The organism is Prosthecobacter fluviatilis, from assembly GCF_055388355.1.
In genome coordinates this window covers 4,247,258-4,362,600 of sequence record NZ_AP043782.1, presented here as the reverse complement: position 1 = coordinate 4,362,600, position 115,343 = coordinate 4,247,258, and the positions used below count along the sequence as shown (strand labels likewise).

Annotated in this window: 76 protein-coding genes and 1 tRNA gene (2 of these 77 running past the window's edge); 32 read left to right on the top strand and 45 right to left on the bottom strand. The window is 61.6% G+C overall.

All coding sequences use genetic code 11. The features are described 5' to 3' along the window. Together ACZ5WW_RS17015 and ACZ5WW_RS17010 are read right to left on the bottom strand one after the other, a co-directional pair. Positions 1-2,931, bottom strand: partial view of a beta strand repeat-containing protein gene (locus tag ACZ5WW_RS17015; RefSeq protein WP_377166076.1) — the beginning only. The gene continues 11,358 nt to the left of window position 1, outside the view; the window shows 2,931 of its 14,289 coding nt (coding positions 1-2,931); it begins with the start codon at positions 2,929-2,931; the stop codon falls past the left edge of the window. 941 nt (positions 2,932-3,872) lie between these two features. After that, positions 3,873-19,922, bottom strand: coding sequence for an autotransporter-associated beta strand repeat-containing protein (locus ACZ5WW_RS17010; RefSeq protein ID WP_377166078.1), 16,050 nt, complete (start codon positions 19,920-19,922; stop codon positions 3,873-3,875). 276 nt (positions 19,923-20,198) lie between these two features. Here ACZ5WW_RS17010 and ACZ5WW_RS17005 point away from each other — a divergent pair, with 276 nt between their 5' ends. From ACZ5WW_RS17005 to ACZ5WW_RS16995, 3 genes are all read left to right on the top strand, one after another. Further along, a complete protein-coding gene (locus ACZ5WW_RS17005) occupies positions 20,199-21,746 on the top strand; it encodes a sulfatase (protein ID WP_377166080.1) in 1,548 nt (515 codons plus the stop codon). Between the two features lie 78 nt (positions 21,747-21,824). After that, positions 21,825-23,306, top strand: coding sequence for a sulfatase family protein (locus ACZ5WW_RS17000; protein ID WP_377166081.1), 1,482 nt, complete (start codon positions 21,825-21,827; stop codon positions 23,304-23,306). Next, on the top strand, positions 23,303-23,893 hold the full coding sequence (locus ACZ5WW_RS16995; protein WP_377166083.1) for a hypothetical protein: 591 nt from the start codon (positions 23,303-23,305) through the stop codon (positions 23,891-23,893). Before ACZ5WW_RS17000 ends, ACZ5WW_RS16995 begins: the two co-directional genes overlap by 4 nt. 193 nt (positions 23,894-24,086) lie before the next feature. On the opposite strand, the gene ACZ5WW_RS16990 is transcribed toward ACZ5WW_RS16995, so the two are convergent. From ACZ5WW_RS16990 to ACZ5WW_RS16980, 3 genes are all read right to left on the bottom strand, one after another. Beyond that, positions 24,087-24,551 (bottom strand): EVE domain-containing protein, encoded by a 465-nt coding sequence (locus tag ACZ5WW_RS16990; protein ID WP_377166085.1) that lies wholly within the window; start codon positions 24,549-24,551, stop codon positions 24,087-24,089. 187 nt (positions 24,552-24,738) lie between these two features. Beyond that, complete coding sequence (locus ACZ5WW_RS16985; protein ID WP_377166087.1) at positions 24,739-25,851, bottom strand: D-TA family PLP-dependent enzyme; 1,113 nt, start codon at positions 25,849-25,851, stop codon at positions 24,739-24,741. A gap of 78 nt (positions 25,852-25,929) precedes the next feature. Further along, complete coding sequence (locus ACZ5WW_RS16980; protein ID WP_377166089.1) at positions 25,930-26,076, bottom strand: hypothetical protein; 147 nt, start codon at positions 26,074-26,076, stop codon at positions 25,930-25,932. Positions 26,077-26,201: 125 nt separating this feature from the next. Between ACZ5WW_RS16980 and ACZ5WW_RS16975 the strand changes: the two genes are divergently transcribed. The 5 genes from ACZ5WW_RS16975 to ACZ5WW_RS16955 all read left to right on the top strand — a co-directional run bounded on the left by ACZ5WW_RS16975 (position 26,202) and on the right by ACZ5WW_RS16955 (position 31,159). Next, entirely contained in the window at positions 26,202-27,350 is a 1,149-nt protein-coding gene (locus ACZ5WW_RS16975) for a lactonase family protein (RefSeq protein WP_377166091.1), read from the top strand. A 42-nt stretch (positions 27,351-27,392) separates the two neighbouring features. Next, positions 27,393-28,331, top strand: coding sequence for a transaldolase (tal, locus tag ACZ5WW_RS16970; RefSeq protein ID WP_377166093.1), 939 nt, complete (start codon positions 27,393-27,395; stop codon positions 28,329-28,331). Positions 28,332-28,428: 97 nt separating this feature from the next. Further along, positions 28,429-29,187, top strand: coding sequence for an imidazole glycerol phosphate synthase subunit HisF (hisF, locus tag ACZ5WW_RS16965; RefSeq protein WP_377166095.1), 759 nt, complete (start codon positions 28,429-28,431; stop codon positions 29,185-29,187). A 335-nt stretch (positions 29,188-29,522) separates the two neighbouring features. Continuing rightward, positions 29,523-30,425, top strand: a complete 903-nt coding sequence (locus ACZ5WW_RS16960) for a hydroxypyruvate isomerase family protein (protein WP_377166097.1) — start codon at positions 29,523-29,525, stop codon at positions 30,423-30,425. 62 nt (positions 30,426-30,487) lie between these two features. After that, positions 30,488-31,159 (top strand): DUF6348 family protein, encoded by a 672-nt coding sequence (locus ACZ5WW_RS16955; protein WP_377166099.1) that lies wholly within the window; start codon positions 30,488-30,490, stop codon positions 31,157-31,159. Positions 31,160-31,244: 85 nt separating this feature from the next. Here ACZ5WW_RS16955 and ACZ5WW_RS16950 read toward each other — a convergent pair whose 3' ends face one another. Beyond that, complete coding sequence (locus ACZ5WW_RS16950; RefSeq protein ID WP_377166101.1) at positions 31,245-31,628, bottom strand: hypothetical protein; 384 nt, start codon at positions 31,626-31,628, stop codon at positions 31,245-31,247. Positions 31,629-31,811: 183 nt separating this feature from the next. Here ACZ5WW_RS16950 and ACZ5WW_RS16945 point away from each other — a divergent pair, with 183 nt between their 5' ends. Next, a complete protein-coding gene (locus ACZ5WW_RS16945; RefSeq protein WP_377166103.1) occupies positions 31,812-32,816 on the top strand; it encodes a phosphotransferase enzyme family protein in 1,005 nt (334 codons plus the stop codon). A gap of 15 nt (positions 32,817-32,831) precedes the next feature. Here ACZ5WW_RS16945 and ACZ5WW_RS16940 read toward each other — a convergent pair whose 3' ends face one another. After that, positions 32,832-33,509: a L,D-transpeptidase family protein gene (locus ACZ5WW_RS16940; RefSeq protein WP_377166105.1), complete on the bottom strand. Its 678-nt coding sequence runs from the start codon at positions 33,507-33,509 to the stop codon at positions 32,832-32,834. Between the two features lie 78 nt (positions 33,510-33,587). Then, positions 33,588-35,441, bottom strand: coding sequence for an ABC-F family ATP-binding cassette domain-containing protein (locus ACZ5WW_RS16935; protein WP_377166107.1), 1,854 nt, complete (start codon positions 35,439-35,441; stop codon positions 33,588-33,590). Between the two features lie 125 nt (positions 35,442-35,566). Here ACZ5WW_RS16935 and ACZ5WW_RS16930 point away from each other — a divergent pair, with 125 nt between their 5' ends. From ACZ5WW_RS16930 to ACZ5WW_RS16910, 5 genes are all read left to right on the top strand, one after another. Beyond that, on the top strand, positions 35,567-36,913 hold the full coding sequence (locus ACZ5WW_RS16930; RefSeq protein WP_377166109.1) for an NADase-type glycan-binding domain-containing protein: 1,347 nt from the start codon (positions 35,567-35,569) through the stop codon (positions 36,911-36,913). A gap of 8 nt (positions 36,914-36,921) precedes the next feature. Next, a complete protein-coding gene (locus ACZ5WW_RS16925; RefSeq protein WP_377166111.1) occupies positions 36,922-39,339 on the top strand; it encodes a CapA family protein in 2,418 nt (805 codons plus the stop codon). A 63-nt stretch (positions 39,340-39,402) separates the two neighbouring features. Next, positions 39,403-40,512, top strand: a complete 1,110-nt coding sequence (locus tag ACZ5WW_RS16920; protein ID WP_377166113.1) for a hypothetical protein — start codon at positions 39,403-39,405, stop codon at positions 40,510-40,512. Between the two features lie 38 nt (positions 40,513-40,550). Beyond that, complete coding sequence (locus tag ACZ5WW_RS16915; protein WP_377166115.1) at positions 40,551-41,720, top strand: outer membrane protein assembly factor BamB family protein; 1,170 nt, start codon at positions 40,551-40,553, stop codon at positions 41,718-41,720. Continuing rightward, complete coding sequence (locus ACZ5WW_RS16910; RefSeq protein ID WP_377166117.1) at positions 41,717-42,463, top strand: TVP38/TMEM64 family protein; 747 nt, start codon at positions 41,717-41,719, stop codon at positions 42,461-42,463. Before ACZ5WW_RS16915 ends, ACZ5WW_RS16910 begins: the two co-directional genes overlap by 4 nt. Before the next feature lie 15 nt (positions 42,464-42,478). Here ACZ5WW_RS16910 and ACZ5WW_RS16905 read toward each other — a convergent pair whose 3' ends face one another. Beyond that, the gene (locus ACZ5WW_RS16905; protein ID WP_377166119.1) at positions 42,479-42,919 is read right to left on the bottom strand and encodes a hypothetical protein; all 441 of its coding nucleotides are present in this window, start codon (positions 42,917-42,919) and stop codon (positions 42,479-42,481) included. Between the two features lie 479 nt (positions 42,920-43,398). Between ACZ5WW_RS16905 and ACZ5WW_RS16900 the strand changes: the two genes are divergently transcribed. Further along, positions 43,399-44,223, top strand: coding sequence for an FHA domain-containing protein (locus tag ACZ5WW_RS16900; protein ID WP_377166121.1), 825 nt, complete (start codon positions 43,399-43,401; stop codon positions 44,221-44,223). 51 nt (positions 44,224-44,274) lie between these two features. Here ACZ5WW_RS16900 and ACZ5WW_RS16895 read toward each other — a convergent pair whose 3' ends face one another. The 3 genes from ACZ5WW_RS16895 to ACZ5WW_RS16885 are packed head-to-tail and all read right to left on the bottom strand — an operon-like array spanning position 44,275 to position 47,188. Beyond that, positions 44,275-45,249, bottom strand: coding sequence for a 3-keto-disaccharide hydrolase (locus ACZ5WW_RS16895; RefSeq protein ID WP_377166123.1), 975 nt, complete (start codon positions 45,247-45,249; stop codon positions 44,275-44,277). A 40-nt stretch (positions 45,250-45,289) separates the two neighbouring features. Further along, positions 45,290-46,309, bottom strand: a complete 1,020-nt coding sequence (locus tag ACZ5WW_RS16890; protein ID WP_377166125.1) for a BPSS1187 family protein — start codon at positions 46,307-46,309, stop codon at positions 45,290-45,292. 45 nt (positions 46,310-46,354) lie between these two features. After that, positions 46,355-47,188: a prephenate dehydratase gene (locus ACZ5WW_RS16885; protein WP_377166127.1), complete on the bottom strand. Its 834-nt coding sequence runs from the start codon at positions 47,186-47,188 to the stop codon at positions 46,355-46,357. Between the two features lie 406 nt (positions 47,189-47,594). Here ACZ5WW_RS16885 and pbpC point away from each other — a divergent pair, with 406 nt between their 5' ends. Next, complete coding sequence (pbpC, locus tag ACZ5WW_RS16880; RefSeq protein WP_377166129.1) at positions 47,595-49,850, top strand: penicillin-binding protein 1C; 2,256 nt, start codon at positions 47,595-47,597, stop codon at positions 49,848-49,850. 34 nt (positions 49,851-49,884) lie between these two features. Here the strand turns inward: pbpC and ACZ5WW_RS16875 are convergent, their stop codons facing one another. Beyond that, positions 49,885-50,772, bottom strand: a complete 888-nt coding sequence (locus ACZ5WW_RS16875) for an EamA family transporter (protein ID WP_464694165.1) — start codon at positions 50,770-50,772, stop codon at positions 49,885-49,887. A 126-nt stretch (positions 50,773-50,898) separates the two neighbouring features. Here ACZ5WW_RS16875 and ACZ5WW_RS16870 point away from each other — a divergent pair, with 126 nt between their 5' ends. Further along, positions 50,899-52,047 (top strand): 6-phosphofructokinase, encoded by a 1,149-nt coding sequence (locus tag ACZ5WW_RS16870; RefSeq protein ID WP_377166133.1) that lies wholly within the window; start codon positions 50,899-50,901, stop codon positions 52,045-52,047. A gap of 80 nt (positions 52,048-52,127) precedes the next feature. On the opposite strand, the gene ACZ5WW_RS16865 is transcribed toward ACZ5WW_RS16870, so the two are convergent. Together ACZ5WW_RS16865 and ACZ5WW_RS16860 are read right to left on the bottom strand one after the other, a co-directional pair. Then, positions 52,128-52,514, bottom strand: coding sequence for a hypothetical protein (locus tag ACZ5WW_RS16865; RefSeq protein WP_377166135.1), 387 nt, complete (start codon positions 52,512-52,514; stop codon positions 52,128-52,130). A gap of 16 nt (positions 52,515-52,530) precedes the next feature. Beyond that, positions 52,531-53,625: a dienelactone hydrolase family protein gene (locus ACZ5WW_RS16860; RefSeq protein WP_377166137.1), complete on the bottom strand. Its 1,095-nt coding sequence runs from the start codon at positions 53,623-53,625 to the stop codon at positions 52,531-52,533. A gap of 67 nt (positions 53,626-53,692) precedes the next feature. On the opposite strand from ACZ5WW_RS16860, the gene ACZ5WW_RS16855 reads away from it, so the two are divergent. Together ACZ5WW_RS16855 and ACZ5WW_RS16850 are read left to right on the top strand one after the other, a co-directional pair. Beyond that, positions 53,693-54,415 (top strand): LamG domain-containing protein, encoded by a 723-nt coding sequence (locus ACZ5WW_RS16855; RefSeq protein WP_377166139.1) that lies wholly within the window; start codon positions 53,693-53,695, stop codon positions 54,413-54,415. Positions 54,416-54,464: 49 nt separating this feature from the next. Next, entirely contained in the window at positions 54,465-54,896 is a 432-nt protein-coding gene (locus ACZ5WW_RS16850) for a DUF5069 domain-containing protein (protein ID WP_377166141.1), read from the top strand. Between the two features lie 4 nt (positions 54,897-54,900). Here ACZ5WW_RS16850 and ACZ5WW_RS16845 read toward each other — a convergent pair whose 3' ends face one another. From ACZ5WW_RS16845 to ACZ5WW_RS16810, 8 genes are all read right to left on the bottom strand, one after another. Continuing rightward, positions 54,901-56,157 (bottom strand): hypothetical protein, encoded by a 1,257-nt coding sequence (locus ACZ5WW_RS16845; protein WP_464694164.1) that lies wholly within the window; start codon positions 56,155-56,157, stop codon positions 54,901-54,903. Between the two features lie 605 nt (positions 56,158-56,762). After that, entirely contained in the window at positions 56,763-58,235 is a 1,473-nt protein-coding gene (locus ACZ5WW_RS16840) for an NADH-quinone oxidoreductase subunit N (RefSeq protein ID WP_377166145.1), read from the bottom strand. 7 nt (positions 58,236-58,242) lie between these two features. Further along, positions 58,243-59,703, bottom strand: coding sequence for a complex I subunit 4 family protein (locus tag ACZ5WW_RS16835; protein WP_377166147.1), 1,461 nt, complete (start codon positions 59,701-59,703; stop codon positions 58,243-58,245). Positions 59,704-59,715: 12 nt separating this feature from the next. Further along, positions 59,716-61,602, bottom strand: a complete 1,887-nt coding sequence (nuoL, locus tag ACZ5WW_RS16830) for an NADH-quinone oxidoreductase subunit L (RefSeq protein ID WP_377166149.1) — start codon at positions 61,600-61,602, stop codon at positions 59,716-59,718. 9 nt (positions 61,603-61,611) lie between these two features. Beyond that, on the bottom strand, positions 61,612-61,929 hold the full coding sequence (gene nuoK, locus ACZ5WW_RS16825) for an NADH-quinone oxidoreductase subunit NuoK (RefSeq protein ID WP_322279491.1): 318 nt from the start codon (positions 61,927-61,929) through the stop codon (positions 61,612-61,614). Next, positions 61,926-62,504 carry an NADH-quinone oxidoreductase subunit J family protein gene (locus tag ACZ5WW_RS16820; RefSeq protein ID WP_377166151.1) on the bottom strand — a complete coding sequence of 193 codons (579 nt, stop codon included), beginning with the start codon at positions 62,502-62,504 and terminating at the stop codon, positions 61,926-61,928. The genes nuoK and ACZ5WW_RS16820 overlap by 4 nt, the downstream gene beginning before the upstream one ends. Beyond that, positions 62,504-63,049: a NuoI/complex I 23 kDa subunit family protein gene (locus ACZ5WW_RS16815; RefSeq protein ID WP_377166153.1), complete on the bottom strand. Its 546-nt coding sequence runs from the start codon at positions 63,047-63,049 to the stop codon at positions 62,504-62,506. Before ACZ5WW_RS16815 ends, ACZ5WW_RS16820 begins: the two co-directional genes overlap by 1 nt. A 175-nt stretch (positions 63,050-63,224) precedes the next feature. Beyond that, positions 63,225-63,623, bottom strand: a complete 399-nt coding sequence (locus tag ACZ5WW_RS16810; protein WP_377166155.1) for a hypothetical protein — start codon at positions 63,621-63,623, stop codon at positions 63,225-63,227. Positions 63,624-63,840: 217 nt separating this feature from the next. Here ACZ5WW_RS16810 and ACZ5WW_RS16805 point away from each other — a divergent pair, with 217 nt between their 5' ends. Further along, on the top strand, positions 63,841-66,153 hold the full coding sequence (locus ACZ5WW_RS16805) for a hybrid sensor histidine kinase/response regulator (protein ID WP_377166157.1): 2,313 nt from the start codon (positions 63,841-63,843) through the stop codon (positions 66,151-66,153). A 49-nt stretch (positions 66,154-66,202) separates the two neighbouring features. Then, positions 66,203-66,643 carry a hypothetical protein gene (locus ACZ5WW_RS16800; RefSeq protein ID WP_377166159.1) on the top strand — a complete coding sequence of 147 codons (441 nt, stop codon included), beginning with the start codon at positions 66,203-66,205 and terminating at the stop codon, positions 66,641-66,643. Here the strand turns inward: ACZ5WW_RS16800 and ACZ5WW_RS16795 are convergent, their stop codons facing one another. Genes ACZ5WW_RS16795 through ACZ5WW_RS16785 form a run of 3 tightly spaced genes read right to left on the bottom strand, consistent with a single transcriptional unit; the run spans position 66,644 to position 69,843 of the window. Then, positions 66,644-67,828, bottom strand: coding sequence for a sialidase family protein (locus tag ACZ5WW_RS16795; protein WP_377166161.1), 1,185 nt, complete (start codon positions 67,826-67,828; stop codon positions 66,644-66,646). Positions 67,829-67,834: 6 nt separating this feature from the next. Further along, complete coding sequence (locus ACZ5WW_RS16790; protein ID WP_377166163.1) at positions 67,835-69,079, bottom strand: MFS transporter; 1,245 nt, start codon at positions 69,077-69,079, stop codon at positions 67,835-67,837. 5 nt (positions 69,080-69,084) lie between these two features. Further along, positions 69,085-69,843, bottom strand: coding sequence for a creatininase family protein (locus ACZ5WW_RS16785; RefSeq protein ID WP_377166165.1), 759 nt, complete (start codon positions 69,841-69,843; stop codon positions 69,085-69,087). A 72-nt stretch (positions 69,844-69,915) separates the two neighbouring features. On the opposite strand from ACZ5WW_RS16785, the gene ACZ5WW_RS16780 reads away from it, so the two are divergent. Then, positions 69,916-71,475 (top strand): phospholipase D-like domain-containing protein, encoded by a 1,560-nt coding sequence (locus tag ACZ5WW_RS16780; RefSeq protein WP_377166167.1) that lies wholly within the window; start codon positions 69,916-69,918, stop codon positions 71,473-71,475. 9 nt (positions 71,476-71,484) lie between these two features. Here ACZ5WW_RS16780 and ACZ5WW_RS16775 read toward each other — a convergent pair whose 3' ends face one another. Next, positions 71,485-72,735 (bottom strand): SGNH/GDSL hydrolase family protein, encoded by a 1,251-nt coding sequence (locus ACZ5WW_RS16775; RefSeq protein ID WP_377166169.1) that lies wholly within the window; start codon positions 72,733-72,735, stop codon positions 71,485-71,487. A gap of 58 nt (positions 72,736-72,793) precedes the next feature. Further along, a complete protein-coding gene (locus tag ACZ5WW_RS16770) occupies positions 72,794-74,740 on the bottom strand; it encodes a RecQ family ATP-dependent DNA helicase (protein WP_377166171.1) in 1,947 nt (648 codons plus the stop codon). Between the two features lie 9 nt (positions 74,741-74,749). Here ACZ5WW_RS16770 and ACZ5WW_RS16765 point away from each other — a divergent pair, with 9 nt between their 5' ends. Continuing rightward, positions 74,750-75,118 carry an energy transducer TonB family protein gene (locus ACZ5WW_RS16765; RefSeq protein ID WP_464694163.1) on the top strand — a complete coding sequence of 123 codons (369 nt, stop codon included), beginning with the start codon at positions 74,750-74,752 and terminating at the stop codon, positions 75,116-75,118. A 123-nt stretch (positions 75,119-75,241) separates the two neighbouring features. Beyond that, positions 75,242-76,483 carry a pectate lyase gene (gene pelA / locus ACZ5WW_RS16760; protein ID WP_377166173.1) on the top strand — a complete coding sequence of 414 codons (1,242 nt, stop codon included), beginning with the start codon at positions 75,242-75,244 and terminating at the stop codon, positions 76,481-76,483. Between the two features lie 63 nt (positions 76,484-76,546). Here pelA and tig read toward each other — a convergent pair whose 3' ends face one another. Further along, a complete protein-coding gene (gene tig / locus ACZ5WW_RS16755) occupies positions 76,547-77,896 on the bottom strand; it encodes a trigger factor (RefSeq protein WP_377166175.1) in 1,350 nt (449 codons plus the stop codon). 227 nt (positions 77,897-78,123) lie between these two features. Here tig and ACZ5WW_RS16750 point away from each other — a divergent pair, with 227 nt between their 5' ends. After that, positions 78,124-78,534, top strand: a complete 411-nt coding sequence (locus tag ACZ5WW_RS16750; RefSeq protein WP_377166177.1) for a hypothetical protein — start codon at positions 78,124-78,126, stop codon at positions 78,532-78,534. Positions 78,535-78,540: 6 nt separating this feature from the next. Here ACZ5WW_RS16750 and ACZ5WW_RS16745 read toward each other — a convergent pair whose 3' ends face one another. Beyond that, a complete protein-coding gene (locus ACZ5WW_RS16745) occupies positions 78,541-78,837 on the bottom strand; it encodes a Smr/MutS family protein (RefSeq protein ID WP_377166179.1) in 297 nt (98 codons plus the stop codon). Between the two features lie 115 nt (positions 78,838-78,952). Here ACZ5WW_RS16745 and ACZ5WW_RS16740 point away from each other — a divergent pair, with 115 nt between their 5' ends. Then, complete coding sequence (locus tag ACZ5WW_RS16740; RefSeq protein ID WP_377166181.1) at positions 78,953-80,818, top strand: SulP family inorganic anion transporter; 1,866 nt, start codon at positions 78,953-78,955, stop codon at positions 80,816-80,818. Next, entirely contained in the window at positions 80,815-81,915 is a 1,101-nt protein-coding gene (locus ACZ5WW_RS16735) for a site-2 protease family protein (RefSeq protein WP_377166183.1), read from the top strand. The genes ACZ5WW_RS16740 and ACZ5WW_RS16735 overlap by 4 nt, the downstream gene beginning before the upstream one ends. On the opposite strand, the gene ACZ5WW_RS16730 is transcribed toward ACZ5WW_RS16735, so the two are convergent. Genes ACZ5WW_RS16730 through ACZ5WW_RS16705 form a run of 6 tightly spaced genes read right to left on the bottom strand, consistent with a single transcriptional unit; the run spans position 81,912 to position 87,412 of the window. Continuing rightward, entirely contained in the window at positions 81,912-82,982 is a 1,071-nt protein-coding gene (locus ACZ5WW_RS16730; RefSeq protein WP_377166185.1) for an HD domain-containing protein, read from the bottom strand. The genes ACZ5WW_RS16735 and ACZ5WW_RS16730 overlap by 4 nt on opposite strands. Next, positions 82,979-83,284, bottom strand: a complete 306-nt coding sequence (locus tag ACZ5WW_RS16725; protein WP_377166187.1) for a hypothetical protein — start codon at positions 83,282-83,284, stop codon at positions 82,979-82,981. The genes ACZ5WW_RS16730 and ACZ5WW_RS16725 overlap by 4 nt, the downstream gene beginning before the upstream one ends. A 51-nt stretch (positions 83,285-83,335) precedes the next feature. Continuing rightward, complete coding sequence (locus ACZ5WW_RS16720) at positions 83,336-84,754, bottom strand: TonB-dependent receptor (protein WP_377166189.1); 1,419 nt, start codon at positions 84,752-84,754, stop codon at positions 83,336-83,338. Positions 84,755-84,763: 9 nt separating this feature from the next. Beyond that, positions 84,764-85,729, bottom strand: coding sequence for an SAM-dependent methyltransferase (locus ACZ5WW_RS16715; RefSeq protein WP_377166191.1), 966 nt, complete (start codon positions 85,727-85,729; stop codon positions 84,764-84,766). Next, positions 85,707-86,960: a valine--pyruvate transaminase gene (locus tag ACZ5WW_RS16710; protein WP_377166193.1), complete on the bottom strand. Its 1,254-nt coding sequence runs from the start codon at positions 86,958-86,960 to the stop codon at positions 85,707-85,709. The genes ACZ5WW_RS16715 and ACZ5WW_RS16710 overlap by 23 nt, the downstream gene beginning before the upstream one ends. Further along, entirely contained in the window at positions 86,960-87,412 is a 453-nt protein-coding gene (locus ACZ5WW_RS16705; RefSeq protein ID WP_377166195.1) for a DUF2452 domain-containing protein, read from the bottom strand. The genes ACZ5WW_RS16710 and ACZ5WW_RS16705 overlap by 1 nt, the downstream gene beginning before the upstream one ends. A 74-nt stretch (positions 87,413-87,486) precedes the next feature. On the opposite strand from ACZ5WW_RS16705, the gene ACZ5WW_RS16700 reads away from it, so the two are divergent. Further along, on the top strand, positions 87,487-88,071 hold the full coding sequence (locus tag ACZ5WW_RS16700) for a hypothetical protein (protein ID WP_377166197.1): 585 nt from the start codon (positions 87,487-87,489) through the stop codon (positions 88,069-88,071). A gap of 161 nt (positions 88,072-88,232) precedes the next feature. Here the strand turns inward: ACZ5WW_RS16700 and ppdK are convergent, their stop codons facing one another. Next, positions 88,233-91,187, bottom strand: a complete 2,955-nt coding sequence (gene ppdK, locus ACZ5WW_RS16695) for a pyruvate, phosphate dikinase (RefSeq protein ID WP_377166199.1) — start codon at positions 91,185-91,187, stop codon at positions 88,233-88,235. A gap of 314 nt (positions 91,188-91,501) precedes the next feature. Between ppdK and ACZ5WW_RS16690 the strand changes: the two genes are divergently transcribed. Next, positions 91,502-92,176 (top strand): type II secretion system protein, encoded by a 675-nt coding sequence (locus ACZ5WW_RS16690; protein WP_377166201.1) that lies wholly within the window; start codon positions 91,502-91,504, stop codon positions 92,174-92,176. 71 nt (positions 92,177-92,247) lie between these two features. Here ACZ5WW_RS16690 and ACZ5WW_RS16685 read toward each other — a convergent pair whose 3' ends face one another. Together ACZ5WW_RS16685 and nuoD are read right to left on the bottom strand one after the other, a co-directional pair. Continuing rightward, positions 92,248-92,748 (bottom strand): NADH-quinone oxidoreductase subunit NuoE family protein, encoded by a 501-nt coding sequence (locus tag ACZ5WW_RS16685; RefSeq protein WP_377166203.1) that lies wholly within the window; start codon positions 92,746-92,748, stop codon positions 92,248-92,250. A 38-nt stretch (positions 92,749-92,786) separates the two neighbouring features. Further along, the gene (gene nuoD / locus ACZ5WW_RS16680; RefSeq protein ID WP_377166205.1) at positions 92,787-94,046 is read right to left on the bottom strand and encodes an NADH dehydrogenase (quinone) subunit D; all 1,260 of its coding nucleotides are present in this window, start codon (positions 94,044-94,046) and stop codon (positions 92,787-92,789) included. 218 nt (positions 94,047-94,264) lie between these two features. On the opposite strand from nuoD, the gene ACZ5WW_RS16675 reads away from it, so the two are divergent. Then, positions 94,265-95,002 (top strand): hypothetical protein, encoded by a 738-nt coding sequence (locus ACZ5WW_RS16675; RefSeq protein WP_377166207.1) that lies wholly within the window; start codon positions 94,265-94,267, stop codon positions 95,000-95,002. A 9-nt stretch (positions 95,003-95,011) separates the two neighbouring features. Here the strand turns inward: ACZ5WW_RS16675 and ACZ5WW_RS16670 are convergent, their stop codons facing one another. Beyond that, entirely contained in the window at positions 95,012-95,308 is a 297-nt protein-coding gene (locus ACZ5WW_RS16670) for a hypothetical protein (protein ID WP_377166209.1), read from the bottom strand. 33 nt (positions 95,309-95,341) lie between these two features. Between ACZ5WW_RS16670 and ACZ5WW_RS16665 the strand changes: the two genes are divergently transcribed. Both ACZ5WW_RS16665 and ACZ5WW_RS16660 read left to right on the top strand, forming a co-directional pair. Then, positions 95,342-96,280, top strand: coding sequence for a CPBP family glutamic-type intramembrane protease (locus tag ACZ5WW_RS16665; RefSeq protein ID WP_377166211.1), 939 nt, complete (start codon positions 95,342-95,344; stop codon positions 96,278-96,280). A gap of 52 nt (positions 96,281-96,332) precedes the next feature. Next, positions 96,333-96,414 (top strand) — tRNA-Leu (locus ACZ5WW_RS16660). A 72-nt stretch (positions 96,415-96,486) separates the two neighbouring features. On the opposite strand, the gene vccD is transcribed toward ACZ5WW_RS16660, so the two are convergent. The 5 genes from vccD to ACZ5WW_RS16635 form a co-directional block, all read right to left on the bottom strand. Next, the gene (vccD, locus tag ACZ5WW_RS16655) at positions 96,487-97,140 is read right to left on the bottom strand and encodes a Verru_Chthon cassette protein D (protein ID WP_377166213.1); all 654 of its coding nucleotides are present in this window, start codon (positions 97,138-97,140) and stop codon (positions 96,487-96,489) included. After that, entirely contained in the window at positions 97,137-98,204 is a 1,068-nt protein-coding gene (gene vccC, locus ACZ5WW_RS16650; RefSeq protein WP_377166215.1) for a Verru_Chthon cassette protein C, read from the bottom strand. The genes vccD and vccC overlap by 4 nt, the downstream gene beginning before the upstream one ends. Before the next feature lie 36 nt (positions 98,205-98,240). Further along, on the bottom strand, positions 98,241-98,780 hold the full coding sequence (gene vccB, locus ACZ5WW_RS16645) for a Verru_Chthon cassette protein B (protein WP_377166217.1): 540 nt from the start codon (positions 98,778-98,780) through the stop codon (positions 98,241-98,243). A gap of 21 nt (positions 98,781-98,801) precedes the next feature. Next, positions 98,802-103,367 (bottom strand): Verru_Chthon cassette protein A, encoded by a 4,566-nt coding sequence (gene vccA / locus ACZ5WW_RS16640; RefSeq protein ID WP_377166219.1) that lies wholly within the window; start codon positions 103,365-103,367, stop codon positions 98,802-98,804. Between the two features lie 462 nt (positions 103,368-103,829). Then, positions 103,830-115,343: the 3' portion of an autotransporter-associated beta strand repeat-containing protein gene (locus ACZ5WW_RS16635; protein WP_377166221.1), read on the bottom strand. It continues 6,327 nt past the right edge of the window; only the last 11,514 of its 17,841 coding nucleotides appear in the window; its start codon lies off the right edge, out of view — the gene reads right to left on this strand; it ends in the stop codon at positions 103,830-103,832.

The following is a 115,343-nucleotide window of genomic DNA, read 5'->3' as shown; positions in this document are numbered from 1 at the left end:
GGCGCCCTGACGGATGGAGAGAGTGGCGGTGTTGTCGCCAATGCCCAGACGACCGCCTGTGGCAAGACGGACCGTGCCCTCGTTGATCGAGTTGACCCCTTTCTGAGCGTTGAGGCCTGCGATGATGAGCGTGCCGGCACCGACTTTGGTGAAGCCGCCGGTGGAGGTGCTGGTGATGGGGGCATTGAGAGTGAGCGTGCTGGCCGCGCCGTCCACATTGATGACGAGCACGCCCGTGCCGCCAGTGGTGACGCCGGTGCCGGAGATGGCGCCAGAGCCGCCCGTGAGGATGATGCCACCGGAGGCGTTGGTGGCGCCGGCGGTGCGAATGGTGAGGAGGCCGGTCATGGTGAGAATGCGTGATCCATTGATCTTGAGGGAGTCGATGGTGACGGCTGCATTGCTGAAGCTGCCGGTGATTTCATTGCTCCTGGCCGAAGTCAAAGCGGTGGCGCTGGTGGCGAAGTCGGCGTCGCTGGTGTAATCCGGCGCACGCAAGGCGAGCCCGGCACCGGGCACGAAGGCGAAGTCCGAACCGTTGTAGAAGAGCCCGGCATTGGCGATGTTGTTGGTGATGCCGGTGGTGGCGAATGAGACGGTGCTGCTGGCGGAGGGTGTGGCGATGTTGACCGTGGCACCACCACCCACGGTGCCGAGAGAGTCAAAGACGAGAGAGGCCGTGCCACCGCTGCCGGGGGTGAGCCTGATGGTGCCCGAGCCAAGGGTGGGAGTGAGCACGCCGAGGGTCTCGACGTTGTTTGTGCCGGCCTGGCCGACGAACTCCAGGGTGCCGCCGGCATACTGATTGACCTGATTGAAGACAATGGCCGAGGAGTCGGCCAGGATGGTGGAGGCTGCGGCGTTGGCCTTGAGCTTCAAGATGCCATTGGTGATGGTGGTGGTGCCGGTGTAAAGATTGGCCCCTGCGAGAACCCAGGTGCCGGCGTCCACCTTGGTGAGATTGACGAGGCCGCCTGCGGCGTTGTTGGGGATGATGCCGTTGATGGTGTTCTGAGCGATGCTGGAGCCACCGAGGGTGAGTGTCTTGGCATTTGAGGAGGTGCCGCCGGTGGCTGTGAAGTCGGCATTGAAAACAAGGCCGGGACTGGTGCCGGTCTGACTGGCGAGGATGGTGGCGCCGCCGGTGGTGCCCGCGAGATTGATGACCTTGCTGGTGGTCAGACTGGCCTGAGCGACGTTATTGCCGACAACGCTGAGAGTCGCCGCAGTGCCGCTGCTGCCGATGTTGATGGTGCCGGTGTTGTTGTTGATGGCGCGCCAGTCGCTGACGGCCAGCGTGCCGCCGCTGATGCTGACGGTGCCGTCGAGGGTCGAGGCGGTGCCGGTGATGGTGAGGGTGCCGGAACCGGATTTGACGAGGTTGTGGGAAAAATCAGCGGAGGCACCGATGATGTTTCCATTGATGAGCGTGTTGCCGTTGCCGCTGAGAGTGATGGTCCTGTTGCCGGTGTTTTCGGTGTTGCTCCAGAAGTTTCCGGTGAAGGTGAGCAGGGCGCCGCCCTGGAGATTGTTCGCCATGGTGGTGTCTCCGTTGCCGCCGTTGACCGGAGAGGTGGTGAAGCTCATGCCGTAGCCGTTGCGGCTGTTGAAGGTCAGGGTGATGCCGTCTTCATAAGACAGATTGCCGAAGGCGACGGTCTGATCTTTGACGGAGCTGTTTGGAGTGTGGTCAGCGTAGATGGTGCTGGCGGCGCGGAAATAGACATTGGCGTTCGACCCATTGGAGACCTTGACCTCCGGGGCGTCCATGAGCACAGCGAGGATGCCGCCGTTCAAGTCGAGCACGGCGCTGGTGGTGCCTGCGGTGCGGCTGCCGAGGACATTGGGCGAGTCGATGCGGACCACACTCTGACCGCTGGCGGCGCTGCCGCTGACGCGGATGGTGCCGGAAAAGCCGGAGGAGTCCGAAGGATTGAGGAACAAGGTGCCGCCACCGCTGCCCTCGAGCGTTCCGGAGCCCGTCAACACGCCGGTGACGCTGTAAAAGCTTGCGCCTGCCTGATTGGTGCCGCCCAGGGTGCTGATGGTCGTGGCCGCCGTGCCGAGCACGTTCAGCGTGCCGGTGAAGGAGAGCGTGCCGTCTGCCGAGATGATGCGGGTGCTGAGATTGGTGGCGACATACGGTGCGCCCATGGTGACGGTGCCGGAGAGGGTGTTGTTGCCAGTGCTGATCAAGGCGCCGCTGCGATCAGCAATGGGTCCCTGCCCCTGGAGCAGCAGATCCCGGGAGATGGTGATGCCACCACCGGAGCCGTCGAGCACCAAAGAACCGCCACCGAAGCCACGCAGGTTGGTGGAGGCGATGACGGGATTGAAGCCGGTCACCACAATGGCCGAGGAGTCGCTGCCGAGGGCCCCTTGGTCGGTGATGATGATGGAGCCATTGGCGATGGTGGTGGTGCCTGTGTAGAAGCTGGAGGTGTTGATGAGGCGGATGGTGCCTCCTCCAAGCATGGTGAGGCCTGAGGATCCTAAAATCAGATTGTCGATCGTGGCGGTAACCCCCAAGGCTGCCCGCAGAGAGGGCGAGGCTCCGGCGAGAGTGAAGTAGCCGCCGGTGAGTGCGAAACCGCTGCGAAGAAAGGAGAGCTGACCTACGGTGATGCCAGGGCTGAGCGTGACGGTGCTGAGGGTGGGCAGCACGGAAAAAGGCGCGCTGAAGATGGCGATGTCCGAGCTGGTATTGGGCCAAAGGCTGAGCGACGAGCCATTCCACCAGTTTGAGGTTGTGAGATCCCATGAACCGGTGCCGCCGAGGCCGGTACCATCGACATTGTTGCCAGAAGTGCTGGCATCTGCGTCCCAGTAGAAGGTGGCCGCTCTCGCAGACCCCAACTGACAGGTGAGCAGAATGGAAACGATGAACCGCTTCCATGAGGGAACACTGAACAGCTTACGAGAGACCTTCATGAACGTGTGGAAACAGTTGGGGTGCGGAGCCATGAGGGCGGCAGAATGCATCGTCCAATGGATGAGATGGGTTGAGCTAGAATGATCAGTTTGAATGAACTGCATTCTTTGGAACAAGACCAATTTGAGCCTTAGACCGAGACTTGGCCTATCTCTTAGCTCTCAGGAATTTTATCTTTATCCATAAACTTCCCATTTCTTTATCTGACATGGCTCGCGTCAGCAGCAGGCGGCTTCTTTCAAGAAATTGAAGTCCGCTCATCGGCATGCGGAGAGTGTTTTTTTGAGCCATTTTTCAGAGGCCCTGCCTCAGCTCTGAAGCGTCGGCCCAGCCCCTTTTGGGCTGGTGCTGGGCGGTGCGTTGGAGGCGGCCAGGGAAAGGAGCTGCTCTCAATAGTTCGTGGTATGATACCACGCACAGCTGAAAACGGGTCTCATGGGTGAAAGCCAGCATTCCATGCGGCCAGCCAGCGCTCCGGAGGAGTGGGATCGTCCCGATCCCACACGTTCCGCATCGCCCTGCGCCCTCGCAGATCCACGAACACGCTGCAGGTGGGGGGATCAAGATGATCCCCCTCCGTCGGCTCGTGCCTCCACCTTCAGACCCTTTTTCAACGCATCGTGGTGTGATACCCAAATCAGCGGAAAACGAGTCTGAACAGTCGCGCAAATCGATTCAGGGAGGCCCGCAGGGTGCAGATGATCTCGCAGCCTCTCCCGCGCTCCTTCAGAGCGCGTCCTTGAGCGAGAATGTTGCGGATCCAACACCCAGGGCTGACTCCTGCGGACCTTTGGCCCGCAGCGCTGGGCCTTGGCGAGCCTGACTGCCCCATTCTCTTCAGACCCGGTTTCAACTATTCATGCTCTGATTCACAGGTGGGATCTTCTTGATCCGCAGTCTGGGAGGATGGGAACGCTGGATGATGGAAGGGCGTGCGGCTTCAGCGAGATGAGCGCCGACGGCGAAGCATAAGGCCGACAAGACCGAGCAGGAGGAAGAGTGCGCGTGAGGGCTCTGGCACGACGACGATGAGGCCATAGGTGGTGAAGGCTGTGGTGTCCCAAGACATGCCGGATGCCGAGAGGTCCGGGAGGCTGAAGTCGGTGCTGGCATTGAAGCTGCCGCTGTAGGAAGTCCAGTCGATGAGGTTGAACACGTCTCCAAGCTGAGGTCCGTGTGCGGTGTAGCCATTGTCGAGAATGGTGATGGTCCCGGCTCCTGTGCCGAGAGAGAGGGAGCCTGCGCCCAGATTGATGAAATCATGATTGCCAGGAGTGGCACTGTTCCACACGGCCAGGCTGGAACTGCCGATGCCCTGAAGATAGGCAAGAGCGGTGGTCGCGGTGCCGCCAAGGCCGTCGTGAAAAGCCCCGTCATAGAAAACGCCGGAGGCCTGCGTGGTGGGAGCGGAGATGCTGAGCTCGATCCTGGCGCCGTCACTGACGGTCAGAGTGCTGGTGACGGCGGTGAAGGTGAGGGTCTGATTGCTCGTGGCTGTGTCGCCCATGCCAGGAGCAAGAACGGCACCGCTGCTGATCACGGTGGCGCCGGCAATGGTGCCGGAGCCTGAGAGCCTGCTGCCGGTGTTGGTGACGGTGACGCTGCCAGTGCCGGTGCCGGAACCGGAAGTGTTGTCGATCTGGAGTGTGCCGCCGGAGACTGTGGTGCCGCCGGAGTAGGTGCTGGCACCGCTGAGGATCTGTGTGCCCGCACCTGTCTTGGTGACTGTGCCGCTGCCGCTGATGATGCCGCCGTAAGAGAGGCTGCCAAAGCGGTTGTAGACCAGGGCAGCGTTGTTGACGATGCTGAGGCTGCTGGTGATCGTGCCGTCGTTGCCGCTGGTGCCGTCTCCCAGCTGCAAGGTGCCTGCGCTGATGGTGGTGGTGCCTGAATAGGAGTTGCTGCCCGTGAGGGTCATGGTGCCGGTGCCCTGCTTGGTCAATCCGCCGGAGACGCCGCTGAGGGTCCCTCTGAAGGTGGTGCTGGCATTGTCGGCACCGGTGTTGAGAGTCTTTGCCCCAAGGGTGACGCTGGAATCAGCCCCCCCTGAGAGAGATGCGATGGTGGCGGAGGCGGGGGTGACGCCGCTGATGTCGAAGACGGAGCCGGAGCCGGTCACGGTGACGGCTGTGGAAGCCGCGGTGCCTGAGGCACTGAGGGCCAGGGTGCCGGAGGAGATGGTGGTCGATCCCGAGTAGGTGTTGACGCCCGTCAGAGTCAGGGACCCGCCGCTGATGACGAGGCTCACCTTTCGTGTGCCGCTGCCAACGGCGTTCTGAATGACGCCTGCATAAAGCTGGGCGGCGCCTGTGATGGTCAAGGTGGAGTCGGATGTGGTGGAGCTGTTCCCAATGGTGGCCGTGCTTGATCCGCCTTTGACGATGCCGACCAGGGACTGATTGAAGCCTGCGAGATCGAACGTGCCCGCGGACACGGAGCCGATGGTGAGGGTGGCGGTGGTGGCAATGCCGTTATTGGCGCCGATGGCGGTGGTGTCCTGGTTGTTGACGAGACTGGTGTAGCCCGTACCGCCTCCGGAGAACACCACGGTGCCGAGGCGAGCGGTGACGGCGACCGAAGAGGTGATGACGCCCGTCACATTCAACACGGTGCCGGCGGTGGGCGCGGCGAAATGGCCGCCGGCCGCGGCGGCGGCGCTGATGGTGATGGGGCCGGAAACGGTGGCCGTTCCGGCGGCGGTCCCCGCCTCAATGATGCCTCTGCCGGAGGCGCTGTTGTTGGCGCCGATGGTGATGGCGTTGGAGAAGGTGAGGCCGGTGCCAACCACGAGGCGCACGCCGGAAGTGGCGAAGGTGACAGCGCCGCTGCTGAGGGCGCCGGCGTTGTCGATCTGGATGATGCCATTGCTGATGGTGGTGCCGCCGGTGAAAGTGCTGGCGGTGCTGAGGGTGAGAGTGCCGGTGCCGGTTTTGATGAGCGCGAGGACCGCGCTGCCGCCGGTGTTTTGAAGCACGCCGCCGAAGGTGCTGGAGGCGTTGTTGGCACCGACGGTGAGTGTGCTGGTGGTACCGGCGGCGAGATTGTCCACGGTGCCGGTGCCACTGAGGCCGTTCACGGTGTCGCTGAATCCGTTCATGTTCAGCAGGCCGTTGGTGGTGACGAAACTGCCTTTGCCGGAACCGTCCGGGAGGACGTTGCTCGCGCCGAGCTGGATGGTGCCGCCGCCCACGGCGAAGGTGGTGTCGCCGGCGTAGGCGTTGGTGCCGTCGAGGATGAGAATGCCGGCGGTGGATTTGACCAAGGCGCCGCCCGCATTGAAGTCGGCGAGGTTTTTGAGCGTGCCCTGCTGGAGATTGAAGGTGGTCACGAGATTGCCGGAGGCGCCGATGGTGCCGCCGGTCATGTCGAGGACACCGCCATTGAGGGTGAGGGTGGAGGTTTCCGTGCCGGTGCCGTTGGTGGCGGCGATGTTGCCGTCCACGGTGAGGGTACCGCCGTTGATGATGATGGAATTGCTCACGGCATTGAGCGCATTGGCGGTGGTGTTGCCCATGGTGAGGTTGCCGGTGATGCGGAGGGTGCCGCTGTTGAGATTGATGGTGGCGATGCCCAAGGTGGCGATGGTGGCCGCGGCGGTGGCCGAATTGACGGCCATGTTCAGAGTGCCAATGGTGGTGGTGGAACCATTGATGTTCATGACGGCGGAGGTGCCGCCCAGGGCGGAGGTGCCGCTGAGGGTGCTGACGCCCATGTTGAGGGTGGTGATGTTCACCGTGCCGGTGCCGGCAATGTTGAGCGTGGCCTGTGTGCCGCTGGTGGCGGTGGCACCGCTGACGCTGAGAGAGCCCATGCTCAGAGTGGTCACTGTGACGGTGCCCTGACCGCTGATGTCGAGGGTGGAGACGGCGCTGCCGGAGGAGTTTGCGGTGGAGGCGGAGTTGGTGCTCATGTTCACGGTCGTGAACGTGGCGGTGGTGCCGGCGGTGGTGCCGCCAATGGTGAGAGAGCCGGTGACGTTTCCAGTGGTGAGGCTGGAGCCGCCACGGCTGGCGAGAGTGACCGTGGTGGCGGCGAGGGTGCCGGTGTCGAAGGTGAATGTGGAGGTGGCGCTCTGGGTGGTGGCGGTGGCGGTGGGCGCACGCGAGGCGATGGTGAGCGTGCTGGCGAGGATGTCCACGCTGTTGCCAGCAAAGAGGGCGGATGCGGTGAGGGCGGTGTTGGTGCTGCCGGTGGTGTTGATCAAATTGATGGTGGTGGCGCCGGTGCCATTGACGGCACGCAGCTTCAAAGTGCCCGAGCCCACGGCGAAATTGACCACCCCGCTGCCGCGGGCGGAGGTGGTGCTGGTGGAGACGCCGCCGATGTTCAGGACGTCTGCGTTGAGAGTGGTGACGCCGGTACCGAGCGTCAAGGTGGAGGTGCCGGCGTGAGCGGTGGAAGCGCCCACATCCACGACGGAGGCGGTGATGGTGCTGGCGGGGGCGAGCAGGATTTTGACGGTGTCCGAGACGGTGCCTGAGTCCGCGCTGCCGAGACGGAAGGCACCACCGCCGAGATTGGCGAGGAAAGTGCCGAGACCTGTCATGTCCAGGGTGGTGGTGCTGGCGACGGTGCTGCCGCCGCCGACGCGGAACGTGGCTCCCGAGGAGGAGGCGTCCCAGGTGCCGACGCCCGCGGATGAACCGGTGACGTTCAGAATGGAGGTGGTGGTGCCCGAGGTGGTGGAGGCGCCGACGAACACGTCGTTGCCGGTGTAGAGGGTCATGCCCGAGCCGATCCTGATGATGCTGGCGGAGGAGGAATTGCTCTGTGCGATCAAGCCGCCGCCAAAGCTGGCGCTGACGGCGGTGAGGTCCAAAGTGCCGACGGTGGTGATGGCGCTGGAGGTGCCGAACACGAGGGTGTTGGTGACTGCAGCGAGGTTTTGCTGCGTGTCAAAAACCAAGGTACCCTGGTTGATGACGGTGCTGCCGCTGTAAGTGTTGAGTCCGGACAGACGCAGGGTGCCGGCACCGGATTTGGTGATGCCAAAGCCGGCACCGCCGTCATCGATGACACCTGCGAGGGTGAGAGTTTTTGAGGTCACTCCGATGGTGGAAGAGCTGAGCAGGGTGACGGCTCCGGTGCCGGTGCTGAGGTCGTTGGAGCCGATGAAGGTGAAGCTGCCGTTCAAGTTCAGCGGATTGTTGTTCAGGGTCAGCGCTGCGCCGAAGGTGTTGTCAAACGAGCCGCCGCTGAGGGTGAAGGCCTGGCTGCCAATGGCGCCGGACTGGCCGATGTTGAGCGTGCCCGCGGTGAGACTGACACCGCTGCTGATGGTGTTTGCGCCGCCCAAGGTCAGGGTGCCGCCAGTGACGTCCACCGAGCCGGTGATGGAGCTGCTGCCACTGATGGTGGCGGTGCCGGAGGAGATGCTGAAGCCGCCGCCAATGGTGTTTGTGGCTCCGCCAAAGGTCGCGGTGCCGGCTGTGACCGAAAGGCTGCCGCCGATGGTGATGCCGCCGCTCAAAACGAGCGTCCCAGCGCCGGACTTGGTGAGCGAGCGAGTGTTTCCTGCATCGCTGATGGAACCGCCGGCAGTGAGCGTGCTGGCGCTGGTGGTGACGGTGGTGTTGGCAGCAAGCGTGACAGCGCCGGAGCCGAGATTGAGGGCATTGGCTCCGGCAAAGGTGAAGCTGCCATTCCAGACCATGGCGTTGGCGGCGGCCGCCAGGCTGACCGTGGAGCCTGAGGTGTTGTTGAGAGTGGTGAGCGCACCGATGGTGAAGGTGCCGGTGCCGAGGGCGCTGTTTGCATTGATGTTGAGCGTGCCGCCGGAGAGGGTGAAGCCGCCGGCGCCGGTGTTGCCAGTGCTGCTGAGGGTGAGGACTCCGGAGCCGGACTTGTTGATGAGGGCATCGATGGACACCGTGCCGCTGACGAGAAGGGAGGCACCTGTGCCATCCACGTTCCATGTCTGAGAGGTCACATTGGAACTGGAGGCAACCACAGGCGCACTGATGGTGATGGCGCCTGCATTGGCAGCGACGAGAATGCCGCCGGAGGTGCTGCTGGGAGCGAGGGTGAGGGTTCCTGTGGTTCCCTGATTGATCGTGACCGCAGTGACGCCCGAGGGGGAGGCGATGAACTGCAGGCCATCGATGGTGTAGCTGCCGTCCAGGGTGGTGGTGATGGCGGGACCGGTGGCATTGGTGGCGCTGAAGATAACGGTGTCTGTGGTGGTCGGGACGGTGGCGTAGTTGATGGTGCCGGCGGCGTTGGTGGCCCAGTTGGTCAAGGGGCCGGCATTGATGGTGGCCCAGGAAGTGGTGGGCTGGCTGCCTGTCCAGTAAACGGGGACGTAGGACACGACGTCGAGAGTGACGAGGGTCGCGCTGGTGTTGAGGGTGTAATTGAACCCGACCGGCGCGGTGCCGAGGGCAAAGGTGGCCTGATCGAGCCCGCCTGCGGCCGAGATGAGACTGTAGGTGCCGCTTCCAAAGCCGGAGAGGCTGAAGAAGTCGAGGGTGATGGTACCGCTGACCACGGCGGCGACTGAGCTGATGATCTGATCGCTGGTGCCGGAGGCTCCCAGCTCGAAACCAAGGCGTGCGCCGCCAACGGCCTGAAGGGCGCCGGAGGTGAGGGCGAGGGCCTGGGTGCTGCCGTTTTGGAAGCTCATCACGCCGGTGGAAGCGACGGAGAGCGCACTGATGCCGCCGGTGCCAAAACCGGCCTGCAAGGTGCCGTCATTCACGAAGACGGCACTGGCGCCGCTGTTCCAGCCGTTGGTGCCGGAGATGATGACGGTGCCGGCGCCGGTTTTGATGAGATTGCCGGTGCTGGAGCTGCTGATGCCGCCGGAGAAGGTGAGAACTCCGGTGGCGCTGGCGGTCTCAACGGTGCCGCCGGAGGAGCCGAGGGTGAGCACACGCGCGGTGGTGAGGTCCGTGGAACCGGACCCGGAATAGCTGAGGGTGCCGCCATTGATGCCGATGGTGTTGGTGGCGGAGGCATTTCCCAGACTGGCGCTGGTGGCGAAGGAGAGCCTGCCGCCATTGACATTGACGGCGCCGCTGAAGGTGCTGGCGGAATTGAGCGTGACAGTGTCCGCCGTGGTCTTGGTGAGGCCCACGCTGCCGGAGAGGATGGCGCTGACGGTGCCATTGCGCAGATCAAAATTTGAGGTGGAGGTGAGCACGCCGGTGGTGCCGGTGATGAGGCCGCCCTGAAGGGAGACGGTGCCGACGGTGTTGGAAAAAGTCGAGAGGTCGAACGTGCCGCCATTCACCGTCACGTTTCCTGTGGCGAGGAGGGTGTTGCCGGCCCCCAGAGCGAGTGTGCCTGCAGTGACGGTGGTGCCGCCGGCATAGGTGTTGGCACCGGAGAGCGTGAGCGTGCCGGCTCCGATCTTGGTCAAGCCGCCGGAGGTGTTGGCCGTGGCGAGCGCGCCGAGGGTGACGGACGCGCCTGTGCCGCCACCGCCAGTGAGCGTGACTGTGGGTGTGGTGCCGCTGACATAGGTGCCCGGCGAGGTGATGACGATGCCGGTGACGACTCCGCCACTGATGAGGGCGTAGCCTGCGGCGGGAGTGCCGCCGGCCACCAGACCTGCGCTGCTGAAGACAACTGCGGGTGCGCCGATGTAGCCGGTGCCGCCGACGACGGTCATGTCTGCCTGAGTGACCCCGACGCCGGTGGCGGCGGTGAGGGGCTGATTGAGGGAGCTGTTGAAGCCGTTGGTGTCAAAGACCAGGCCGCCATTGAAGGAGGGAGCGCCGGAGATGGCGTGGTTGTCAACAGAACCGAAGAGAGTGGAGGTGTAGGTGATGCCGGCATTTGAGACCGGCACCCAGTTGGAGATCGCGGCGGTGGTTTTCAAGGTGCCGCCGGCGAAATTGAGGTAGGCATTGTTGGCACCTGTGGGATTGACGCTGGAGGAGATGGCCACGCCGACGCTGAGCGTGCCGGCGGCCAGATTGACGAAGCCGGAGTTGCCACTGTCATTGGTGGTGCTGTTGCCAAAGCGCACAGGCTGCGCGCCGGTGATGACACTGCCGCCCGCGACATTTAGAACGCCGTAGGTGCCGCCGACGGTGGTGCTGTCCATGAACAAGGCGAACGGGTTGGTGGAGCCGGTGTGGTCGATGACGCCGGTGTCGGCGACGGTGATCTGTCCGAGGCTGTAGCCATTGATGAACCATTCGGCATTGGTGTGGTCGAGAAAACCGGTGCCGCCGACAAAGACGACGCCTGCGGAGGAGGTGGCGGGGTTCAAAGCGCTGCCGAGATTGGGGGCGCCGTTGACGTCGAAGCGGTTGCCTGCCCTGAAGACGCCGCCGGTGAGATTGAAGTAACCGTAGGAGCCCGCCGCCCTGGCAACATACTGAGCATTGCCGATGCCGGGCGCGATGGTGACGGTGCCACCGGTCTGATTGTAAACGGCGGCGCATCCGGCGAAGTTGCCGCCGGTGATGGCAAAGAGGGTCATGTCGCCGCTGACATTCACAACGGTGCTGTTTGCCGTGGCGCCGTAAGCGAGCGTGGGGGTGGTGGTGTTGCCGATGAGGGAGCCGGTGATGTTGAGGACGCCGTTGTTGACGGTGGTGTTGCCGGCATAGGTATTGGCGCCGCTGAGGGTGAGGGTGCCGGTGCCGTTTTTGACAAGGGCCAGGTTGGCAACGCCTCCATTTTGCAGGACGCCTGCGAAGGTGGTGGAGGAGTTGTCTCCGCCCACGGTGAGGGTGGCGGCAGTGGCCGGGCTGCCGTTTTCAACGATGGCACCCGCAGCCCCCGAGAGGGAAGCAACGGTGTTGCTGAAGCCATTGAGCTGGATCCTGCCTGCGGCTCCGACGACCACAGCAGAGTTTGCGCTGAAGGCGGTGGCGGAACCGGCGCGCAGGGTGCCGCCTGTGATGGTGGTGATGCCGTTGTAGGTGGAGGCATTGGCGGTGGTGAGCTGCAGGGTGCCGTCACCGAGCTTGGTGAGACTGAAACCATTGCCGGTGACACCGCCGGAGACATTGAGGACTGTCGCCGCGTCTGCGACGGTCCAGCTCTGGGAGGCGGCGAGAATGACGGGAGCCGAGATGGTGACAGCGGCGGGAGCGCCGGCCTGAAGAGTGATGCCACTGGCGGAAGACGTGGGTGTCAATGTGAGCGAGCCACCGGTGCCCGGGGCGATGGTGATCGCAGTCAAGGGCCCGGAGCCGACATTGCTGCTGAAGGTGAGGTCTTTGACATTGAAAGCTCCATCCAGCGTGGTGCTGAGGGAGGTGCTGCTGAGGCCATTGGCGCTGAAGATCACGCTGCTGTTCACCCCAGGAGTGCCCAGGACGTTTGACGTGCCTGCAAGATCGGAGGTGAAGTTTGAGGAGGCGCCGCTGAATGCGGTCCAGCTGCCGCTGACGGCACCTTTCCAGTAGAAGTCTCCGGTGGAAGCCGTGGCCGTGAGCTGGACGAGGCTGTCTGTGCTGGAGAGGGAGAAAGTGTAGCCCGCCATCTGGGAGGAAGCGGAGCTGAGGGCGTAAGTGGCGCCGCTCAGGCCGCTGGTGGCTGAGAGCAAGGTGTAAACACCGGGGCCGAAACCACCGAGCCCGGTGAGCCTGAAGTTTACCGCATTGGCGGCGGTGGCAGCGCCGGTGAGAGAGAGGGAGTCGTAGTTGCTCGTGGAGCCGAGATCCATGCCCAGAGTGGCGGCTCCGGTGCCAGCGCCGAGGTTCAGGCTGGTGAGGTGCAGTGTCTGGCCCACGGTGTTGAAGGTGTTGAATGTGGCACCGGCGGCGACGCTGAGACTGGCCAAAGCGGGAGCGGTGGCGGCGGAGCCGGTGATGTTCAATGTACCGGCACTGACGGTTGCGGAGCCGAAGTTCAAACTGGCCGAGCTCAGGGTCAGTGCGGAGGTGGCGCTGTTCTGGATCACAGCAGCCACGTTGGCGCCGATGTCCGCACTGATGGTGGTGGCGGCGGTAGCGGTGCCCGAGTTGGTGATGGTGCCGATGTTGTTGAGGGCGTTGGTGCCCAGGGTGATGCCGCCCGTGGTGCCGGTGTTGCTGATGACCACATTGCCGGTGCCGGTGATGCCGCCATTGAGCTGGGCGCTGCCGGTGGTCGAAGTCTTGCCGATGACGAGGTCATGGCTGTTCAGGGTGACGGAGCCGTTCCAGATCACACTGGCGGTGCCGGTGCCGAGGATCATGGTGGCAATGCCGGTGTTGCCGGAGGCGACGGTGACGGGCTGCAGGTAGGTGAGCGAATTGGTCACCTGCAGGGTGGCATTGGACGCACCCGAGGAATCGCCGATGGTGATCCCATTGGCGCTGCCGCCGAAGGTGCTGGCATTGTTGCCGCCGATGACGGTGCCCGCCTTGATGAGGAGGCCGGAGGTCCACAGATTGGCGACTGCGCCGAGCGTGAGGCTGGAGGTGAGGCTGTTTTGGATGACGCCGGTGACATTGGCGCCGATGACGGAGCTGATGGTGGTGGTGGCGGTAGCGGTGCCCGAGTTGGTGATGGTGCCGGTGTTGTTGAGGGTGTTGGTGCCCAGGGTGATGCCGCCCGTGGTGCCGGTGTTGCTGATGACCACACTGCCGGTGCCCGTGATGCCGCCATTGAGCTGGGCGCTGCCGGTGGTCGAAGTCTTGCCGATGACGAGGTCATGGCTGTTCAGGGTGACGGAGCCGTTCCAGATCACACTGGCGGTGCCGGTGCCGAGGATCATGGTGGCAATGCCGGTGTTGCCGGAGGCGACGGTGACCGGCTGCAGGTAGGTGAGCGCAGCGGTCACCTGCAGGGTGGCATTCGAGGCGCCTGAGGAATCACCGATGGTGATGGTGTTTGAGCTGTCACCAAAGGTGCTGGCATTGCTGCCACCGATGACGGTGCCCGCCTTGATGACGAGGCCGGAGGTCCACAGATTGGCGACGCCCCCCAGGGTGAGGCTGGAAGTGAGGCTGTTCTGGATGACGCCGGTCACGTTGGAGCCGATGACGGAACTGATGGTGGTGGTGCCGGTGGCCAGGCCGCTGTTGGTGATGGTGCCGGTGTTGTTGATGGTGGTGCCGGACAGGGTGATGGTGCCGGTGGTGGCATTGTTGCTGATGATGACATTTCCGGAACCGGTGATGCCGCCGGTGATGGAGGATGCGCCCGAGGTGCCTTCCTTGGCGATGATGAGATCTTTGTTCAAAGTGATGCCGCCGCTGAGAACCGGAGCGCCCGTGGTGGTGCCGAGGAAGATCGTGGCGGTGCCGGTGCTGCCGGCCGCGACCACGATGGGGTTGGCGTAACCGGAGGCGGTATTGAAGAAGGTGACGCTGGCATCTGCACTGCCGGAGGTGTCTCCGAGAGTGATCACGTTGGTGCTGGCACCGAAGGTATTGGAATTGTTGCCGCCGATGACGGAACCGGCCTTGATGGTGATGCCGCCGGTGAAGGTGCTGGCGGTGGCTCCCAGGGTCAAAGTGCCGAGGCCAGCTTTGACGATGGCGATGTTGTTTTCATTGGCCCCTGCCCCGCCGATCAAACCTGCATAGGTGGTGTTGGTGTTTTGACTGATGGTGAGAGTCGAGACCGTGCTGTTTCCGCCGACGAGGGAAGCCCCGGCAACGGCGCTCAAGTCGGTGATTGCCTGATCCGCCACGGTCGTGCCTCCCAACTGCAAGACCCCGGTGCTGCCCAAGCTGAGGCCGGCTGTGGTGGGCAGACGGTTGGCACCGCCGTCGAGGATCAAACGGCCGGCGCTGATGGTGGAGGCTCCTGTGAAGGTGGAGACGGCGTTGAGGGTGAGGGAGCCGGCGCCGATCTTGGTGAGGCCGCCGACGCCGCTGTTACCGATGGCGCTGGCGAAAGAGATATTGTTGCCATTGGTGTCAAACGTCACCCCACCGGAACCCACGGTGATGGTTTTTGAGGAGGGGTCGTAAACTCCGGAGAACTGGAGGCCGCCGCCGAAGAAGTTCAAGCTGCCGGTGCCGAGCTTGCCGAGTGCGTCCGCCTGGACGAGGCCGAGATTGACATAGAGATCGGTGAAGGTGTTTCCGGCGCTGCCTAGCACGAGCGTGCCTGCGCCTGACTTCACGAGGGCTGCGGTGGTGGTGAGGGCTGAGTTCAATGTGAGCGACCCCGAGGCATTGGTGACGTAGGCGTAGTAGGGCGTGCCGCCGGTGGTGAGGGCGGTGAAGCCGCCGATGACGTTGGCCACCGCATTGGCGGAAAGGATGGCGCCGCTGGTGATCTGCAGACCACGGGAAGGCCCGGTGAGGGTGATGCCCGAGGCTGCGTCCACGAGCAAAGAATTGATGACGGTGGCCGAGCCGGCGAGCGTCGCGCCGGTGGTAAAACGGACATTGTTTGTGGTGACGCTGGCGAGCGCATTGAAGCCGGCGGCTTCCTGGACGTACTCCGTGGCGATGTTGAGAGTGCGCAGCCCGAGGGTGCCATCGACGAATGTGACGAAGGAGTTGCCGACATTGGTGGCGGCCACGGGTGCGGCGGCGGTGCTTTCACCGATGAAGAAGGGGTAGATGCTGAAGTTGGTCTGACCCGTGACTGCACCGGCGAGACCTCCGCCGATGGAGCCGCCGGGATCCACACTGAAAACGATCCTGCCGCCCTGGGTGGCCACGGTGTCGAAGCTGCGGGCAAGGAGGAGGGCGGTGGAGAAATTGTTGCGAACCAGAGGTGCGGCGTCGTTGAATCTCAGGCCTCCGATGCGGGAGGCGGCGGTGCCGTCTGCGGTGATGGTGTTCTGCCCGGCGTTGAGGGTCAGAACGCCCACGGTTTCGAGAGAGGTCGAGGTGCCGCCGTTGCGCGAGGCATAAAGGCCGAGGCCGCCTGCGGTGTTGCTCATTGTCACAGGGGTGGCGTCGGGAATACGGTTGATGCCGGAAGTCTGGTCATTGTTCAACTGCACCGAACTGCCAGTGCCACTGATCACGATGGCGTTGAGTGCGGTCCCGAACTGAGTGACGTTGCCGTTCATGAGCCAGATGCCCTGGTTGATCTGGAGGGTGCCGACAAAGCCGCTGCCTCCGTTGGCGGAGTAGGTCAGCGTGGATGCACCGGATTTTATGAGGGTGGTGGTGGCATCGCCCGAAAATAGCCCCGCATAGGTGGCGGCCGTCGTTTGATTGATGATCAGAGTGCTGCCCGCGCCAAGCGCCACCGTGGAACCGCCGTGGGAGCCGGTATTGCCACCGGTGAGGCTGCCGACGATTTCAGTGGTGCCGCCTGCCAGGCTGAAGACGACAGCGGAGCCCACGGCTCCAAGCGTCAGAGCCTGGCTGTCTCCGACAGCAAAGCCGCCGGAGGCGATGACGGTGCCGCCCAGGACGCTGAAAGCGCCGGTGGCATTGTTATACCCACTGAGAGCCAAGGTGCCTGCACCGCCCTTGGTGATGAGAGTGGCGCCGGTGATGGCCGATGAAACGGAGAGAGACTGGGAGAGGCTGTCCGTGGTGAAGATCAACTCGTTCCCGATGTTGCCGGCAAGGCGGCCGCCGCTGATGGTGGTGACGCCGGCGCCGGAAGTCTGGAGAATGCCGCCGCTGTCGATGCGCAGCAGACCACCTGCGGTGATGACGACATTGGAGGCGCCGGAGGAATTGAAGCGCAGGCTCGTGATGCCCGTCTCTGTGTCGAGTGTGCCGGTGAAACCTGCCGAATCCGAAATGTTCTGCCCGGCCGACCAGCCGGTGACCACGTCCTGAAGGGTGGAGGTGGCAGCGATGATGTTGCCGCCGGACACCGTGCCAAAGGAAGTGACGCCGCCGCTTGTCACGGTGAGCCAGCCGCCGCCGGTGCCGACCAGGCCGGTGGTGGCGTCGTTGGTGGTGGAGGTGAGCACTCCATTGGAGGAGCTCTGGACACCGGAGGCGAGATTGATGCGCAGCAGGCCCGCGCCGGCTGCACGGGTGAGAGCGCCGAGATTGAGCACCAGGCTCTGGCCTGCACCGGGATTGAGAGTGATGCCGGACTGCGCGCCTGCGGCAAAGGTGGTGCTGGCGACCACCTGTGAGGTGGCGGCAGAAGCATTGCCATTGAGGACGAGGCTGCCGCCCAGGAGTGAAAGCGCCCCGGTAGTGCTGATTTTGGCGGTGTTGGAAGCTGTGTAGTCCAGGAGGAGGATGCCGCTGTTGAGCGTGGTGGTGCCTGTGAGACCCGAGTTGTCGCCGGTGAGCGTGAGCATTCCGCCCGCGCTGGTGCTCTGCACGACGAGCCCGGAGAAGGTGTTGTCATCGGCGAGCAGCAGATTACCGGCTCCCGATTTGGTGAGTGCGAAGGCCCCGGTGATGGGAACAAAGACCGAAAGCTCATACCCACCGACGGCCGCCACATTGGTGCTGTCTCCGACGGAGAATGTGCGTGCGGCGCTGAGGGTGATATTGCCCGTGCCGGTGCCCGTGATGACGGCGGCCTGGGGATTGCCGGTGCTCGTGTAGGTGACATTCCCGCCGAGGGTGAGGGTGGCGGTGGTGACATCGACAGTGCCCTGGGCAGCGGAGGTGGTGCTGGTGCCGCCAAAGGTGATGGCAGCGGAGGTGAAATTGTAGCCATTCAAATCCAGCAGAGCCGGCAGAGCAGCAGCACCGATGGCCAGGGTGACCGTGCCAGTGGAATTCAAGGCCTGAGCGACGCCAAAGCGCAGCGTGCCTGCGGCGATGTTTGTGCCGCCCGTCCAGCTGTTGGTGCCAGAAAGGGTCAGAATGCCGGTGCCCTGCTTGGTCAGAACGTTGGCAAGCGCCCCGGTGAACGCCACGCCACCGACCGAGCCCGAGGTGGCAAAGGTGCCGGAGAAAGTTGTCGAGGTGTTGTCACCGCCGACGGCGAGGGTTTTGACGGTGGTGGACGAATTGAAGATGGTGCCGGAGCCGGAGATGGAACCGACGGTCTCGGTCTGGCTGGCGGCCGTGGCGTTGATGTCGAGGCTGCCGGAGGCGCCGAGGATGACCGGACTCAGGTCAGGAATGCCCCCCGTGGAGGAGGTGATGCCGATCTGGAAAACGCCACCGTTGATGGTGGTGGGCCCCGTGTAAGTGGGGAGAGCCGAAAGCGCGAGTGTGCCAGCGCCTGTTTTGACCAGGCCCCCTGCCCCAGAGACAACACCGTTGAGCGTGAGAATGGTGCCGGTCTGAGAGACATCGATCGTGGCGTTGCCGCCCTGGAGGGTGTAGGTGTGCGCACCCGCTGTCGTGGCAGCGCCGCTGATGGTGCCGGTGGCACCCGTGTACTGAAGCGTGGCACCATCACGAAGCGTGACGACCGTTGTTGAGCCATTGCCGAGGCTGCCCGCACCACCTGCAGTGACACTGCTGAAGCTCAGGGTGCCACCGTTGACGAAAACAGCGCCGGTAAAGGTGTTGGCGACCGTTGTGCCGAGGGTCAGAACGCCTGTGCCGGCCTTGACGAGGGCACCGGCACCTGAAATGCCTGCATTGAGCGTCAAACCGCCGGTGTTATACTGATGGATGATCAAATCCGCCGAGCCAGCACTGGCCAGGGTGCCGGTGGAACCATTGATGGCGTAAGCATCCGAGCCGGTGACGAGAATGCCTGACTGGTTGACCGTCATGCCGAAGGTGCTGAGGTCGAGGATCTGACCGGCACCGGTGGACGTGATTTTGAGTGTGCCGGGTGTGGATGCCCCTGTCAAAACGAGGCCGCCGCTGAGTGTGTAGTTTGCCGTGGTGGTGCCGCCGGTCGTGGGCAAATCTCCGGTGTAGCCAGGGGTGCTGCCCACCGCGGTGCCGAGCCCGCTCAAAACGAATGGAGAAGAGCCGCCGGTGTTGCTGAGCCAGTTGTAGCTGCCTGCGCCGTCCGTGAAGACCGCACGCCCGGCACCGTAGATGCTGTTGGTGGGAGTGGTGGTGGTCACTCTCACGGTGGTGTTGGCCGGAGCCTGGACGAGCAAGGTGCCGCCGGAGGCGGTCGATGTGAAGGTGCCCAAGGTCAGGGTGGTGCCTGAGGTGCTGCCGTTGGCATCGACGATGATGGAACCGCCCGTGGCCCCGAGGGTGAAATTTCCAAGAGTCTGGGACACGGCCAGGCCACTCTTGCCTTTGACCGTCAGATTTCCGCCTGAAAGCGTGGTGGCGGTGGAAGCCCACATGCTGGTGGAAGCCATGTTCGAAAAATCGAGCACGATGCCGCCGCCGCTGATGATGGTGGCTCCGGAGAAGGTGCTGCTGGCCGTGGGAGCGAAGGTGAGCGTGCCGGCACCGATCTTGGTGATGGCAATGCGAGAGGCGGTGGCGGGCGAGATGGTGCCTGAAAAAGTGGTGCTGGTGTCGTCGCGGCCGATGGTGATGACGCGATTGCTGGCGGATGAGTTGTCCAAAATGCCGGCACCGCTCAACGAGCCCATGGTCAATGCCTGCTGGACGTCGAGCCTGGCACCGCTGGCGATGGTCACTGCGCTGCGCACCGGCAGCGCGGCCGTGCCATTGAGGATGAGCCTGCCGGCGTTGACGATGGTGGCGCCTGCATAGGTGTTGCTCCCCGAAATGCGCGCCGTGCCGGCGTCGTTCTTGATCAGGCTGCCGCCGGTGCCGATGACACCGGAAATGTCAATGGAGCCCGTTGCGACCGCGCCGGTACCGTTGAGCGTGAGGTCAGAGAGCGCCGAGCGCAACGTGCCGGTGATGGTGAGTGTGCCGACCGCTTCGTTGTTGGTGATCGCCAGCGTGTCCCTGAAGATGGTGCTGGCCGAAATGACGTCGAGACCGGCGCCTGTTTTGACAATGCCGGCGGAGCCAGCACTCACGTCAAAGAGCAGGGTGCCGGTGCCCAGGGTGATGGCGTAGCCGGAGCCGCTGCTGTCGCCAATATTGAGCGTGCCGAGAGTGGTGGGTTGACTCAAACTGACTGTCTGCGCTCCGCCGAGGGCAGAGTTCAAGTTTGCGATGTCATCGAGGGCGCCGGGGTAGCCCGATGCAGGCAGCCAGTTGCCGCCATCATTCCAGCTGTAAGTCCCAGCAGCGGACTGGTTCCAATAAAAGGTGGCTGCCTGCAACGGCTGGCCTACCTGCCATACCAGCAAGAGAACAAACATCCATGTGCCCAAGAAACGGCGAAAAGCGCGTAAGTAACTCATGATGAATTTTGATTGGCGGAATGGCAGGCTAAGTGATTGCGCTAGTTTTGAGCAAGCAAATGTTCAGGGGTAACAATAAAGGTTTCAGCAGTTCAACCTTTCACATAAGGTATTTCTTTACATTATCATAAAGACAGTGAGTTAATGTCGGGCGGTGGTGCTGCGCAGGTGCCCTGCCCTGAGGGCGAAGGTGTTTGGCAAGATGTCCTGTTTGCCGGCGTTTCCCCACGCCGCATGAGATTTACCTTCTTTCTGGCCACCTTCGCACTTCTCGCCCTTTCGCAGCTGCACGCAGCGCAGAGACTGAATGTTCTCTTTATGATGGCGGACGACCTGAACAACAGCCTGGGCTGCTACGGGCACCCGCTGGTGAAGACGCCAAATCTGGACAGGCTGGCGGCGCGGGGGGTGCGCTTTCAGAATGCGAACTGCCAGTTTCCGCTCTGCGGCCCGAGCCGGAACTCGATGCTGACCGGTCTGTACCCGAACAGCACGGGGATTCTGACGAACTCGCAGCTTTTCCGCCAGACGATCCCGAATGCGGTGAGTCTGCCGCAGGCTTTCCGCAGGGAGGGATACTTTGCGGCGCGCATCGGGAAGCTTTACCATTATGGCGTGCCGAACGGAATCGGCACGAACGGCCACGATGACCCGACTTCGTGGGAGCTTGAACTCAACCCTGCGGGCTGTGATCGCTTGATCGAGCATCCGGATATTTTTTCGCTGCTGCCCGGGAACTTTGGCGGGACGCTGAGCTGGCATGCCTCGCCACGGCCTGATGAGAAGCACACGGACGGCCTGCAGGCGAAGGATGCGGAGTGGGTGCTGGAACGCTGTGCGAAGGAGAAGGACCGGCCGTTTTTCCTCGCCCTCGGTTTCTTCCGGCCACACACGCCGTATGTGTCTCCGGAGAAGTGGTTCAAGGGCTACCCGGAGGCGGAGATGCCGGTGGTGCAAGGTGTGAAGGAGGATCAGGCGGACCTGCCGGCACCGGCTTTGGGGAGCTACAAGAAGGAGCAGGACAAGCTGACGGACGATCTGCGCAGGCAGGCAGTGCAGGCGTATTTTTCCGCCATCAGTTTCATGGATGCACAGGCGGGCAAGGTGCTGGATGCGCTGGACCGGCTGGGACTGGCGGAAAATACGATCGTGGTCTTTACGAGTGACCATGGCTACCATCTGGGCGAGCATGGGCTGTGGCAGAAGCAGAGCATCTTTGAGGAAAGCGCACGCGTGCCGTTGATCATCGCGGGACCTGGCGCGAAGAAGGGCGTGGTTGCGAATTCACCGGTGGGCTTGATCGACCTGTATCCGACGCTGACCGAGCTGTGTGGTGTCAAAGCTCCCGAGAATCTTCAGGGGCAGAGCCTGGTGCCGATGCTGAAAGACCCCGAGGTGAAAGGCCGCGGCTGGGTGCTGAGCCAGGTGGTGCGCGGGGGTGGATTCAAGCGCATGGGCGCGAGCGCCGCGAAGGGTGATGATGGAAAACGGATCTTTGGCTATGCACTGCGCACGGACCGCTGGCGGTACATCGAGTGGGATGAAGGCAAGGCTGGCAAAGAACTCTATGACCATGAGAAGGACCCCAAGGAGCTGACCAATCTGGCGGACAAACCTGAGCAGGCGGAGGTGCAGGCAAAGCTGGCGGAACAGCTCCGTGAGATCGTGAAGACCACCTTCCCTGCCGATGGCGTGACGCCTGCGATTCCTCAGGGCAATGTGATGTACAATCCTGAGCTGGTGGATCCTGGTGCTGCGCCGAAGAAAAAGACTCAAGAGTAGCCCTGGGATGTCAAAGTGATGCCCCATAGCCACCGTGATCCTCTGCTGACATACCGCCCGTTTTTTTTACCCTCTTCCATGAAGCCTGTTTTTCCCCTTCTCTGCTCCTTCCTCATTCTTAGTGCGTCTTTTGCCGCCGAGACTCCGAACATCGTGCTGATCAACATTGATGATCTGGGCTATGCGGACATCGGGCCGTTTGGGGCGAAGATGCCGACACCGAACCTGGACCGCATGGCGAAGGAGGGGATGAAGCTGACGAACCACTACGCCGCGCCGGTGTGCACGCCTTCCCGCGCAGCGATGATGACCGGCTGCTACCCGAAGCGGGTGCTGCCGGTGCCGCATGTGCTCTTCCCTGCGGCGGCGGTGGGGCTGAGCCCGAAGGCGACCACGGTGGCGGAGGTGCTGAAGGGTGCGGGCTATGCGACGACGTGCATCGGCAAATGGCACCTGGGCGACCAGCCGGAGTTTCTGCCGACCAATCAGGGCTTCGACAGCTACTATGGCATCCCTTATTCCAACGACATGGGGCCGGGAGCGGAGGGCTCGAAGAGCAACCCGGACCAGCCGCTGCCGAAGGCAGGTGCGAAGGGCAAAGGCAAGGCGGGTGCGGCTAAGGCCGACGCTGAGCCGGAGACCGGTATCAAGGGACCGGCGCAGCCACCGCTGCCTCTGATCGAGGACCACAATGTGGTGGAGCGTGTGAAGGCGGCGCAGCAGCACACCTTCACCCGCCGCTACACTGAGAGGGCGATGAGGTTCATCCGCGAGCATCAGAAGAAGCCTTTCTTCCTCTACCTGCCGCACAATGCGGTGCATTTCCCGCACTACCCGCATCAGGACTTCATGGGCAAATCAGGAATGAGCCTGCAGAAGGACTGGGCGATGGAGGTGGACTGGTCGGTGGGGCAGGTGCTGGACACGCTGCGTGAGCTGAAGCTGGACTCGAACACGCTGGTCATTTTCACGAGCGATAACGGCGGGCCGCTGAACCAGGGAGCGGACAACACGCCGCTGCGGGGCAGCAAGGGCAGCACGCTGGAGGGCGGCATCCGCGTGTGCACGATCGCGTGGTGGCCGGGCCGGATCCCTGCTGGCACGGAGACCAAGGCCATCACGGCGCATATGGACTGGCTGCCGACCTTTGGCGAGCTGGCACACTGCAAGAGCGTGGGGGAGCTGAAGCTGGACGGCAAGGACATCTCGCCCGTGCTGCTCGGGCAGAAGGGCGCGAGCGGGCATGATGTGTTTTATTACTATGCGGGCTTCAACCTGCAGGCGGTGCGCAGCGGTGCGTGGAAGCTGCATCTGGGGAAGAAGGAGCTCTACAACCTGGACAAGGACATCGGCGAGGCGAAGAATGTGGCGGCGGAGCATGCCGACATCGTGGCCCAACTGGAGAAGCATGCGGAGACGATGAGGGCGGACCTGGGAGACAAGACGAAGGATGCGCCCGGCGTGCGTGAGCTGGGCCGGGTGGAGAATCCGCAGCCGCTGATCAGCGCGGATGGAACGGTGCGCGAAGGTTTCAACAAGATCGCCAAGACACTGCCATGAAGTTCAAAGCCGCCCTGTTTGCCCTGATCGCCGTCTCAGCCCTGGCTGCTGATGCGCCGCTGCTGAAGGATGAGTTTTTGCCGACGAGCTTTGAAGGCCGCCGTGCCATGCGTGGGGAGTGGAAGTTTGCGGAAGGGTGCGCCACCTGCACGCAGGATGACGAACTGTACAAGAAGAACAAGGATCACGGGCCAATCCTGTTTTATGATCTGGCTTATACGGACGCGGCCATCCATTTCGCGGTGAAGCCGGATGCGGCGAACAAGACGGTGGTCTTCACGGCGAACGGCGAGAAGGGGCATGTGTTCCGGCTGGTTTTCTCCGCAGCGGGCATGGGCGTGCGGGCGTTTCCGCCGGAGGAGAAGGACCACAAGTCGATCTCGCTGGGGAATGAGAAGGCGGTGGTGCTGAAGGCGGATGCGTGGACGAAGATCCGCGTGGAGCTGCGGGGCAGCAAGGCGACAGTGACGGTGGGCGATTTTGTGAAGACGTATGAGCATGCGTCCATCGCACGCGCGAAGGCGAATCTGAGCGTGGGCTTCAGCTATGGGACGGTGAGTGTGACGGAGCTGGTGGTGGACAAGTAGGAGCGGGCTGGCGCGCAGCTACCGCTTTCTGCAGGCTGGACGGCGTGCGGAAGCCATCATGCTGCCCGAAAGCACTCACCGCATGCCGGACGGCAGGCTGTGGCCGAAGCACGTCCAAAACCCCGTGAAAGCAGTAGCTGCGATGCAGGCCTGCGCCTTGCATCTTCGCGACCGCACTCCAAATGCTCTCGCATCAAAGGCCGCCCAGTTTGCAGATGCGGTCCCAGTGTTTTGTTTCGACCGGGGTGATGGAGAGGCGGTTTCCGCGGCGGAGGATGAGCATGTCGGCGAGCTTGGGGTCGGCGCGGAGCATGTCGAGGGTGACGAAGGTTTTGAAGTCGGTCTCCCATTTGACATCGACCATGAGCCAGCGGGGTTCCTCGTGCTTGCTGCCTTTGTCGAAGTATTCGGAGGAGGGGTCAAATTGCGTGGGGTCCGGGTAGGCTTCCTTGACGATCTTCACGATGCCGGCGATGCCGGGGACGTCGCAGCTGGAGTGGTAGAAGAAGCCGAGGTCTCCGAGGGCCATGTCGTCGCGCATCATGTTGCGCACTTGGTAGTTGCGGACACCGTTCCAGGGCTCGGTCTTCTTGGGACGCTGCTTCAGGTGGTCGAAGGAGAAGACGTCGGGTTCGGATTTGAGGAGCCAGTGGTGCATGGGGAGGTCGTGCGTCCCTAAGGGGTATGTTTGATGGGACTGGTTTTATCTTGTTAAGCGTCTGGGGCTAGGCGGAATGTTCCTTGTTCCACAGGAACAAGGCTACTTTGTTTGGCTCGGACGACTACACAAAACCGAATCCCCGATTCCCTTTATGGGATGAGCGAGGATTCGAAATGCATTCTTACTACACGGTGATGAGGCGATTGCGGGCGGTGATGGGCCAGCGTTCGGTGGTTTTGCAGCCGTCGATGATGTAGGCCTCTCCGTGCATGGAGACGGTGGGGCAGACGTGGCGGGGGATGCCATGGAGGGCCTGGCCGATGGTGAACTCGTGGGCGCGCTCGGTCTCGAGGACGAGGTGCTCCTCGCTCTGCATGATGGCGACGGCGTCTGGCAGTTCCTCAAAGCGGACGCGGGGGTGGGGGTTTTCCGGGGCGACGGATTTGTGGCCGAGGTCGAGGGTGATGCGGTTTTTGCCGGGCTTGCTGATGACGCGGGTGAGGAGCACGGCGGCGGGCTGGAAGGGGAGGTCGGCGGGGTATTTGTCGCCATAACCAAAGTCCCAGAGGACGGTGGTGCCGGGGCTGAGGGTGCGGTCCGGATAGGTGGCGTGGATGCCGAAGGTGGGGGAGCCGCCGGCGACGAGTTCTTTGACGATGATGCCCTCTCCCTGAAGACGGCAGCGGAACTGGAGGACGGAGGCGAAGGCGGCATCGCAGCGCTCGCGGCGCACATCGAGGCTGTCATCGTGGATGTGGCCGTCGTAGGCGTGGAGGCCGCAGAACTGGAGGCGGGGGGTGTCTTTGAGGACGTGGGCGAGGAGAGCGGCCTCATCGCCAGGGACGATGCCGGTGCGACCCATGCCGCAGTCGAGCTCGAGATAGACACCGAGGGTGACATTGTGCTGCTGGGCGGCGGAGGCGAGGAAGGCGATGGTCTCCTCGGCATCGGCGATGCTGGAGAACTGGGTTTCCGGGAACTTGGCGGCGAGGTCGGCGAGGCGGTGGGCATTGATGCCGACGCAGGGCATGGCGACGAGGACGTCCGTGGCGCCGACGGCGGCGCACATCTCGGCCTCGGCAATGGTGGAAGCCTTGAACCGGGTGATGCCGAGGCGGATCTGCATGGCAATGACCTCGGCAGTCTTGTGGGTCTTCACATGAGGCCGAAGGCGCTTGGGATCTCCCGCAATCTGGAGCATGAGGGCCAGATTGTACTCGATGCGGCTGCGGTAGAAGAGCAGCGAGGGAGATGGGATGTCAGCTTCGTTTTCGACGTGGAACCAGGCGGGTTGCATGGGATGCAACGTGGCGAGCACAACGGGCGCGGTCAAATGCGCGCAACAAATGGATTTTGGAGACCGACAGGCACCCGGTTAGGTGTTCTTCGGGATCCAGTCGCCTTCGCGGTAGTCGAGCGGCTTCTCTTTGTCCATGTCGTGCTCCAGCTTGATGGGCTGGAATCCGCTGCAGCCAGCGAGCATTGAAAAAAGGGCGGCAAGAAGAAACAGGGAAGGTTTCATGCCGGAATGATGCGCGGCCCCCGGAAAGGAGCAAGCTAACAAATCGGGGGGATGAAAAGGCTTCATGCAGGGGGCTCAGTGAGGGCTTGACCGGGGAGCCACACGCCGTCAGCATCGGGTCAGCCATGACCCGATCCTCCATCGCCTTTGCCTTTGCCGCCCTGACCACCACCGCGATCGCGGGGGAAAACTTCCTCGTGTACTTCGGCACGAGCACGACGGCCAAAAACGGCAGCAAGGGGATCTATGTGGCGAGGTTTAACACGGCGACGGGAGAGCTGACGCAGCCGCAGCTGGCGGCGGAGGCTGGGAACCCGGGCTTTCTGGCGATCCATCCGACGAAGAAATATCTGTACGCCTGCGGTGACGTGGTGAAGGCGGATGGCAAGAAAGGCGGGGGGCTGAGCTCCTTTGGCATCCACAAGGACACAGGCAAGCTGACGCTGATCAACCAGTCTGCCACGTCCGGGGTGGGCCCCTGCCATGTGAGCGTGGACAAGACCGGGAGTGTGGCCACGATTTCCAATTACGGCAGCGGGAGCATCGGCTCGTACGCGATCCAGGCGGATGGCTCGCTCTCGCCTGAAGCGAGCTTTTTCCAGCACGAGGGCAGTGGCGCGGACCCGAAGCGCCAGGCGGGACCGCATGCGCACTCGGTGAACTTCAGCCCGGATAACCGCTATGCCTACGCCTGCGATCTGGGCCTGGACAAGGTGCTGATCTACAAGGTGGACACGGCCAGCGGCAAGCTGACGCCGAATGAGCCGCCCTTTGCCAAGACGCCCGCCGGCGGCGGCCCGCGCCATCTGGCCTTTCACCCGAGCGGCAAGTATGTGTATGTGAACAACGAAATGGCGATGACGGAGACCGTCTTTGCCTACGACGCGGCCACAGGCGGGCTGACAGAGATCGAAACCGTCTCGACGCTGCCGGAGGCAGACCGCGGCATGAAGGGCCTGAGCACGGCGGAGACGGTGGTGCACCCGAACGGCCGCGTGGTGTATGTGAGCAACCGCACGCATGACACGGTCGCCGTGTTTGCCTGCGACCCGGCCACCGGAAAGCTGACGCTGCTACAGAATGTGCCCGTGGAGGGCAAGATCCCCCGCAACATCTGCCTGGACCCGACGGGCAAGTGGCTGGTGGCCGCGCATCAGGACAGTGCCACGGCGGCCCTTTTCAAGGTGGACCAGGACAGCGGCAAGCTGACCTTTACCGGCACCAAAGTGGATGTGCCCGGCAGCATCTGCGTGCGTTTCCTGGCGCTTGATTAACCTGCCACAGCCCTTACTCTCACCCCCCCAAAAAACCAGACTATGACCCAGCTCGACCAGCTCAAGCAGCACACCGTGGTGGTCGCCGACACCGGCGACTTCGAAGCCATGAAGGCCTACAAGCCCCAGGACGCCACCACCAATCCCTCCCTCATCCTCCAGGCTTCGCAGAAGGCTGAGTACAAGTCGCTGTTCGACAAGGCTGTGGCTGATGGCAAGTCCGGCGGCGTGGACGCCGTGATGGACAATCTCGTGGTGGCCTTTGGCCTGGAGATCCTCAAAATCGTCCCCGGCCGTGTGTCCACCGAAGTGGATGCCCGCCTGTCCTTTGACACGCAGGCGAACATCGACAAGGCGCGCCACCTGATCGGCATGTACGAGAAGGCCGGCATCAGCCGCGAGCGCATTCTGATCAAGATCGCCTCCACTTGGGAAGGCATCAAGGCGGCGGAAGTGCTGCAGAAGGAAGGCATCAACTGCAACCTGACGCTGCTTTTCAGCCTGGCCCAGGCCGTGGCCTGTGCGGAAGGCGGCATCAAGCTGATCTCCCCCTTTGTGGGCCGCATCCTGGACTGGTACAAGAAGAGCACCGGCAAGGATTTCGTGGGCGCTGAAGATCCGGGCGTGCAGTCGGTGACGCAGATCTACAACTACTACAAGCACTTTGGCTACAAGACCGAGGTGATGGGCGCCAGCTTCCGCAACAAGGGCGAGATCACCGAGCTGACCGGCTGCGACCTGCTGACGATCAGCCCCGGCCTGCTGGGCGAACTGGCAGCCAGCGAAGACGTCATCACGCCGAAGCTGAACGCCGCGAACGCGAAGTCCCTGAAGATCGAGAAGATCGGCAGTGACGAGAAGACCTTCCGCTGGCTGTTCAACGAAGATGCGATGGCGACTGAGAAGACCGCCGAAGGCATCCGCAACTTTGCGAAGGACATCGTGAAGCTGGAAACGATGGTGGCGGCCGCCCTGGGCTGAGACTGAGCCGAAAAGAGCGCTACGAAGTGAAAAAATCGGAGGATTCGTCCTCTGATTTTTTCCTTTTTTGGCTTTTTCGACGTATCCCCTTTTCCCTATGCTGACCAAACGCATCATCCCCTGCCTCGACGTGAAGGAAGGCCGTGTCGTGAAAGGCACGAAGTTCCTGCAGCTGCGCGATGCCGGAGACCCCGTGGAGTGCGCCCAGGTGTACAATGCCCAAGGCGCGGACGAGCTGGTGTTTCTGGACATCACCGCTAGCCACGAGGAGCGCAAGACGATGGTGGACGTGGTGGCACGCACGGCGGCCAGCTGCTTCATGCCGCTGACCGTGGGCGGAGGCATCCGCACCGTGGCGGACATGCGCGAGATGCTGCTGGCGGGCGCTGACAAGGTGGGGATCAATACGGCAGCGGTGAAGACGCCGCACGTGATCGACGAGGCGGCGAATGCGTTTGGCTGCCAGTGCCTGGTGGTGGCGATCGATGCGAAGCGCAATGAGCGGGGATCGTGGACGGTTTACACGCACGGTGGCCGCAACGCGACGGAGCTGGATGCGGTGGAATGGGCGGCGGAGGTGTGCAAACGCGGCGCTGGTGAAATCCTGCTGACGAGCATGGACTCGGATGGCACCAAGGCTGGCTACGACATCGCGCTGACCAAGGCCGTGAGCGAGGCGGTGAGCATTCCTGTGATCGCGAGCGGTGGTGCGGGCAATCTGGACCACATGGTGGACGTGCTGCGCAATGGGAAGGCGGACGCCGTGCTGGCGGCGAGCATTTTCCACTTTGGTGAGTACACCGTGGGGGATGTGAAGAAGTACCTGGGCGGGCATGGGGTGCCGGTAAGGCTGTAATGGAGTGAAGGAAAAGGCGCGGAGCTAGACGGCTTGCGGAGTGCTGCGGACTGGAAGTCCGCGCTCCTTGGCCTGGATTTGAATCCGGTCCGAACTGGTGGATTTTGTGAGCCACAGGCTGGCGCAGTGAGGGGCTGAAAGTCTGAGCGGAGATGGTTGGCGTGCACACCTGCCAGAAGCCGCACACGGAGTGTTCGGACCACTTTGCTGCCGCCTGTGCGATGCCCCATAGAAGCTTACCCGCGAGTCATGCTGCTGCCGCGAAACTACGAGGCGAAATACGAACCCTTATTCTGTGCTTGGAATCTTGCCGGGCGCCCATGTAAGTTGTGGGCATGACTCCATCCACGCTTTCCCGTCGTCAGTTCGGAACTCTTGCCAGTGTCAGTGCCATCGCGGCGATGCTGCGGTCTGAGGTGGAGGCGGCGGACAAGGCTGCGGGTGGCGTGGGCAAGGTGAAGCACTCGGTGTGCAAGTGGTGCTACAAGCAGATCCCGCTGGAGGATTTTTGCGTGGCGGCGAAGGAGATCGGGCTGGAGTCGGTGGAGCTGCTGGATCCGGCGGATTTTGCGACGGTGAAGAAGCATGGGCTGCACTGCGCGATGGTGAGCTATCCGACGATTGAAGCGCCGGGTGGTGTGAAGCTGGGGCCGATCCCGAAGGGCTGGAACCGGGTGGAGCACCACGACCTGCTGGTGCAGGCGTATGAGCCGCTGCTGCAGACGAGCGCAGAAGCGGGATTCAAGCAGGTGATCTGCTTCAGCGGGAACCGCGATGGCCTGAACGACGAGCAGGGGCTGGAGAACTGCGCGAAGGGGCTGACACGGCTGATGCCGCTGTGCGAGAAGCTGGGCGTGACGCTGGTGATGGAGCTCCTCAACAGCAAGGTGAACCACCCGGACTACATGTGCGACCACAGCGCCTGGGGCGTGGCTTTGTGCAAGAAGATCGGCTCGCCGCACTTCAAGCTGCTCTATGACATCTACCACATGCAGATCATGGAGGGGGATGTGATCGCGACGATCCGGCGTGACCATGAGTACTTTGCGCACTATCACACCGGCGGGGTGCCGGGGCGTGCGGAGATCGACGAGACGCAGGAGCTGAACTATCCCGCGATCATCAAGGCGATCCAGGAGACGGGATACACGGGCTATCTGGGGCAGGAGTTCATCCCGAAGCGTGCGGACAAGCTGGCCTCGCTGAAGCAGGGGGTGCAGATCTGCACGGTGGCCTGAAGCATGCGGTTACCATGCGTGCAGTTCTTTCCTTTCTAAGTGCGACCGTTCTTTTCGGAACGATGCTTTGCGGCCAAGAACCGAAGCTCCAGGAGGAATGGCGCGCCCATCTGGTGGAATGGCTGAAGCAGCATGGGGAGATGCGTATCCAGGAGGATGAGCGAGGCATTGGCATTGAGGGGAACGCATGCCGGCTGCAGGCGAAGCTCTATGGTTCAAACGCCACGGCCAACGGGACCTCGGCCGAGGTGGAGTACCGCATTTCGCTGCCCACGGGCCAGGTGGTGATCGAGTACGTGGCGGGAGTGGGCAAAACGCTGGATGAGGCCAAAAAGCAGGCGATGGCCAACTTCATCCTGACGACGTTTCATCCGATTTACCGGGCGTTTATCAATCCTGAAGATCCGCATCAGAGCGTGGAGAAACTGAATCTTTTGACCGGTCCGCGAGAAGTTGTTCTGGGGAACATGCTGGTTCTGGGGAACGCGAAGCTTTCCCAAGAAGAGATGGCGGCCTCAGCAGCCGAGGTGCGGCGTCTGATTTCCTCCGCCGAGGTGCCTGCAGGAACTCATTGGATCAAGATGGTGTTTGGCCAGCAAGACGGCAAGCCGTCAGTGGCATCTGTGACCATGGACAATGCAGATCACGAAGCGCTGACAGAGGCGCTGTCGAAACTGGCCTGGCCCAAGAAGGAGGGGTTTTTCATGTCGAAGGTTTTCATCATCGTGAAGTGAGCCTGAAGACCGGGCTGTTGTGCGGCATTCGTCATCAACCCAGATGGCCACCGAATCGAGACGGTGATCACGCACACTGCCTAGCTCAATCCGATACCATCCCTGTAGGGCACTGAACTTTGCAGGACCGGCAGATGATGATTGTTTCCTCGTCGCCGCCGAACCCGGTGAACCGCGATCTGAGTTCCGTTTTCCTGCTGCATAAAGGGCATTTTACGCGCTTCACATGGAATGCCGAGAGGGCGACGAAAAAGAACCCACCCAGCCCCAGACCGGCCATGTTTCCTGAAACATTCCACTCAGAGACCGGCCACAGCCAGTGCAACAGGATGGAGAGCACCATGACCGAGATGGACAGCAGGAGGCCGCGAACGAGGAAGCGTATTTTTGCCGCGACATAGGAAAGCACGCTTCTTTCGAACTCCTCGGATCTACGAAAGGCTTGTTCATCGCCGCCCATGGTTTTCATTCACCGCCATTAAAGCCCGGATGGAAGGGACGGGCCATTGCAAAACCAGCCGATGTTTGGCAGCGGGCGATGGCTCATGGAATGAATGATTTGTTGTTTTCCCACGAGGTTTGCCGGCAGACCGGCCTGCCTTTGCGGAGCTTGACAATGAAGGGCCATCACCTAGTGCGATGATTCCGCAGCATGATCACGCACGACCATCTGGCACTGCTGGCCCGGCCCTATGGGCTGGGGCCTGACGGCCTGGAGTTTGTGCGCAGCAATCAGAACCATGTGTACCTGGGCCGGCGTGGGGACAGAAAGTGCATTCTTCGGGTCTCCACCGGGAGGCACCGAAGTGGTGAGCAGGTGCAGGCAGAGCTGGCCTGGATCGAATTTCTCGCAGCTGAGGGCGTGCGCGTGTGCAGGCCTATTCCAGCACTGAATGGGGACATCTGCGTGGCTCTGAACACCGCAGGCACAGACTGCATCGTGACGTGCTTTGAGCACGCGCCCGGGCGCAAAATCATGCAGGGGGACATCGCGCCGCCGATCTATGAAAAGCTGGGCGGAGTGCTGGCAGAGCTGCACCGCCACACGCTGCGTCTGCCCGCAGACCATGCTGCGCGGGCCCGGCCACACTGGCATGAGTCGCGGCTGCTGCGGGAGGATGTGGCGGAGCTGCGGGGGCGGCTGTCACCTGCCTTTGTGGAAAGCCTCGCGGATCTGATGGAGAAACTGCGAGAGCTGCCGGTGACTCCGGAAACCTACGGGCTCGTGCATGCCGACGCCTGCCTGGGAAACTGCTTTGTGGACGATGGCCAGCTGTGGATTTTTGATTTCGACAACTGCGAGCACGGGCACCTGACGCAGGATTTTGCGACCATCCTGTATGACTCGATCTACTGCAGGGTGCTCAACCAGTTTGCCGATGATGGGCTGAACGACCGCATCGCGCCACTCTGGGCAGCGTTGTGGAGGGGCTACGCACAGGGAGGCCCGCTGGCAGCCATGGACGCAATGCAGCTCAAGCACTTTTTCCTGCTGCGCGAAGCAGTGATCTACATTCACTACCACCGGACGCTGGACATGGCCGCAGTGGGGGATTCATTCCAGGCGGGGCTGGAGGTGATGCGGAGGAATGTGGAGGCGCAGACCCACCAGGTGGACTTTGACAGACTGGCCGCGCTGAGCTGCACCGCCATCTGAGCATGCCGCCAGCGATCAGGGCACGATCTTCACAGGCGTGCCGACGGAGGACTCGTGGTAGAAAATCTCCGCCATGCGATGTGGAAGGCGGATGCAGCCGTGGGAAGCGGGATAGCCGGGGAGATAGCCTTCGTGCATGCCTACCGCGCCGGTGATGCGCATGAAGAAGGGCATCTTGGCAGCGTCAAACAAAGCGCCGGGGGGGCGGGCATGCTTGCGGACGTCCACGTCGCGCTTCAGGACGGTGCCGTCCTTGCTGACGTACTCGCCAAAGAGGGAAGATTTGTGATCAATGTCCTTCTCAAGGACGCTGAAATTGCCGGCTCTGGTGGCCATGCCTTCCCGCCCTGACGAAATGGGCGAAGTGCCGGCGAGCTGGCCGCCCTTGTAGAAGTAAACTTTCTGCTCGCTGAGCGAGATCACCATGCGAGGGGGGCCGGCCATGTTTTCGCCATGCCACTGGCCCTGGTCCAGGACAAACGGCTGAAGGCGGGAGGACTTCCGGTCCCGGGGGGGGAGCTGCTGCTTTTTGACCACGATCTTCTGGACCCAGTAACCGCCACCGCCCGGAAGCGGGCGACGGATGAGGACCTCTCTCTGATCCGAGCAGGAGAGGAGGCTGACGGAGAGCAGGAGCAGCAGGGTGCGCACTGTACCAAGCCGCAAACCAAGTTCATGGAATGACAAGTTCACGCCGCGGGGTAAAACACAGCCCCCAAGGGCACGCAACTGTTTTCAAAGGCCGGAATGAGGGGGGTGGGCGACTTTGTGTCAGACAGGCTTCAGTTTTTCCATCTCCTCGGTGGCTTTTTCCCAGTCGGCGGTGATTTGGGCGAGCTTGGGTTCCAGCTCTTCCAGCTCCTGGCTCAGGGCGCGGAATTGGGCGGCGTCGGCGTAGGTGGCTTCATCCTGCAGGAGGCCGACGATTTCGACTTTGCGTTTGTCGAGTGTGGCGAGCTCCTGCTCGATTTTGAATATGCGGAGATCGAGCTCCTTTTTGGCCTTGCTGTAGGCGTTGCGGGCCTCGGCTTCGGCGCGGCGCTGCTGCTTGCTCTTGGGCGGCTCTTTCGCCGCAGGGGCGGCGCTGTAGCTGGTAGGCTGGGCGTTGTGGAGGGTGGCGGTGAGGGCCTCGCGGGCGGAACCGGCCTTGGACTTGTCGAGGTAGTACTGGTAGTCGCCAGCGTAGGGGGTGATGACGCCGGCACTGACGTGGAGGACGCTCCTGGCCATCTGACGGATGAAGTGCACGTCATGGCTGATGAAGACGAGGGTGCCTTCGTATTGCTCGAGCGCGCCGATGAGGGCATCGATGCTGCCCATGTCGAGATGGGTGGTGGGCTCGTCCATGAGGAGGAAGTTGGGCGGATCGAGCAGGAGGCGGACGAGGACGAGGCGGGATTTTTCACCCCCGCTGAGAACGCCGACGGGCTTGAAGACGTCGTCTCCATGGAAAAGGAAGGAGCCGAGGAGAGTGCGGCACATGTTTTCACCGGGACGGCTGGGGAGGTCCATGGCGGACTGCAGGACGGTGTGGCGCATGTTGAGCACATCACCACGATACTGGGCGAAGTAGCCGAGCTTGACGTTGTGGCCGAGCTCCCGTGTGCCGGCCTGCGGATTCAGGGCTCCGGCAAGGAGCTTCAGCAAGGTGGATTTGCCGGCGCCGTTTGGGCCGACGAGGACGGTGCGCTGGCCGCGCTCGATTTCGAGGTCGAGGCCGGTGTAAACGGGCTGCTGGCCGTAGGCGAAGTCGACCTCTTTCATGCGGATGACTCGCTGGCCGCTGCGCGGGGGCTGGGGAAAGCGGAACTTCACCGTCTTGGCATCGGCCACAGGGGCATCGATCTTCTCGATGCGATCGATCATCTTGGCCTTGTCCTGGGCGCGGGAGGCGAAGTTGGCCTTGGCCTTGAACTTGTCCACCCAGGCCTGCATTTTGGCGAGTTCGCGCTGCTGATTGTCATAGGCACCCTGGAGCTGCTCCATGCGGGCGGCTTTTTCGCGGACGTAGTCGTCGTAGTTGCCGGTGTAGCGGGTGATCTTGCTGTGGGCGATTTCGAGGATGCAGTCTGTCAGCGCATTGAGGAATTCGCGGTCATGGGAGATCATGAGGATCGCGCCCGGGTAGCTCTGGAGGTAGGTCTGGAACCAGATGAGGGATTCGAGGTCGAGGTGGTTGGTCGGCTCATCGAGCAGGAGCAGGTCGGGCTCCTGCACCAGCAGGCGGGCGAGGTGGGCGCGCATGACCCAGCCGCCGCTGAGGGTGCGGGCGTTGCGCTCAAAGTCGGACTCGCGGAAGGCGAGGCCGCTGAGGATGCGCTTGGCCTTGGGCTCGACCTCCCAACGCTGATGCTCATCGATGTGGCCGGTGGCCAGCTCCAGCACGGTGACGTCGTCAATGGGTGCGCTCTCCTGTGGCAGAAAGCCGAAGCTGATGCCGCGCTCCATCACCACCTTGCCCTCGTCCGGGACGGTGTCCTGCAGCAGGAGGGAAAAGAGGGTGGACTTGCCGGCTCCGTTCGGGCCGATGAGGCCGATTTTTTCGCCACGGTTGATGTGAAACGACACCTGGCTGAAGAGGGTACGGCCGGCGTAGGTTTTGCTGACATTGGAGACGGAGAGCATGAGGGAAGAGGGCGCGTATAGTGGCGGTGATTTGGGCGGTGTCGAGGACGCAGGCAAGACGGAGCGCGCGCAGGCAGTAAAATCCGACCTTGGAAAAGAAAACTCATGGATATTATCCGATGTCCATGACGAGGTTCTTTTTCCCCCTTCTTTTCAGTCTGCCTCTTGTTGCGTCGACAGCACTGGCCAACGGGGGAGGTTACGCAAGCAGCATCACCACAGCAGGACCGTTCCAACCCATAGGCATCGAGCAGGTGGAGATGCTTTCGGAGCGTTTGAATATCGATCTGCAGATCGAACACGCGGCCATCCGGGTGGAATACCTGCTGCACAACCCTGGGAAGAAGGTCAAGATCGAGGCGGGGTTTCCCGTTTCCGAGACGCCCCCCAACTACGTGATGCCGGGAGCACCCGCGCCTGCCGTGAATCCAAAGGCCCGGCTTGCGACCGCCCTCACCGAGCATCTGCAAGGTTTTGAGGCCACGCTCGACGGCAAGCCGCTGGAGTTTGAACTGATCCCTGACAAGCTGGAGCTCAAGAAGATTGGTCCCGCAGGAGCGGACCGGAAAGTCACCGGCTGGTACAAGGTGAAGTTCAATTTTGACGCAGGCCAGGCACGCAAGCTGGTCGTGAAGTACAAGCAGAGCTCCATCTGGAGGTTCACCTACCTCTTTTCTGCGGCAGGAATGTGGAAGGGGCCGATTCGTGACGGCATTGTCACGGTGCGTCCCATGGGACGGCCGAAGGCGGAAATCGCATTCAACCATCCGAAACGGTTCGAATGGAAAGAAGACCACTGGGAATGGGTTTTCCACGATTTCGAGCCGACTCTGGAGGACGATCTGGAAATCCAGGAGCCTTCAGGCAAAGGAATCGTTCTCTTTGACATCAATGAGTCCAGTGAAACCGACTCGATGAACGGGCTGAAGAGTGTCTATGCGGCCAAGAACGGCAAATGGGTGAATGACCGCTACCGCGCCGAGAGCTGGGCCCTGCACCACAACAGCTTTCAGGTCAGCGCGAGTTCCGAACTGCCTGATGAGAACGGCATCAGCTACAAGGCGGAAAACCTGCGACAGGAAGATGCAAAGCACGCATGGATCGAAGGTGTGGCCGGAGAGGGGCTGGGCGAGTCTCTTGTCATCACACCCGACAAACCCGCGCACATCCGGCAGCTCGGCATAGTGAACGGGTATGTCAAATCCGATGAGCTCTACGAAACCAACGGGCGGGTGTCCGCGCTGGATGTCAGCGTGAACGGAGGCAAACCGTTTCGTGTGCTGATACCTGACGAATGCCTGAACACCCGCATGTTTTACATCGACCTGCCAGCGTCCAAAGAACTGGTGAAAACGATCAAACTCACCATCGCGGGGGTGTATCCTGGGTCGAAATTTCATGACACGGCGATCAGCCGCATCGTGCTGGTGCAACCACTCGACAAAGCGCCGAAGATCCTGCCAATCCGCTGATTCACGCCATGAAATCCGCGTGGATCGCCTGCTTGTTTGCCGGTCAGGCGCTGGCGCAGACGCTGCCGGTCCACATTGAGGAATCGCATGCAGGGGTGTTTTACCATTTGGTGGAAACGCTGCCGCTGAGCGAGGCACATACGCTGGTGCTGATCGATGCGCATTGTGATGCGAATGGGATGGCAAATTCGGATGAGATCCGCAAGGCGATCCGGCGTGGGCCGACGCTGAAGCAGCGGGCGGAGATGCTGGCAGAGTGGCGAAGTACGGGGAAGATCCAGTGCTACAACTGGATCGAGCCGCTGATGCCGGCGCCCATCGCGGAGGTGATCTGGATTCCGAGGGCGCGGCTGAGTGAAGAGGAGCGGGTGGCGCTGGAGACGGATGCGCGCGAGTACCTGGATGCGCATGAGGAGGCGCTACCACGCGAGGCGGGGGCGCTGGGGCCGCGGTACCGGGTGATGAGTCTGGAGGGATTTGCGCATGAGGCGAAGAGCTGGCCGGAAGCGAAGCCGGTGGTGGCGAGCGTGGATCTGGACTATTTTGCGAAGACGGCGGATGCAGAGCTGGAAGCGCAGTTGGAAGGGATGATGGAGATGCTGCTGCACCTGCGGGCGCTGAGGGGGCTGAGCTTTGCGATTTCCTCGCCCTATCTGCGAGATGCTGCGCAAGGGGAGAGGCTGGTGACACTGGCGCTGGATGCAGCGTGGCGGATTCCGAATGCGGAGGTGCATTTTGATCCCTTTGCGAAAACGGGGCCGGACCGCTCGCTGATGGCGCGGCTGCTGGAGAGGCAGGGCAAGAGGCTGCCGGAGTTTGATGTGACGAAGGCGGGGCCGGAGCTGCGGAGTGTGCTGCTGCAACACTGGCGGCACCCGCAGGGTGAGGAACTGCTGGAGAAGTGGGCCGGGGAGCCGTTTCAGCACCGCATCCAGGTGCCTGGGAAACTCAAGGCACCCAATGGCAGCTGGGAACTGGAGTTTGATCCAGAGGCGATTTTGGAACTCGAGCCCGCACCCATCGGAGCGCGCGTGCGCTGGTGGCAACTGAGTGCGGCAGAGACGAGCTACCGGATCAGCGATGCGAACCTGGGATTCGCGGCACATGCCCCGCGCTGGATGTGGCAGAAGCGAAGGCTTCTGGCGGAAGGTCCGGCGCTGGGACGCCTGAAGCTCGAGCAGCTGATGCGTGGTGCGGACTGCGGCACGTTTGAGATTTATGCGGAGGTCATTCGTGATGGCGAGAGCACACGCACGCCGGCGGAGATCGTGCGGGTGAGCAAGCCGGGGACGACGGGAGCGCGAGCGGGGTGGAGCCGGCAGTTTGGACTGCCGTATGTGTTTGACTCGCGCCTGCTACAGCGTGGCACTCAGACTGGGGCTGAGGCAAGGTACGGTGCGGACTGCGCCAACTTCATCACGGCAGCTCTGCGCGCGGATGGCTGGCTGCTGCCGTGGGGGAGCCCGGAGGATGTGCGACCATTCCTAACCCGCTGCGATGCTGCGCAGACACCGCTGCTGCTGCACTTTGGCTCGCATCTGGCGGCTGTGTGGGAGGACAGGCCTCCTGTGGGCCAGCTGGACGATGCGGACCTGTGCGTGCATCAGCTTGAAGGGCTGCCGGAAATTCTTCCTTATGCGAAGCTGCGCCAGCGCAGGCGCAAACCCGTTCTGATGACGATACGGGAGCCGGAAGAGGTGATCCGCATCGCGGTTTGCGGGGATCTGATGCTCGGGCGCAGCATCGCCAGTCTGGCAGACCCGCTCAAGAATGTGGCCCCGATTTTGAAGCGCGCGGATCTGGCGCTGGGAAATCTCGAATGCGTGATCGGCACGACCAAGCCGCGCGACCGGCTGCAGCTCATCGCCCCGCCGAAATGCGCCAACCTTTTGCGCGAGGCTGGGCTGCATGGTCTGAGCGTGGCGAACAACCATGCGCTGGACCTCGGGCCTGAGGGCCGCGCAGCCACTGAGGAAGCACTGCGGAGGGAGCACTTGGTGCCCATCGGTACAGCGGCTCGCATCTTTGATGTGAAGGGGAAACGGATTGCGGTGCTGGCCTTGGATGATTCGCGGGAAGATGCGACGGTGACTGAGCCCGGCATCCAGGCGGACTACGTCATCGCCCTGCCGCACTGGGGCAGAGAGCACCGGACAGTGCCTACGGCGCGGCAGCGGGAGATGGCGGCGCGGCTGATGCAAAGCGGGGTGCAGCTCATCGCCGGAAGCGGGCCGCATGCGCTGCAGCCGCTGGAGCATCTGTATGCCGGGAGTGTGGCCTTCTCCCTGGGCAACACCGTTTTTGACGGCCCCGGGCCGGATGCGGAGTGGGACCGGGGCGCGGTGCTGGAGGTGACACTGGATGCCAGGACCTGCCGCCCGGTGAGGATGCGCATGATCGAGGTGCGGGCGCAGCCGCAAGAGTGAAAAAGGTGACGAAACTCAAGCTTGGCTCGGTGCGTTCTTTGTGAAAGCTTGCCGTTCCACTGTATGAAACTGAAATCCGTCTGTCTCTTCACCCTTGCCGCCGTGTCTTTGCAGGCGGCGGAGGATTTGTCGAAACCCATCGAGACGCTGCGCGCGGTGCAGCGGGAGGGTCAGGGCAATGAGGCGGCGGGACAGGCGTGGCAGGAGATCGTGAAGGCGGACCCCGCCGCGCTGCCGGAGGTGCTGAAGGGCATGAACGGGGCCAATCCGCTGGCGGAAAACTGGCTGCGTGCCGCCGTGGGCGTGCTGGCGGATGAGGCGCTGCAGGCCAAGAAGCTGCCGGTGGAGGCGCTGGTGACGTTTCTCAAAGACACGCACAACAGCCCCGGAGCTCGAGTGGTGGCGTATGACCTGATCCATAGAGCCGATGAAAAGCTTGCGGAGGACCTGACCCCGACTCTGCTGGAAGACCCCAGCTCTGACCTGCGCCGCCACCCGGTGGCCAAGCTGATCGACGCCGGCACTGCGGCGCTGGAAAAGAAGGACAAGGATGCGGCGGTCTCGGCCTTTGGCAAAGGGCTGGCGGCGGCACGCGACGAGGACCAGATCAAGACGCTGGCCAAGAAGCTGCGGGAGCTGGGCCAGAAGGTGGACCTGCCCAAGCATTTCGGCTTTCTCATGAGCTGGAAGATGATCGCACCTTTCAGCAACGCTGACCGCGGTGGGTTTGCCACGGAGTATCCGCCGGAGAAGGAGCTGAAGTTTGACGCGGCCTACGAAGGCAAGACCAAGGAGGCGAAGTGGGTGGACTTCACCAGCACGGATGAGTACGGCAAGATCGACTTCAACAAGCCCTTTGGCATGGAGAAGAGCGTGGTGGGCTATGCGGCCACCGATTTCTACAGCACCGAGGACCGCCCGGCGGAGATCCGCATCGGCTGCAAAAACGGCTGGAAGGTGTGGCTGAACGGAGAGCTGCTCTTTGCCCGTGACGAGTACCACCGCGGAGCCAAGCTGGACCAGTACAAGCTGCCCTGCCAGCTCAAGAAGGGCAAGAACACCATCCTGGTGAAGTGCTGCCAGAACGAGCAGACGGAGCAGTGGACGGTGGAGTGGGAATTCCAGCTGCGCGTGTGCGATGCCACGGGCACGGCGATTCTGGCCAAAAACTAAAAGATGAAATCTGAAACATCCAAGAATCTGACCGAGTCATGAAGACCACCTCCCTTTTTTTAGCATTTAGCTTTTATCTTTCTTCCTTCGCCCACGCCGACTGGCTGCAATTTCGCGGACCGAATGCCTCGGCGGTTTCCACCGAGGCCGAGACACCGGGGGATGACCTCAAGGTGGCGTGGTCGGCGGATCTGCCGGGGCGCGGGCTCTCGGCACCGATCGTGGTGGGAGACCGTGTGTTTGTGACGTGCTCCAGCGGCCCAGGACAGGAGACGCTGCATGTGTTCTGCTTCAATGCAGCGGATGGCAGCAAGCGCTGGGAACGCGTGATGCGCACCACCGGCCGCACGATGACGCACAACAAGACCTGCGTGGCGGCCAACACCCCGTGCAGCGACGGAGACCATGTGTTTGCGCTGTTTTCCTCCAACGACCTGTTTGCCTTCGATCTCGACGGCAAGCTGCTCTGGCTGCGCGGTCTGACGTATGACTACGCCAATGCCAGCAACAGCCTGGGCATGTCCCAGTCTCCGGTGGTGGTGGATGGCACGCTGGTGGTGCAGAGCGAGAATGACAGCGAGTCCTTTGCCGCAGGCCTGGACGTGGCCACCGGCCGCAACAAGTGGAAGCTGGAGCGCCCCAAGGCAGCCAACTGGAGCAGCGCCACAGTGTGGAAAAACGTGGTGGCCCTGCAGTCGAGCAAGGGCATCCTGGCCGTGGAGCCTGCGACTGGCAAAACGGTGTGGGATTACAGCGACGGCGCGAGCACCATCCCCTCCAGCGTGGGCACGGGCGAGGCGCTGTATGCGGTGTCTCATGGCATCACGGCACTGGCTCCGGAAAAGGGCGCGGTGACGCAGCTGTGGCGCAATGAGAAGCTGAACCCGGGCACTGCCAGCCCGCTGGTGCTGGGAGACTCCATCTATGTGGTGAACGGCGCGGGCGTGCTGATCAAGGCGAGCCTGAAAAACGGCGATGAAGCGTGGAAGCTGCGCCTGAAGGGGCCCTTCAGCGGATCGCCGGTGGCGGCGGGCAAGCGCATCTACATCGTGAATGAGCGCGGCATTTTCCAGGTGATCGACCCCGAGGCACCTGAAGGCAAGGTGCTGAAGGAGGTGGAACTGAAGGAGACGGTGCTGACGACGCCGGCGATTTCCAAAGGTGCGATCTATGTGCGCAGCGACGCGAAACTGTGGAAGCTGCAATGATGGCGACACCTGAAGAGCCGCCTCAAGAGCTGGAAGAACTGGACGCCTCCACCGCCACAACGGTGGAGCAGGAGACCTCCCGGGCGCTGGGCAAGGAGACACGCCAGGTGCTCTTTGCCGTGCTGCTGGTGGCCGCCTTCATGGTGCTGGCGCAGTTCATCACGCCGCTGAAAGCGTGGGTCACCAACGTGCAGACGTGGAAGGAGATGGTGCGCCAGTTTGGCTGGGGCGCGCATGCGATCTTCATGGCCGCCTGCGCAGGCAGTGTGATGCTGGGCGTGCCGCGCCTGCCGCTGTGTGCCGCTGCGGGGCTGGTGTTTGGATTTGGCGAAGGTCTGGTGCTGTCGCTGGTATCATCCACGCTGGGATCTTATGGAGCCTTTATCTTATCACGTCATGGGTTTCGGAGAGCTGTTGAGTCTCGGGCGGAGAAATGGCCGTGGCTCAAAAAATTGCTGAAAAAGCCATCTGTGCTCAGGGTGTTCTGGGTGCGGCAGCTCATGGTGCCGGGACTGGTGCTGAATGTGCTGCTGGGCATGACGCCGGTGAAGCATACGCGCTTTCTGCTCGGCACCGCACTGGGCTACCTGCCGCTGAATGTGGCCTTCAGCCTGGTGGGAAGCGGCCTTGGCAAAGGCAGCCTGACCACCACTCTGACACAGCTGCTGAGCGCCATGGCTGTGATCAACATCGCCGCATGGCTGGTGTACAAGGTGATGAAGAAACAGAAGGCGAACGGCTGAAGCAGCGGACCCGGCTCAGTGCATGGCATGCCATGCCAGCGTATGATTTTCCGCATCTGCGGCTTCATTGCGCACGGCAGCCACGACGAAGGCTGCCAGAGCAATGAGAACCGCCGCCGGAAAGATGAGGATCAGCAGCGGCAGCAGCATGATGAAAGCCAGCGGGCCGAGCACGAGGCTGAGAGCCAAGGTCTCCCAGCCGAACTGCTTCAGCTTGAGTCCGACAGGAGGCATGCCCTGCTGGCCGCTTCTGACCCAGACGTGGTCCTGCCGGAGCCAGACGAGCAGGGGGCGCAGAGCCTGGCGGAAGGGCCTGAGGAAGGTGGCCTGCATGCGGCGAAACTGCCAGATGCGGTGAAGATTGCGGATGACAAAACGCGCTTCGGCGTTGCGGGCACTGGCGGCTTCCTGAAACGAGGCCGCCTGCCCTTGAAGAGGAGCAGGGATCGTGTTCATAGGCGTGATGGTTGTGATATAATACGAACCATCCCCCTGGCTTCTGGCACAAACACTCCGCAAATCTCAGCCAGCCCTGCCGTGCATGGAGCAGGCCCGGCAGCCTGCACAGAGGTCGCAGCTGACCGAGTGGGGATTCTCAAGGCACTTGGGACAATGAACGCAGAGCATGCAAAACGGACGCTGTGTGCCAGCTACGCCGGGAGTGCAGGGCTGCCTCTTGGCAGCACTGTCGGATGAAGCAGCACAGGCCCTGGAAGAGCGCGTCTGTTTGAGTTCCAAAACATCAGTTTTCATGAATGCGTAGATGAGTGCTCCAACGCATCGGGCGCTTTTGAAAAACGCGCTATTGGCAGACCTGCCAATACGTGAACTTTTTTTTGCTCACGTTGCACATCGCATGCTCCTGCGCAGAATTCCCCATGCCAGTGAATGCCGGGATGAAGGATCAACCAGCCCTTTTAAAATGGAGTGGAGGCGTGCACACGCTCACAGGCCCGTGTTTCATTGGCCGTCGTTCGGACAACGACATCCCCATCAACAATGTACAGGCTTCGCGAAGGCATGCGGTGCTGATGCAGCTGGGCGATGACTGGTGGATCAATGACCTGGGCAGCCGCAACGGAGTGATCGTGAACGGCATGCGCCTGAGCTGCGCGCGCAAACTGCGCAACGGTGATGAAATACGCATCGCCAACCAGCGGCTGACTTTCTGCAACTCGGCACAGTCGGCCCCGCATCACAGCTCCATCATGGGCAAGACGACGGAGCTCGCATATCAGACCGTAAGCGACGGGCCGCTATCTGCAGTCACGTGCGAACTTCTCATCGTGACGGAGCATGGGGAGATTCTCGAAGGGGACAAGGCGGCCCACTGGTTCTTTGGCAAAACTCTTGAGCGTGCGCCCGGAGCCCAGCATTACTTTCTGCCACCGGCCGTGCGCCAGTGGCTGCATCAGCTGGCGGACAATAACGAAAACATTTTCCCGCCGCTGGAAATGGAGCAGGAGGGGCAGCGCATCGTGCTCTCGCTGGCCCGGTGCAAAGAAGACCGCTTTTATCTTCTGGGCCGTGTGGAGTCACTCATGTTTTCCATCGCACGTCTGCAGAGCCTTGGCCTGACCGAGCGTGAAGCCGAGGTCATGCATTGGGTGTGCGAAGGGAAGAACAACCCTGAGATCGCACAGATTCTGGATGTGACGCTGCACACGGTGAACCGGCACAACGAACACATTTTCAAAAAGCTGGCCGTGGACAACCGGCACAAGGCCATCAAGGCCGTGAAGGAACGCCTGGGGGTGTGAGACGAAAGCCTGGTGGCCTCCGCCTCGCACCAGCAAAGAAACGTTTTAGGATTACTTCACCACGGGGGTGAGCACCATGTTGCGGTAGTCGACGTTGGTGTGGTCGCCCTGGAGGTAGATGGGGCCGGGCTTGAACTCATCGCTGGTCATGGCGCCGCCGGTGCAGCCGAGCACGGGGGCGTTGTCGATGATGGTCTTGCCATTGAGGATGACGGTGAGGTGGCGATCCACGAGGGTGATGTCGAGGGTCTGCCATTCGCCGATGGGCTTTTCAGCGGCGACGCTGGGGGTGATGCGGCTGTAGAGCGCGCCCATGTGGTGGGAGTCCAGCGGCTGGCCAAAGCTTTCCATGACCTGAACTTCATAGATGCCACGCAGGTAGATGCCGCTGTTGCTGCCCTCCTGGGTGCGGACTTCGGTCTTGAGATTGAAGTCTTCAAACTCGGCGTCGGTGCGCAGATTGCCGAAGTGCTTGTCCTTGGCCTTGACGACGCGGTTTTGCAGCACGCCGTCCACGACGCTCCAGCCATTGTCCACGCCTTCCTTGAGCAGACGCCAGCCGGTGAGGTCCTTGCCGTTCAGGAGCTGGATGGGGGCGCCAAATTTCACCTTGGAAAGGTCAGGTGCAGGCGGCACGTCGGGGATGCGCTTGCCGGCAAAGTCCTGCGGCTTGCCGATGTCCTTGCCCTCGGCGTTTTTCTTGGAGGTGGTGAGCTTAAGGTTTTCGCCTTCGATCTTGGCGGTGATGGTTTCGATGGCGGCCAGCTTGCCCTCCTTGTTCTTCTGCTCGCGGGTCACGAAGAGTGTGTCTCCTTCGATCTTGGTGCCGGCGGTGGGCACCACGCTGCCGCCGCCCCAGAGCACGCTGGAGCTGAGGGCACCGTCCTTGGACTCAACGCCGAGCCAGCCTGCGCCGCCTCCGGGAATCGTGAGCGCCCAGCGGCCGACGAAGGGACTGTCTGCGGCCTGGAGAAGAGTGCCGAGGCTGAACACGGCGGCGATGGAAAGGGAACGAAGCGGGAGCATGATGGCGGGTGGTATGGGTAGGATGTTGAACGAGCTGGAATTAACGGGATGATTTGCGCTGATCCTTCACGCAGTCGGGATCGGCGGGCGTGGGAGATCCGGTCTGGTCCACAGGATGATTGAAGAGGTAGTGCCAGACGGCCTCGTGGATGAATTTGCCATCCTTGTCTTTCACCGCCGCGCCGCCGGGGGTCACGCTGCTGTGGGCGCGTTTGTCATCGCCCTTCACATCCGCATTGGTGATGAGGCGGCGGGTGTTTTGAAACGGAGGGGCGCTGATGTCAACATCGACGATGGGGCCGTACTGGTTCAGACCCATCATCTCCCAGGAGCGGCAGTAGTGGTCGGCTGTCCAGCCGCCATCGAGGACATGGCTGAAGCCGAAGATGCGATTTCCCGGCGTGGCGGAGGGCAGGGCCTGCCAGGAGTCGTAGTTGTCCCGCGGACCGCAGAAGCAGACGACGCGATCGACTTTCTGATGCTTGGCAAAGCGGGCCGAGGTGGTGGCGCCGTGGGAGGCACCGGAGACGATGACCTTGTCCCAGCGCAGGCCTTTGCCGTCCTGGGCGATGAACTGCTCCCACTTGCCTTCGGGGTGCTCTTTGGCAAGCCATTTCACAAACTGGAAGGAGCGCTCCATCATGCTGTCCGGCTGCGGGATGCTCACAACATCGCTCACATCCTCGCCAGTGCAGGCTTCGAGGCGGATGTCTCCGAGCGTCTTGCCATCGTCGCGGCGTGCGGCTGGGATGATGCCGAACCACTTGTTGGCGTAATGCGGCTGGATGGCGTGAAGGCCGTAGCTGTTGAGGCGCTCAAACAACGGTGCGCTGTGGCCCATGAGCCAGATGACGAGCTTGCCCTGGAGCTTGACGCTGGTATCCACGCTAGCGTTTTGCATGTCCTGGGGCTTGCCCTTTTTGTCGGTGAAGACGAAGTCGATCTCGGGATGCTCCTTGGCACGCGGGTCGATCTCGCTGGCGCGCTTGGAGATGGTGGGAGCGGCGCTGACATGAGCGCTGACGCAGAGCGCCAACAGGCAGGGGAGGATGTGTTTCATAAGGTTGGTGGTGATCTGCTTCCGGAAGGGCCAGGAATGGCCCTGTTATGATTCGAAGCGCAGCCCTGCGGAGTAGGAGCCCACGCTGCGGATCGTCGCGCCATCGGCGCGTGTTTGATCCAGCGCCTTTTGCACGCGCGGGTCGGCGGTGGAGCCTTCGATCTCGATGTAGAAGCGGTACTTGTTGGGCTGGCCGCGGATGGGACGGGATTCAAGGCGCTTCATGTTGATGTCGCCCTCGCTCAGTGGCGTGAGGAAGCGGCACAGGCTGCCGGAGCGGTCTGGCAGCTCGACGACGAGCGCGGTGCGGTTGTGCTCCAGAGAGGGCACATTGGCCGTGTGGCCGATGAGGTAGAACTGTGTGATGTTGGGCACCTCTCCCGCGATGGGGAAATGGAGGATCTGCAGACCGTGGCGCTCCGCATTCTGGCGCGGGCCGATGGCCGCCGCGCCGGACACAGCCACGGCTTTCTCCGCCGCCTTGGCGGTGCTGGGCTCGACCACGCGCTTCACGTTGGGGTAGTGGGCCTTGAGCCATTCGTCGCCATGATAAAAGGGCATGGCATGGGAGTGAATGGATGTGATGGGCTCCCCTGCCCTGCCGAGCAGGGCCAGCTTCACATCCAGTGTCAGCTCCTCCAGGATGCGCAGCCCGCAGCGCGCATCCACGAGGCGGTCCACGGTGTCGATGATGAAGCCGCCGGAGGAGTTTTCGATGGGGACGATGCCGAGGGCGTCGGGTGTTGAGGCGAGGAAGTCGAAGACATCGCCTACGTTGTCGCGCAGGCTCACCGCCGCGCCGGGGAACCGCATCTGGGTGATGAGATGCGAAAAGCTCCCGTCGGGTCCGAGGCAGGCGATGGTAGGCGGTGGATTCATGCGCCGCGCATGCTCCGCCGCTGGGGCGGATGGTCAAGCGGGCGCGTTCTCAAAGAGTGCGCAGGGATGAGAGGAGCAGCGCAGCGAAGATAGACAACCGCAGGCTGCCCGAAGGGTGAGCAAAGCGAATCAATGCGGTTGCAGAGATGCACGGCGCAAGCCTGCATCGGCGACACCGCTTTCGCGAGGTATCGTACGGACTTCGGCCGCAGCCCGCCGTCCGGCCCGCGGGTGGGTGCTTTCGGGCAGCCTATTGATTCTCGCGTACCTTCCGGCCTACGAAGGCGGTGTGGCGCTGCGCCTCCCATCGCACTCCAAGACGGTGGCGCGATGCTTGTATGTGCCAGCCGCTGATTGGCAAGCATCACGCTCTGGATTTCACCGCCACTCGGGGCTTGATTGGTGGATGATCCGCCGCTGGAAAATCACCCTCTTCGTACTGCCCTTGCTGGCGGCAGGCGGGTGGTGGGGGCTGCCGTGGCTGCTGCCGCTGCCGGAGGCGCTGCTGAGGCCGCCGCCGGCCTCCACGCTGTACCTGGCACGCGATGGCACGCCGCTCCGGCATCTTTTAAACGAAGACGGCACGCGCTCGGCACCGGCGGTGAGCTATGCGGAGATCCCGCCGCATCTGGTGCATGCGCTGCTGGCGGCGGAGGACAAGCGATTCTTCTCCCACGGCGGTGTCGATCTGCTGGCCATCGCGCGCGCGGCATGGAGCAATCTGAGGAGCCACCGCATCGTGTCCGGGGCCTCGACGATCCATCAGCAGCTCATCAAAAACACCACGCCGCAGCACGGCAGGCGCACTCTGTGGGCCAAGCTGACCGAGGCGCTGCGGGCGCGCAGGCTGGCCATGACATGGAGCCGCGAGTCGGTGCTGGCGGCGTATGCGAACCGTGTCTCCTTTGGCAATCTGATGACGGGCGCCGCCACGGCTGCGTCGGGTTATTTCCACAAGCCGCTGGGCGATCTCACCCCTGCGGAGTGCGCGCTGCTGGCCGCGCTGCCGCAGGCTCCGGCGCGGCTGAACCCGTTTCGGAATCTGGAGGGCGTGCTGCCACGGCAGCAGCACATCCTGGACAAGATGCACGAGCTGCACTGGCTGAGCGATGAGGAGCACCGCGTGGCGCTGGACCAGAAGATCGTGCTGCAGCGCTTCAGCGGAGGATTTGAGGCCCCGCATGCGGTGGAGATGCTGCGTGGTGCCGCGCAGAATGGCACCGTGCGCACCACGCTGGATGCCATGCTGCAGCAGCATATTGAGACGATCATCGCGCAGCGGCTGGAGGTGCTGAAGGGCCGCCATGTGACGCATGCGGCGGTGGTGGTGATCGAGAATGCGACAGGAGCGGTGCTGACGCTGGCGGGCTCGCGGGATTTCTTTGCGAAGGATGGCGGGCAGCTGAATGGGGCGTGGGCGCCGCATTCGCCTGGCTCGGCGATGAAGCCGTTTACGTACCTGCTGGCGTTTGAGCGCGGGGCCACGCCTGCGAGCCTCGTGGCGGATCTGCCGGTGGAGTTTGCGACGGCATCGGGCACCTACCGCCCGGAGAACTACTCCCTGCGCAGCTATGGCCCGATGACGTACCGTCAGGCTCTGGGAAATTCGCTGAACATCTCGGCCGTGCGCGTGCTGGACTCCATCGGCGGTGCGGAGACGCTGCTGCCGAAGCTGCGCGAGCTGGGGCTGAGCACGCTCACGGAAGATGCGGCACACTACGGCCTGGGCCTCACGATTGGCAATGCCTCCGTGCGGCTGATCGAACTGGCGAATGCCTATGCGTGTCTGGCGCGGCTGGGCAAGTTCAAGCCGTGGACGCTTCTGCAAAAAACCACCGCCTCCGAGGAGCGCCGCCTGCTGGGCGAGAGCGAGAGCTGGCTCATCGCCGACATCCTCAGCGACAATCAGGCGCGCGAGATGGCCTTTGGCAGCTGGTCGGTGATCCGCCTGCCCTTCCGCTGCGCGGTGAAGACCGGCACCAGCTCCACCTTCCGCGACAACTGGACCGTGGGCTACACGCCGGAGCACACCGTCGGCGTGTGGGCGGGCAATTTTGACAACACCCCCATGCAGGACGTGAGCGGCGTCACGGGCGCAGGACCGATCTTTCGCGATGTGATGCTGCACCTGCATGAAAAGCATGCTGCCACGTGGTATGACATGCCACAAGGCATCACGCATGCGCGCATTGATCCGCGAACTGGAAAACGTCTCACGCCGCAGACGCCTCCGGCACGGATGAGCCGCGAGGAGTTTTTTGTGGCGGGCAAGCTCCCGCCTCCGGCTCAGGCGGGTGATTATGATGCGAGGGGGCGAGCGATACTGCCGCGCGAGTATGCGGCGTGGATCGGCAGCAGCGGGAACTGGCTGGGGGATCTGGTGACGACGGCTGAGTCAGAAGCGAGGCCGGTGCTGAGGATCACGAATCCGATTCCGGGAACGGTGGTGATTCTAGATCCGGATATTCGGAATGGTGGGAACCGGCTGCTGCTGCAGGCGATGGGCGGAGAGCGGGTGAGGTGGAAATGTGAAACGCTGGAGCTGCGAAATGAGGGGGCTCACGTGTTTGCGATTCTCAAACCGGGCAGGCATGAGATCGAGGCGAGGGATGAAGGCGGCGGGCAGAGCGTGCGAACGTTTGTGATCGTCAAAGAGGAGTAGGAGATGCGGCGAGCGCAGGGGCTTCCTGGGCACCTTACACCACCACAAGAACGATCGCGCTCATCATCAGGAGCGCACCGGCGAGACGCCAGCGCATGACCTGGGGGCCGAGGTGCTGCTCAGCATTCTTGAACCAGTGGCCGATCATCCACACCAGCGCCACGCTGAGCAGGCCGCGCGAAGCATAGACGATGTTGGCGGAGGTGGCCTTGCCAAAGACGGCGAGGGTGCTGACGAAGATGATGCTCTGAGTACCGAGCAGCACGGAGCCGCCAGCGAGCCACGGCCAGGCCTGCGGACGGATGGCGCTGAGCGGGGCGGAGAAGCGGAAGATGAGCCCAAAGGAGAGCAGCGCATTGATCCAGAAAATGCAGGGGAGCAGACGGCCGACACCCCAGTACGGACCCCATTTTTGCACCAGCACATCAAACACCGCAAAGGCCACCGCACCAAACCCGCCTGAGACAAACGTGAGCAGCAGATGACGTGGCGGCTGCCCGGCATCTTTGCGATTGAGAAAGGTGATGCCGAGCACGCTGAGAAAGGCGGCGATCCAGAGCTTGACGCCCACGGCCTCGCCGATGAGCAGCGGCGTCAGGAAGGCCACCAGGATGACCTTGAGCCCAAACACGGGCACGGCCACAGAGACGTCCCCCTTGTCCAGCGCCAGAAACTGGGCCAGCTGACCGAGAAAAAGGCACATGGCGATGATGCCGGGCTGCCAGAGCATGTCGCGCTCAATAGGCGGGCCGCCGAGAAGCCATAGGAAAGAAAACAGGCCTGCCACGATCAGATTCGCCACGAAAGTGGTGCGCCAGAGACCTACCCCAAGATCGCTGGAGCGTTTCAGCACGAGCGCGCCAAAGGCGTACAAGAGGGCTGCTAGCAAGGGGAAGAGCGTGGTGGCGAGGGCTGGGGGCACCCGTGCCATTATCACGCCCACACCCGGTGGCAAGCCCGAGCCCAAGGAATGCGGCGGCGGGCTTTCAGCCATCACTTGCCACGAGCACGGCGCTTGCTAAGCAAATGACCCCACTTTTTCCAACCCATGACCGCTACCTTCCCCGAACAATCCGTCGCCGTACTTTTCAGCGGAGGCGACGCGCCCGGCATGAACGCCTTTCTGCGCGCTGTTGTACGCCTGGGCCTGAACCGCGAGAAGATCGCCGTGCTGGGCATCCGCGACGGCTACCGTGGTCTCGTGCGCACCGCCCGCGCCGTGAATGACGACGCCGAAGCCCTGGTGCGCCTGAAGAACGACATCGCCACTCACACCGGGCGCGCCGGCCTGATCTCCGAGCAGCTCCATATCATCCAGATGGACCACGCCAGCGTGAGCGGCATCATGGGCAAAGGCGGCACCATTCTGGGCTCCGCACGCTGCCTGGAGTTTCATGACAAGAAGGTGCGCGACAGCGTGATCAAGCTGCTCAAGAGCCTGAACGTCCGCGCCCTGGTGGTGGTGGGAGGTGACGGCTCGCTCACCGGTGCCCGCCTGCTGGCCCAGGAGAGTGACCTGCGTGTGATCGGCGTGCCTGCCACGATCGACAATGACCTGCAGTTTACCGACATGGCGCTGGGCGTGGACACCGCCGTGAACACGCTCGTCTGGGCGGTGGACCACTTCATCGACACCGCACGCAGCCACCGCCGCGTGATGGTGCTGGAAACCATGGGCCGTGCGAGCGGCGACCTGGCCCGCATGGCCGGCCTGGCCTCCGGTGCGGAGATGATCATCACCCCCGAGGCCGGACCGCTGAACGAGGAAGCGATGAAGAAACTGGCCGCCAAGATCGAAGGAGCGATGACCCGCGGCCGAGGCCACGCCATCGTACTGGTGGCGGAGGGTGTGGAGTTTGACCCGCCGCAGAAGCGCAACCGCGCCTATGTGCTGATGGACGCCTTCCAGCAGTACTTCCAGCGCGCCGGAGCCCCCTTCCAGGACCTGGAAGTGCGCCCCTCGGTGCTGGGCCACCTGCAGCGCGGCGGCCACACCACGCCGGGAGATTGCATCCTGGCGGCACGCTTTGCCGACCATGCCTGGAAGACCATCCAGCAGCCCGATGGCGGCAGCGGCATCACCGCCCTGCGCAAGAACGTGGTCGAGATCGTCCCCTACGGCGAACCGGACATGCCCGAGCGCGCCGCCTTCTCCCGCGAGATGGAGCAGCTGCACGATGACCTGAGCTCGTGGTAAGGAGAGGGCAAGCCTCAAGGAATGGTCAAGGGGGCGTCACGCTCACCTTGGCTACTACCTGACCAGCTCGACTTCTCCCTTCAGTTCGTGAAATTCACCACAGTCAGCGGCCCATTGTAACCGAATGCCGCATCTACGGCCTGCATGGCACCATAGGACCATACACAAACCACCAGCAAAGTCAGGCCAACCGTTATTTTGGCATCCGTGGATTGTGCCATTGGGATGCCTTGATGAGATTCAGAACGCAGGCTGATGCATGCTGCCCAGAGCAACGGAATCATCCATGCCCATAGGCCGGTTTTGAGCACGAACTCCATGCTATTTGGCAGGGCATTGAGCAGTAAAAGTGGCGACTCCACTTTTTCCATCACGTTCACCATTTTCCGTGAGAGCGCATAGCCCATCCCGATAAACAGGCACTGCACCAGAATCAGAACGCTGATGGCCTTGGGTGGGTAGTTCATGGCTGCACTGCTTGTATCAATTCTTCACCCAGCGGTCCATCCATTTCACGGTCTTCTCCCACATTTCGGGGAGATAGACGTGGCCGACGCCGGGGTAGATGGTGTTTTCGAAATGTGTCGAGGCATCGCCGCCGTGCAGTGAGTACACCTGGCTGACGATCTCGCCGATGTGGCGAACGCCGTCGGCGGGTGAACCGCCATCCTGATCCCCGGTCATGAAGAGCATGGGGCGCGGGGCGCCTAGGGCGATGACGGACTCGGTGTCGAAGTGCCTGAGCATGCCGGGGACGAAGTAATAAATGCCGTGGGCCTTGAGCATGCCGGCGCGGATCAGCTCCTCGTAGCGCGTCATGCAGCCGACGCACACGGCGGCGCGCGGGCGGTCGTCCAATGCCATGATCCACCAGCTTCTGGTGGAGCCCATGCTGATGCCGGTAACGCCGATGCGCTGCGCGTCCACCTCGGCACGGGTGCAGAGATAATCGAGCGCGGTGAGGTCATCGCGCAGCATCATGCCCCAGAGGGTGCGGCCGACCCAGAGGTTGAACTTGGCGGCGGTCATCTCGCCATTGCCGCCTTTCTGCTGGGGGCCGTCGGGGCCGTGGCCGTTGCGCTCGCCAAAGCATGGGGCGTCGATGCCGAGGACAACGTAACCCGCCTCCGCGAGCGCGGGGCCAGCGGCCACGGGGGTGGCATTGGTCTGCAGGAGCTCCTGTTTGCCGATGTCATACTGGCCGCCATGCCAGTGACAGCAGAGGATGGCGGGGGCTTTGTTTTGTGGTGTGGCCGTCTTGGGGACAAACACATAGCCCTTCACGATCTCGCCAGCGCCGTTGTCGAACTGGAGGGTCTCCAACGTGTAGCCGCCTTTGTCCTCACGGCTGATCACCTGGAAGGAAGAGATGGGCGGGCGTGGGGGGAGGTCGCCGAGGAGTGCGTTTAGCTTTGCCCGAATCTGCACCCGCTGCTGCTGCCATGCCTGGAGTGTGGCAGGGACCTGGAGTGGTGGGGCGAGCTGGGTCTTTGCCAGCCAGGCATCGGCGGCGGGGTCGGGTTCAGCGGCGTGCATGAGCGTGTGCAGGAGAATGAGACAGACGGCGGCGGTGCGCATGCGCCGGTTCTATCAGGCCGGGAATTTTCACGCAACATGGATGCTGCGGTTTCGTTTCCACCGCTCCATGAAACACACCTCCCTGCTCACCCTGATCCTCGCCCTGGCCGCCTTCGGCATCCGTGCCGAGGACAAGCCGCTCCTCGCCATCCCTGGCAAGGTCATCTATGAAAACAATCTCGCCTCAGGAGCCGGTGCGCCGTGGAAGGCCGCCAAAGGCAAATGGGAGGCCGTGGACGGCGTGCTGCATGGCTCTGAGCTGGAAGCCGACAAGCACGGCGCGGTGATCCGGCTGCCCAACAAGCTGAAGGATTTCGTCATTGAGTATGAGTTCAAGTTTTCCGGTGCCAAGACCACCAGCCTTTCCATCAATGCCATCAAGGACCACATGGCGCGCATCATGATCACGCCAAAGTCGGTGACGGTACAGCGCGACGACAACGACCATGAAGGCCCGGACAAGGCGGTGGTCTTTGCCCGCTTCCCCGCCGAGCTGGGAGAAGGCTGGCACAAGGTCCGTCTGGAGATGGTGGGGGACAAGATGCTGGGCAAGGTGGACGACCTCGTAGCCTGGGGTGCCAATGACCTCTTCCTCACGGAGAAGGCCTCTCCTGGCTTCACCGTCAGCGGCCAGTCGGTGGACTTCCGCCATTTCAGCCTCAAGGAAGCCACCCTCAATCCCGGCTGGGATGCCGTGATGGGCACCCTGCCCAAGCCTGGCGAGAAAGTGGCCCCTGTGGCCAGACCTGCCGCCAAAGGTGCTGCCAAGGCCAAGAAGAAGGCCGAGTAAGCCTGCCAGCCTGCATTGACTTGCCATGCGCCCATTGCTAATGAGGCGCATGGCATTTCCCATTCGTTCCCCTCGTGACATGGTCGGCGGCATCATGGTCTTTGGCCGCATCCTGGACAAGATCCGCCTCTTCGACAAAGAGGGCAGCCTGCCTGAGGGCTACCACCTGGGCTACCTGTCCGGGAGCCGCACCTTTGACGAGCGCGTGTGCAAATTCCTCGGCGTGGATTTTTATGAGCTGACGCAGCGCACGCTGGCCGGTGGCACCGACGAAGAGATCCTGGAATGGTGCTGCCAGAACGGCAACCGCCCCACAGCCGAGCAGATCGAAATCTGGAACGGCTTCATGCTGAAGCGTGGCTGGCGCGATGCGGCCAGCGAAGGCCTGATCAAGCAGCGTGCCGAGGCCGGCCTCGCGCACCGCGAAGATCTGGTGACCTTCTTTGACATGATGGATGTCGAGGAAGGCCGCGCGCCGTGATTCATCAGAATCCGCGTGGTGCCATGGAGTAGAGGCCCAGGGTCACATCATAGGCATCCAGCATGGCCATGCGCTTGAGCTCGTGGCCCGCGCCCCAGGAGTCGGTGAAGAGGATCTGATTTTTAGCGAGGTTGTAGCCGATGATCATGCGCATGTGCCCGCCGCTGATCTGCCCGCCGGCGGGCAGCGGAGGCTCCTCGGGCTTCTGCCCCAGGAAAAGCCCCCAGAGCAGAGGGACGCCTTTGTCGGTGTATTCCTTGACGATGGAAAGGAAGGCTTTCTCGGAGACACGGCGCTTGCGGCCGTTTGTGTAATACAGCTCGGGATTGATCAAGGGCTTGAAGGTGACGTTGAAAGCGCCGTCGATTTTGGCGAGGCTCTTCTGCATGGTGGTGATGTCCGCGCCACTTCCTGCATCGACGCTGACGAGCTTTGCCATCTCGTGCTGGTCACAGGGGATGCGCATGTACTCAAACAGGCGCTGGCAGCTCGCGGCGACGCAGTAGCCTTTCTGGCCCTGATCCACCATCGGCACGCCAGAAATGTACACATCGCCCTCCGGGGTCTTTTTGATTCGCTGGAGCAGCTCCATGCGCTGGACGCCTGTGGCCATCTTGCCCATGCTCCAGTCCGCCTGGTTGGGTGCGGCAAGTTTCAGACGCAGGAACTCGGGCTTCGTGACCTTGCCGGGTGTGTTGTACTCGTTGTATTCGAGAAGCGCAATGCCGCCCGGGGACGTCCAGTTCCAGCCTGTGACTGGCAGCGCGGCATTGGAGGACAAGATCTGACGCTTGGGAGAGACCTTCATCACCTGGCCGAGGTTTTGACCAATGAGTTTGAAAATGCGGTCGAATTCCGTCGTGGTGATATCGCCCGAGTCGCCGCGATTGTAGAAGGAGATGGTGGCACGCGCGGCTTTGCCGTTCACAAACTCCAGAATGGCCTCCTCGACATTGATGGAGCCGCCAAACATGGTGAGCTTTGTCTCCACATTGCTGAACATGTGGCGGGAGAAACGGGCGCGGTCTTTGCCGGCGCTCATCCATTCGAACTGGGGAGGCTTCGGCTGATCGCCCTGATCATTTGTCTTCAGCACATAGGTCTTTTCCAGCTCGGCAGGGGTCCACAGCCATAGGGCGTTAAAGTTCAGCAGGGCATCCAAATCGGCTGACAATACCGGCAATTCAACAGGCTGGTTTTCCACCGTGGGCTGGGGCGGGGGAGGCCCGCTGCCAAAAGGGCTTTGAATTGACAGACTCATGGAGGAAGGACCGACATTGTAACTGACCGTGTATTTAGGATGCACCCAATGCGGTCCCTTCCAAACAATGCTGGCACCGGGATCTTCGTTGGGATTTGAGTCTCCCGTTTTTTGTGCCAGAAAGATGTCCAATGCCTCCAGCTTTTTCTTTGTGACGTTCTTGGTGCTGAGCACCAGGCTTACAGAAGGTCTGAAAGCAGAGAAATAAAACATCATGCGTTGGACCTCGAAAAGGCCTCCGAAAACAGTGTTCTCCAAAAGCCCGCCACTCGCAGCGTGCACAAACACAAGGCTTCCGGATTTTTCTGTTCTTACGCTATAGTTGGGAGGCTTGCTCCGATCCTTCCTGTGAGCGTCCAAAAAGTCGATCAAGTTTTGCTGCGTCAAAGCCAGTGGATCAGACCAGTCGATCAAATCATCAAAGGATGCAGGCGAGGGCTTTGCGGCCTGTGCGATGGCTGCATCCTGAAAGGCCAACCATGTGAGCAACACCATGCCGTTAAGCAGCCGCGATTTCATGCAGCTCATTTATCTGACCCGGCCTGCTTCTGTCAATGCTTATTGGCAAGACACCCCGTCAATCCACCTACAAATCTTCCTTCCCATCACTTCGCCACAACAGCGGGCCGATCTGATATCAGCACCTTCTGCAACGGCTTGGGATAGACACCAAGGATCAGGATACCGAGAGCCAGCGCACCAGCGACGGCTTTGGCGGGACCGGAGAAGGTCAGCGCGGGGACGTCGGTGCCTTCGGTGGTGTACATCGCGAGGATGGTCTTGAAGTAGTAGTAGAAACCGGCGGCGGCGGCGATGATGGCGCAGATGAGGGCGCCCCAGCAGCCGTGGTCAGCCAGGCCAAGGAAGACGAAGAGCTTGCCGAGGAAGCCTGCGGTGAGCGGCAAGCCAGCCAAGGAGGCAAAGGAGAGAGTCATCAGCAAGGCGAGAAGCGGATTGCGCTTGGCGAGGCCGGTGAAGTCCTTGATGTCCTCGCCAAGGCCGTTGGCACGCATGAGGCCTAGGCCGAGGAAGCCGAGGACGGTCATGGGCAGGTAGGTGGCAAGGTAAAAGGCCACGACGCCTCCGGAGGAGAGACTGAAGCGGGCGCTTTCACAACAGGCCAGCGCGAGGAGCAGATAGCCCGCGTGTGAGATACTGGAGTAAGCGAGCAGGCGCTTGACGCTGGTCTGGAACATGGCCGGCAGGCTGCCGAGAAGAACGGTCAGCGATCCGATGACGAGAAGGAGTCCCTGGATCTCACTGCCGATGATGGAGCCTTCGGCCATGAAGGCTTCGAGAGCACGGGTGAGGACGACGAAACCGGCGGCCTTGGAACCCACCGAGAGGAAGGCCGTGACAGGTGTGGGAGCGCCCTGATAAACGTCCGGCACCCACATGTGGAAGGGAGCGGCGGCGACTTTGAAACCGAGGCCGCAGAGCAACACAGCGGCACCGAAGAGTGCTGCCGTCTTGCTGGTGGCAGGATTGGCCAGCGCCTTGGCGATGCCATCAAAGCTCATCGTGCCGGTGGCGCCGTAGATCCAGGCGATGCCATAGACGAGCACGCCGGTGGAGAGAGCGCCGAGGATGAGGTATTTGACCCCTGCTTCGAGGCTGAAGGCGCTCTTGCGGGCAAAGGCGACGAGCACGTAGAAAGAAACGGTGACGAGCTCGAGCGCCACGAAGACAGTTACCAGGTCACGGGCGGACGCCATCCACATCATGCCGGTGCAGACGATGAGCGGCAGGCTGAACATTTCGGCCAGCTTGCCGTCCAGCGTGAAGCGCGTGAGATACGGCGCACATTCCAGCGTGAGCCAGAGCACAAGCATGGTGATGACCAGCGCGAAGCCCTTGTAGAACAGGGCGAGGCTGTCGAGCTGATGCCAGGGCTGGATGAAGCCGGGGAGGCTGGCGGTGTCATGCGGCACGACGAGGAGCAGAATGAACGCGAGCGCGGTGCCTGCGATGGCCGTGAGACCGAGTGTGCGGCGGGAGATGGCGGGATTGAAGGCCTCGAGCAGCAGCAGTGCGAGTCCAAGTGTGGCGAGGCCGGCTTCGATGGTGAAAACGCTCATGGCAGGACTACAGCGCGGATTTCATGAGGTTGAGCAGCAGCCATGGGCAGCAGCCGGTGACGAGCAGCGTGGCGGCAAGAATGATGAAGGGCACACGCTGTGAGAACGCAGGATCAATCATGAACAGGCCGGTGGCAGGACTGCCGTGGAAGATGCTGCGGTAGGCGCGCAGCATGTAAACAGCGGACATCACCACGCCCCAGAGCGCCAGGATGACCGTCCACTGGAGACTGGTGAGGGCGCCCGATTTGAACTCAGTGAAGTTGCCGATGAAGATCAGGACTTCTCCGGCGAAGTTGGTGAGGCCGGGCAGGCCGATGGAGGCAAAGGCACCAAAGGCAAAGAGAACTGTGAAAGCAGGCGCATGCGTGGCGAGGCCTCCCAGCTTGTTGTATTCCAGGGTGCCCAGCTGATTGCGCATGCGGCCGCAAAGGCCGAAGAGCAGAGCGATGGATATGCCGTGCGCAAACATGAGGATGACCGCGCCTTTCAGAGCGATCTCCGTCCCAGCTGCGATGCCGAGGAAGATGTAGCCCATGTGCATGACGCTGGAGTTTGCCAGGGTGGCGTCGAGACGGCCCGCGTGGATGGTGACGAGGCCCATGACGAGAATGTTTCCGAGCAGCATCACCAGCAGCGCATTCTGCACCCACTCCACATGGGCACCCTGAGGGAGCAGCGGCAGCGCAATGCGAATGAGGCCATAGAGGCCGAACTTTTTGAGGACGCCAGAGTGAAGCATGGCGACCGGAGTGGGCGCGGTGGCATAAGCAGGCGCAGCCCAGCTATGGAAGGGAAAGAGACTGACGAGGGAGCCAAAACCGAGCAGCAGCACAAAGAAGATCTGCGCCTGCTTCGCATCTGGCAGAGGCGTGAGCCTGGCCTGGCTGCGGAGGGCTTCGAGGTCAAAAGTGAGCTTGGAACCACCGCTGAATTCGAGCACCAACCAGACCAGACCGGCGAGCAAAACCAGGCTGCCAGCACCGAGATAGATGGTGGCCTTCCAGGCAACGGCCTTGCGCTGGGCGGGCTCGGCACGGCCATGAAGCGCGATCATGAGGAAGGTGGGGATCAGCGCGAGCTCATGGAATGCGTAGATGAAGAAAACATCTGTGGTGAGGAAAGCGCCCAGTGCGCCGCCACCGATGAGAAGCGAGGAGATGAAAAAGATCGGCGGACGATCTTCAATCTGCCAGATGGCGGCCAGCATGACCAGCGAGGTGAGCAGCGCGAGGATGATGGAAACACCATCTGCGCCGACAGCGAAACTGAGCGAAGGATTTTCAAGGATCTGGCGCGAGTGGGTGAAGGCCAGGCCTGTTTTGCCCCAGTATTGCCCGGCCGTGTACAACACCAGCACGAGATTGACGAAGGTGGCACCAAGCGATGCGGCGCGGGCAGGCGCACCGAGCCAGACCGCCAGGGCGGCGAGCAGCGGCAGTGCGATGATTAGTTCAAGAACGCTCATTCAGTTTCTCCATCAATGGCCCAGACGGGGCAGCACAAATACGACCAGATAAATCACTCCAATAACTCCTCCGCCCAGGAGGAAGGTGTAGCCCTGCATGTGACCGCCCTGCAGCATGCGGGTGGCGGCACCGAGACGGGCAACGATGGCTGTGGGCAGACGGGCGATGAGGCCATCAACAAGCACACGCTCCAAGGCGGTGACGATCCACGCCAGGCGGTCCTGGCAGATGCGGACGATAACGGTGTAGATCTCGTCAAAGTAGAACTTGTTGGCGAAGAGCTTGATGCTGAGCGGGTCTTTGTCCTTGCCGCGATAGAGGTAGATCGCGCCGCCGGTGCCGATGAGGAAGGCCAGGATGGACGCAGCCAGCACGGTGGTATGCGGAGGCTCATGCGCAGGCTTGTAAGCCTGCAGGGGCGTGGCAAAACCATCCCAGGCCGAAAGAACCGAGAAGACCGCCAGAAGCACCAAGGGGAGCAGCATGATGAGAGGCACCTCGGTGGCGTGATGAGCAGAGTCGGTGCGAGGCTTGCCGAAGAAGGCGATGATGACGAGCCTCATCATGTAGAATGAGGTCAGGAGAGCCGTGAGCGACGCCGAGTGGAAGAGGATGCTGCAGCCGCTGTCATAGGCGGCGCCGAGGATCGCTTCCTTGCTGTAGAAACCGCTGGTGATGTATGGAAGCCCCATCAGCGCCAGGGTGCCAATGAGGAAGGTCCAGAAGGTGACGGGCATGTGCTTGCGCAGACCGCCCATCTTCCAGATGTCCTGCTCGTGGTGGCAGGCATAAATGACAGCACCGGAGCCCAGGAAGAGCATGGCCTTGAAAAAGGCGTGCGTGTAAAGATGGAACATGGCCGGGTGACCCGGGTTGGGGCCATGCAACTGATGCCCATGCTGAATGTGCATGGCCACGGCACCCACAGCCATGACCATGTAGCCGAGCTGGGAGAGCGTGGAGTAGGCAAGAACGCGCTTGATGTCGTTCTGCTGCGTGGCCATCAGGGCGGCCATCAAGGCGGTGAAGGCACCGATGCCAGCGATGATTTCCGCCGCGAGCGGAGAGGCCTCGATGAGGAAGCTCACGCGGACCAGCATGTAAACACCCGCGGCGACCATGGTGGCGGCGTGGATCAGAGCGGACACCGGCGTGGGGCCTTCCATGGCGTCCGGCAGCCAGACATGAAGGGGGAACTGTGCGGACTTGCCCACCGCCCCGAGGAAGATGCACAGGGCCGCAGCCGTGGTGAAACCGGCATGATAGCCTGGAGCGCCAACTCCCAGCGGGCCGCCGGTGGCGAAAGCGGTCTTCAAGTCGTCAAGATTCACGCTCCCCCCATTGGCACCAAAGAGCAGCAGGATGCCGATCATGAAACCAAAGTCGCCGATGCGGTTGGTGAGGAAGGCTTTTTTGCAGGCTTCGGCGGCGCTGGCTTTCTGATACCAGTGGCCGATGAGCAGGTAGGAACTCAGGCCGACGAGCTCCCAGAAGATGAACATCATGATCAGGTTCCCTGCCAGCACGATGCCGGTCATGGAGAACATGAAGAGGGACAGAGCGCCAAAGAAGCGGGGCTTTGCCTCGTCATCCTTCATGTAGCCCAGCGAGAAAATGTGCACCAGCATGCCGATGAAGCTGACGATGAACATCATGCCACGGCTCTGCTTGTCGATGAGGACGTCGATATTGGCATGCAGATGACCGATATCGAGGAAAGGCAGGAGCATCTGCACCTTGTTGTCATCCGCCGCAGCCAGAAGGAACAGGCAGGCAATGAAGGAGATGATCGAAGAGCCGACCGAGATGAGAACAGCCGCGCCTTTAAGCTGGCGATGACCGAGGAGGATGACGAGCGCCGAAAAGAATGGCAGCAGAAGGATGATGCTGGCGTGCATGCGGGCGCGTTATCCTTGAAGTTTGGTGACGGACTCCACATCCACGCTCTGCTTGGAGCGGAAGAGAGCCACGATGATGGCCAGCCCGACGGCCACTTCAGCGGCAGCCACGGTGATGGTGAAGAACACGAGCGACTGCGCGGTGTAATCCGGCAGGCCGTTGACGAGATGGAAGCGGGAGAAGCCGACCAGCGCGAGATTGGCGGCGCTGAGCATCATTTCCAGGCACATGTAGACAATGATGATGTTTCTGCGGGCAATGACGCCAGCAAGCCCCAGCGCGAAGAGCATGCCGCTGACGACGAGATAGTGGCCGAGAGTGATCATGGGGCGCTCCTTTCGCGTTTGCTGAGAACGACGACACCGATCGTGCCGACCAGCAGCAGCAGGCCGACCACCTGAAGGTGGAAGCCATACTGATCAAAGAGGGTGAAACCGATCAGCTTGGCGTCCGGGAGAGTGCCGGCCTTGAGATCGTTCGTGATGGTGGGGAGTGCCGCCTTGCCCAGCTTTCCAGCTGCTTCAGCCAGCTCAAGAGGGGCACTCTGAGCGCTTTTCCTGGCGAGGTCTGTGCCGCCAGCCACAAGAACAACCTGCAAAGTGAGCAGCGCAGCGAGCAGCACGCCGGAGACGATGGCTGGCAGGTTCAGGCTTTTTCCTTCCTCCGTCTTGATGTCCAGCAACATGATGATGAAGAGGAAAAGCACCATCACCGCGCCGGCATACACGAGAATCTGAATGACCCCGATAAAGTAGGCATCCAGGCTGAGGAAGAGAGCTGCCAGACCGACAAAGCTGGCCGCGAGAGAAAGAGCGCATGTGACCGGGTTGCGTCCGGTGACGACCAGGAAGCCGAAGCCCAGGGTGATCAATGCGAAGAGATAGAAGAGGAGCGGGGGCATTACTTGAGCTCGTTCCACTTGTTCACCAGCCCCACGCGCTGGCCGCCGATTTCATAGAGGCGCTTTTTGTTGTGCACCATCTCCTTGCGGGAGAGACCGGTGATGGCGTAGTCTTTGCGCAGGAAGATGGCCTGCTCTGGGCAGACCTCCTCGCACATGCCGCAGTAGATGCAGCGAATCATGTCGATGTCGAACTCCTTGGGCCGCTTCTCGACCTTGGCCCAGGGATCGTCACTGGGGATCTCTCCGGGGATGATCTTGATGGCCTTGGGTGGGCAGATGAACTCGCAGAGCTGGCAGCTCACACAGCGCTCGCGGTCCTGCTCGTCCGTGACGAGAGCGGGGGCACCGCGGTAATGGGCGGGCAGATGCTCGTCCCACTTCTGCTCCGGGTACTCCATGGTGACCTTGGGCTTGCTGCCGGCGATCTGGAGGAAGGTTTTGATGCCATGGCCAATCGTGATTTTCAGCCCTTTAAGCAGCGTGGATATGAACCAGCGTTCATGCCAGGCAAGTTTTGGACGTTGTACAGTGATAGTGGCCATGTATGAGCAGGGAACCGCAGGAGAGTCGGTTTTGATTATCCGAACGTCCCGCAACGCAGCAACCGCTATTTGTGAAAAATTTCACAAGGTCGGGCCGAAGGCGTCAATAATGCTCAAAAACACGCCTGGAAGGGCTAGGATGGGAGGCGAAAGCCCGAAAACTCCCCTCTGGAGGCTATTTTGAGCCCGGGGCGTCTGCCTTTTTGGGGGCGGATTTCTTTTTGGGCGGGGTCGTTTTTTGAAATCCCGCCTTCGCATAGGCCACCATTTGGGCAAAAGTCCCCTCCCCGACGCCGTCTGCACTCACCACGTTGACCACATCTGCCAGAGGACGAACTTTCTGAATGGCCTTGGCGCGGACCTCTCCAATGCCGGGGATGGCCATGAGCGCCGCTTCGTCTCCCTGGTTTAGCAAAGTCAGAAGCTGGGCCCTCTGCTCTGGTGTCAGCGTTTTGGCAACAGCCTCCACTTTGGCCGAAGGCTTGGGCGGACTTTTCTTTGGCTGCATGGTGTCAGCAGCAGAGAGCGAGAGGCTGAAAGCCAGGACGGCAAGGAGCGTGAAAAGGCGCTTCATAAGATAGAATGATTAAACAACCCCGGAAGTTTATTAAAAGAACAGGATTGATGGCGAGAACAATTTTTACCGATGCCTTCTCTTTGATCGAACGGCCTTGCCAGAAGCGCCCGACCAAGCGCCATTTTGACACATTCTCAACATTCAGATAAAAGGAGTTAGAATTCCTATGGCGTTTCTAATTCATATCGGTTAGAATAGTTTCACTAACGGGGAAATGACCAATTCTGACCGCATTCGAATCTTAATCGTCGAAAACGAGGGCCTTGTGGGCTGTGACATGGCCACAACCCTTGGCAAACTGGGGTATGTGGTCGTGGCGATCTGCTCCTCCGGGGAAGAAGCCTTGGAGCGGCTGGATGAGTTTCGCCCGGATCTGGTGCTGATGGATGTGCACCTGGCCGGGCAGCTGGACGGCATCGACACCGCGCGTGAGCTGCAGCGCCGCAGCCGTGTGGCCATCGTCTATGTCACGGCCTGTGCAGACCTGGACACCGTGGCCCGTGCGCGCCAGACGCACCCGCACGGCTACCTGCTCAAACCCTTCAATCACGATGAACTGCGCCTGGCCGTGGAAGTGGCTGCGCAGCGGCATTTTGAGGAAAACGAGCGTCTGCGCCGTGAGCAGAGCTATTTTGAGGCTTTCCAAAGCCTGGCGGATGGCGTGATCGCCGCGGATTTGTCTGGAGGTGTGGTTTTCATGAACCCCTCCGCTGCGCGAGCCACCGGCTGGAATGCCCAGGAAGCCGTCGGCCGCTCCCTGAATGAAGTTTTTCGCATCTATCAAAGCACGGGCGAGCCGGCGGAGATCCTCTCCGCGGAAGCTGCAGCGCACAGTGCGGAGCGCACGGTCTATCTCACCACCCTGGCGGGCGAACGCATCCCGATCCAAGACCGCACAGCTCCGCTGCGTGATGCCCAGGGGCACCTGACGGGACTGATCATTCTCTTCAGGGCCAGCGCGGTGCCAGCACCGGTGGAAGCCACGGGAATGCCTAACCGCAGCACGGCGCCGCTGGTGGACGTGGTGGAGAGCATTTCAGACCCCTTGTTTGCGCTGGATGCCCGCTGGCGTGTGACGTATGCCAATGCGAGCGCCCTGCGGCTGTTTGACCGCAACCTGCAGAACATGCTGGGCCTCTCGCTGTGGGACATCATGCCCAGCGCCACCCGGGAGCTGCATCATGAGGCCTTTGCCCATGCCATGCTGCACCGCGAGACGGTGAACCGTGAGCTTTACCTAGACGAAAAGCAAATCTGGCTGGAGCTGCGCGGCTACCCCTTTGGGGAAGGGCTGCTGCTGCTGGTGCAGGATGTGACGGCCCGGCGCGAAGAAGCCGAGCGCCGGAACCGCATCGACCGCCTGGAATCCCTGGGCCTGCTCGCGCGCGGCTTTGCACACGATTTCAACAATCTGCTGACCGTGCTGCTGGGCAACATCTCACTCGCGGAGATGCGCCTGCGCAATGCCATCACGCTGCCGGAACTGCACACGGCCAAGCAGGCCACGCTGCAGGCGCAGAATCTCGTGCAGCAGCTGCTGACCTTCGCACGCGGCGGAGCGCCGATCAAAACACAGCTCCGCCTCGGCGACCTGATCGAGACCTTCTTCATGCATCACACGCGTGCCAACCGCGTGGAGTACCGCCTGGAGGTGCAGCCCGGCCTGCCGCAGATCGCGATCGATGGCGCCCAAATCCGCCGCATGCTGAGCAATCTCATCCGCAACGCCGAACAAGCGCAGCCGGATGGTGGTGAGATCACCGTGCGCTGCTTCGCGCCTGATCATGCCGAGATGTTTCCAGGCGAAATGGTCACCGACACGAATTTTCAGCCGTCCGGACTTGCCATTGAAGTGGAGGACAAGGGCGAGGGCATTCCGACAGAGCACCTGCCGCATATTTTCGAGCCCTACTTCAGCACGCGCAAGGCTGACAACGCGACGGGCCTGGGCCTGACGGTCTGTGAATCCATCGCCAAAGCTCACGGGGGCTCGCTGACCGTCAGCTCCGAGCAGGGCAAGGGGACCACCGTGCGCTTTTACATGCCGCTGGACTCCGACGGCGAAGAGGCTGACGCATTTGGACTGAGCAAGGTGTTTGATGCGCCGCCGGAGCTGAGCGCGGTCAATCCGCGCATCCTGGTGCTGGAGGACGATCCGCTGGTGCGCTCGCTCATCGTGCGCAATCTCACCGGCAACGGATTTGACGTGGCCGAGAGTTCCGAAGGCAGTGAAACGGTGCGCATGTATCAGGAAAGCGTGACCCAGGGAAGGGCGTTTGACCTCGTCATCCTCGATCTCAGCATTCCCAATGGCATGGGCGGTGTGCGCGCGATGGAAAAGCTCCGAGCCATCGACCCGGATGTCTTTGCCATCGTTTCCAGCGGCTACTCGGACGACCCGGTGATGGCCAATCCTGCCGCCTATGGCTTTGCCGCCGTGCTGCCCAAGCCCTACGAACCAGCGGACATGCTGCGGCTGGTGCGCAACATCCTGGCCACGCGGGGCATCCGCCGCACTTCATCGTAGGAAAGACGGCCCGGATTGACAACCGGACCAGGTTTGAGAAAGAACCTGCATGCGCGAACAGGACCTCCTCGACAAACTTGCCAAGATCGAGCGCCTGTATGCAGGCGCGGCCACGCCGGGGGAAAAGGAGGCGGCGGCAGATGCCCTGGCACGCATCAAGCGCCGCATCGGCGAAGCCGCCAGGGTGGAACGGCCCATCGAGTACAAATTCACCCTGACCGACGGGTGGTCGAAAAAACTCTTCACCGCCCTGCTGCGCCGCTACGAGCTCAGGCCGTACCGCTACACGCGCCAGCGCCGGAACACTGTCATGGTCCGCGTGCCGCGCAGCTTTGTGGAGGAGACGCTGTGGCCGGAGTTTCTGGAGCTCAGCAAGGTGCTGCAAACCTACCTCGATGAAGTGACCGAGCGTGTGATTTCCAGCGCCATTCACGAAACCCAGGACGGCGAGGCGGAGGAGGAAGTGGTGGAGGGCGAGTATCTGGAATGATCAGTCCCGCCAAAGGATGCGGGCGGCATAGACGCTGTTGTCCGCGCCGTACTTGTTGCCGGGCTTGATGACGTAGTCCGGGCCGTTTTTCTGCATCCACTCGGCCACGGTGACCCAGGTCTCGTTTTCACTGACTTCACAGATGCCGAAGTTACCGAGGCGTGCGCCGCGCTCGGGCACCAGAATGCGTTCGGTTTCGCGCTTCACGGTGAGCATGTCTTTGTCCACCTCCGCCATGAACAACGGGGCGCGATGGCGGAAGACGTGGTCGTTATGGGCGCCTTTGCGGGTGTAAACGAGATAGAGACGGTCCTTGTGCGCCACCCAGTGCTGCTGGGTGTTGTAGTTTCCCAAATCGCCGCCGTCGCTCCAGTCCCAGCGTTTCGGCGTGCTGAAGTGCAGGCCGTCGCCGCTGCTGCACACGTATCCGGCGGTATCGTTGCGCAGAGTGAGGTAGAACTTCCCGCCGCTGCGGATCAGGGAAGGCTCATACACACCGCGCCCGGATTCCAGAGCGATGTCATTTCCCTGCTCCAGAAAGCGCAGTGTGCTGCCGTCAAAGCTGCAGCGCAGCACGGTCACACGGTAGTATTTGTCTCCCTGGCCCTTGAAGTAGATGGGCAGCAGAATGTCTCCATTTTCCAGGTCCACGCGCTGCACGCAGCCCGCGCCTGCGTTGTAAAACTTGGGATCTGCGGGCATGGCGAGCGTGGCCCAGGGAGACCAGGTGTTGCGCTGGGGATCATAGACGGAGAAGCAGGTCTCACGCGGACGCTCGTGAATGACCTTGTCGTCCGAATAGCGCACTGTGTGGCCGATGCCGAGAAGCTTGCCGAATTTGGCGTGCCACTTGGGAGTGAAGTCACATGCCGCCACGATGACGCCGCTCGCTTCTTCACGTCGGCCCAAGGTGTCCGTGTTTTCGACAGGCTGCGTCCAGGTGCGGGCCATGTCCGCTGTGCTGACGTGGTTCAGCGCGTAGAACACATCGCTGCCGGTGAGCAGCAGCTTCTGCATCGTCAGCACTACCTGCGGCGTGCTGCCGGGGATGGCGCCTGCGCGCGGGTGCACCCAGCACGTCTTGCCATCGTAGCCCTGGGTGATGGTTTCGAGCTTCAGATCATACGGGTCGGCAGCGTGAAGCGCTGAGGCGACCAGGAGCGCAGGGAGGAGGTGACGGATCATGTGCACTCAACGTGCTGACGCCGCTGTGTCCTTCGGCGTTTGCCTGTCCCACAGCAGCTTCATGGCGATGACGCCGAGCCATGGGGCGAGGCCTGCGAGCGCCATGCCGAGGTCGAAGGATTTGGTTTCGTCCACCAGCCTGCCAAAGAGCTTGTGCATGGGTGAGGACACCGCCCACACCCAGGTGCTCAGCAGGCCGGTGAGCCTGCCCACGTGCCGGTCTGAAAGCTCCTGCACAAAGCTGTAGTAGCAGGGGAAAAGCGCCAGCGCGCCGGCGCCGACGCACAGCAGCGCACCGATCAGCGGCCAGCCTTTGGGCAGCCAGAAGAGCAGCACACTGAAGGAGGTGAGCACGCACGCGCCCGCATACACCCAACGCCGCGCACCATGCGCCGAGAGGCCAAAGCGCCGCGCCAACCACAGGGAGATGAACCCCGCCATGATGCAGCCGACATCCGTGCCGATGTAGTAGGCCGAATTGAAGGCCAGCGCCTCCACCTCGGGGTAGCCACGCCCCTCCTGCATGAACTTGGGCAGCCACACGCGGAAGAGGTGCCAGCAGGTCTGCGCACCAAAGATCAGCAGCGCCAGCGCCCAGAAGCGGCCTCCGAGCAGGATATCCGACAGGCTCTCGCGCTTGGAGGGGTCGTCCTCCACCTTCACATCCAGGTCGTTTTTGCGCATGGACAGGAACCACACCACCACCCATACCAGCCCGATGTAGCCGATGGCCTCAAAGGCTCGCCGCCAGCTGGAGAGCTCGTCCGTCATGAGCCAGATCATCAGAGGCGGAGTGACCACCGCGCCGATGGAGGCGCCGCTCTGCAGCACGCTGTTGCCCATGGTGCGGTCCTTGGGCTCCAGCAGCGCAAAGGTGGTCTTCAGTGCGCAGGGCCAGTGACCCGCCTCAAAAAAGCCCAGCAGCACCCGGCACAGCAGCAGAGGCCAGTAGCCGTTTGTATGAGCCGAAGCGATGCCCATGAGCGACCAGCCGCTGAGCACCACGGGGTAGAGCCAGTAGACCTTGACCCGGTCCGCGAGAAAGCCAAACAACAGCGAGCCCACGGCAAACGCCCAGCCAAAGGCCAGCTCCACATCGCCATACTGCTCCTGCGAGAGATGAAACTCCTTCGTCACACGCGTGGCCGCATTTGCCAGCGTCTGCCGGTCCATGTAATTAATCGTCGTGGCCAGCAGCAGCAGGCCACAGAGGTACCATTTCCAAAGGGAGGAGCGAGGGGCGGCACTCATGCGGTTTATCCTTCCCAGCTCCTTCCATCCCAGGCAATGACACGCTCCAACAGGCTGACCACCGTCTCGCTGAAGCACTGGAAGAGCACCTCGCCTTTTTCCGCTGTGGCGGAGCGGGGATCTCCCACATGGCCGGGCTCGCTGCGGTCCGTCATGATCCAGCCGCGTGAGGCGGGCTCGAAGGGATTGCCAAAGGGCACGTCGTTCGTCTTGGTCAGATCGCCGACGAGTTCGGGGCGCAGACGCAGCACCATGCTGGTCTCCCATTCGCAGGCGTGGCCCATGACGCGCTGCTGGATGGAAGGGTCGCGGGTCCAGGGCTCGGCGCCGAGGTTCCAGTAGGTGGCAAAGAGGAGGAGGAGATCTTTGCGGTCGCGGTACTTCTGCCGAGTCTCAAACACCGCCTGCTTGCCGGGGATGTCGTTGCCGCCGTGGCCGTTGAGGAAGACGAGGCGCTTGAAGCCATGAGCGATGAAGTTTTCCATGAGCCCGTTGAGAAGATCGAGATAGAGGCGCGGCTCCGCCGAGAGCGTGCCGGGGAAGTCCATGTGATGGTGGGAGTTTCCCAGCCACGTCAGCGGCGCGATGAGCACACGCTCTCCCAGCGCGGCCTCGGTGCGGCGGACGAGTTCGTTGGTGAGCATGCTGTCGGTAAAGACCGGCATGTGCCGCCCGTGCTGCTCCAGAGCGGCAACGGGAAAGATGATGGGGGTGTTTTTGTCGAGAGCGGCCACTGCGGGCCAGGAGAGATCTGCCAAGAGCATGCGATTTAAACGCCGCTGGTGATTCATTTTTTGATGAACTTGCGTCTTTGTGGCGAACTGGAATCATAGCGAATGACATCGTGGCCCCGTCTGCTGGTTTGTGGAACACTCATTCTGGTCCTGGCATCCTGCGGGACAGCCGATCCCCATGCCGCCGCCCTTCCCACGGTGGGACTGGTCAGCCAGGAAACCATCGCGCATGCCTGCCGCCAGCACACGGTCCGCCGACGGGGCACGTCAGGATTTGAAATGCTGCCAGACGGGCGCGAATCTTTTACCGCAAGGCTGGCGATGGTGGAGGCTGCGCAGCGCACGCTGGATCTGCAGTACTACATCTGGAGAGACGATGTAACCGGCACCACCTTTGCCGACCGCCTGCTGGCGGCGGCTGACCGTGGCGTGAAGATACGGCTGCTGCTGGACAACACCTATGACGCCCAGGTGGAGGTCAGCTCGGCGGCGCTGGCCGCGCACCCGAACATCCAGGTAGCCTTTTTCAATCCGCTCACAGATTTGAAGGGGATTTTTGCCGGAAACCCCATCCCGGTGATCGGTGAGATCGACCGCATGCAGAGCCGCATGCACAACAAGATCATGATCGCAGACGGCACCCTTGTCATGGGTGGTGGCCGCAACCTGGGTGACACGTATTTTGGCATCCACCGTCAGCACAACATGCGTGATCTGGACTTCATCGGCGCCGGACCGGTGGTGGGCGCCGCAGCGAGATCGTTTGAGCTGTACTGGAAGTCCCCGCTGACGCGCATGGGGGACCAGGCCAAAATCACGGAGCGTGAACGTGAAAAGCTGCGCGACCTGCGCAGGCACGTGATGCGCAAGAAGCGCGCACTGGCCTCCAAAAGCGGACGCCCCTACCCGCTCGCGCTGAACCGGACAGAGTCTCTGGACATTCTGCACCAACTCGTGAACCGCATGATCTGGGCGGAATACGAGTTTGTGGCGGACCCGCCGGAGCGCATGATGCGTCAGGGACAAACCACCTCGCCGGTGTGGCGCAGCATCGAAACTGCGGTGAGAAAGTCCAGGTCTCAAGTGGTGATGCATGCCGCCTACTTCATCCCTCAAAACGACACGCTGGAGCTGCTGAGATCAGCCACCCAACGGGGAGTGCAGGTGCAGGTGCTGACGAACTCCCTGGCTTCCATCGACGGAGTGGCTGCGATGGCGGGCATAGCCAACCGGCGCGCAGGGGTGCTGGACTGCGGTGTCAGCCTGCATGAGCTCAACGCGCATGCGGCCGGCCGCAAAGACTACATCCACGCCCGCAGGCTCACTCCCCTGGGCATGCACACGAAAGGCTTTGTCGTGGACGACAGCGTCTCCTTCATCGGCTCTTACAACATGGACCCCCGCTCCAAATACATCAACACGGAGACGGGGGTGATCATCCGCAGTGCGGCGTTCGCGGCCCGCATGAAGGCTTACCTGATGAAGGATTTGCAGCCGGAAAACAGCTGGCGCGTCAGACGCGCGGCCAACGGCTCCATTCTCTGGACGGGGCAGCTTCCCAGTGGCTGGCGCTCGGTTCACCGCATGGAGCCGGATGCACCGTTGCTCCGGCGGCTGGTGTACTGCTTTTACCGCTGCCTGCCCTGGGAAGACTTTCTGTAAGCGCCCGCCTCAGCGGATCTCCTCGACCTTGATCGTGTGAGTGACGGGCTTGATGAACTTGCGCACGTTGGCGTCCTGCTTGGCGTGCTCATCGGCGAGCTTTTTCTTCAACTTTGTGAGCGCCTCGGCCACTTTGGGATCTTCGGCAGCTTCAGCGGCGATCACGCGCATATGGGTGACGAGGTTTTTGACCAGGACGGTTTCAAAGGCCTCTTTCTGGGTGATGGCGGCTGTCAGGCCGGCGAAGGCGTCATCAAACGGCGTCTTGGCGAACTCGGCGGCGAGGTTGACCCCTGCCGTGAGCTGGTCGCGGGTGAATTCCTTGCTCTGGCTGCCCCAGGTGACTTTCGCCTTGTCGGTGGCAAGATTCACCACCCGCAGCGTGAAGCGGTTGAGGTCCTCGTTGAAGCTGGTGAAAGGAAGGATGCTGCGATTGCTGCCTGCGGATTTGGGGTCTGCGTCAAACACGAAGGGCCACTTGGTACTCTCCAGCGTCACGCTGCCAAGCTGCAGGCCTTTGACCGTGTGGCCGGTGCTGGCGGTGTTGGGGCCTTTCATGTCAATGGTGATGCGGCCAATGTCGCCGTCAAAGCCGAGTGCTTTCAGGAAGGCCTGCGCCATGAGGAGCTGGCCTGCAGGTGCGGGGTGGAAGCCGTCGCCGCCAAAGGGGCCGTACTCCTTGCCAAGCGCGGCCTTCGACTTGCTAAGGGCGCTCATCATGGTGTCGTGCACGTTGGCGAAGGGCTGCTTGTTTTCTTCGGCGAGCTTTTTGGCGATGTCGCGCAGGTGGGCGAGGTTGTCGTTGTAGTCCTGGCCGGTGACGTTTTTCTTGAAGTAATCCGGGTCCACTCCGCCGGGTGAGCCGATGGCCATGGCCTTCACGCCGACTTTTTTCAGACCGTCGATCACCAGACGCATGTTCTTCTCATACTCGGCACCGACTTCGGGGGCGTAGGGCCGGTAGCTGCCGTCATTCATGCCGTAGCAGGTGGTGGCGACATTGGGATTGAAGACGGCGAGGTCGTTTTCGAGACGCGCGGCGAAACCGCCGGCACGCTCGCCGCTCCAGCCGAACTGGAACACTTTGATGTCGCTGCGACCCGTGCAGGCCAGCAGGTAGGTCTCGATGTATTTGGAATAGATCTTCTGCTCGGTGATGCTGTCACCAATGACAGCGACACGGGCGTTAGGCGGCAGGATGGACTCGGCGCGAAGGCTGACGGCGGCGAGGAAGAGGGAAAGAAGCGGGAGAATGCGCATGATGGTTGAATGGAGAGAGGTGATACCTCCGAAAAACGGGTGATCTGGCAAGAAAATCTTATCCCAGCATGGTTTCCGTCTGCGCGAGCACATCGCCAAACGGGATGCGCTCCAGCAGGCCGAAGGATTCATGCCGGCCGAGGCGCGCGCGGGTGGTGGCCGGGCTGGTGAGGCCGCACAGGAAACGGGCGAGCTGGCGGGAGCTGCGCAGCGCGGCGTGACCTTCATCCACCAGTTCACGGATGGCCGCCACATGCTGGACGGTGATCGGCGGCGGGGCGGACTGCGGAATGTCACGTGGTGCGTCGGCAGCGATGCCCTTTTCACGCTCCTTGCAGCTGGTGCAGGTGCCGCAGTCGGCAGCCATTTCTTCGCCGAAGTAATGAAGAAGCCAGCGGGTCAGGCAGCCACGGTGCCGGGCGAAGTTCAGGACCTCGTTCAAGCGCTCGACATCGCGGCGCTCGCGCTCGGCAAAGAGGTGCTGCATTTTTTTGGTGATCTCCCTGGGGTCGCGACGATTGGCGTCTTCGGCGAGGCGATACTTCTGGCGGCTGCCGCTGGGCTTGAGCTCGATATCGCCAGACTCCTGCAGCCAGGTCAGCGCCTTGAGCACGCGGTCACGTGGTTCATTGAGCTCGGCGGCGGCTTCATCCGGATTGAGCGTGGTCCATTTGGTGCCGCGTTTGCCACACTGAAACAGCCGGCGCAGGAAGGCCTGACGCTCCGGCTTGTGACCGGACAGGACGCGCTGCTCCGGCTGGATGAAGCGGAACTGATAGCTGGCGTAAAACGAGCCGAGCGGGCGCAGGATGCCATCGAGCTCAAGATTCGTGATGACCGTCTCGATGACCAGCGGGCGGATGTCCGTGGCATGGGCGAGATCGTACATGGAGACATCAAACTCCGTGCCCTGCAGCAGCAGATGATCGAGAAGCTGGCGGATGGCCTGCGGTGTGGGGGTGTCGCCAAAGGTGAAGTTTTCCAGCACGATGCAGTCGTCCGCGCAGGCGAGCAGCTCGCAGACGGAGGTCTTGCCATCGCGCCCGGCACGGCCGGTTTCCTGCGAGTAGTTTTCGAGGGTCTTGGGCAGGTTGTAGTGATAGACCGCACGGATGTCCGCCTTGTCGATGCCCATGCCAAAGGCGATGGTGGCGACGATGACATCCGTCTGCCCCGTCATGAAAGCATCCTGCGCGGCGTGACGGTGCTCATCAGGCAACCCGGCGTGATAGGCCAGGGCGTTCACGCCATTTTTCTGCAAATGCGTGGCCACGTGCTCGGCGGTGTTTTGCAGGGTGACATAGACGATGGAGGGCACCTTGCGCTTGAGCAGGAGCTTGGTAAGCACGGGCAGGCGCTGCGGCGCGGCGCAGGGCGTGATGCGAAAATGAAGGTTGGGCCGCAGAAAGGAGGTCTGCACATGATCCTCCTGCTCGATGCCAAAGGCCTTGCGAATGTCCGCAGCGACCGAGGGTGTGGCGGTAGCGGTGAGGGCGAGTACGGGCTTGATGCCGAGCTCCTTTGCCACGAGCGCGAGGCGCAGGTATTCCGGACGGAAGTTGTGGCCCCACTCGGAGATGCAGTGCGCCTCGTCCACCGCCATCATGGCGATGCGCAGGCGCTTGAGCCGCTCGACGAAGTTTTCGTTCATGAGCCGCTCCGGGGCGATGTAGAGCAGCTTCAGCGTGCCGGTGCGCATGTCGTCGAAGACCTGTGCTGCTTCATCGGCTGAGAGAGAGGAGTCCAGACGTGCGGCTGCAATGCCACGCGCACGCAGGGCCTGCACCTGGTCCTTCATGAGGGCAATGAGGGGAGAGATGACAAGGGTGACGCCCTCCATGAGCAGCGCGGGCAACTGGTAGCAGAGCGATTTGCCCGCGCTGGTCGGGAACAACGCCAGCGCGCTTCTTCCTGCGAGCAGGGACTCCATCACCTGCTCCTGCCCAGCACGAAAGGCCTTGTGGCCAAAGTGCTGTTTGAGGGCGGCGTGGAGATCGTGGGGCATGCAGCACACATGGCACGTGCGGACTTCAGCTTGCAATGCAAACCTTGCCCACCACGACTTCTTCCCATGCTCAAACATTTTACCATTTCAATTCTGCTAATGATGGCCGTCTCCGGCATGGGGTGTACCGCCCCGCAGAAGCGAGCACACTCCGCAGCTTCAAAAGCGGCACTCCCTGCAGAGCCACACCCGCCGGGACAGATGAGGTTACGCATCCAAGTTGCAGAGGATGGGACTCCGACCGCCGTTAAAATTGAGCGGAGTTCGGGATCCGACACGCTGGACCACCAGGCAATGGAGTCGGTGCGGAAGAACTGGCGCTGGCCAGCCGGCAAGGCCGGCGCCTACACAGTTCCAATGAACTTTACCTTAAAGTGATGCGGTCAGCGAACGCTGCTGCATCACAGGGCTGCGCTCCCGCCAGTCCAGGATAAGCCGACGCAATGGCGGGCATCAGAAAATACGATTCGTGCCGCAGAAAGGACCGGTTACGCTTTTTGCATGATCTTACGCTCGTTGTTCCTGCAGCTTGTGCTTGTCACCGCCGTCGTGGCCGAGGAAAAACCGTTTACGATGCTCACGGACGAACTGCTGGCCCAGCTGCCGGAGGCGAAGCGCGCGCAGTGGACCTCCCACATCTCCAAATCCCGCGAAGCCGCCGCCAGCGAGCGACGCATCCTCGCCGAGGAATGCCAGAAGGCCGGAATGGAAAAATTCGTGCCTGCCCCGGGCAACCGCAAGGAGTTTGAGTTCGACAGCGACACGCCCGCCGAGTGGTTTGGCAGCACCGAGAACCAGAAGCTGGCGGAGATCGTGATCAGCTACCAGACACCCACGGGAGGCTGGTCAAAGGCGGTCGATTACTCCCAGGGGCCACGCCAGCCCGGCACGCACTGGACGGCGCAGAAAGGCGATGCCTGGCACTACTGCGGCACCTTTGACAACCGCACCACCACCGAGCAGCTGAAATTCCTGGCAGGCGTCTTCACCGCCACCAAGCGCGAGGATGTGAAAGCGGCGCTGCTCAAGGGGCTGGACTATGTGTTTGCCGCTCAATATCCCAACGGAGGCTGGCCGCAGAACTACCCCATTGAACGCGGGTACCACGAGGCCATCACGCTAAACGATGACGCCATGGTGCACGTGCTGGAGCTGCTGCTGGCAGTGGCGAAGGGTGAGAAGCTCTTCGCCTTCGCGGACGATACCCTGAAACAGCGCGCGCGGGCAGCGTTCGACAAAGGCGTCTCCAACATCGTCGCCATGCAGGTCAAAATCGACGGCACGCCTACCGTTTGGTGTGCGCAGCACCATCCGCTGACACTGGCACCGGTCAAAGCGCGGGCCAAAGAACCGCCCTCCCTGAGCGGCGGAGAGTCCGCCAACCTGGTGAAGTTTCTCATGCGCAGCGGCCCCACCACGCCTGAAGTCGTCGCCGCAGTCGACTCCGCCATGAAGTGGTTTGAAAGCCACAAGCTCACCGGCCTGCGCAAAAGCAAAACAGCCGACGGCAAGACCGACTATATCGACGACCCGGCCTGCACCGACGTGATCTGGTCACGCTTTTACGATCTCAAAACCGGCAAGCCCATCTTTGCCGGTGCGGAGGACGGCATCGTCTATCCCACCTTCCACGAGATGGCCGTCAAGAACAAAGTGGCCTACGATTTCTTCAGCACACGCCCGAAGGAACTGATGGAGAAAGAGTCTGCACGCTGGAAACAGCGACTCGAAAAAGCCAAATAAAATGGCCAAGGCAGCTTTGCAGCCACCTTGGCCATGGATTGACCTTTGACGGGTCGCTAAGGGTTACTTGCTGTGCACGTCGCAGTGTTCCGGCTCGGGATCGGTTTCTTCAACGACGGCCTTGGATTTGATGAACTCCATGGCCTCCTGCAGGAGCAGATCTGCGCGGACGTTGTCGATGAGACCGTTCTTCTGCGCCTCGGCCATGAACTTCTTCGCGGGCATTTTCTGACGCTCGGCGATCTGGGCCAGAGCCATGGCAATCTTCTGGCCTGGGACTTCGAGGGCCTCCTTCTTGGCGACCTGCTCCAGGATGAAGCTGACTTTGACATTCTGGCGGGCCTGATTGGTGGCGCTGTTGAGGATTTCGTCCTGCTGCTTCACCAGCTCCTCTTCACCGATGCCCTGCTGCATGGCGCGCTGGGCGATTTCATTGGTGCGGCGCTGGGCTTCGCGATTCACGACTTCCTGGGGAAGCTCAAACTCCACCTTCTCAAACAGATGGGCGATGACCTGGTTGGACTTGGCGGCATCGCGGGCCTGCTCACGGCGGCGGCGGATGGCATTCTTCACTTCTTCGCGCAGGGTTTCGAGGGTCATTTCATCACCGCCGACTTTCTTGATGAGCTCTTCTGTCAGCTCAGGCACGACCTTGTTCTTCACGCCGTGGCATTTCACCGCGAGGGCGATGGTCTTGCCGCGCAGAGCCTCAAAGCCGAAGTCGTCCGCAAGGGTGATGTTGAGCGTGCGCTCATCATCCTTGGCGATGCCGACAAGGCCTGCGTAGAAGCCGGGGAGGAAATCGTCCTCTTCAGCCAGGAGGAACCAGTTTTCCTTCATCTCCTTGAGATGAGCGGGGGCGTCCGGCATGGCTTCGCCGAGTGGCTGGCCGTCCAGGCTGCCGGTGACGCTGAGCACCACGACATCACCCACGGCGGCGACACGGTCCACGTCTTCATAGGTGGCCTGGTGCTCGCGCAGGTGAAGAAGATCGTGGTCCACATCCGCGTCGGTGACTTCGATACGCGGGAGCTTGACCGGAATGCCGGTGTACTCGGGCAGCTCAAACTTGGGAGCAAGGCTCATCTCAATGGTGAAGCTGAAGCTCTTGTCCGTGTCGTGATACATCTTGTCATTCACGGCGAGGACGTTGAGGAGCTCGAGGCCTTCGCTCTTGACGGCCTGGCGCAGGCCTTCGCTGATGAGCTTTTTCTCGAGTTCGTCCTTCACCTCGTTTTCATAGCGCTTGGCGACAATGGTCTTGGGGGTTTTGCCAGGGCGGTAGCCGGGGAGGCGCACCATGCTGGCGAAGTAGGTGATGATCTCGTCACGTTCTTTACCGACACGGTCGGCAGGAACGCGGACGTGGGCGACGGCGCGGCAGTTGGGCTGATGTTCGACGTTGATGTTCATGAGAAAGAGGTTAGGGCGAGGTGTTTTCCATCCCAAAAGCCGGGCGGTGGGAGCCGCGTCCGGGCCGGAGGGGCGCGCATGATAGACAGTTTGACGGTTTTGACAAACAGAGAACGAGGTCCACGATCCAACCATTTATGCGTATTTTTCAGAGATTTGAGGTCTGGCTGCTGCTAATCGCAGGCGGAATCGCCATTTGGTGGTCGTTTGAACCGACCCAAAAGCCGATGGAATCCGGCCCTGCCGAAGCCGAAATGAGCTCAGATGCGCCCCTGGGGCTGCGCCGTTGCACACTGGAGCGTGATTTTGGCAATGCCCGGCTGGATCTGGAAGTGAGGTACAAGAATGCCAGCCCCCGGCCGCTTTCCATGCAGCCGCCAGACGTGCGCCTGCTCAACGCCGCCGGCAAGGAAGTGCCGCCTTTCATTCTCCCTGTGGAGCGCCCACCCAGCATCGAGGCACAGACCACCGGAGACATCCGCCTGCGCTTCTGGCTGGAAAAAGCCGACCTGGCCGGTACGCTGACCCTGGAAATCCGTGGCCAGAGGCTGGAGGTGAAAAACAGCACCCCTATGGATCTGGAAAAACTGGAGAATGCCAAACCCAGGGTGTGGACAAGCGCGGACTGGAAACTTTGAGTCTCTTCAGGGCTGTAAAATCACCCACGTCGCCCCCCAGGAGCCGCTCGTTTCATCGGCAGGCCAGATAAACTGCTGAACCGCAGGTGATTTCCGAAGCAGCTGATGCACGCCCATTCTGAGGGAACCGCTGCCTTTTCCATGGATGATGCGTACACGGAGGATGCCACGCTTGCGGCATTCGGCGAAGTATTCAGGCAGCAGGCTGCCGACTTCGGCAGGAAGAAAGGCATGCAAATCGAGCTCTGGACCGATGGGGTGCTCCACCACCTCGGGGATTGGTTCATCAGCGTCAGCAGGCATGCCGAAAGGTGGTTTGGCGGCGGCGTGCGTCCAGCAGCAATCGTATCTGTGCACGGCGCTTGTGATCTTTGCGGAGAGGTCTAGCTTGGGGGCAAGCGCTTCCAAGGAGATTCTTTTGCTTTCCCACCTACGAGAATGGTTTCAGCAGCTGCGTGACTTCGCACGCCAGGGGCGGACGTGGATTCAAACGGTGGCAGCCGACAGTGATCTCGATCCTTTTCCGCTGAGGCAGACGCTGAAGGGTTACGACGGGGAAATGCTGAAGGCAGACTGCCGGAGCGGGCTGGACGGTGCGCTGCTGGCCATCCCGCAGGGCATGGCCTTTGCCGTGGTGGCGGGGCTGCCGCTGGCCTATGGCATCACCTGCTCGGCAGTGGCGTGTGTGGTCGGCGCGCTGCTGATGAGTTCGCGGCATTCCATTTACGGGCCCACGAATGCGACGGCGTTCATGGTATCATCTTATTTCGCCTCTTTTCCCAACCTGAACCAGATGGCTTCGATGCCGATGCTGGTGTTTCTTGTGGGCGCGCTGCTCATCTTTGGGGCCTATTTCCGTGTGGCGGACATGGCGCGGTTTATCAGCCGGGCGGTGGTGGTGGCCTATCTGACGGGCGCCGCCTTGCAGATGTTTGCCCACCAGCTGCCAGTCGTGCTGGGCCAGCAGATTGCCACGCCACCGGGCAAACCCGCGGCGCGCACGCTCGTTTCCGATCTGCACGAGGTGCTGGGAAATCTGCAGGCCATCCACTGGCCGAGTGCGCTGATCTGCGTGCTGGCCATCGGCTGTTACTACGGTCTGAAGCGCTTCGGCAAACGCTTCCCGGCGCTGACGCTGACGCTGATCCTGATGTCTCTGCTGGCGCTGATGATGAACAAGGCAGGGCTGGAGATCGCCACGTATTCGGACCTGTCCTTTACCTGGCGCACGCTGCTGCCGCCGTTTCCGGATTTCACCAGCGGCAGGGCCTCGGCGCAGTTCAGCCAGCTTTTCGGGCTGGCACTTTCCCTGGCGTTTGTGGCCATGCTGGAGAACTCGGCGATGGCCCGCACGCTGGCCAGCCGCTCCGGGCACAGTGTGGACGCCAACCAGGACATGCTCAGCCTGGGCGCGGCAAACCTGGCCTGCGCCTATCTCAGCGGCATGCCCGCCTCCCATTCACTGACACGCTCGCTGGCAGCGTATGAGAGCGGGGCGGTCTCTCCGGTGTCTGCCATCGTGAGTGGCGTGGTGTGCCTGGTGGCGGCGCTGACGATCGGCCCGCTGGTGGCTTTCATCCCGAAAGCCGCACTGGGCGCGATGGTGATCTGCGTGGCCGTGGCGCTCATCAACAAACGGCAGATTCACATCTCCCTGCGGGCCACGGGTGCAGATGCCGTGGTGTTTCTCACGACCTTCATCGCCACGCTGCTGGTGCCGCTGCATGTGGCGATCTTTACCGGGGTGGGCATCTCGATCATCCTCTACCTGCACAAGGCCAGCCAGCCCTCGCTGGTGGAGTACGTCTTTAATGCAGAAGGCAATCTGGCGGAAGCCAACCAGGGGGGGAGGCAGCATCCGGCCATCTCGATCGTGCATGTGGAGGGGGATTTGTTTTTTGCCTCGGCCGATTTGTTCCGCACGCAGATCCAGGGCTCCTGCACGGATCCCAACCTCAGAATTGTCATCCTGCGGCTCAAAAACGCCCGCCATCTCGACGCCACATGCGCCATGGCGATCGAGGAGCTGGTGAGGGCCCTGCGTGCGGACGGGCGTGATCTCATCGTCAGCGGTGTGTCGAAGGATCTGTACCGTGTGCTGAAAGGCGCGGGTATGGTGGAGGTGATCGGCAAGGACAATCTCTTCCCTGCCAGCCCGTCCAACCCGAATCTCTCCACCCGCAACGCCTTGCGCCGCGCCCAGGAGATTCTGGGCATCAAAGATGCCGACGTACGTATCTACTACGACCCATCCAAATCCCCCCAATCCCCAGCATCCTCATGAAATGGTCCTACCGCCTCTTCACTTTTGCCGGCACGGAAGTCCGTGTGCATGTGACCTTCCTGCTGCTGCTGCTTTTTGTGGCGAGCCAGAGCTATTTCACCGGCCAGGGGCCTGCCGCAGCCCTGGAGTCGACGCTGTTCATCACCACCATGTTTGCGTGCGTGGTGCTGCATGAGTTTGGCCATGTGCTGGCCGCGAGGGGGTACGGGATTCGCACGCCAGACATCACGCTGCTACCCATCGGCGGCGTGGCCCGTCTGGAGCGCATGCCACGCAAGCCCTCGCAGGAGCTGGTGGTAGCTGTGAGCGGGCCGCTGGTGAATGTGATCATCGCGGCGGCCATCTGGCTGGGCCTGGGCATCACCGCAGCATTCAACCCGGACTACAACTTTCTCAAGACGGGCTATTTCTTCGAGAAGCTCATGATGTGGAACATCTTCATGGTGGCCTTTAACCTGATCCCCGCTTTTCCCATGGATGGAGGGCGTGTACTGCGCGCTGCCATGGCCATGTTTATGGAATACAGCGCTGCGACACGGCGTGCGGCGGCGATAGGACAGGGCATCGCCATGATGGTGGCCATCTACATGCTGCTGAACCACTCCATTCATCCTATGATCCTGCTGATCTGCTTCTTCATTTTCATGGCTGCCGGCCAGGAGGCGGCGATGGTCACGCAGCAGGAGGCGACCCGAAATCTGCGGGTGCGTGATGCCATGCTGACGGATTTTCGCAGCCTGCCGCCGGATGCCACGCTCAGAGACGGTGTGGAGCTGCTGCTGGCCGGCACGCAGCAGGACTTTCCCGTGCTCGACGGCCAAGGCGGAATGCAGGGCATGCTGACGCGGCATGATCTGATCTCTGCGCTGGCGGAAAAGGGACCGGGCCAGCCGGTGGTGGAGGTGATGCGCCCCTGCCCTGAGTCCACCCGGCCCGGGAGCGAACTGGCCCAGGCGCTGGAAACTTTGAATGCTAGCGACGGCCCGGCCATACCGGTGCTGGATCCCATCAGCGACAAGCTCGTGGGCCTGCTCACCACCGAAAACGTGGGCGAGACACTCATGGTGCGTGCAGCGCTGATGAAACTGCGCGCCTAAGGCACGCTTTCCGTCGGCGGCAGATGCACCGCAGGCAGCGGCGCGACAATGTTCACCGGCCAGGGGACAAACTTTTCGAAGATGCCGGGGGCAAGCTCCTTGCTGCCAGCATACCCGCGCCGAAACATTTCCAGCTTGGCGTCAATGTTGTCCACATGATGAAGCGCCACGGCCTCCGGTGTCTTTGGCAGCACGGGCGAGCCGAACTCATGAGTGCCATGATGTGACGCAATGAGATGCAGCAGGTGCAGGCGCACCACCTCAGAGGCAGGCTCCAAAGCCGTCCATCCCACGGCCTCAGGAGCCTCCAGCAGATCCCGCCAGAGCTTGTTCACCAGCTCCAGTCCCAGCGGGATGTGGCCGAGCATCTCAGCCGTGAGATTGTAGGGCATGACGAAGCCGGACTCGACATAGGCGTTCTCCCAGAGCTTGCCGCAGTCATGGAACAGCACGCCCGCGATCATCAGATCCCGGTTCAGCTGAGGATAAACGCCGGCGATGGCCGCCGCACAGCGCATCATCTGCGCCACATGCTCCACGAGGCCGCCACGGCGGGCATGATGATTTCTGCGCGCGGCGCCCGTACGGCGAAAGCGCTCGCCATGGCGCTCAAGGAACACCTGGCAGAGCTTCAAGAGACGCGGGTCCCGCATGGAGCTGACAAAGGCGGTGATGTCTGCGTAGTCGGCATGCTGCCGAGAGGCGAGCTCGGGATCGCCCAGCAGCAGCGCACTGGCCTCATCATCGGCAAGCGGGCGCCATTGCACCTGCCGGGGCTCCAGGCCGTACTTGCCCTCCACCCACTGTCCTGCGAGCTGGATGAAGGTGTTGCGCGCGAGCCTGGCCACGTCTTGAAAAAGCGGATTGTTGTCAAAAACACGCCAGATGAAAGAGTCCGCCGCATCCACCAGCTTCACTTCGAAGAACGGGCTGCCCGCGCTGGTGGTCTTTTCGATGCGTGATTCGACCTGCAGATGAAGCCGGTAAGGCTGAGGCGACTGATTGGCGACCTGCCGGAGCTGGGTGATGGAGACCAGGTCAAGGTCGTCTGGCAACAGGTCGCTCATGATGAGGCGTCCTTGGTATGGCCGGGGTTGCGCTGCCAGGGTGTGCCAGCGGTGTCTGAAAGCGGAGCGCGGCTTTTCGCTGCGACTGCGGCAGGAATTTTGTCGTCTTCGCTGATGAGCATGAAGAGCAGAATACCGATCACCGGCGCGAATGTGACGACCACAAACCAAAGGATGCGCTCAGGAGTCCCAAAGCGCCTGCGGTTGAGCAGGTAGGCGAGGGTAGCGCAGTAAACCAGGAGGTAAACGGCCCAGGCAGCGATCCAAAGCGGCTCTGTGCTGGTGAATTTTAATTCTGGCATGGCACCGCAAACTCAAGCGACGGCTCAAAGAAAAGCAATTACTATGCTGCTCTACATCACCGGCTGCCCGATCTCGCGCCAAGGCCCTTGCTTAAGCACGATTTCAGGCACGAGCGACTGCCACTGGAGATCGCGTGCGTTGATCATGTTGCGCACCTCGGCGCTGGTGTGGAAGAGGAAGTTCTGGTTGGGCTCTTCAAGAGCGCGCACGCTTTTGGTTTCGACCAGGTAGCGGAGCAAATGCTTCTGCTCGGGTGTCACGCGTGCGTCATTCAGGCCGAGAACCTGTCCGTTCATGGGATCGCCCATGGGATAGACATAAACCCGCACCTGGTTTTTGAAAAGACGCCCGAAGGCTTCAAGCAGACCGCCTTCGAGGTCGGTGCACCAGCGCTCGTTGAACAGCTCCTGGAAGAGCGGGAGCCCAAGCACGATGCCGATGGGGCACCGGGTGTGGCGTGCGAGGTAACTGCTGACGCGGTGAAACTCGGGGTACTTCGAGATGAGCACGTTTTTGCCAAGCGCCTGCAGCACATCTGCACGGGCCAGGAATTCGCTGTCTGGCACCTCAGCGCCGCTGGCCAGGAGGTTGTGCATGGTGATTTCGAGGATCTCGATGTTGTTGCGGGCGGCATCGCCAAAGTCTGCCTGAAAGGCCGCCTGACCACGTTCGATCATGTCGAGGTTGAGCTTGGTGATGGGATCAAAGCTGCCGCGCTTGAGAAAGACGGGCTTTTTATAGAGCACGTCAGAAGCCTGCCAGATTTCGCCATCGGCACCGAAGAGCGCAGCGTCAGCCAGTCCGAGGCGGACGAGCTTCAGTGCCACAAGACGGTCCTGAAACTCAGACGCCGCAAAGGCCGGACCGGTAAAGTCGATCATGTCGATTTCAACACGCTTGCGCCCCAGATCATCAAGCAGGCTTTGCAGAAACACGGAGAGATCTCCCCGCAGGTAAAAAGCGGCGTAGATGAAATTGACGCCCAGCTTTCCGAGGGCGTCTGCCTGGCGTGCATTGGTGTCGTCCAAGAGACGCACATGCATCTGGATTTCATTGGCCGGACCGCCCGGCTCCGTCTGAAAACGCAGGCCGATCCAGCCGTGACATTCCTCCGTGGTGTCGCGGTAGGAGCGCGCACGCACCGTATCGGCCAGGGTGAAGAAAGTGGTGGTGGTGCCGCGCTGCGAATTCAGACGCTGGATGAGCATGGGGTACTCGTGCTCCAGCATGTCGCACATGCGCTGCCGGGAGACATAGCGGGAGCATTTGCCGTAAATCTCGTCGCTGATGGTCATGTCATAGGCTGACATGGTTTTGGCGACGGTGCCGGAAGCTCCGCCGGCGCGAAAGAACCAGTTGGCGACTTCCTGACCGGCGCCGATTTCCGCAAAGGTACCGTAGATGGTGTGGGCAAGGTTGATCTTGAGCGCTTTTTCAAGCGTGCCTGGACGGTCGTGAACAGAATTCATGTGATGATTTTACGATGCGCCATCCTGCCTGCGATGCACGAAGCATTTGAAGGCAGTTCCGGCACCCTCGGGATGGGTAAGCCACTCTGGCGCTGCGTGTGAATGCAGGAACTGGGCCAGAGTCTGCTGCGAGACCTGAAACAGGCCGAGCGCCTGCAACCAGTCCGTGTAATCGGTAAAATTAATGTCCGCAGTGATGTCCTGCCTGCCTGGATTGGCATAAATCTCAGCGCCGGTAAGCCGCTGATGCAGCAGATAGGCGCGCAGTGTGCCCTGCGGGCGGCGATGATAAAGCTGCGGAAAGGAGTCGCCGTAGTCGATGGTCAGCATGGAGCCGCTCTTCCAGTGCGGTGTCCACTGCCGCAGCCAGTCGCGCACGCTGGCATGCAGCTCGCAGCGCTGCCCGTCTGCAAAACGGCTGTGCCGCAGGGCGCTGAAATGCGCGGCATCCAGCGCATGCGGATGCAGCCCTTCCGGCACCCAGACCTCCAGCCAGCGCTGCTCGGCGGTGCTCCACTGCACCAGCGTGGCGGGAAAGGCGTCGAGCAGTTCGTTGTGGTAGATGAAGGCGCGTCCTTGGGTGGCGGCGAGCGCGGACTCCAGCGTGGAGTGCCACACCACATGGCCTGCGAGTTTCTTCTCCTGCTCCTGCCGCAGCACGGGGGAAGTCTCCACGATGTGAAAGGTGAAGCTCCTGCGCGCCCACCAGCCCAGTGCTCGGCGCACCGTGTGCATGAGCGAGCCATCGCCAGCACCCACCTCAATGACATGCCGCACCTGCGGCTGCAGACTCGACTCTGACTTGAGCCACGCCGCCACCGCACGCCCCAGGCTGGGCGAGAGTGTGGCGGAAGTGGAGAAATCTCCTCCGCGCCCCACAGTGCGGATGTTTCTCGTGTAGTAACCACGCGCCGGATCAAACAGCGCACGCTGCATGAAGGCCGAAAAGGGCTCAGAAGCAGCGGATGATTTCATCGGCAATGATTTCCAGCCCCTCCTGCACGATGTGCTGCGGCTGCGAGTACGTCAGGCGCAAGCACTCATGCGGATGCCGCCACTCCTGCTCCAGACCAAAGGCGAAGTAATGCCCGGGAATGACGAGCACCTTGCGCTCCTTGAGCCTGCGATACAGCTCCGAGGCGGGGATGGGCAGCCCATTGACCCACAGCCAGAGGAAGAAGGCACCCTCCTGCGCATGCAGCGCCCATGGCACGCGCTCTCCCAGCGCACCGGCCAGCACGCCTTTGGCAAAGTCCGAACGCTCACGGTAGAATGGACGGATGACTTCGGGGCCCAGCCTGATGAGACTGTCGTCCTTCAGCAGCGGCATGAGGAGCGCCTGGCCGAGGTTGCCGTTCGCCAACGAGACGATGGCGTTCATGTTGGAGAGCGCTTTCACGATGGCAGGATCAGCCACGATCATGGCGGTGCGCACGCCCGGCAGGCCCACCTTGCTCATGCTGATGCTGAAGATCATGCCCGGCTGCCACTTGGGCTGGAAGCCGTTGTGGATCACGCCGGGGAAAGGATAACCATAGGCATTGTCGATGATGAGCGGGATGCCGTGCGCGTCTGCCAGCGCGCGCAGGCTCTCAAATTCATTTTGCGCGAGCACGTTCCCCGTCGGGTTGGTCGGGCAGGAGACGCACATCGCCGCGATGTCCGGCGTGATGCGCAGCCGGTCAAAATCCACGTGGTATTTGATCTCATTCGGCGCGGTTTCACTGATGCGCGGCAGGCACGCGGTGAACTGCCCGGCCGCGAGCGCCTGATTGGCATAGCCGATGTACTCCGGCAAAAGCGGGAAAAGGATACGGCGCCTCGTTGTGCCGGTCTGACCGGCGAGGAGATTGAAAAGCAGAAAGCACGCGGACTGCGAGCTGGGCATGACCGCGATGTTTTCATGCGTCACCTCCCAGCCGCACTCGCGCTTCAGAAAGGCGGCGAAGGCTTCACGGAAGAGCGGATTGCCACCGGGCGGATCGTAGTTCAGCAGCGTGCGGTCGATGCTGCCGTCGTCCAGCATGGCATGCATGCGCTGGCGCCAGAGCTGCTGCACGGCGGGAATGGCCGCAGGCTGCCCGCCGCCGAGCATGCGCATGTCCGGATGGGTGGTGAGCGCGGCTCCGCAGTCATCCATGAGTTCCTGGATGCCGCTGGGGCCGGCCAGCCGCTGGCCGATGTCTGAAAAGGTGGGTTGCATCATCAGGCGACCGAGGTCCGCACCCAGTCGCGTATGCTGAAATCTGGCGCGGATTTCTCAATCTGCCAGCGGCCGTCTGCATTCAGCCTGAAACTCCCGATCCAGCGCTGATACCACTGGTCCGGCGAGATCATGCTGAGCTGCCGCTTCCCCTCCACCTCATAGAGGTGGTACACCTCACCGCAGACGGGCTCAAAACCGAAGTGGCTCTCGTAGATGAGCTTGTTCCAGTTGAAGGCGTCGATCACCTCCATGTAGCGCTCCTGGATCTCCAGCATCTCCTGCTGCAGTTCACGCTCCACCCGGGAGACTCCCCGGCTTTTAAAGTTGGTGAGATCCTGCGGGATGATCTTGGCGGCCAGGCGTGAAACTGGGTAAGGCAGGTAGTTGCCGCGGGGCTCCGGGGCTTGCAAAGCTGCGTCAATGGGGTCCAAAGCGGGGGCGTTTTCTGTCATAGTTTGGTCTGCGGGCACGGGGGATGCAACGGTGCTTTGATTTGAAAAGCCACCGCAGGGGCTTAGAATGCCGCATGAAGAACGTCTCCAAACCACTGCTGGCCGCACTGCTCTGCGGACTGCTCGCCTCATGCGCCAGCAGGACCATGGACAGCATTCCGACGCTGGCTGACCTGAATGCCTATGAAAAGGTCGTCCGCGCAAGATATCAGGGAATGTACGATGAGCTGGACAAAAAGCGTGCCAGCGGAGCGATCAGCAAAGCCGACTACGAGGAGGAAAAGCGCAGGCTCGACTCCAAAGTGGCCGAGAGCGTCAACAATGCGGCATGGAACAAACACTACCTTGCCGAGTCGGAACGGAAGTCTGACGGTGTGCCGACTCCGGATCAGCCGGTGGTCCTGACTGCTGGACAGGTGGGTGGCAGCATGATCGGTGCGGTCGGGTCCGGCGGCATGGGTTCCTTTTACACTCCCTCATATCAAAACTACGGCGCCGTTTCCGGCATGGGAGGCTCCGCAGGCATGGGCAGCATTCGTGGTGCCAGCGACCAGCTTGGCAAGATGCAAAACATCCGCAATGATGCCATGTCCGCCGGGGGAACCTATCTTTCCGCGCCGCCTCCCGGCTCCGTTTACGATCAGGATGTGAAGCGCTGAGCCGGGGCACACCGGTCTAGGGAGGCGGCGGGAGATCGCGCGTCCGAGAGCGCCCGGAAGAACGAAAGTTAAAAAAGATAAAGCCCTGTGAGGAGTGATCCCCACAGGGCTTTTGGCGGCGGATTTCTCCGCCACATTGACCTCCCTAGGAGGTCAATGCGTTACTTCTTTGCAGCCTTCTTGGCGGCCTTCTTTGCAGCCTTCTTTGCGACTTTGACGGCCTTCTTGGCAGGAGCCTTCTTGGCGGCTTTCTTTGCAGCTTTCTTAGCCATAGTGTTTATCCTCTGTTTGTTGTTGGTTGCTTTGTTGTTTTGTTTTGCCACGGCTGCGCTTTTGGCGCCTCCCTGGACATTTTTTCCTGCGGCGGCCGAAGCGGCGCGCTTTTCTTCGATCGCAGCCTGCGCAGCGGCAAGGCGGGCGACGGGCACACGGAAAGGACTGCAACTCACATACGTGAGGCCTACGCGATGGCAGAATTTGACGCTGTCAGGATCACCGCCGTGTTCACCGCAGATGCCCAGCTTGATGTCGGGCTTGGTCTTGCGGCCTTTTTCGATGGCGATCTTGATAAGCTGACCCACACCGGTCTGATCCAGCGTGGCAAAGGGGTTCTTCTTGAAGATTTCGTTCTCCGTGTAGGGCATCAGGAAGCTGCCCATGTCGTCGCGGCTGATGCCGAGCGCGGTCTGCGTCAGGTCGTTGGTGCCGAAGCTGAAGAACTGCGCCGTTTCGGCGATCTCATCAGCGGTGAGTGCTCCACGCGGCACCTCAATCATGGTGCCGACGAGATAGTCGAGCTTCACTTTTTTCTCAGCCATCACTTCTTTTGCTACCTTATGCACGATTTCCACCTGCAGGTCGAGTTCTTTCTTGAACCCGACGAGCGGAATCATGACTTCGGGCTTCACCTTGATCTTCTTCTTGGCCACATCAGCTGCGGCTTCAAAGATGGCGCGGGCCTGCATTTCGGTGATCTCAGGATACGCGATGCCAAGACGGCAGCCGCGATGTCCGAGCATCGGGTTGAACTCATGCAGAGCTGCCACGCGTGCGGTGACCTTCTCAACGGAGACGCCCATTTTCTTGGCGAGCTCGGCCTGGGCCTTCTCGTCATGCGGCACGAATTCGTGGAGAGGAGGGTCGAGCAGACGGATGGTGGCGGGAAGGCCCTTGAGCTCGGTGAAGATGCCGGTGAAGTCTTCGCGCTGATAAGGCAGCAGCTTGGCGAGCGCTTTTTTGCGGTCGGCCACGTTGTCAGCCAGGATCATTTCACGCACGGCGTCGATGCGGTCACCTTCAAAGAACATGTGCTCTGTGCGGGTGAGGCCGATGCCCTGCGCACCGAAGGCGATCGCGTTCTGCGTCTGCTCCGGGTTGTCGGCATTGGTGCGGACCTGCAGGCGAGTGGACTTGGCGCACCAGTTCATGAGCTGCTGGAAGCTCTTGAACTTCTCGGTGGACTGGGCGGCCTTGTCACCATGGATCATGCCGGTGATGATCTCAGAAGGAGCGGTCTTCAGCTGGCCGCCGTAAACGACACCGCTGGTGCCGTCGATGGAGAGGTAGTCGCCTTCATTGAAGGTCTGGCCTGCCACGCTGACGGTCTTCTTGTCGTAGTCGATTTCCAGAGCAGCGGCACCGCAGATGCACACCTTGCCCATCTGGCGGGCAACGAGGGCCGCGTGGGAGGACACACCACCGCGGGCGGTGAGGATGCCTTCCGCTGCGATCATGCCGCGAAGGTCTTCCGGGCTGGTTTCGTTGCGGACGAGGAGAACTTTCTCACCCTTCTGCTCGGCCACGACGGCGCGGTCGGCGTTGAGGTAGATCTTGCCGGAGGCAGCGCCCGGGCCGGCGGGAAGACCGGTGGCGATAGCCTTGGCCTTCTTGACGTCAGCGGCGTCGAAGATCGGAGCGAGGAGCTGCTCGAGCTGGTCGGCAGGGTTGCGCAGCACGGCGGTTTCCCAGTCGATGAGCTTTTCCTTCACCATGTCGATGGAGAACTTCAGAGCGGCGGCGGCGGTGCGCTTGCCGTTGCGGGTCTGCAGCATGAACAGCTTGCCTTCCTGGATGGTGAACTCGACGTCCTGCACATCCTTGAAATGCTTTTCAAGCTTCTGACGGACCTGAAGCAGTTCCGCATAGGACTTCGGCATTTCCTTCTTGAGCTGGATCACCGGCTCAGGAGTGCGCACGCCGGCGACGACGTCTTCGCCCTGGGCATTGATGAGAAACTCACCATAGAATTCGTTGACGCCGTTGGCAGGGTTGCGGGTGAAGGCCACTCCAGAGCCGGAGGTCGGGCCCGTGTTGCCGAACACCATGGCCTGCACGTTGACGGCAGTGCCCCACTCGGCGGGGATGTTGTACTTGCGGCGATACACGATCGCGCGGTCATTCATCCAGGAGCCGAACACAGCACCGGCGGCGCCGCGAAGCTGATCCCACGGATCGCTCGGGAAGCCCTTGCCAGTGCGCTCTTTGACGAGCTGCTTGAAGCGCTTCACCAGCTCCTGCTGGTCAGCAGCGGTCAGGTCGCTGTCCAGGATGTCCTTGTGGTAAGTCGCATGCTTGTACTCTTCGATCACGACTTCGAAGGGCTCATGGTCTTCGCCTTCGCGCTTCTGCACGCCGAGCACCACGTCGCCGTACATCTGGATGAAGCGGCGGTAGCAGTCCCAGGCAAAGCGCTCGTTGTTCGTGGCGGCCACGAGGGAGAGCACGGTGTCGTCGTTGAGACCGAGGTTGAGGATCGTGTCCATCATGCCAGGCATGGAGTCACGGGCGCCGGAGCGCACGGCCACCAGCAGCGGGAAGCCCTTGGCGTCGCCGAACTTGTAGCCCATGATCTTTTCCATGCTCTTCACTGCAGCTTCCATCTGGGACTGCAGGGCGGCGGGATAAGTCTTCTTGTTCTGGTAGAAGTAGGTGCACACTTCGGTGCTGATGGTGAACCCGGGAGGAACGGGCAGACCGATGCGGCTCATCTCTGCCAGGTTGGCGCCTTTGCCGCCCAGCAATGCTTTCATGGAGCCGTCGCCGTCTGCCTTGCCTGCTCCGAATGAATACACGTACTTTGTTTTATCTGCGCTGCCCTTGGATGCTGTCTTTGCCATATTGTTTTTTCAGATCGTCTTGTGCGATCCGTGGTTGTTTTGTGGGTTCTGTGGGGATTGAAGCGCGGATTTAAATCGCTGAAGTATATGATGCAAGCATTAGTTGACAATCAAAAGCTCGTGTTGCAGACGGCGCCACACGGTCCGCCAAGGCCCTGTTTCAATCATGTCCCACGCGCGTAAGTTCGCGCTTGTTCATCACAAGTATTGACGCCGCATTGCAAAATCGATTAAATAATCCGGCGGAGCGACGACTGTATTTTGAACCCCTTTCGTTCCCCGGCGCCTGCCAATCATAAACCCAACCGTAGATCATGAAAATCAACTCTCGTCCCAACTCTCACGCACGACCGGGCTTTACGCTCATCGAACTGCTGGTGGTAATCACCATCATTGGCGTTCTGGCAAGCCTTGTCATTTCTCAGGCCAACAAGCTCATGGAGGATGGGAGAAAGCTGCAGGTGCAGACTGTTCTCAAAGACCTGCGCGTGGCCATCACAAGCTACCAGGTCGACTACAACCGCTGGCCGGTGAACCCCAGCCTTCTCAGCGCAGCATCCTCCGGCCAGGACGTGCAGGCTTTGCCCACGGATGAGAACACCGGCATCATCGGCGCTCTGACTGCGATTACGACTTCCTCGAGCGGAGGAGCTGGCGGCGGTGGCAGCAGCGGCAGCGTCAATTTGAACCCCAAGAACATCAAGTTCATCGACCTCCCCATTGCCAAAAATGGCAAGTTTGGCCTGGTCAACGCCCAACCGCCCTATCGTCTGGTCGATCTCTGGGGCACCCTTTACTATGTGCTGCTCGACACCAACGGCGACCTGCAGGTGGCCAATCCAGACTTGAACAACTCGGACCCCAGAATCTCCGCAAATGCAATCAGCCCTCCACCAAAGATGCTTCCTCTGGAAGTCGCCATCTACAGCTGGGGCCAGGACTTGAAGCAGCAGACGCCTGATGACGTGGTGTCCTGGCGCTCCAAATAAGACCTTTGAGAGATCCCTCCTGAATCAAAAAAACGCAGCGGCTGAAACCGCTGCGTTTTTTTGTGCTTTGATCAGACTCGCTGCGCGAGAAGCTCGCCCACCTTGGCGGGATCGACCTTCTCATAGAAGTCGTCCTCGATCATGCAGACCGGGCCAAAGCCGCAGCTCGCGAGACATTCGGCAAATTCAATGCTGTACTTGCCGTCTGCGCTCACCGCGATGGGGTGATGATGGTCTGTGTGAGAGCGGTCAATGTTTCCCGCCTTGCAGAAGGCATCCATCAGCTCATAGCTTCCCGCCATGGCACAGGAAAGGGTGCGGCAGACGCGGATGTGAAACTTGCCGGGGGCGCTTTGGCGGAAGCCGGGGTAGAAGGTGACCACTTCGAGAACCTGAATCGGCTCCAGAGAAAGCTTGGCGGCCACCCAGTTCACAGCCTCGTCGCTGATGAAGCGGAAATGCTCCTGCATGAGATGCAGCAGCGGCAGGACGGCGCTGCGTTTGGAAACGGGATAATGCGAGATCGCCTCGTCCATGCGTTTTTCCAATTCGGCTGGAACTTCAAAGGCCATGCGTGGGGTGTCTCGGATGAAAAGGTTAGGATGAAAAATCAGCGGTCACACTCGCCCATGACGAAGTCCAGGCTGCCAAGCACCGCGGGAATGTCGCTGAGCATGTGGCCGGGGATCAGCTTGGAGATGATGCTGAGATTGAGGAACGAAGGACTGCGAATCTTCAGACGGTGCGGCACACCGCCGCCAGTGCTGTTGATGTAGAAACCCAGCTCGCCCTTGGGATTTTCGGCAGCGAAATAGACTTCGCCGGCAGGAGCGTCAATGCCCTGGGTGGCGATGATGAAGTGGTGGATGAGCTCCTCCATCTTCATCAGCACTTTTTCCTTCTTGGGCAGAAGCCCCTTGGCGTCAGCCACATTGATGGGGCCTCCGGGCAGAGAAGCGAGCACCTGCCTGAGGATGCGCACGCTCTGGCGCATTTCTTCCATGCGCACGAGGTAGCGGTCATAGCAGTCGCCTTTGGTGCCCACGGGCACGTCAAACTCGTACTTCTCGTAGTCGAGGTAGGGCTGGGCTTTGCGCAGGTCATGCTCCACACCGGAACCACGCAGGTTGGGGCCGGTGAGACCGAAGCTGATGGCGTCTGCTTTGGTGATGACACCGATGTCCTGCGTGCGGTCGATGAAGATGCGGTTGCGTGAAAGCAGCTTGTCGATCTCGTCGATCACAGGCTCCAGTTCATCCAGGAAGGTTTTCACGGCACCAACAAAACCGTCCGGCAAGTCGCGGATCTGGCCACCCACGCGGGTGTAGCTGGTGGTGAAGCGCGCTCCCGTGAGCTGCTCGCAGAGGTTGTAGATCTTTTCGCGCTCGGTGAAGGTGTAGAGGAAGACCGTCATCGCTCCCACGTCCATGGCAAACACCCCGACTCCGAGCATGTGGGCGGAGATTCGCGCCAGCTCGCAGCAGATGACGCGGATGGCCCGGCCGCGCTCAGGCACCTCCCAGCCCATGAGCTTTTCCACGGCAAGGGCGTAGGCCACGTTGTTCGCCAGAGGGGCAAGGTAGTCGAGCCGGTCCGTGTAGGGCACGAACTGGTTGTAGTGCATGTTCTCGGCGATCTTTTCATCCCCGCGATGCAGGAAGCCCACGTCCGGATCCGCCTTGGTGATGATTTCGCCGTCCAGTTCCAGGATCAGGCGCAGCACCCCGTGAGTGGCAGGATGGCTGGGGCCCATGTTGAGCACCAGTTTCTCTCCGACGATGTCCGTCGTGGCTTCTTCCACGGCTTCGAGCTGCCGGGCCACTTTGGCGGCGGTATCCGGGGCCTCGTATTCTCGGGTAACAGTGGGCATGAAAAGCAGGGGGCTGGTAGCGTGCGTGAGGAGTATCTATCTACGCTGCCCAAAGAGCGGCAAGGCGATTTTGTGAAAAATTTCACAAGCGATCCCAATTCCAGCACAAAACGGCCCTTTTGGAACCCGAATGTACGTCTGCCAGGGCGGCGCAGCCGCCCTGGCAGGCACGGCGGAAGTTGCCCTCCGGCCGGGTGTGAGGCAGATTGCCCCAAAACATGAACCACGCCCCATGCCTCAAACACCGACTGCTGTTGCCGGCGTGTGCCGTGCTTTGGCTGGCGGCCGCCGCGCTGGGGCTGGCCGAGCCCGCCCCCCCGGCAGACGGCATCTTGGATGACACCCGGGCACTCACCCCCGAGACTCACCGGCAGCTGGCGGAGGAGCTCAGAGAGTTTTCCCAGGATTTGAAGTGTGACGCATGGTTCATGGCGTCCAGCTTTCCCCCCGCAGGAACCACTGTCCGCAGGCAGGCCCAGGCCACGAGGCATGCGTGGAGTGCGGCGCGATCTGCCGTTTTGATGGCCTATGACCGCGCCAGCAACGGCACCGCCATGTCTTTCTCCCCCGATTTCTGGGACCGCTACCCGGCTGCCGAGCTTGTCGAGATCATGCAGGAAACACGGCGCATCCAGACAGACACCAAGCTCGCACTGGATGAACGGCTGGCCCTGGCCACACGTTACTGGGTCGACCGGCTACGCAGCATGGAGAGTGTGCGGCTGAGGCAGTCCCTGTGGCTGCAACGGGGTGAAAAGACATTTGCCGTGACGATTCCTGCCATGCTCGCAGGAGGCGCGGTGATCGCAGCCCTGCTAGGATTCATGTCACGAAGGCGGAGCGCCCGCGAAGGCCGGCGCTTTCTGTTCCCTGATGTCCAGGTGGGCATGCGTTTCGGCGCGGCCTACGGCGGAGGGGTGACGTCTGAGATCAAAACCAATGCCGGAGCCCACTGACACCAGGTGTCACTCTTCGTCCGCCAGAGGCTCATCCCCCGCTGGCTTGATCCCCATGTCCTCAAGCTTCTTGTCAAGCTGCTCGACGTATTTCCAAGGCAGCTTTTTGCGCTGGTACTTGCGGAACAGAAGATCGCGCAGCTCCAGCCAGCGCTGCGGCGGCGGATTTTCCAGCGGAGTCCATTGCTCGCCGTCGGGATGGGCGTAGCGGAATTGCCATTCACGCGAATTCCAATAGGCGCGGATGTACTGCTTGCGGCCATCTTCGAGACGTTCGTGCCATTCGTGGATTTGGTTTTTGGTCATTGAGAGCGCTCAGGATGCGCTAGTATCGCCCCCATGCAAGCCGCCAGCCCCGGCAGTTCCCCTGCCCTGCCCAAACTTCTGCTCTACCTCCTCGCCGTGATGCTCGGCGGGGCGCTGCTGTCTGTGCCGCTCTTTCACCTCGGGAAAGCAGCCCACGGCTGGCTCTCGGCCTCTTCCCTGCACGACACAGGACCGGTCAGGTGGCTGCTGGCGGAGATCGAGCGGGCGCAGTTCACCCGCTACTTCAACCGGGCGGTGCTCGTCTGCGCGATCCTTTTCATCTGGCCCTTCATGCGCTGGGTGCGGCTGGAGCGTTCGCTGCTGCCAGCCTGGGGTCCCTTTGGCCGTGGTTTCAGGCAGTGGGGTGTCGGCTTTTTGCTGGCCGCCGGACTGCTGCTCGCTCTGGGGTTCATCTTTCTCAAGATGGGGGCGTATCAGCTGCGCCCGGACCCGCGCTGGTGGAAGCTGGGGGAGCCGGTCACTGCGGCGCTGGGAGCCGGCCTCGTGGAGGAGTTTTTTTTCCGCGGCCTGCTGCTGGGCCTGCTGCTGCGGAGCATGAAGGAGCCCCGTGCGCTCCTCGCGCTCACCTTCGTCTTTGCCCTGGTGCACTTTCTCAAGCCGCCGGAGGGCTGGCAGATCAGCGATGCCGCCGTCACCTGGAGCAGCGGATTCCTCGTGCTGAAGCAGATCGCCGCAGGTTTTGGCGATGTGCATTTTCTCCTGGCCGAGTTTGCCACCCTCTTCGCCGTCGGCTGGGTGCTGGCCAAGGCGCGCATGCAAACCGGTGCGCTCTGGGCGGGCATGGGCCTTCATGGCGGCTGGGTCTTCGGCCTGAAGTACTTCAGCGCCCTGACCACCTATTCCGGACACTGGCTGCCCTGGATCGGAGCCAATTTGAAAGTCGGCCTCATGCCGCTGTGCACCGTGCTGCTCACCGGCTGGGCGGCCACCCGCCTGCTGCGTGCGCGATAATTCATTTGCAGCATGAACATCCGCACGGAATCATGCTGACATGCAGCTCCATGCCGGAGTGGCGGAATTGGTAGACGCGCCAGACTTAGGATCTGGTTTGGAAACAAGTGCAGGTTCGAGTCCTGTCTCCGGCACTTGCGCAAAGAACAGGCCGCGATGCGGCATGAAGGCGAAGTGCTCTGCCAGCGCTCCCCTTGGCAGCGGCTTCACGGACGGTAGGAGTGCCCACGCCCGGTGACAGGATCGATCTGGACCGTGTAGTAATTGGGCGGCGCCGTGGAGAGATCCGCCTGATAGCTCTTGGTGGAGATCAGGGTCAGGTAGGCGGTGCGGAGCGGGACCCGCAGGCTGGTGGAGCCGTTGGGATAAAAGATGACGCGGTGGAATGTGGCACCGAGTGACTGAAAGGGATTCTGCGTGGCCTGACCGGTGCTGGCGGCAGTCTGACTGGTGCTGAACATGGGCGAGAGCGCACCCTCCACAAGTACCACGCTCTGCTTGCTCCAGTACACCGGCGGCTCCAGCGGCGTCGCCTGGTTGGTCGCTGGGTTGTAGGTGATCATCTGGATGGCATGACAGCCTTTGATGTCATCATGGGTGTAGTGGTAGAAATCCAGCCCGATGGGGCGGTTCTCCGTCAATGCCCGCTGCTGGGCAGCGGCCAGCTTTTGCATCAGGGTGTCACCTGCCGAAGTGAGGTTGGCAGACTGCAGTGCGGCCAGCGTGTAGGGCGTGGCCACAGCGATGAGCATGGTCACGATGGCGATGACGATGACCATCTCCACCAGGCTGAAGCCGGCCGGAGTGGCATTCCTGCCTGGGTGAGTGGGCGAAGGCTGGGTGGGAATGTGTGTGTTCATCTGAGGAGGCCCCATTTCGAGTTACGCATGCTGATGGTGGTGGAAAAAACCTGGTAGTTGAGCTGCTCGGCGCGCAGCTTGTCCGCCAGGTCCTTGAGGTCTTTCTGCCTGTTGTCAGCCAGGGTAAAGGCGCCGCTGGGGATCAGCTGAGGCATGGTGTCAGGATATTTCAGCGCCAGCTTGCGGGCGGACGCTTCATCAATCGCGACCAGGGTGACCACCACTCTGGGCGGCAGCATATGCTGGGTGCCCTGCGGGCTGTCGGTCGTCACATTGAGCAGCTGCGTGGAGTCATAGGCATACTTGGGCGCGATCCACCACGGGGTCGTCTTTTTCAGGGCGGCGTCGTCCGCCGTCACCTGGGGGGAAATGATCAGGGCGATGATGTTTTCCGCGATGGGTCTGGTGTCCGCTGGCGTGGTGATCGTTTCACTGGCCGTGACGACGCTGGCCGGTGCTTTGAGAAACCATTGGCCGGGCTTGACCGAGTACACGGTGTTCTCCTCCGCCGGCGGGCGGTACTCCCAGAGTCTGAAACGCAGGCTCTGGGCGGTCACATGCTGGGGGCGGAAGGCATCATTGCCGCTGTACATGATGAAATAGCCCCGGCCGCAGAGCAGCCGGTTGAGCCCCTCGTAGCCGATCCGGTCGCTCAGACCGAGGCGCGCCTGAAAAAACATCGCCTGGGTGACGAGCTGTGACGCCTGGGCTCCAGGCAGCAGTGTCTGAGCCTGGCCGGTGACGAACTGGAGCTCCGACTGGCGGATGTATTTGGTGGGGGACTGAGTCTGGGACGTGGGGATCGTGGGCCTGTTTCCATTGTTGTACTGATAGGCCTGGTAGGTGTTCAAGATGGCCTGCCTGAGATTTTCGGTGATGCTGTCAAACGCCATGCGTGCTTCGCGGAACTGCTCCACGCGGGTCACGCCGCGCTTCCAGGCGCGCTGCGTGAGCCCGAGCACCTGGACGGAAATCAGCAGGATGATGGAGAGGATCACCATGGAGAGGGACACTTCAATCAGGGTGAAGCCATGCCGCCATTGTTGGTCATGCTTTGCTTTCATAGGACAGAGTGGGGTGAGTGGCTGGATGTGGCATGCTCAGTCCCCCATCCTGGCGATGAGGGCGTAAACGGAGCTGATGCGCATGGGGGACGCCGCATTGAAATCGAAGGAAGGATCTGCAGAGGTGGCGACGCAGATTTTCACGCGGCGGAGATAAGTCTCAGGCGTGCTGCCGCCGCTGGTGCCTGTGGGGAGGTACATGTCCAGCGGCTTTTGCGGCACATACACCGAGGCCACAAACGCAAGTGAGGCGGCCAGGTCATCCTGGCTGGTGTCTGCCGTGGTCATCTCCCTGCCTTCGTTGGTGAAGTAGCGCAGCGGCCCGTAACCTGTCCATGTGATGCGATTCCATGACATGGACTGCATTTCGCCGCTGAGCTTCTGCATGATTTTGGAGCCGACGGACATTTCAGCCGAATTTCGGGCCATGTTGATTCCCTGTGGCAGCAGCCCCAGAAGGGTGATGAAGCCCAGGGCTGAGATGGCGACGGCAATGGTCACCTCCACCAGTGAGAAGCCGGCTGGCTGGCGGCTGGTGCCAAGGAAACGGGGCTGGGTTCTGGCCAAGTTTTTCATGAGTTTGACGGGGCTGGTGGTTCAGGGATCAAAGCGTTTTTGCGAGATGATGCGGAAACGGTGCAGCTCATCCAGGGGCGTCTTGGAAAGAGGATTGCCCGTGGCGTAATCGAGGTTTTTAGACGCATCCAAGGCAGGGTCATTGAGGTCAAGGTAGCGCTCGATGATCGCCGAACCGCGGTACTCAGATCCGATGCTGTCCGCCCCGGTGACAAACTGGGTAGGATCTGTGGAGCGCGCTTTCCGAATGGTCTGAATGCGCATGTGGATCTGGAAGGTGTTTGAGCGCGTCGTGAGCCGCGGATACATGTTGGTGTATGGCCGCTCCTTGAGGTTGTCGGCCGTGAGAGCGTGATTTTCCCAGAAGGCCAGGATGCTGTTGCCGGTGGGCCTGGTGAGAGCGCTCATGGTGGTCGGCCAGCTGGTCGGGACGAGGGTGTCAGAGCTGTTCACCGGTTTCGGCAGCAGGTACATCTCACAGATCTGCGCGGGTGAGATGAAGGCAAACCCGGAGCTGAAGCGCTCATCGAACAACTTCAGTGTGGACTCGATGTCGATCTGGCGGTGCCAGTATTTGTTTCCTTGGGCGCTGGTGTCGTTTTTCCAGAACCACGACTCCGTCTGAGTGGCCGGCGCACCTGCCGGACGGCGCAGGTAGTCATTGGCATCCCGGACAGAGACGGCCGTGATGAGCTCGCTTTTCATGACCGCCGCAAGCCCGGTGGCACGGCGGATGTGGCGGAAGGGTGCCATCTGGTAGTTGAGGTTGATCTTGCCTGCGGAAGAGCCCGGCTGGCTGATGACATAGGGCTCGACCATGGGCATCCAGAAGAAGTCCATGAAAAGATAGTCGGGAGGATCGATGCCCTGCACGGGAAGCCCGTTTTTGGCATAGCCTTTGAGCAGCCTTGGCGCACCGATGTGATACTGCTGCCCCTGCTTGGCACTCCATGTCTGCGGGCGGAAGAGCAGGGTGCGCCAGGGCTCGCGGCGCATGCCGCCTGCGCCACCGGCGTCATGCACCCCTGTGGGCAAAGACCCAAACATGCCGGGCGATGCCACCTGCCTGTTGGGCGAAAAGTACGTCGAGCCCCCGAGCCAGGACACCCATGAATTGGAGAAGTAGGGCACCAGCTGCTGGCCGTTGGTGGCAGTGACGCTGTAGGTGTTGCCCTCGTCGGGTTTGTTAATGTAGGCGCCGTCGGTCTGGTTGGCGATGCCGCGGTCAAAGTCTCCATACTTCTGCAGCCCGGCCCCTGTGGCGGCAGTGTAAGGATGATCCGGAAGGAAGGACGCGTTGTAAGCGGCATCTTTGACCAGGCGCCAGCCTTTCTTGTCTTCGCCGCGGTCCAGCCCCGGCCCCTGGCTCCAGTTCGCGAGGACGATGTTGTGCGCCAGGCGCTGCCTGCCGTAATAGCGGTGCTGTTCAAACTCGGTGGAAGGAACCACATACTGGCCCATGGTCAGGCGCGGATCACCGTGGCGAAGCACCAGAGACTGCAGAGTGTCATCAGGAATCACCAAATTGCCGCGGTAATAGGTGCCGCCAAACGGGACATCCCCGTAATTCCCGATTTCGTTGCCGATGTAGCGGAACCTGCCGCCCATGCGGCTGCCAGGTATGGCCGCGATTTTGGTGATGTGGCCGGTTTTGTCACGACCGAGAGCTCCATCCGAATGAAAAGCCCACCAGTAGGGCGCAGGCACGGGCTGGTGTATCCAGATGGAGCCGTCAGAATTGTACCCGTAGGTCGTGTCCTCGCTTTTTGTTGCCAGAAAAGGGGATGGGAAACGGGCGGCGGGGAAGTTGAAATTGAAAGTCTGCAGCACCTGCGGGTTGGCATCGTTGCTGAGTATCCTCACCACGACGGTGCCGCCGGAGAATGGAATGGTTCCATTGTCGCCCCCGGGCACATCGATGAAGTCGCTGACCAGATTGTACTGATTGCAGTTTTCCAGCGCCCCTGGCCGGTTGGAATAATAGCTGTAGTGAACACCGCCGCTGTATGGGGCCTGGCTGTCATTGCCGGGGATGTTGGTGTCTGGGTACAAAATGCTGCCGGACGTGTAGCCGTTGATCCCTCTGCCGACGGCTGGCAGCTTGCGCTCCTGCAGAAAGGCGCGGTAAGAAATGGTGCCCCCGCGCTGGTACACGCCCCAGGCGTTGCTCATGTGCTTGAACGGGCGGACCAGGGTCTTGCCGTTGTTGACGGGGAACATGCGCTTGCCTCCGGCCGTCAGCGCGCTCGCGTCAATCTCGATGGCGATGTCTGGGTTGATCAGCGCCCATCCGGCAGAAGGTGAGAACCATTCCAGCAGAAAGGTCGCCTGCACTCGCTTCACGCCGTTGTCGAGCGGTGTGTCCGTGTCCAGCGTCCAGTTCCAGTTCATGGGGTTGTAGCCAGGATGGCCGACCTTGTCCCCATCAACGCCTTCGAGTTTGTGAGCGGTGGGGTACCTGGACTTGTAGAAGCCTTTTTTGGGATCCTGGTTGGCGGCGCTCAGGGGCGGGAAGTTGGAGTACCAGTACGCCGAGTTGTCCCAGCCCAGCACGGTGTCGCTGCCGCCACCCCTCCAGTTCGGCGGGGTGTAGCCGGGCGCACCCTTCGGCTGGATTTTGACAGCGCTCATGCCTCCCGCCTGATTGGTCCCCTGGGCACAGGCAATGAAGTGCAGGCCGGCCTCACTGATGGTGAGGAAGCGCCCCATGCCGCGGTACACCTGGTCTTTGCTTTTCGGCAGCACGGTGGGCATGACCTGGCCATGCCCCGGGAAACTGTTGCCGTTTGAGTCACGCATGGGGGTGAAGGTGCCTGCCGCCATGCCGGCAGAGCTCGCCGTCAGCCGCGCATCAGGCAGCCCGGTGATGGAGGGATTGGCGCCGACATTGCGCTCCGCGATATTGTCATCGTACAAATTGGTGCAGCGGATGTAGTCAAAAATTTCGACCAGGATCTGCTGGCGGTTGTCGCCATATTTAGTGAGGAAGGAAGCATTGGAAGCTCCAAAGCCGGGGATCGGCTGCCCGGTCAGGTTCATGAGGTAGGTGAAGAGCTGCTGGTTGCGCGTGATGGTGGTCAGCTCCGACTGGCTCCGGGGGTCCTGCCGGGTGAAGAAGTAATCCTTCCCGGCGATCTGGGAGCAGTTCACGATGGAGTTGTCAAAAACCGTGCGGGTGCGCGTGGAATTGGTGCGGTGCACCGGCCACATGCTGATCTTGGGATAGCCAAATGGATTGGCTTCGGAAGAGCGGCTGCGTGTGGTCAGAAACGGGCGCAGGCGCTCCACCACCTCATAGTTTTGCAGCCCTGACCAGATCTGGCTTGTGCCGAGATTGATCTCACTGCGCTTGCCGTCCCCCTGGGGGGTGGCCCTCAGCAAAAACTCGTCCACACTGGGAAACAGGCGCTCTGCCAGGGCGTCCTGAACCGCCTGGAAATTGGTGGGGGAGAAGTTGTGATTGACCGGCACCAGCACGGAGCCGGCCTTGGAGCCGCCCGGCAGGATTTTGGGCATCAGATCGTAGATGGCCTCCTTGTAGGTTAGCGCTTTGGCAAAGGCGGATGTGTCTGAAACGAGCGGATTCATGTCCTGCCCGGGAAACAGAACGGTGCTCATGCAAACGGTGGCCGGATGGCCTGGGTAGCGCTGGTATTCATAGGCCATGGGCTGGTACCTCGCCCACTCGCCATCGCGCTCATGAAACAGCCGCGGCGTGTCCCAGGGAGTGCCTTCCCCGGCGGTGTTGATGTTGATCTTGGCGGACTCATCATCCGTCCAGAAGGCCACGCGGGCGATCATGGGATTGTCCCTCGTGGCGGTCTGCCCGCTGCCGCTGCTGCTGACAAATTTCCCGCTGGCGTCCAAATACCCCAGCGTCCCATCCTTGAGCATGTAGAGCCACTCGACCGGCATGGGCAGGCGCTGCTGGCTTTCGTTGCCTCCGCTGGTAGGAGCTACCACACCGTCCAGCGGCTGTCCCGAAGTGCCATTTGCAAACGTGGAGTAGCTGAAGCCTTCGACGGAGCGGCTCGGAGTCTGCGAGTAGGCCCTGGGATCAATGATGGGGAAAAACAGCCGGGGCGGGCCGGTGGGGTTAGTGACGTCGCTGCGCACGACAGGTTCGTTGAGATCCACATATTGCGCCGGCTGCTTGTCCCAGTCCGCAGGCGGCGTGTCTGCGGCGATCTCCGTCTCGGTTGCAGCCACCATTTTGCTGTCAGAATAGAGCTTGAGCCCACGCAGCAGCGTGCCGTCCTGCTTGTACTGGCGGATCATGCCCGGCTGGGAGGCCCATATTTCAACCCCCGATGCTTTGGTGTCCTGGTGGATGCCCTGCTGGATCTGGCTGATGGCCAGATTGATCACGGAGTCGGCATGCAGCTGCGCCTTTGCGATCTCGACCTGCGCCACGGTGGAGTTGTAATCAATGCGCGTTGCGCTGAGCAGCGCGGTCAGCAGGACCATGGCCAATGCCAGAACACTGAGCACGGTGATAAGCGCCACCGCACGCCGGCGGCGCAGCATGCGGCCTGAGACCGCATGACCACGCTGCGATGATATGCCTTGTATGGATGTTGTATTCATGATCTGGATGAATTGCGCTGCGCTTGTTTCACAGCATTTTTTGAGCTGGCTGCATTTTGCCGGGCAGCGGCATTTTTTCCTATGAGGCCGTGGTTGATGCAGGTGTGCGACGCTCGCGTGCAACCCCTCAAAGCTTCATTTCAAATTGAAATACAGCTTTTGCTTACCCACGCGTTTCCAGCCTTGGCAGGCTCTGATTTTACACCGACGCAGCGCTTCGCGCGGTGAAATCTGCAAGCCGGAGCTTCCGGAGGAAACCCACCGAAAAAGATCAGGATTTAAAAAAGTCCTGCTGTCAGAGAGGCTGCCCTAATTTTACCAAGTAACAACCATGCATGCGCTGGCGCTGCAAAATTCCTGCCTCCACCTGAGGCTGACACACCTGCGGGCGCATGGTTTTCATGCGCCCGCAGGATCATCAACCGCAGACTCAACAACCCGTCTGCCCAATGCACCCAACGATCAACGACGGCTGCGCCGGCGGCCACAGAGCAAAGCCGCCAGGCCGAACAGCAGCAAAGCCATGCGCCCGGGCTCCGGCACCACCACCACAATGCCATAGCTCGCAAAAAGGGTCGTGTCATAGTACAGCCCGGAAAGGCTCAGGTCAGGGAGCGCCAGATCTCCCAGAAGTCCGCCACCACGGGTGGTGCCTCCGGCACTGAACCCATTCGCCGTGACCGAGGACCAGTCGATCAAATTGAACACATCTCCCACCACGGGCTGGTAGTCGGTGCTGCCCCGGCTGAACGTGATGTGACCGCCGCTGTTCAGCGTGAACGAACCGTTGACCACAAGGCGGTCATGATTGCCGCCGGTCTGAGTGTCATAGAAGCTGCCCTGTGAGTTGAGATAAGCGGTCAGATTCCCCGCCCCCATTTGCATGGTTATGTTGGCCGCGTCGTTGTAGTCGGCGCCATTTGAGCCGCCCATTTGAAGAACCAGGCGATCCACACCCGTCGCGCTTCCTGTGAGCACGACATTGCCGTTCACAGTCAAAGCGCCGATGCCGTCGCCGGCGGTGCCGATGCTGAAGGGGTCTGAAGACATGCCAGGGCGGAGGACTCCGGCACCACCACTGGTGCCGATGATGAGGTCTCCCGAACCCGTCTCCACGGTGCCGGAGCCGTTGAAGGTGCCGTCAAAGGTGAAGTCGCCTGCGGTGCTGGCGGAAAAATCAAAGGTGCCGCCGTTGTTGACCTCGATCCAGCGGGTGCCGGACACCGCGCCACCACCGGCCAGCGCCAGGGTGCCCTCGCTGACAGTGGTCTTGCCCGTGTAGGTGTTGTCATTGGTGAAGGTCACCGTGCCGGAACCCTGCTTGTTCACGCTTAGCGTGTCTCCGGACTGGGCCTCGGAGATGACCCCGGAAAACACCACGCCCTTTTCCCCTGTCACAAGCGTGTCATCGTTCGAAGAAGAGAGGAGGATCAGTTCGCGGACATTGTCCACCCCGGGCAGGCTGGAATGCTGCAGCGTCACGTTGCCGTAGAAGTAGGTGGTGTCGCTGGTGAAGGTGCCGCCAAGGGTGGTCTTGCCGCTGCCGTTGGTGTCATTGATGTCAATGTCATTGTAGATCGTCATCCCACCGTTGGCGGCCACCAGGGACACGTCGGCGTTGGGAACATCCTGCAGCCAGTGCACCGGATCTGTCCTGGCGGTGTTCACACTGGCCACATCCGTGGAGGCCTGGAAGAACTGAAGCCCCGCCTGCGTCGTGCCATGGCTGACGGCGATGCTGCTGCCGTAGAGCATTTCACCGGCCTCATCAAAGTCGGATACGCGGACGAGATTCATCTGACCGCAGGAAGCGTCCACGCTGACGACCTGATACACACCGTTGTATTCAGGATGCGCGCTTTCGTCTTTGACCAGAATGCGTTTGCCAATGTCAGCGGCCGTGATCGCCACCCCGTCCACGGTGGCATTCACATTGAGGAAGGCACCTTTGCCAGGGCCGCCCGCACCGTTGCCTGCTGCATCGTAGCTGCCGCTGGTTCTCGTGATGAGAGAGGAGGTCGTGGCCAGATAGGCTCCGGCCAGTTCATGCCGTGTGTCCCCCATTTCAACGACCGTGGAAGACAGCGCATAGCCGTCAAAGATGCTGATGGTGCCGTGGCGGATCACGGTGCCGCCATTGATCGCAGCCCCAGCTGAGCCGATGCGGCCGTAGCTGTTTGAAGCGCGCAGCTCCACCGTGCCGGTCCCGATCTTGACCAGATTGGTCACTGGGTCGGAACCTCCGTTCTGCACACGGTCTCCGAACTTGAAGACAGATGCTCCGCGCGCTTCAAAGAACACATTGGTTCCCGAGTTCGGGATGAGATTATACGAATCGTCCGTACGCTGATCCTGATACAGGGACACCGTCCCTCCCAGGCCAAAGCCGTAGCTGCCGCTGGTTTCGCGGGTGCCGATCACCGTGATGCCCTCGTCATTGCCGCTGAAGTAATTCATGGAGACGGGGTTCACCACGTCCGTGGCGTTGCCGGCCAGCAGCAGCTCCACCTTGGCATCCAGCAGCGGAGTGCCGCCGATGATGGGAAGGCCCCCGAGGTTGATGGCGTTGTAGGCGTCTCCAAATGCGGTGTTATTGGTGCCAATGAGGGTTCCCTGTATCACCCCCACATTGCCGGAAAAAGTGTTCACCCCTGAGAGGGTCTGGGCACCGCTGCCGACTTTGTTCAGATTGCCATACCCGATGATGGCACCGGCAAAATCTGCATCCGTGGTATTGTCCCAGCCGATGTTGAGCGTGGACTGGTCGATGTTTGTCACGGAGCCATCCACGCCTGAGAGCGAGCCGATGGTCACCAAAAAGCCGGTGCCCGCATAATCCCAGTAAGGACTGAGAGTCGCCCCGCTGCTGACAATGAAGCGTGAGTAAGGTGAGAAGGAGTTGTTCGTCCCTGCGAACAGGGTGCCTTCCAAAATCTGCGTGGTGCCGGTGTAGCTGCTGAAGGAGTCGATCACGTCGCCTCCTCCCGTGCTGGCTCCAAAGACGGTTCCACCCGCGCCGATTTTCACCACAGAGAGCGCCGAAGCACCGCCGCCGAAGAGCCCGGGTGCGACGCCGTCTCGCAGTCCGACGCCGATGTCCTGAAAGTTCGTCCCCGTTTGCGTGCCTGAATCGAAGGTGATCGCCGCCGCTGTGCCGGAGGCGTTTTCAATGCCTGCTGTCGTGACCATGCCCGCACCGCCGTAGAACAGGAAATTTTGCGTGAAGGTCATGCTGTTGCCCCCGATCTGGAAGGTGCCGCCGTTGCGGAAGTCAATCTGGCCGGCGGTTCCCAGAGCCGTGGAGCTGCCGATCCGCAGGATGGAGTCGCGGCCTGGCGTGTGTGTGCCTGAGCTGTCGTTGCCGATGCTGAAGATGCCGCTGTAGCCCGAATTGTCGCCGTTCAGCAGCAGGATGAAGAGAGCGCCGTCGCCAATGGGTGCGCCTGCGGGATATACGCCGTAGTTGTTTGCATCTATGACGACCCGGTTGCTGCCAATGATGCTGCCGGAGATGTCGAAAACCGTTTCCTGCACGTGGCCGACCAGATCCGGGTCCAGCTGTGTGCGGTAGGGCGAGGTGGGGGTGTTGGTGCCATCTTCGTAATAGAAGCGGACATAGCTGGACGACCCGCTGCCCACATTGATCTGATTAGTGAAATGAATCGTGCCGCTGGTGGGCAGATAGCCTGCGGCAATGCTGACCAGCTGCCGGATGTTGTCACGCACGACGATGTCGCGGTTGACGGTCAGGTCCATGTTTGGCGCATCAATGCCGATGTTGTTGTTGCCATAGTAGCGGTTTTCGATGCGCATCTGGATCGCAGATGTCTGCCCGGATGTCGGGTCGCCAAAATAGATCTTGCCGTTCGGGTTGAAGATGGCGCCGGAGTTCATCTGCAGGCCGACAAAGCCGTCCTGGATGTCGAGGTCTCCCGTCCACTCATGCATGGGCGTGTAGAAGCGCAGGTTGCCATCGCCGAGCTTGATGATGTTTCCTGTGCCCATGATGCCGCCTTCATTGGGATTGATGAGAAATTCGGAGTTGCCTGTGCTGCCAGCGTCACCGTAGCGGTTGCCCTGGGTCTGGAAGGTCAGATCACCGATGATGTTGAGGATGCCGTCGAATGTCGGCTGGCGCTGGGTGCTGCCATCAAAGAGAATTTGATCGCCCGCTTTTTCACCGATCTGGAACCACTCCCGGAAGCGAAGCTGCCCGGTGCGGTTGGCATCCCGAACCATGGAAAACTCCACCGTCACGTTGTTCTTGATGATGGTGCCGTCCGCCCAGGACTGGGTGGTGCCGAACGGAGCGTACTGCGCGTTGTTGTTACCCTTGCCCTGGATATCAACGCGCAATGCGTTGACTCCGTCCCCGAGAATGGTCAGGCCGGTGTAGTTGTTGACCAAGCCGAGAAGATCCTCCGTGGTGCTGTTGGTAAATCCGCTGCGGTCACCGAACTGCACCGTGCCGGAACCCACGATCTGCAGACCGCCGGCGTTGGGATTGTTCGTGCCGTAGGCGGCGATGATGTTGCTTGCCTCAGACGAGATCTGGTTCACCGCACCGCGGATGACAAGGACACTGCCCGCATCCGAAACACTCAGAATGCCGTTGTTGCCGCCGAGCGTGATGTTCTGCGTGATCGCGGCGCTGGTGGCGCCGATCTCGGAGTAGTTCAGCGTGCCGCCGTTGAGGAAGAATCCGGAGGTGGCGCCAAAGGCTCCGACATTATTGAATGAAACGACGGCCGAACCTGTGATGTGCGTGGCCCCGGTGTATGTATTGGCAGGTGTGTAAGTCGTCGAGGAATAGGTCAGATCGAAGGTGCCCGAGCCGGTCACCAGCCGGGTAAGTGTGATGGTCGTGCCATCCACAATGCTGCGAATCTTGGTGCCGGCCGGGATGTTCATCCCGCTCACGTCCATTCCCACGCTGAGTCCGGCCGTGCTGCTCACTTTGACAGTGTATGGGTTGGTGATTGGAGCTGAGGTGGTGGTGGTCGTGGTCATCGTGCTGCTGACCACGATGCTGCTGACGCTGCTGGGCAAGGTGAACGCAATTTCTCCGGTGCCGGTGAACACAACATTCTGCGCACCTGTGATGCTGCCGTCAAAATGGACCACTCCGGAGGCATAGTTGTGGATCAGCAAATCAATACCGCTACCGCCCGTGGTAACCCCCACGCCCGCAGCGATGGGGGTGCCCGTGGTGTAGTTGCTGGTGAAAAGCAGCCCTCCGTCATTGAGGATAAGGTTGCCACCAGTGATCGTGCCAGCAGCGTCATTGAAGCGGATTGAATTTGTGGCAGCAGCCGTGAGGCCGGCGGTCAGCACATCCGTCTGCAAACCGGCACCGAAGCTGTCGGTGGAGTAGCCCGTGTAGGCGATGACATTTCCCGCCGCGTCCGTGGCGGCCCAGTCCGTGGCGTAGCCCGAGGCGGCTGCGTTCGCCCCATAGGTGGCGAAAGAGCCAATCCGCGCTTTGCCCTTCATGGCGGCATTGGAAAAGTTGATAATGCCACCGGCGATGGACTGGAAGTGGATGGTGGATGCCGCAGCACGGTTGATGGACGTACCCGCGATGCTGATGGTGCCGAAATTTGCAACGCCATCGCCTGCGGCAGCAATGCCGTTGCCGCCCTGGTTGAGCTTGAGGCTGCCAAAATTTTCTGTGAAGGAAGCCCCTGTGCCATCCATCACCAGCGTGCCCCCTGCCAGAGTGAGCAGCGCCCCATTGCCCACGCGACGGTTCAGGTTCATGTCATACCCTGCCAGCGCAAGGATGCCGCCCATGACGTTCACGCCTTCCACGGTGCTGTCTCCGGCCGTGGACCCCAGCAGGTTGACCCGCCCGCCCCCCTGCTTGGTGATGGAGGAGGTCACGAGATTGCCGCTGTCCACAAAGTTCACCTTGAGATCTACCGTGCCCCCCTTGGCCGCAAAGAGGCCCAGATCCCGGGTGTAGGCGGCGTTGGCCTGCGTGAAAATGACGCTGCCCTCACCTGTGCCAAAGGTGACAGTGCCCGTGGTGTTCACACCGCCCAGAGTCGTGTTGCCCGTGGTGTTGCCTTCTCCGTACACGTAGTTCCCCGCGAGGTTGTACGGGTCGTTGGTGTCCACACCCACCTGCCAGGAACTGAGGTTGAAGTTTGAGCCCGCATTGAGCAGGAAGAAAGCCAGATTCGCGGCACCGCGGCCATTGTCGGAAGTCAGCGACCGGCCGCCCATCTGCAGGCCGATCATCGGATTCAACGGAGCGGAGTTCACCGTAGCGGCCGCTGCCGCAGTGTAGAAATCTCCGTTCCCGGAGTAGTAGAGCGTGCCACGGTTGATGTTGATGCGGCCTGCCGCGTTGTACTGCTGGCCGATCTGCACCGCCGATTCGTCGTTGTTGGCAGTCACTTCCATGCGCAGCACCTGAGACTGGCTGTAGATGTCGATCGGCCCGGTGAAAGCGCCCGCCGCGTTGTCCTGCACCACGCCGTTGAGGTAGAGCAGGCCCAGGGCGCCGGTGTAGGTGCTGAAGATGCGGGAGTCCGTGCGCGCTCCGGAACCAATGGCCGTGGAGCCGCCGTAAATGTTTCCGTCAATGCTGGCAAGGCCGGTGGTGTTGCTGAAAATGCGTGGCAGGAAACTGCGCGCATAGGCCGTGGCACCGCCGGAGTCCACATTGTCGATGATGATATCGCCGGCCCAGACGGAGTTGTTCTCGATTTGGAGCGCGTTGTTCACACCGCTGATGGCACCGATGTAGAGATTCACACCGGAGATGCGCGAGCCAAGCCCGAGCACGAAATTCCCGTACCCGGTGATCTGCAACTGCGGGCTGGCCCCAAGCGCCCGGTCATGCCGCGCATACAGGTTGCCGTAGCTCACCGTGGTGAGCCCTGTGTAGTAGTTGACGGCGTTCAGGAACAGGGAGGAGCCTCCAGACTTCACCAGTCCCGTGGCATTGATGATGCTGGAGTTCATGGAGAAGTAGTTGTTGTCGAAGTCCGTGGCCTTGTAGGCGTTGATGGCGTCCGTGGTGTTGTAATGCACCCAGAGGCTGCCGATGTTGAACTGCGCATCCATGCCGTTGAAGTCTGTGTAGCCGCCGTTGAGGGAGCTGCGGATGTCCATGTTGAGGCCCGAATTGTAGGCGGCTCCCTGCATGTTCTGCACACCGGTGTTGTACATCTGGATCATGCCGGAATTGATCCGGAGAGTGGCGCCGTCTGCGATGATCAGGGCGGTCCAGTTCCCGTTGCCGTTGGTTCCGGCCCCGAATGACTCCGAAGCAAACGTCAGGGAGTTGATGATCATGTTAATGCCGCTGGGCAGTGAACAGTCGGCTGCGACTGATCCCAGCGTGAGCAGCGAGTTCTGACGGCTGGTAAATTCACTGCCTCCGAGAGAGTCGCTGGTGACGCCGACAATCTTGAGGTTTTGGTCCGCACTGATGCCCTGATCCTCCAGCCTGATGGAGGTCGTCTGCGCGTCGTCAGGGCTGCCCACGACCTTGTATTCAGAATCCAGCAGCGGACGCAGGAAGTGGTCGCCCGCACTGTTGGTGTCCACCGTCACCAGCCGGTTGGCGATGTAGTCCTCATTGAAGAGGCTGCCTGTCCCCGCCACGTTGTACCAGTTTGGACGCACCCCTCCAAAGAAGCCGACGGCCACTGCGGCATTGCCATTGGTACCGTCTCCGCTGCCGATGAGGGTGGGCAGCACATCCACCTGCACCGCCGCGATGTTTCCGTTTGAATTCGAGGGCACGGCGGGATTGAAGTTTTTGTCCGCAAACGAGGTGCCCGGGTCCAGCAGCCGCAGGTGCACGCTGGTTCCCGGATTGCGCACGATCTCCGTGAAGTGCCAGCCGAGGTACTCGCCTTTGAGCACGGGTGCGCCGCCAGCGAGGGTGGCCCCCATGTCGAACTCGATGCCGAGCTGCCCGCCCAGCACATTGGCAGTCCCCACTTTTTCGATCCCTGAGAAAACGCCAGCGGGGCCTTCAAAGCGCATGCGCACATAGCCGTTGGTATACACCGGCATGTCGTCGCCCAGGCGGCTGCGGGTTTCGTCGGCGGAGGTGCTGTCGTTGTTCAGGCCAAAGAAGCTGTTACGCTCCAGAACCATGCTGGCCATGCTCATGATGCGGCCGGCGTCATACACACGGGCGCTGCCGGAGGCGTTGATAAAGCTGCCGGTGAAGTTGGACTCGTTGGAATAAAACCGGAAATCACCCTGGCCGATCTTGATGATGTTGGCGGAGCCATAGGTCTCGCCGCCGCCATTGTTCAGGTAGATGTTGCTGCCGTTGCGCAGGTTGAAGACCGCGTCGCTGAGCACATGGATCTGCCCGCGCAGATAATAGGCGCGGGTGGTGCCGGTGTTGCCAGTGACGGTCTGGAAAGTCCCGCCTCCCTGGTAGCCCTGCCCATCCAGCGTGAGCCATTCATACAGGCCGACGTCCGCATTGGTCACGTTCATCAGCAAAGTCCCGTTGGGGCCGATGTAGGTGCTGTCCGCCCAGCCGCTATAGGTCCCCAGAGCGTTGGAGGCGGACGAGGCGAGCCCGTTGATCTTGATGGTGCCGTTGTTGATCAGGGTGAGCGAATTGTACCCATTGTACATGTTTTCGCGCAGAGTGTTGTCTGGCGCGCCGCTCAGCACCAAAGTGCCGCCACCTTCGACCGCCAGGCCACCGATCAAGGGCCGGGTGAGATCGATGGGGGCGTCTCCGGCGGGGAGGTCCGTGACGTCGCTTACGATGTAGCCGTTGACCGTGAGCGCCGTGCCTGCGGCCACATTGAATGTGGCACCGCTGGCCCCGATGAAAACAGTGCGTGCCCCGTTCAGGTTGATGTCGTCCGTGGTCGCCAGCGTGCCTCCGTCGATGTGGAGATTGCCACTGTCCAGGATGGCCCAGATGCCGGCATTGTTGGTGCCGGCGGCATTGGTGCTGACGTAGATGCCGCTGGTATAGCCGGAGCCGCCGCTGGTCAGCGTGGTGCTTGTCACGTTCTGGCCGCTGTTGGAGGAGTATTTCCCAGCAGCACCGGAGCCGGAGCCGCCACCGAGGAAATAGAGCGAGGCATTGCTCTGGTTCACTCCCGTGTTGGTGCCGTTATACTCACGCACGAGCCGCACAACGGAGCCGCTGATGCTCCCCAGAGCCGACTCACTGGATATCTGCAGGGTGCCACCGTTGATGTAGGTGTCTCCCGTGTACGTGTTGGTAGCGTTGAGCACTGTGGTCCCGGTGCCGCTGGTCACCAGGTTCACCATGCCGCCGCCGCTGTTGGTGATGGCCGCGGAGATGGTGGTGATGGCTGCGCCGTAGTTGTAGAGCAGGATGTCCCCGGCACCATTGCGGGTGAGGGTGCCGTTGAAAATGTCCACCGCTCCGCCGACGCTGGAGCTGACGAGAATGCCGCCATTTTCAACGGTGAGCGAGCTGCCGCCCAGGTCCAGGTAGGCGTTCGTGGCAAATTTGACGGAATTGGTGACGGCGGGACCGGAGAAGGTGTTTGAAACAGTGACCTCCGTGTTTTTGCCACTGGTAAAATCATTGACGTCATATGCCGTGAAAGCCTTCACACCGGAAGTCCCCTCGCGTGCCGCCCAGTCCGTGACCTGGCCGAGTGCATTGCCATACACAGCCCAGTAGCCAAAGCGCGCACCATCTGTGGTGGTGAGCCCGGGGGCTGAGATATTGATGACACCGCCGCTGCTTTCGATGAAAGCCATCGTGACCCCTGAAGCGGGATTGAGCGTGATGCCAGAATTGATGTTCACAGTGGCGCTGCCAATCACAGCCAGACGCGAGCCTCCGGAGTTGAGCGTCAGGTTGCTGAAATCTTCCTGTGCCACTCCCAGGGTGGCGTCCACGATCAGATAGCCGCCGCTGAGGGTGAGCGCAGCGCCATTGCCGACACGGCGGCCGGCGTTCACCTCATACCCGGTGAGCATGAGTGTTCCGCCGAGCATCTTGAGCGCCTCGACCGTGCTGTCTCCGGCGCTGGAGCCGAGCAGCCGCACGGTGCCCGCGCCCACTTTGGTGATGGAGGAGTTCACCAGATCTCCGCCATCCAGGAAGTTGACCCTCATGTCCACGGTGCCGCCGCGTGCCGCATAGAGGTTCAGATTGCGGTCATAGAGCGTGTCCGCCTGGGTAAATCGGATGCTGCCAGTGCCCGTGCCAAAGGTGATGGTGCCGCTGATGTTTTCACCGCCGAGGCTGGTGTTTCCAGTGGTGTTGCCAAAACCGTAGTTGCTGTTCCCCAGACTGTTGTCAGGATCGCTGGTGTCCACCCCCACATTCCAGCTGGACAGGTTGAAGGTGGTGCCGCTGTTGTGCAGAAAGAAGGACACATCAGCCGCTCCGATGCCGACATTGCTGTCAATCAGCGAGCGTCCGCCCATCTGGAAGCCGGAGAGGTCGCTGTTCGGATCCTGGGCCAGTGCGGCGGCGTCGGTGTAAAAATTGCCGGCACCCATGTAGCGCAGCACACCGCGCACGATGCTGATGCGGCCCGCGGCATCATACTGCTGGTAGAGGTGCACATTGGCCGTGTCCGTCGTGGCCGCCACCTCCATGCGCAGTGCGTCATTCAGCGTGTCTCCGGCACTGAGGTTGATGGCGCCATTGGCCTTGTCCCGGATCTGCCCCATGAAGTCCAGTGTGGAAAGGGAGGCTCCTGTGTAGGTGGTGAAAACCCGTGAGGTGGCCTGGGCACCGCTCATCACGGCGGTGTCTCCGCCATAGATGTTGCCATTCATGTGAAAGACCGTGTTTGAGCTGGCCGCCTCAATGCGTGCCACAAAGTTACGGGTGATGCCGCCTGCGCTGCCGGTGGAGTCCACATTGTCGAGGATGATGTCGCCGCCCCACTCCGCGCCGTCACCTTCCGCATACATCACGAGGTTGTTTCCAGAGATCTGGCCGACATAGACGTCCACCCCCGTGATGCGGGAGTTGTAGCCCAGAATGAAATTGCCGCCGCCGGTGATGTTCAGCCGCGTGCTCTGGCCCAGAGCCTGGTCATGCCGGGCGTAGAGGTTCCCGTAGGTCACGGTGGTGTCGCCGGTGTAGTAGTTGGCCGCTTCCAGGGTCACGCTGGAGGCGCCGGTTTTCGTCAGCCCGTTGCCTCCGGTGTTGTAGATGCTGCTGCGGATGATGGCGGTGGTGTTGTCCCCGTCCGTGCTGCGGTAGGCGTTGAGCTGGTCGGAGGTGTTGTAATGCGCCCATTCGCTGCCGGCGTAGATGATCGCCTCCTTGCCGTTGAAATCGAGATTGCCACCAATGATGTAGTTGTTGATGTCGAGGTTGATGTCCGCGTTAAAAGCGGCCCCCAGACGGTCCATGGTTCCCATGCTGGCAAACATCAGAACCCCGGAGTTGATCTTCAAAGTCCCCCCCTGGGTCATGAGGAGATTCACCTGGTTGCCGGCCCCGTTGACATTGGTGGCGGTGGCGTCTGTGGCAAAGGTCACCGAGTTGGTCTCCAGCACCGTGTCTAGCGTAAGGATGGAATTGATGCGGGAGGTGAAACCGTGGCCGATGGCATCGTCGGTGATGCCCACAAAACGCACATTCTGATCGGCACTGATGCCTGCCGTCGTGAGATCCAGAGGTCCGGCGGAGGCCGTCGTGGTACCAGCGTCACTGATGATCTTGTAGTCGGTGGAGCCGGGTGCGTCTGACAGCGGGCGCAGGTAGTACACCGGAGCTCCGGTGATGGGATCTGTGCTGAGCACCGACGTCATGAGAAAGCGCGAGGTGCGGTCTTCATCCCACGCAATGCCCGTGGTCGTGTTCAGGAGGGCGGGACGGGTGCCGCCAAAGAAACCGGCGATGATGGCGGTGTTGCCATTGGTGCCGTCTCCGGTGCCGCTCAGAGTGGGCGCATTGTCCACCAGCACCAGTGCGCGGTTGGTCAGATCGGTGACACCTGAGGAGATGTCCATGCCGGGGTCAAAATTGCGGACCAT

What these genes read in the sequence shown, in the direction of transcription:
- ACZ5WW_RS17010 (WP_377166078.1), bottom strand. Translation starts at nt 19,922, where the DNA reads ATGTTTGTTCTCTTGCTGGTATGGCAGGTAGGCCAGCCGTTGCAGGCA.
- ACZ5WW_RS17005 (WP_377166080.1), top strand. Translation starts at nt 20,199, where the DNA reads ATGAGATTTACCTTCTTTCTGGCCACCTTCGCACTTCTCGCCCTTTCG.
- ACZ5WW_RS17000 (WP_377166081.1), top strand. Translation starts at nt 21,825, where the DNA reads ATGAAGCCTGTTTTTCCCCTTCTCTGCTCCTTCCTCATTCTTAGTGCG.
- ACZ5WW_RS16995 (WP_377166083.1), top strand. Translation starts at nt 23,303, where the DNA reads ATGAAGTTCAAAGCCGCCCTGTTTGCCCTGATCGCCGTCTCAGCCCTG.
- ACZ5WW_RS16990 (WP_377166085.1), bottom strand. Translation starts at nt 24,551, where the DNA reads ATGCACCACTGGCTCCTCAAATCCGAACCCGACGTCTTCTCCTTCGAC.
- ACZ5WW_RS16985 (WP_377166087.1), bottom strand. Translation starts at nt 25,851, where the DNA reads ATGCAACCCGCCTGGTTCCACGTCGAAAACGAAGCTGACATCCCATCT.
- ACZ5WW_RS16980 (WP_377166089.1), bottom strand. Translation starts at nt 26,076, where the DNA reads ATGAAACCTTCCCTGTTTCTTCTTGCCGCCCTTTTTTCAATGCTCGCT.
- ACZ5WW_RS16975 (WP_377166091.1), top strand. Translation starts at nt 26,202, where the DNA reads ATGACCCGATCCTCCATCGCCTTTGCCTTTGCCGCCCTGACCACCACC.
- tal (WP_377166093.1), top strand. Translation starts at nt 27,393, where the DNA reads ATGACCCAGCTCGACCAGCTCAAGCAGCACACCGTGGTGGTCGCCGAC.
- hisF (WP_377166095.1), top strand. Translation starts at nt 28,429, where the DNA reads ATGCTGACCAAACGCATCATCCCCTGCCTCGACGTGAAGGAAGGCCGT.
- ACZ5WW_RS16960 (WP_377166097.1), top strand. Translation starts at nt 29,523, where the DNA reads ATGACTCCATCCACGCTTTCCCGTCGTCAGTTCGGAACTCTTGCCAGT.
- ACZ5WW_RS16955 (WP_377166099.1), top strand. Translation starts at nt 30,488, where the DNA reads ATGCTTTGCGGCCAAGAACCGAAGCTCCAGGAGGAATGGCGCGCCCAT.
- ACZ5WW_RS16950 (WP_377166101.1), bottom strand. Translation starts at nt 31,628, where the DNA reads ATGAAAACCATGGGCGGCGATGAACAAGCCTTTCGTAGATCCGAGGAG.
- ACZ5WW_RS16945 (WP_377166103.1), top strand. Translation starts at nt 31,812, where the DNA reads ATGATCACGCACGACCATCTGGCACTGCTGGCCCGGCCCTATGGGCTG.
- ACZ5WW_RS16935 (WP_377166107.1), bottom strand. Translation starts at nt 35,441, where the DNA reads ATGCTCTCCGTCTCCAATGTCAGCAAAACCTACGCCGGCCGTACCCTC.
- ACZ5WW_RS16930 (WP_377166109.1), top strand. Translation starts at nt 35,567, where the DNA reads ATGACGAGGTTCTTTTTCCCCCTTCTTTTCAGTCTGCCTCTTGTTGCG.
- ACZ5WW_RS16925 (WP_377166111.1), top strand. Translation starts at nt 36,922, where the DNA reads ATGAAATCCGCGTGGATCGCCTGCTTGTTTGCCGGTCAGGCGCTGGCG.
- ACZ5WW_RS16920 (WP_377166113.1), top strand. Translation starts at nt 39,403, where the DNA reads ATGAAACTGAAATCCGTCTGTCTCTTCACCCTTGCCGCCGTGTCTTTG.
- ACZ5WW_RS16915 (WP_377166115.1), top strand. Translation starts at nt 40,551, where the DNA reads ATGAAGACCACCTCCCTTTTTTTAGCATTTAGCTTTTATCTTTCTTCC.
- ACZ5WW_RS16910 (WP_377166117.1), top strand. Translation starts at nt 41,717, where the DNA reads ATGATGGCGACACCTGAAGAGCCGCCTCAAGAGCTGGAAGAACTGGAC.
- ACZ5WW_RS16905 (WP_377166119.1), bottom strand. Translation starts at nt 42,919, where the DNA reads ATGAACACGATCCCTGCTCCTCTTCAAGGGCAGGCGGCCTCGTTTCAG.
- ACZ5WW_RS16895 (WP_377166123.1), bottom strand. Translation starts at nt 45,249, where the DNA reads ATGCTCCCGCTTCGTTCCCTTTCCATCGCCGCCGTGTTCAGCCTCGGC.
- ACZ5WW_RS16890 (WP_377166125.1), bottom strand. Translation starts at nt 46,309, where the DNA reads ATGAAACACATCCTCCCCTGCCTGTTGGCGCTCTGCGTCAGCGCTCAT.
- ACZ5WW_RS16885 (WP_377166127.1), bottom strand. Translation starts at nt 47,188, where the DNA reads ATGAATCCACCGCCTACCATCGCCTGCCTCGGACCCGACGGGAGCTTT.
- pbpC (WP_377166129.1), top strand. Translation starts at nt 47,595, where the DNA reads ATGATCCGCCGCTGGAAAATCACCCTCTTCGTACTGCCCTTGCTGGCG.
- ACZ5WW_RS16870 (WP_377166133.1), top strand. Translation starts at nt 50,899, where the DNA reads ATGACCGCTACCTTCCCCGAACAATCCGTCGCCGTACTTTTCAGCGGA.
- ACZ5WW_RS16865 (WP_377166135.1), bottom strand. Translation starts at nt 52,514, where the DNA reads ATGAACTACCCACCCAAGGCCATCAGCGTTCTGATTCTGGTGCAGTGC.
- ACZ5WW_RS16860 (WP_377166137.1), bottom strand. Translation starts at nt 53,625, where the DNA reads ATGCGCACCGCCGCCGTCTGTCTCATTCTCCTGCACACGCTCATGCAC.
- ACZ5WW_RS16855 (WP_377166139.1), top strand. Translation starts at nt 53,693, where the DNA reads ATGAAACACACCTCCCTGCTCACCCTGATCCTCGCCCTGGCCGCCTTC.
- ACZ5WW_RS16850 (WP_377166141.1), top strand. Translation starts at nt 54,465, where the DNA reads ATGGCATTTCCCATTCGTTCCCCTCGTGACATGGTCGGCGGCATCATG.
- ACZ5WW_RS16845 (WP_464694164.1), bottom strand. Translation starts at nt 56,157, where the DNA reads ATGAGTCTGTCAATTCAAAGCCCTTTTGGCAGCGGGCCTCCCCCGCCC.
- ACZ5WW_RS16840 (WP_377166145.1), bottom strand. Translation starts at nt 58,235, where the DNA reads ATGAGCGTTTTCACCATCGAAGCCGGCCTCGCCACACTTGGACTCGCA.
- ACZ5WW_RS16835 (WP_377166147.1), bottom strand. Translation starts at nt 59,703, where the DNA reads ATGAGCGTTCTTGAACTAATCATCGCACTGCCGCTGCTCGCCGCCCTG.
- nuoL (WP_377166149.1), bottom strand. Translation starts at nt 61,602, where the DNA reads ATGCACGCCAGCATCATCCTTCTGCTGCCATTCTTTTCGGCGCTCGTC.
- nuoK (WP_322279491.1), bottom strand. Translation starts at nt 61,929, where the DNA reads ATGATCACTCTCGGCCACTATCTCGTCGTCAGCGGCATGCTCTTCGCG.
- ACZ5WW_RS16820 (WP_377166151.1), bottom strand. Translation starts at nt 62,504, where the DNA reads ATGCCCCCGCTCCTCTTCTATCTCTTCGCATTGATCACCCTGGGCTTC.
- ACZ5WW_RS16815 (WP_377166153.1), bottom strand. Translation starts at nt 63,049, where the DNA reads ATGGCCACTATCACTGTACAACGTCCAAAACTTGCCTGGCATGAACGC.
- ACZ5WW_RS16810 (WP_377166155.1), bottom strand. Translation starts at nt 63,623, where the DNA reads ATGAAGCGCCTTTTCACGCTCCTTGCCGTCCTGGCTTTCAGCCTCTCG.
- ACZ5WW_RS16805 (WP_377166157.1), top strand. Translation starts at nt 63,841, where the DNA reads ATGACCAATTCTGACCGCATTCGAATCTTAATCGTCGAAAACGAGGGC.
- ACZ5WW_RS16800 (WP_377166159.1), top strand. Translation starts at nt 66,203, where the DNA reads ATGCGCGAACAGGACCTCCTCGACAAACTTGCCAAGATCGAGCGCCTG.
- ACZ5WW_RS16795 (WP_377166161.1), bottom strand. Translation starts at nt 67,828, where the DNA reads ATGATCCGTCACCTCCTCCCTGCGCTCCTGGTCGCCTCAGCGCTTCAC.
- ACZ5WW_RS16790 (WP_377166163.1), bottom strand. Translation starts at nt 69,079, where the DNA reads ATGAGTGCCGCCCCTCGCTCCTCCCTTTGGAAATGGTACCTCTGTGGC.
- ACZ5WW_RS16785 (WP_377166165.1), bottom strand. Translation starts at nt 69,843, where the DNA reads ATGCTCTTGGCAGATCTCTCCTGGCCCGCAGTGGCCGCTCTCGACAAA.
- ACZ5WW_RS16780 (WP_377166167.1), top strand. Translation starts at nt 69,916, where the DNA reads ATGACATCGTGGCCCCGTCTGCTGGTTTGTGGAACACTCATTCTGGTC.
- ACZ5WW_RS16775 (WP_377166169.1), bottom strand. Translation starts at nt 72,735, where the DNA reads ATGCGCATTCTCCCGCTTCTTTCCCTCTTCCTCGCCGCCGTCAGCCTT.
- ACZ5WW_RS16770 (WP_377166171.1), bottom strand. Translation starts at nt 74,740, where the DNA reads ATGCCCCACGATCTCCACGCCGCCCTCAAACAGCACTTTGGCCACAAG.
- ACZ5WW_RS16765 (WP_464694163.1), top strand. Translation starts at nt 74,750, where the DNA reads ATGGCACGTGCGGACTTCAGCTTGCAATGCAAACCTTGCCCACCACGA.
- pelA (WP_377166173.1), top strand. Translation starts at nt 75,242, where the DNA reads ATGATCTTACGCTCGTTGTTCCTGCAGCTTGTGCTTGTCACCGCCGTC.
- tig (WP_377166175.1), bottom strand. Translation starts at nt 77,896, where the DNA reads ATGAACATCAACGTCGAACATCAGCCCAACTGCCGCGCCGTCGCCCAC.
- ACZ5WW_RS16750 (WP_377166177.1), top strand. Translation starts at nt 78,124, where the DNA reads ATGGAATCCGGCCCTGCCGAAGCCGAAATGAGCTCAGATGCGCCCCTG.
- ACZ5WW_RS16745 (WP_377166179.1), bottom strand. Translation starts at nt 78,837, where the DNA reads ATGCCTGCTGACGCTGATGAACCAATCCCCGAGGTGGTGGAGCACCCC.
- ACZ5WW_RS16735 (WP_377166183.1), top strand. Translation starts at nt 80,815, where the DNA reads ATGAAATGGTCCTACCGCCTCTTCACTTTTGCCGGCACGGAAGTCCGT.
- ACZ5WW_RS16730 (WP_377166185.1), bottom strand. Translation starts at nt 82,982, where the DNA reads ATGAGCGACCTGTTGCCAGACGACCTTGACCTGGTCTCCATCACCCAG.
- ACZ5WW_RS16725 (WP_377166187.1), bottom strand. Translation starts at nt 83,284, where the DNA reads ATGCCAGAATTAAAATTCACCAGCACAGAGCCGCTTTGGATCGCTGCC.
- ACZ5WW_RS16720 (WP_377166189.1), bottom strand. Translation starts at nt 84,754, where the DNA reads ATGAATTCTGTTCACGACCGTCCAGGCACGCTTGAAAAAGCGCTCAAG.
- ACZ5WW_RS16715 (WP_377166191.1), bottom strand. Translation starts at nt 85,729, where the DNA reads ATGAAATCATCCGCTGCTTCTGAGCCCTTTTCGGCCTTCATGCAGCGT.
- ACZ5WW_RS16710 (WP_377166193.1), bottom strand. Translation starts at nt 86,960, where the DNA reads ATGATGCAACCCACCTTTTCAGACATCGGCCAGCGGCTGGCCGGCCCC.
- ACZ5WW_RS16705 (WP_377166195.1), bottom strand. Translation starts at nt 87,412, where the DNA reads ATGACAGAAAACGCCCCCGCTTTGGACCCCATTGACGCAGCTTTGCAA.
- ACZ5WW_RS16700 (WP_377166197.1), top strand. Translation starts at nt 87,487, where the DNA reads ATGAAGAACGTCTCCAAACCACTGCTGGCCGCACTGCTCTGCGGACTG.
- ppdK (WP_377166199.1), bottom strand. Translation starts at nt 91,187, where the DNA reads ATGGCAAAGACAGCATCCAAGGGCAGCGCAGATAAAACAAAGTACGTG.
- ACZ5WW_RS16690 (WP_377166201.1), top strand. Translation starts at nt 91,502, where the DNA reads ATGAAAATCAACTCTCGTCCCAACTCTCACGCACGACCGGGCTTTACG.
- ACZ5WW_RS16685 (WP_377166203.1), bottom strand. Translation starts at nt 92,748, where the DNA reads ATGGCCTTTGAAGTTCCAGCCGAATTGGAAAAACGCATGGACGAGGCG.
- nuoD (WP_377166205.1), bottom strand. Translation starts at nt 94,046, where the DNA reads ATGCCCACTGTTACCCGAGAATACGAGGCCCCGGATACCGCCGCCAAA.
- ACZ5WW_RS16675 (WP_377166207.1), top strand. Translation starts at nt 94,265, where the DNA reads ATGAACCACGCCCCATGCCTCAAACACCGACTGCTGTTGCCGGCGTGT.
- ACZ5WW_RS16670 (WP_377166209.1), bottom strand. Translation starts at nt 95,308, where the DNA reads ATGACCAAAAACCAAATCCACGAATGGCACGAACGTCTCGAAGATGGC.
- ACZ5WW_RS16665 (WP_377166211.1), top strand. Translation starts at nt 95,342, where the DNA reads ATGCAAGCCGCCAGCCCCGGCAGTTCCCCTGCCCTGCCCAAACTTCTG.
- vccD (WP_377166213.1), bottom strand. Translation starts at nt 97,140, where the DNA reads ATGAACACACACATTCCCACCCAGCCTTCGCCCACTCACCCAGGCAGG.
- vccC (WP_377166215.1), bottom strand. Translation starts at nt 98,204, where the DNA reads ATGAAAGCAAAGCATGACCAACAATGGCGGCATGGCTTCACCCTGATT.
- vccB (WP_377166217.1), bottom strand. Translation starts at nt 98,780, where the DNA reads ATGAAAAACTTGGCCAGAACCCAGCCCCGTTTCCTTGGCACCAGCCGC.
- vccA (WP_377166219.1), bottom strand. Translation starts at nt 103,367, where the DNA reads ATGAATACAACATCCATACAAGGCATATCATCGCAGCGTGGTCATGCG.